The organism is Qipengyuania mesophila (assembly GCF_019711655.1).
Classification (GTDB): Bacteria; Pseudomonadota; Alphaproteobacteria; order Sphingomonadales; family Sphingomonadaceae; genus Qipengyuania; species Qipengyuania mesophila.
This window is the reverse complement of record NZ_JAIGNU010000001.1, coordinates 167,581-279,905: the sequence shown is the minus strand read 5'-3', so window position 1 is coordinate 279,905 and position 112,325 is coordinate 167,581. Positions and strand designations below refer to the sequence as shown.

General features: G+C 63.8%; 108 protein-coding genes and 1 tRNA gene (2 of these 109 only partly in view). 51 read left to right on the top strand and 58 right to left on the bottom strand.

Annotated elements, in window-relative coordinates:
* The 7 genes from K3181_RS01355 to K3181_RS01325 all read right to left on the bottom strand — a co-directional run.
* Positions 1-863, bottom strand: partial view of a lysozyme gene (locus tag K3181_RS01355; RefSeq protein ID WP_247714823.1) — the 5' portion only. Its footprint begins 61 nt before the window's first position; the window shows 863 of its 924 coding nt (coding positions 1-863); the start codon lies at positions 861-863; its stop codon lies beyond the left edge, outside the window.
* Positions 864-1,038: 175 nt separating this feature from the next.
* Positions 1,039-2,217 (bottom strand): GGDEF domain-containing protein, encoded by a 1,179-nt coding sequence (locus tag K3181_RS15780; protein WP_221600100.1) that lies wholly within the window; start codon positions 2,215-2,217, stop codon positions 1,039-1,041.
* 150 nt (positions 2,218-2,367) lie between these two features.
* Entirely contained in the window at positions 2,368-4,437 is a 2,070-nt protein-coding gene (locus tag K3181_RS01345) for a M13 family metallopeptidase (RefSeq protein WP_221600098.1), read from the bottom strand.
* A gap of 161 nt (positions 4,438-4,598) precedes the next feature.
* The gene (locus tag K3181_RS01340; RefSeq protein WP_221600096.1) at positions 4,599-4,910 is read right to left on the bottom strand and encodes a hypothetical protein; all 312 of its coding nucleotides are present in this window, start codon (positions 4,908-4,910) and stop codon (positions 4,599-4,601) included.
* A gap of 370 nt (positions 4,911-5,280) precedes the next feature.
* Positions 5,281-5,832 carry a hypothetical protein gene (locus tag K3181_RS01335; RefSeq protein WP_221600094.1) on the bottom strand — a complete coding sequence of 184 codons (552 nt, stop codon included), beginning with the start codon at positions 5,830-5,832 and terminating at the stop codon, positions 5,281-5,283.
* A gap of 2 nt (positions 5,833-5,834) precedes the next feature.
* Entirely contained in the window at positions 5,835-6,449 is a 615-nt protein-coding gene (locus K3181_RS01330; protein WP_221600092.1) for a cysteine peptidase family C39 domain-containing protein, read from the bottom strand.
* 5 nt (positions 6,450-6,454) lie between these two features.
* A complete protein-coding gene (locus K3181_RS01325) occupies positions 6,455-8,125 on the bottom strand; it encodes a hypothetical protein (RefSeq protein ID WP_221600090.1) in 1,671 nt (556 codons plus the stop codon).
* 216 nt (positions 8,126-8,341) lie between these two features.
* Here K3181_RS01325 and uvrA point away from each other — a divergent pair, with 216 nt between their 5' ends.
* Positions 8,342-11,308, top strand: coding sequence for an excinuclease ABC subunit UvrA (gene uvrA, locus K3181_RS01320; RefSeq protein ID WP_221600088.1), 2,967 nt, complete (start codon positions 8,342-8,344; stop codon positions 11,306-11,308).
* On the opposite strand, the gene K3181_RS01315 is transcribed toward uvrA, so the two are convergent.
* Positions 11,229-11,447 (bottom strand): hypothetical protein, encoded by a 219-nt coding sequence (locus K3181_RS01315; RefSeq protein WP_221600086.1) that lies wholly within the window; start codon positions 11,445-11,447, stop codon positions 11,229-11,231. The two genes, uvrA and K3181_RS01315, sit on opposite strands and share 80 nt — an antisense overlap.
* Before the next feature lie 281 nt (positions 11,448-11,728).
* Between K3181_RS01315 and K3181_RS01310 the strand changes: the two genes are divergently transcribed.
* Positions 11,729-13,642, top strand: coding sequence for an ATP-dependent nuclease (locus K3181_RS01310; RefSeq protein WP_221600084.1), 1,914 nt, complete (start codon positions 11,729-11,731; stop codon positions 13,640-13,642).
* A 67-nt stretch (positions 13,643-13,709) separates the two neighbouring features.
* Here the strand turns inward: K3181_RS01310 and K3181_RS01305 are convergent, their stop codons facing one another.
* On the bottom strand, positions 13,710-14,381 hold the full coding sequence (locus tag K3181_RS01305) for a hypothetical protein (RefSeq protein ID WP_221600082.1): 672 nt from the start codon (positions 14,379-14,381) through the stop codon (positions 13,710-13,712).
* A gap of 179 nt (positions 14,382-14,560) precedes the next feature.
* Between K3181_RS01305 and K3181_RS01300 the strand changes: the two genes are divergently transcribed.
* The gene (locus tag K3181_RS01300) at positions 14,561-14,791 is read left to right on the top strand and encodes a hypothetical protein (RefSeq protein ID WP_221600080.1); all 231 of its coding nucleotides are present in this window, start codon (positions 14,561-14,563) and stop codon (positions 14,789-14,791) included.
* 366 nt (positions 14,792-15,157) lie between these two features.
* Complete coding sequence (locus K3181_RS01295; RefSeq protein ID WP_221600078.1) at positions 15,158-16,150, top strand: hypothetical protein; 993 nt, start codon at positions 15,158-15,160, stop codon at positions 16,148-16,150.
* Here K3181_RS01295 and K3181_RS15570 read toward each other — a convergent pair.
* Positions 16,147-16,851 (bottom strand): helix-turn-helix transcriptional regulator, encoded by a 705-nt coding sequence (locus K3181_RS15570; protein WP_247714822.1) that lies wholly within the window; start codon positions 16,849-16,851, stop codon positions 16,147-16,149. The two genes, K3181_RS01295 and K3181_RS15570, sit on opposite strands and share 4 nt — an antisense overlap.
* Before the next feature lie 320 nt (positions 16,852-17,171).
* Between K3181_RS15570 and K3181_RS01285 the strand changes: the two genes are divergently transcribed.
* Complete coding sequence (locus K3181_RS01285; RefSeq protein ID WP_221600077.1) at positions 17,172-17,804, top strand: response regulator transcription factor; 633 nt, start codon at positions 17,172-17,174, stop codon at positions 17,802-17,804.
* Between the two features lie 31 nt (positions 17,805-17,835).
* Here K3181_RS01285 and K3181_RS01280 read toward each other — a convergent pair whose 3' ends face one another.
* The 3 genes from K3181_RS01280 to K3181_RS01270 form a co-directional block, all read right to left on the bottom strand.
* On the bottom strand, positions 17,836-18,354 hold the full coding sequence (locus K3181_RS01280) for a septal ring lytic transglycosylase RlpA family protein (protein WP_221600075.1): 519 nt from the start codon (positions 18,352-18,354) through the stop codon (positions 17,836-17,838).
* 910 nt (positions 18,355-19,264) lie between these two features.
* Positions 19,265-20,479, bottom strand: a complete 1,215-nt coding sequence (locus K3181_RS01275) for an argininosuccinate synthase (protein WP_221600073.1) — start codon at positions 20,477-20,479, stop codon at positions 19,265-19,267.
* A gap of 122 nt (positions 20,480-20,601) precedes the next feature.
* Positions 20,602-20,865: a DksA/TraR family C4-type zinc finger protein gene (locus tag K3181_RS01270; RefSeq protein ID WP_221600071.1), complete on the bottom strand. Its 264-nt coding sequence runs from the start codon at positions 20,863-20,865 to the stop codon at positions 20,602-20,604.
* Between the two features lie 231 nt (positions 20,866-21,096).
* Between K3181_RS01270 and K3181_RS01265 the strand changes: the two genes are divergently transcribed.
* Positions 21,097-22,089, top strand: coding sequence for a lipase family protein (locus K3181_RS01265; RefSeq protein ID WP_221600070.1), 993 nt, complete (start codon positions 21,097-21,099; stop codon positions 22,087-22,089).
* 36 nt (positions 22,090-22,125) lie between these two features.
* On the opposite strand, the gene K3181_RS01260 is transcribed toward K3181_RS01265, so the two are convergent.
* Positions 22,126-23,439, bottom strand: a complete 1,314-nt coding sequence (locus K3181_RS01260; RefSeq protein ID WP_221600068.1) for an SAM-dependent methyltransferase — start codon at positions 23,437-23,439, stop codon at positions 22,126-22,128.
* A gap of 83 nt (positions 23,440-23,522) precedes the next feature.
* Here K3181_RS01260 and K3181_RS01255 point away from each other — a divergent pair, with 83 nt between their 5' ends.
* Positions 23,523-23,957 (top strand): DUF1801 domain-containing protein, encoded by a 435-nt coding sequence (locus tag K3181_RS01255; RefSeq protein WP_221600066.1) that lies wholly within the window; start codon positions 23,523-23,525, stop codon positions 23,955-23,957.
* Here the strand turns inward: K3181_RS01255 and K3181_RS01250 are convergent, their stop codons facing one another.
* The 8 genes from K3181_RS01250 to rlmN all read right to left on the bottom strand — a co-directional run bounded on the left by K3181_RS01250 (position 23,958) and on the right by rlmN (position 29,961).
* Entirely contained in the window at positions 23,958-24,698 is a 741-nt protein-coding gene (locus K3181_RS01250) for a molybdopterin-dependent oxidoreductase (protein ID WP_221600064.1), read from the bottom strand. It abuts the gene before it with no gap.
* Positions 24,695-25,360: a cytochrome b/b6 domain-containing protein gene (locus K3181_RS01245; protein ID WP_221600062.1), complete on the bottom strand. Its 666-nt coding sequence runs from the start codon at positions 25,358-25,360 to the stop codon at positions 24,695-24,697. Before K3181_RS01245 ends, K3181_RS01250 begins: the two co-directional genes overlap by 4 nt.
* Positions 25,357-26,127, bottom strand: a complete 771-nt coding sequence (locus K3181_RS01240) for an SDR family oxidoreductase (protein ID WP_221600060.1) — start codon at positions 26,125-26,127, stop codon at positions 25,357-25,359. Before K3181_RS01240 ends, K3181_RS01245 begins: the two co-directional genes overlap by 4 nt.
* A 104-nt stretch (positions 26,128-26,231) precedes the next feature.
* Positions 26,232-26,618: a glycine zipper 2TM domain-containing protein gene (locus K3181_RS01235; protein WP_221600058.1), complete on the bottom strand. Its 387-nt coding sequence runs from the start codon at positions 26,616-26,618 to the stop codon at positions 26,232-26,234.
* A 128-nt stretch (positions 26,619-26,746) separates the two neighbouring features.
* Positions 26,747-27,391, bottom strand: a complete 645-nt coding sequence (locus tag K3181_RS01230) for an MOSC domain-containing protein (RefSeq protein WP_221600056.1) — start codon at positions 27,389-27,391, stop codon at positions 26,747-26,749.
* Positions 27,388-27,990, bottom strand: a complete 603-nt coding sequence (locus K3181_RS01225) for a class I SAM-dependent methyltransferase (protein WP_221600054.1) — start codon at positions 27,988-27,990, stop codon at positions 27,388-27,390. The genes K3181_RS01230 and K3181_RS01225 overlap by 4 nt, the downstream gene beginning before the upstream one ends.
* A 19-nt stretch (positions 27,991-28,009) precedes the next feature.
* Positions 28,010-28,723 carry a 2OG-Fe(II) oxygenase family protein gene (locus K3181_RS15775; protein WP_221600052.1) on the bottom strand — a complete coding sequence of 238 codons (714 nt, stop codon included), beginning with the start codon at positions 28,721-28,723 and terminating at the stop codon, positions 28,010-28,012.
* Positions 28,720-29,961 carry a dual-specificity RNA methyltransferase RlmN gene (gene rlmN / locus K3181_RS01215; protein WP_221600050.1) on the bottom strand — a complete coding sequence of 414 codons (1,242 nt, stop codon included), beginning with the start codon at positions 29,959-29,961 and terminating at the stop codon, positions 28,720-28,722. The genes K3181_RS15775 and rlmN overlap by 4 nt, the downstream gene beginning before the upstream one ends.
* Positions 29,962-30,252: 291 nt before the next feature.
* Between rlmN and K3181_RS01210 the strand changes: the two genes are divergently transcribed.
* On the top strand, positions 30,253-30,918 hold the full coding sequence (locus K3181_RS01210; protein WP_221600048.1) for an outer membrane protein: 666 nt from the start codon (positions 30,253-30,255) through the stop codon (positions 30,916-30,918).
* Positions 30,919-30,986: 68 nt separating this feature from the next.
* Here K3181_RS01210 and K3181_RS01205 read toward each other — a convergent pair whose 3' ends face one another.
* From K3181_RS01205 to K3181_RS01195, 3 genes are read right to left on the bottom strand one after another with little or no spacing between them, the layout of a single operon-like run.
* Complete coding sequence (locus tag K3181_RS01205) at positions 30,987-31,469, bottom strand: invasion associated locus B family protein (protein WP_221600046.1); 483 nt, start codon at positions 31,467-31,469, stop codon at positions 30,987-30,989.
* Entirely contained in the window at positions 31,462-31,941 is a 480-nt protein-coding gene (gene greB / locus K3181_RS01200) for a transcription elongation factor GreB (protein WP_221600044.1), read from the bottom strand. The genes K3181_RS01205 and greB overlap by 8 nt, the downstream gene beginning before the upstream one ends.
* Positions 31,942-31,964: 23 nt before the next feature.
* Positions 31,965-33,866: a lytic transglycosylase domain-containing protein gene (locus K3181_RS01195; protein ID WP_221602782.1), complete on the bottom strand. Its 1,902-nt coding sequence runs from the start codon at positions 33,864-33,866 to the stop codon at positions 31,965-31,967.
* Between the two features lie 137 nt (positions 33,867-34,003).
* On the opposite strand from K3181_RS01195, the gene dapA reads away from it, so the two are divergent.
* The gene (dapA, locus tag K3181_RS01190) at positions 34,004-34,885 is read left to right on the top strand and encodes a 4-hydroxy-tetrahydrodipicolinate synthase (protein ID WP_221600042.1); all 882 of its coding nucleotides are present in this window, start codon (positions 34,004-34,006) and stop codon (positions 34,883-34,885) included.
* Position 34,886: 1 nt separating this feature from the next.
* Here the strand turns inward: dapA and K3181_RS01185 are convergent, their stop codons facing one another.
* Positions 34,887-35,960 carry a succinylglutamate desuccinylase/aspartoacylase family protein gene (locus K3181_RS01185; RefSeq protein ID WP_221600040.1) on the bottom strand — a complete coding sequence of 358 codons (1,074 nt, stop codon included), beginning with the start codon at positions 35,958-35,960 and terminating at the stop codon, positions 34,887-34,889.
* Between the two features lie 95 nt (positions 35,961-36,055).
* Here K3181_RS01185 and smpB point away from each other — a divergent pair, with 95 nt between their 5' ends.
* The 9 genes from smpB (at position 36,056) to alaS (ending at position 47,639) form a co-directional block, all read left to right on the top strand.
* Positions 36,056-36,538, top strand: coding sequence for an SsrA-binding protein SmpB (gene smpB, locus K3181_RS01180; RefSeq protein WP_221600038.1), 483 nt, complete (start codon positions 36,056-36,058; stop codon positions 36,536-36,538).
* A 131-nt stretch (positions 36,539-36,669) separates the two neighbouring features.
* Positions 36,670-37,278, top strand: a complete 609-nt coding sequence (locus K3181_RS01175) for a DUF2062 domain-containing protein (RefSeq protein ID WP_247714821.1) — start codon at positions 36,670-36,672, stop codon at positions 37,276-37,278.
* Positions 37,275-39,746: a hybrid sensor histidine kinase/response regulator gene (locus tag K3181_RS01170; RefSeq protein ID WP_221600036.1), complete on the top strand. Its 2,472-nt coding sequence runs from the start codon at positions 37,275-37,277 to the stop codon at positions 39,744-39,746. The genes K3181_RS01175 and K3181_RS01170 overlap by 4 nt, the downstream gene beginning before the upstream one ends.
* Before the next feature lie 148 nt (positions 39,747-39,894).
* Positions 39,895-40,959 carry a recombinase RecA gene (recA, locus tag K3181_RS01165; RefSeq protein WP_221600034.1) on the top strand — a complete coding sequence of 355 codons (1,065 nt, stop codon included), beginning with the start codon at positions 39,895-39,897 and terminating at the stop codon, positions 40,957-40,959.
* Positions 40,960-41,170: 211 nt separating this feature from the next.
* Positions 41,171-41,794 carry a glutathione S-transferase family protein gene (locus K3181_RS01160; RefSeq protein ID WP_221600032.1) on the top strand — a complete coding sequence of 208 codons (624 nt, stop codon included), beginning with the start codon at positions 41,171-41,173 and terminating at the stop codon, positions 41,792-41,794.
* A gap of 97 nt (positions 41,795-41,891) precedes the next feature.
* Positions 41,892-43,058 carry a nucleotide sugar dehydrogenase gene (locus K3181_RS01155; protein ID WP_221600030.1) on the top strand — a complete coding sequence of 389 codons (1,167 nt, stop codon included), beginning with the start codon at positions 41,892-41,894 and terminating at the stop codon, positions 43,056-43,058.
* On the top strand, positions 43,058-44,080 hold the full coding sequence (locus tag K3181_RS01150) for an NAD-dependent epimerase/dehydratase family protein (protein WP_221600028.1): 1,023 nt from the start codon (positions 43,058-43,060) through the stop codon (positions 44,078-44,080). The genes K3181_RS01155 and K3181_RS01150 overlap by 1 nt, the downstream gene beginning before the upstream one ends.
* A 4-nt stretch (positions 44,081-44,084) precedes the next feature.
* Positions 44,085-44,912 (top strand): class I SAM-dependent methyltransferase, encoded by an 828-nt coding sequence (locus tag K3181_RS01145; RefSeq protein WP_221600026.1) that lies wholly within the window; start codon positions 44,085-44,087, stop codon positions 44,910-44,912.
* A 72-nt stretch (positions 44,913-44,984) separates the two neighbouring features.
* Positions 44,985-47,639, top strand: a complete 2,655-nt coding sequence (gene alaS, locus K3181_RS01140) for an alanine--tRNA ligase (protein WP_221600024.1) — start codon at positions 44,985-44,987, stop codon at positions 47,637-47,639.
* A 9-nt stretch (positions 47,640-47,648) separates the two neighbouring features.
* Here alaS and K3181_RS01135 read toward each other — a convergent pair whose 3' ends face one another.
* The 5 genes from K3181_RS01135 to K3181_RS01115 form a co-directional block, all read right to left on the bottom strand.
* Entirely contained in the window at positions 47,649-47,825 is a 177-nt protein-coding gene (locus tag K3181_RS01135; RefSeq protein ID WP_221600022.1) for a hypothetical protein, read from the bottom strand.
* Between the two features lie 43 nt (positions 47,826-47,868).
* Positions 47,869-48,381, bottom strand: coding sequence for a hypothetical protein (locus tag K3181_RS01130; protein ID WP_221600020.1), 513 nt, complete (start codon positions 48,379-48,381; stop codon positions 47,869-47,871).
* A 2-nt stretch (positions 48,382-48,383) separates the two neighbouring features.
* Positions 48,384-50,144, bottom strand: coding sequence for a cation:proton antiporter domain-containing protein (locus tag K3181_RS01125; protein WP_221600018.1), 1,761 nt, complete (start codon positions 50,142-50,144; stop codon positions 48,384-48,386).
* A 50-nt stretch (positions 50,145-50,194) separates the two neighbouring features.
* A complete protein-coding gene (locus tag K3181_RS01120; RefSeq protein WP_221600016.1) occupies positions 50,195-51,850 on the bottom strand; it encodes a bifunctional GNAT family N-acetyltransferase/carbon-nitrogen hydrolase family protein in 1,656 nt (551 codons plus the stop codon).
* A gap of 104 nt (positions 51,851-51,954) precedes the next feature.
* A complete protein-coding gene (locus tag K3181_RS01115) occupies positions 51,955-53,175 on the bottom strand; it encodes an NADP-dependent isocitrate dehydrogenase (protein ID WP_221600014.1) in 1,221 nt (406 codons plus the stop codon).
* Between the two features lie 303 nt (positions 53,176-53,478).
* On the opposite strand from K3181_RS01115, the gene K3181_RS01110 reads away from it, so the two are divergent.
* The 12 genes from K3181_RS01110 (at position 53,479) to K3181_RS01055 (ending at position 66,257) form a co-directional block, all read left to right on the top strand.
* Positions 53,479-54,819 (top strand): exopolysaccharide biosynthesis polyprenyl glycosylphosphotransferase, encoded by a 1,341-nt coding sequence (locus K3181_RS01110; RefSeq protein WP_221600013.1) that lies wholly within the window; start codon positions 53,479-53,481, stop codon positions 54,817-54,819.
* A gap of 163 nt (positions 54,820-54,982) precedes the next feature.
* The gene (locus K3181_RS01105; protein ID WP_221600010.1) at positions 54,983-55,264 is read left to right on the top strand and encodes a hypothetical protein; all 282 of its coding nucleotides are present in this window, start codon (positions 54,983-54,985) and stop codon (positions 55,262-55,264) included.
* Between the two features lie 131 nt (positions 55,265-55,395).
* Positions 55,396-56,694 carry an O-antigen ligase family protein gene (locus K3181_RS15770; RefSeq protein ID WP_221600008.1) on the top strand — a complete coding sequence of 433 codons (1,299 nt, stop codon included), beginning with the start codon at positions 55,396-55,398 and terminating at the stop codon, positions 56,692-56,694.
* Positions 56,678-57,367 (top strand): polysaccharide biosynthesis/export family protein, encoded by a 690-nt coding sequence (locus tag K3181_RS01095; RefSeq protein WP_221600006.1) that lies wholly within the window; start codon positions 56,678-56,680, stop codon positions 57,365-57,367. The genes K3181_RS15770 and K3181_RS01095 overlap by 17 nt, the downstream gene beginning before the upstream one ends.
* Before the next feature lie 4 nt (positions 57,368-57,371).
* Entirely contained in the window at positions 57,372-59,591 is a 2,220-nt protein-coding gene (locus tag K3181_RS01090; protein ID WP_221600005.1) for a GumC family protein, read from the top strand.
* A gap of 74 nt (positions 59,592-59,665) precedes the next feature.
* A complete protein-coding gene (locus tag K3181_RS01085) occupies positions 59,666-60,805 on the top strand; it encodes a hypothetical protein (RefSeq protein WP_221600003.1) in 1,140 nt (379 codons plus the stop codon).
* Complete coding sequence (rfbC, locus tag K3181_RS01080) at positions 60,802-61,356, top strand: dTDP-4-dehydrorhamnose 3,5-epimerase (protein ID WP_221600001.1); 555 nt, start codon at positions 60,802-60,804, stop codon at positions 61,354-61,356. The genes K3181_RS01085 and rfbC overlap by 4 nt, the downstream gene beginning before the upstream one ends.
* A 9-nt stretch (positions 61,357-61,365) precedes the next feature.
* On the top strand, positions 61,366-62,409 hold the full coding sequence (gene rfbB / locus K3181_RS01075; protein ID WP_221599999.1) for a dTDP-glucose 4,6-dehydratase: 1,044 nt from the start codon (positions 61,366-61,368) through the stop codon (positions 62,407-62,409).
* Entirely contained in the window at positions 62,406-63,251 is an 846-nt protein-coding gene (rfbD, locus tag K3181_RS01070) for a dTDP-4-dehydrorhamnose reductase (RefSeq protein WP_221599997.1), read from the top strand. Before rfbB ends, rfbD begins: the two co-directional genes overlap by 4 nt.
* Positions 63,248-64,120: a glucose-1-phosphate thymidylyltransferase RfbA gene (gene rfbA / locus K3181_RS01065; RefSeq protein WP_221602780.1), complete on the top strand. Its 873-nt coding sequence runs from the start codon at positions 63,248-63,250 to the stop codon at positions 64,118-64,120. The genes rfbD and rfbA overlap by 4 nt, the downstream gene beginning before the upstream one ends.
* Positions 64,121-64,131: 11 nt before the next feature.
* Positions 64,132-65,355 (top strand): glycosyltransferase family 4 protein, encoded by a 1,224-nt coding sequence (locus tag K3181_RS01060; RefSeq protein ID WP_221599995.1) that lies wholly within the window; start codon positions 64,132-64,134, stop codon positions 65,353-65,355.
* A complete protein-coding gene (locus K3181_RS01055; RefSeq protein WP_221599993.1) occupies positions 65,340-66,257 on the top strand; it encodes an NAD-dependent epimerase/dehydratase family protein in 918 nt (305 codons plus the stop codon). The genes K3181_RS01060 and K3181_RS01055 overlap by 16 nt, the downstream gene beginning before the upstream one ends.
* On the opposite strand, the gene K3181_RS01050 is transcribed toward K3181_RS01055, so the two are convergent.
* A complete protein-coding gene (locus tag K3181_RS01050; protein WP_221599991.1) occupies positions 66,234-67,589 on the bottom strand; it encodes a lipopolysaccharide biosynthesis protein in 1,356 nt (451 codons plus the stop codon). The two genes, K3181_RS01055 and K3181_RS01050, sit on opposite strands and share 24 nt — an antisense overlap.
* Positions 67,586-68,590 (bottom strand): sulfotransferase family protein, encoded by a 1,005-nt coding sequence (locus K3181_RS01045; protein ID WP_221599989.1) that lies wholly within the window; start codon positions 68,588-68,590, stop codon positions 67,586-67,588. Before K3181_RS01045 ends, K3181_RS01050 begins: the two co-directional genes overlap by 4 nt.
* 226 nt (positions 68,591-68,816) lie before the next feature.
* On the opposite strand from K3181_RS01045, the gene K3181_RS01040 reads away from it, so the two are divergent.
* The 3 genes from K3181_RS01040 (at position 68,817) to K3181_RS01030 (ending at position 72,207) form a co-directional block, all read left to right on the top strand.
* Positions 68,817-69,560: a hypothetical protein gene (locus K3181_RS01040; protein ID WP_221599988.1), complete on the top strand. Its 744-nt coding sequence runs from the start codon at positions 68,817-68,819 to the stop codon at positions 69,558-69,560.
* A 185-nt stretch (positions 69,561-69,745) separates the two neighbouring features.
* Positions 69,746-71,098, top strand: a complete 1,353-nt coding sequence (locus tag K3181_RS01035) for an O-antigen ligase family protein (RefSeq protein ID WP_221599985.1) — start codon at positions 69,746-69,748, stop codon at positions 71,096-71,098.
* 2 nt (positions 71,099-71,100) lie between these two features.
* Entirely contained in the window at positions 71,101-72,207 is a 1,107-nt protein-coding gene (locus K3181_RS01030; RefSeq protein ID WP_221599984.1) for a DUF1972 domain-containing protein, read from the top strand.
* Between the two features lie 38 nt (positions 72,208-72,245).
* Here K3181_RS01030 and K3181_RS01025 read toward each other — a convergent pair whose 3' ends face one another.
* The 4 genes from K3181_RS01025 to cpdR all read right to left on the bottom strand — a co-directional run bounded on the left by K3181_RS01025 (position 72,246) and on the right by cpdR (position 73,502).
* Entirely contained in the window at positions 72,246-72,692 is a 447-nt protein-coding gene (locus K3181_RS01025) for a hypothetical protein (protein ID WP_221599982.1), read from the bottom strand.
* Positions 72,693-72,807: 115 nt separating this feature from the next.
* Positions 72,808-72,939, bottom strand: coding sequence for a hypothetical protein (locus K3181_RS15690; protein ID WP_282099740.1), 132 nt, complete (start codon positions 72,937-72,939; stop codon positions 72,808-72,810).
* 17 nt (positions 72,940-72,956) lie between these two features.
* A tRNA-Val gene (locus K3181_RS01020) sits at positions 72,957-73,031 on the bottom strand.
* Positions 73,032-73,109: 78 nt separating this feature from the next.
* Positions 73,110-73,502, bottom strand: a complete 393-nt coding sequence (gene cpdR, locus K3181_RS01015) for a cell cycle two-component system response regulator CpdR (RefSeq protein ID WP_221599980.1) — start codon at positions 73,500-73,502, stop codon at positions 73,110-73,112.
* Between the two features lie 191 nt (positions 73,503-73,693).
* On the opposite strand from cpdR, the gene K3181_RS01010 reads away from it, so the two are divergent.
* Positions 73,694-74,644 carry an N-formylglutamate amidohydrolase gene (locus tag K3181_RS01010; protein WP_221599978.1) on the top strand — a complete coding sequence of 317 codons (951 nt, stop codon included), beginning with the start codon at positions 73,694-73,696 and terminating at the stop codon, positions 74,642-74,644.
* Positions 74,645-74,847: 203 nt separating this feature from the next.
* On the opposite strand, the gene K3181_RS01005 is transcribed toward K3181_RS01010, so the two are convergent.
* From K3181_RS01005 to K3181_RS00985, 5 genes are all read right to left on the bottom strand, one after another.
* On the bottom strand, positions 74,848-75,651 hold the full coding sequence (locus tag K3181_RS01005) for a class I mannose-6-phosphate isomerase (protein WP_221599976.1): 804 nt from the start codon (positions 75,649-75,651) through the stop codon (positions 74,848-74,850).
* Positions 75,648-76,685: a mannose-1-phosphate guanylyltransferase gene (locus K3181_RS01000; RefSeq protein WP_221599974.1), complete on the bottom strand. Its 1,038-nt coding sequence runs from the start codon at positions 76,683-76,685 to the stop codon at positions 75,648-75,650. The genes K3181_RS01005 and K3181_RS01000 overlap by 4 nt, the downstream gene beginning before the upstream one ends.
* A 56-nt stretch (positions 76,686-76,741) precedes the next feature.
* Positions 76,742-77,719, bottom strand: coding sequence for a PDZ domain-containing protein (locus K3181_RS00995; RefSeq protein ID WP_247714820.1), 978 nt, complete (start codon positions 77,717-77,719; stop codon positions 76,742-76,744).
* A 58-nt stretch (positions 77,720-77,777) separates the two neighbouring features.
* Complete coding sequence (locus tag K3181_RS00990) at positions 77,778-78,566, bottom strand: SapC family protein (RefSeq protein ID WP_221599972.1); 789 nt, start codon at positions 78,564-78,566, stop codon at positions 77,778-77,780.
* A 66-nt stretch (positions 78,567-78,632) separates the two neighbouring features.
* Positions 78,633-80,081: an FAD-binding oxidoreductase gene (locus K3181_RS00985; protein ID WP_221599970.1), complete on the bottom strand. Its 1,449-nt coding sequence runs from the start codon at positions 80,079-80,081 to the stop codon at positions 78,633-78,635.
* 158 nt (positions 80,082-80,239) lie between these two features.
* Between K3181_RS00985 and K3181_RS00980 the strand changes: the two genes are divergently transcribed.
* The 3 genes from K3181_RS00980 (at position 80,240) to K3181_RS00970 (ending at position 83,154) form a co-directional block, all read left to right on the top strand.
* Entirely contained in the window at positions 80,240-80,809 is a 570-nt protein-coding gene (locus K3181_RS00980) for a hypothetical protein (protein ID WP_221599968.1), read from the top strand.
* A 119-nt stretch (positions 80,810-80,928) separates the two neighbouring features.
* Positions 80,929-82,275, top strand: coding sequence for a DEAD/DEAH box helicase (locus K3181_RS00975; protein WP_221599966.1), 1,347 nt, complete (start codon positions 80,929-80,931; stop codon positions 82,273-82,275).
* A gap of 42 nt (positions 82,276-82,317) precedes the next feature.
* Positions 82,318-83,154, top strand: a complete 837-nt coding sequence (locus tag K3181_RS00970) for a sterol desaturase family protein (RefSeq protein WP_221599964.1) — start codon at positions 82,318-82,320, stop codon at positions 83,152-83,154.
* On the opposite strand, the gene K3181_RS00965 is transcribed toward K3181_RS00970, so the two are convergent.
* Complete coding sequence (locus K3181_RS00965) at positions 83,126-84,658, bottom strand: M20/M25/M40 family metallo-hydrolase (protein ID WP_221599962.1); 1,533 nt, start codon at positions 84,656-84,658, stop codon at positions 83,126-83,128. The two genes, K3181_RS00970 and K3181_RS00965, sit on opposite strands and share 29 nt — an antisense overlap.
* A 53-nt stretch (positions 84,659-84,711) precedes the next feature.
* The gene (locus K3181_RS00960; protein WP_221599960.1) at positions 84,712-87,021 is read right to left on the bottom strand and encodes an ATP-dependent helicase; all 2,310 of its coding nucleotides are present in this window, start codon (positions 87,019-87,021) and stop codon (positions 84,712-84,714) included.
* Positions 87,022-87,146: 125 nt separating this feature from the next.
* Between K3181_RS00960 and K3181_RS15555 the strand changes: the two genes are divergently transcribed.
* Together K3181_RS15555 and K3181_RS00950 are read left to right on the top strand one after the other, a co-directional pair.
* Complete coding sequence (locus K3181_RS15555) at positions 87,147-87,737, top strand: hypothetical protein (RefSeq protein ID WP_247714819.1); 591 nt, start codon at positions 87,147-87,149, stop codon at positions 87,735-87,737.
* A 153-nt stretch (positions 87,738-87,890) separates the two neighbouring features.
* A complete protein-coding gene (locus K3181_RS00950) occupies positions 87,891-88,145 on the top strand; it encodes a hypothetical protein (protein ID WP_221599958.1) in 255 nt (84 codons plus the stop codon).
* A gap of 10 nt (positions 88,146-88,155) precedes the next feature.
* Here the strand turns inward: K3181_RS00950 and rsmD are convergent, their stop codons facing one another.
* From rsmD to K3181_RS00935, 3 genes are read right to left on the bottom strand one after another with little or no spacing between them, the layout of a single operon-like run.
* Positions 88,156-88,710, bottom strand: a complete 555-nt coding sequence (gene rsmD, locus K3181_RS00945; RefSeq protein WP_221599956.1) for a 16S rRNA (guanine(966)-N(2))-methyltransferase RsmD — start codon at positions 88,708-88,710, stop codon at positions 88,156-88,158.
* Positions 88,707-89,474: a pseudouridine synthase gene (locus tag K3181_RS00940; protein WP_221599954.1), complete on the bottom strand. Its 768-nt coding sequence runs from the start codon at positions 89,472-89,474 to the stop codon at positions 88,707-88,709. Before K3181_RS00940 ends, rsmD begins: the two co-directional genes overlap by 4 nt.
* An 18-nt stretch (positions 89,475-89,492) precedes the next feature.
* Positions 89,493-90,656, bottom strand: a complete 1,164-nt coding sequence (locus K3181_RS00935; protein ID WP_221599952.1) for an aromatic ring-hydroxylating oxygenase subunit alpha — start codon at positions 90,654-90,656, stop codon at positions 89,493-89,495.
* 73 nt (positions 90,657-90,729) lie between these two features.
* On the opposite strand from K3181_RS00935, the gene K3181_RS00930 reads away from it, so the two are divergent.
* Positions 90,730-92,457 (top strand): AmpG family muropeptide MFS transporter, encoded by a 1,728-nt coding sequence (locus tag K3181_RS00930; RefSeq protein WP_221599950.1) that lies wholly within the window; start codon positions 90,730-90,732, stop codon positions 92,455-92,457.
* On the opposite strand, the gene K3181_RS00925 is transcribed toward K3181_RS00930, so the two are convergent.
* From K3181_RS00925 to trpB, 5 genes are all read right to left on the bottom strand, one after another.
* A complete protein-coding gene (locus K3181_RS00925) occupies positions 92,458-93,747 on the bottom strand; it encodes a bifunctional folylpolyglutamate synthase/dihydrofolate synthase (protein ID WP_221599948.1) in 1,290 nt (429 codons plus the stop codon).
* Between the two features lie 8 nt (positions 93,748-93,755).
* Positions 93,756-94,604 carry an acetyl-CoA carboxylase, carboxyltransferase subunit beta gene (gene accD / locus K3181_RS00920; protein WP_221599946.1) on the bottom strand — a complete coding sequence of 283 codons (849 nt, stop codon included), beginning with the start codon at positions 94,602-94,604 and terminating at the stop codon, positions 93,756-93,758.
* 64 nt (positions 94,605-94,668) lie between these two features.
* Positions 94,669-95,457, bottom strand: a complete 789-nt coding sequence (trpA, locus tag K3181_RS00915; RefSeq protein ID WP_221599944.1) for a tryptophan synthase subunit alpha — start codon at positions 95,455-95,457, stop codon at positions 94,669-94,671.
* Positions 95,458-95,647: 190 nt separating this feature from the next.
* Positions 95,648-95,926, bottom strand: a complete 279-nt coding sequence (locus tag K3181_RS00910) for a hypothetical protein (RefSeq protein ID WP_221599942.1) — start codon at positions 95,924-95,926, stop codon at positions 95,648-95,650.
* Between the two features lie 341 nt (positions 95,927-96,267).
* Positions 96,268-97,485, bottom strand: a complete 1,218-nt coding sequence (trpB, locus tag K3181_RS00905; RefSeq protein ID WP_221599940.1) for a tryptophan synthase subunit beta — start codon at positions 97,483-97,485, stop codon at positions 96,268-96,270.
* A gap of 273 nt (positions 97,486-97,758) precedes the next feature.
* Between trpB and K3181_RS00900 the strand changes: the two genes are divergently transcribed.
* Entirely contained in the window at positions 97,759-98,205 is a 447-nt protein-coding gene (locus K3181_RS00900; protein WP_221599938.1) for an outer membrane protein, read from the top strand.
* 60 nt (positions 98,206-98,265) lie between these two features.
* Here the strand turns inward: K3181_RS00900 and K3181_RS00895 are convergent, their stop codons facing one another.
* The 5 genes from K3181_RS00895 to purB all read right to left on the bottom strand — a co-directional run bounded on the left by K3181_RS00895 (position 98,266) and on the right by purB (position 101,813).
* Entirely contained in the window at positions 98,266-98,907 is a 642-nt protein-coding gene (locus K3181_RS00895) for a phosphoribosylanthranilate isomerase (protein WP_221599936.1), read from the bottom strand.
* Between the two features lie 9 nt (positions 98,908-98,916).
* Positions 98,917-99,426 carry a GNAT family N-acetyltransferase gene (locus K3181_RS00890; protein ID WP_247714818.1) on the bottom strand — a complete coding sequence of 170 codons (510 nt, stop codon included), beginning with the start codon at positions 99,424-99,426 and terminating at the stop codon, positions 98,917-98,919.
* Complete coding sequence (gene pyrF, locus K3181_RS00885) at positions 99,423-100,097, bottom strand: orotidine-5'-phosphate decarboxylase (RefSeq protein WP_221599934.1); 675 nt, start codon at positions 100,095-100,097, stop codon at positions 99,423-99,425. The genes K3181_RS00890 and pyrF overlap by 4 nt, the downstream gene beginning before the upstream one ends.
* On the bottom strand, positions 100,094-100,441 hold the full coding sequence (locus K3181_RS00880) for a DUF1049 domain-containing protein (RefSeq protein ID WP_221599931.1): 348 nt from the start codon (positions 100,439-100,441) through the stop codon (positions 100,094-100,096). The genes pyrF and K3181_RS00880 overlap by 4 nt, the downstream gene beginning before the upstream one ends.
* 61 nt (positions 100,442-100,502) lie before the next feature.
* Complete coding sequence (gene purB, locus K3181_RS00875) at positions 100,503-101,813, bottom strand: adenylosuccinate lyase (protein ID WP_221599929.1); 1,311 nt, start codon at positions 101,811-101,813, stop codon at positions 100,503-100,505.
* Between the two features lie 209 nt (positions 101,814-102,022).
* On the opposite strand from purB, the gene K3181_RS00870 reads away from it, so the two are divergent.
* Positions 102,023-104,806, top strand: a complete 2,784-nt coding sequence (locus K3181_RS00870) for a DUF3857 domain-containing protein (RefSeq protein WP_221599927.1) — start codon at positions 102,023-102,025, stop codon at positions 104,804-104,806.
* Positions 104,807-104,815: 9 nt separating this feature from the next.
* Here K3181_RS00870 and radC read toward each other — a convergent pair whose 3' ends face one another.
* Positions 104,816-105,526: a RadC family protein gene (gene radC, locus K3181_RS00865; RefSeq protein WP_221602776.1), complete on the bottom strand. Its 711-nt coding sequence runs from the start codon at positions 105,524-105,526 to the stop codon at positions 104,816-104,818.
* Positions 105,527-105,586: 60 nt separating this feature from the next.
* Here radC and K3181_RS00860 point away from each other — a divergent pair, with 60 nt between their 5' ends.
* From K3181_RS00860 to K3181_RS00820, 9 genes are all read left to right on the top strand, one after another.
* A complete protein-coding gene (locus tag K3181_RS00860) occupies positions 105,587-108,814 on the top strand; it encodes an intermembrane phospholipid transport protein YdbH family protein (RefSeq protein ID WP_221599925.1) in 3,228 nt (1,075 codons plus the stop codon).
* Positions 108,815-108,846: 32 nt separating this feature from the next.
* Positions 108,847-109,014, top strand: coding sequence for a YnbE family lipoprotein (locus K3181_RS00855; RefSeq protein ID WP_247714817.1), 168 nt, complete (start codon positions 108,847-108,849; stop codon positions 109,012-109,014).
* Between the two features lie 8 nt (positions 109,015-109,022).
* Complete coding sequence (locus K3181_RS00850; RefSeq protein ID WP_221602775.1) at positions 109,023-109,415, top strand: YdbL family probable chaperone protein; 393 nt, start codon at positions 109,023-109,025, stop codon at positions 109,413-109,415.
* A 189-nt stretch (positions 109,416-109,604) separates the two neighbouring features.
* On the top strand, positions 109,605-109,925 hold the full coding sequence (locus K3181_RS00845) for an AtpZ/AtpI family protein (RefSeq protein WP_221599923.1): 321 nt from the start codon (positions 109,605-109,607) through the stop codon (positions 109,923-109,925).
* Between the two features lie 54 nt (positions 109,926-109,979).
* The gene (locus K3181_RS00840; RefSeq protein WP_345725430.1) at positions 109,980-110,768 is read left to right on the top strand and encodes a F0F1 ATP synthase subunit A; all 789 of its coding nucleotides are present in this window, start codon (positions 109,980-109,982) and stop codon (positions 110,766-110,768) included.
* 40 nt (positions 110,769-110,808) lie between these two features.
* The gene (locus K3181_RS00835) at positions 110,809-111,036 is read left to right on the top strand and encodes a F0F1 ATP synthase subunit C (RefSeq protein WP_006832363.1); all 228 of its coding nucleotides are present in this window, start codon (positions 110,809-110,811) and stop codon (positions 111,034-111,036) included.
* A gap of 81 nt (positions 111,037-111,117) precedes the next feature.
* On the top strand, positions 111,118-111,612 hold the full coding sequence (locus tag K3181_RS00830; protein ID WP_221599922.1) for a F0F1 ATP synthase subunit B family protein: 495 nt from the start codon (positions 111,118-111,120) through the stop codon (positions 111,610-111,612).
* Complete coding sequence (locus tag K3181_RS00825) at positions 111,605-112,177, top strand: F0F1 ATP synthase subunit B family protein (RefSeq protein WP_221599920.1); 573 nt, start codon at positions 111,605-111,607, stop codon at positions 112,175-112,177. The genes K3181_RS00830 and K3181_RS00825 overlap by 8 nt, the downstream gene beginning before the upstream one ends.
* A 77-nt stretch (positions 112,178-112,254) precedes the next feature.
* Positions 112,255-112,325, top strand: the beginning of a protein-coding gene (locus K3181_RS00820) for a flavodoxin family protein (RefSeq protein WP_221599918.1). 538 nt of this gene lie beyond the right edge of the window; only the first 71 of its 609 coding nucleotides appear in the window; the start codon lies at positions 112,255-112,257; its stop codon lies beyond the right edge, outside the window.

Genomic DNA, 112,325 nt, shown 5'->3' with positions numbered 1-112,325 from the left:
AAGATGCGTTCGCGCCGGTCGCTGCGATGCATCAGGCCGCGGGCGAACCGGCCGCCGGCATGGGTATAGTCGAGCTCGGCGGCGATCGCCTCGTAGTCGCCTTCCGCGATCGCCGCGTTGAGACGCGGGCTCTCGCTCTCGGCAACATTGCCGAAGCCGACATTGTAGACGAGATCGAGCAGGGCATCGAACTCGTGCTGGTGCAGCGGCAGGTCGCCGACCAGGCGACGGACGCCGCGCTCGGCCTCGGTGAGGTCGGAGGCGAGGAACTCGCGCATCTGCCGCTCGCTCACGCGGTCGCCGACCTCCAGCCCGTCCTCGGGCCGGACCAGATGGCCCACCCCCACGGTCTTGTATCCGGCGACGTCGCGATAGACTGTGTAGCGCACGCCTTCCTCTTCGAGCAGCGTCCGCTTGAAGGAGTCGCTCGCCTTGAGCAGCGCGGCGGGCATGCGCGCAACATCGACCTGATCGACGACCAGCTGGGCAACGCCATCGGTGCTCGGTTTGCGGGCCTTGGGCGGGCCGGTGAACGCCGTCAGGCCGAGCGCCCCGGCGCCGAGCATCAACGTCGCGCGCCTGCGGTTGGAGAGCTTGGGCCGCACGCCGAAGGCCTGCGACGCGGCCTTGCGCGCACGCCGCAACTCGCGGCGATGGCGGCGTTCGCGGCTCAGCCGGGCAAAGAAACTCTGCGGGCTTTCGCCCTTCGTCCGCTGCGGCGAGGCCGACCATTCGACATCGTCGAGGGGACGGTTGAGCTCGGCAAGGATGGACTTGAGCGTCTCGCTTGATGTGTCGGCGCGCGCCGGGGATTGGCCCGGGCGGTCGGGCTGGTCCCCCGTCCGCGCGAAGTCCGTGGCCATGGGGCGGGAACCTTTCGTCGGATCGATCGGGTTGCCAAGCCAGCGTTGCGGCGCAGGGAATACAAATCTGCACGCGCGGTGCGGGTGGCGGTTTCATGGGGAGAACGGTCGACGGGGCTGGATCGGTCCCCGGTTCGTCGCTGCCGTGCCACGCCCGGGCGGCAGCCCGCGCGGGTTAGGCGGCGCGGCGCACCCGGTTGCGACCGTGGTCCTTCGCCTCGTAGCAGGCGCCATCGGAGCGCTGCAGCGCATCGTCGAGGCCTTCGCCGAAACGCCAGCAGGTCAGGCCGATCGAGGCCGAGATGGCGATTTCGGGATGATCGGGGAAAAGCTGGCCGAGCTCGGCTATACGCCCGCGGAGCTGTTCGGCGGCTTCGATCATCTCGGCATCGTCGAAGCCGCGCGCAAAGACGAGGAATTCCTCTCCGCCGAGCCGGAAGCACTGGTGCGCGCCGTCCTCGCCGAGCGCGCGACACCAATCGCGAATGACATCGGCAGTCGCGATCAGGACGCGGTCCCCGACCGCATGGCCATAAGTGTCGTTGATCGCCTTGAAGCGGTCGAGGTCGATCGTGAGCAGGTGGCGCGAGAGCCCGCTGCCGTCGAGGCGCGTTTCCTCGAACAGCTTGCGCCGGTTGAACAGCCCGGTCAGCGGATCGCGCCAGCTGAGGAATTCTGCATGCGCCAGGGCATCGGCGAGGTCTTCGGACAATTGCCGGTTCTCGACCAGGATTTGCGCCGCACTGCGCATGTGCAGCCCGGCCGACGAACTGTAGAGACGTATGCCGAGCAGGACCAGCGTGACGACGCCGATCATCGCCAGGTCGCCGTTCGCGGGATGGAACAGGATCAGCGCGCAGGCGGTCACCCAGAAGCTCCCCAGCATGGCATCGACCGAGCGGGGGAGGGCCGCCAGCGTCACCGAGATCAGCGTGACGGCGACGACCACCACCAGCTGGATCATCCGTACCGCGCCCAGCGGGCTGTCGGCCGGCTGCGGCCACAGGAGCAGGGCCAGCGTCACCCCGGTCAGTACCATGGCGAGGATCAGGATCCGGCGCGAATTCTTCAGCGGGGTGCGCGCACGCACCCGGCGCTCGAGCATCGATGCGGCGGTGCGCGTGAACAGGAAAGAGGCAAGCCGCAGTGCCAGCAGGCCGGCCATGAAAGCAACGTCGGGCAGCATTGCCACCCCCAGCGCCATCAGCGCCATCGCGATCAGGCTCGAGGGCAGCGAACGCCGCTCGCGCTCGAGCATGGCAATAACCGCCTCGCGCTCGATCTCGGAGGAATCGACCGGGATGCGCGAAAACACGCCGACAGAATCGTCGTCAGATGGCTTGGCGATCTGCACGTGCTGGCGTCCCTAAGTCCCTCTCCTGACGGGCAAATAGCACCCGTAACGAGAAATCCTTAACGAAATCGCCTGCCATGTTCATATTTTTGCGGAATGAGCCGGGGGCGGCATCCCGAACCTACCGGTCCGATGCCGCCCCCGATCTCCTTACCAGATCCGCGCGCGATCCTCGGGCGCGATATACATCTCGTCGTCGGGCGTGATGCCGAAGGCTTCGTACCACGCATCGACATTGCGCAGCGGCGCGATCGTACGATAGCGCGCCGGGCTGTGCGGGTCGGTGGCGACCTGGTTGCGCAGGCTGTCTTCGCGCGCCTTGGCCCGCCACACCTGCGCATAGGCGAGGAAGAAGCGCTGGTCGCCGGTCAGCCCGTCGATCACCGGCGCTTCCTCGCCGTTCAGCGACTTCTTGTAGGCATCGTAGGCCACTAGAACGCCGGCGAGGTCGGCGATGTTCTCGCCCATCGTCAGGTCCGGATTGATGAAGCTGCCGGGGACGACTTCGAACTTGGCATACTGGTCGCCGAACTTCTTGGCTTCGGCATTGAAGCGTTCCGCATCGCCCGCGGTCCACCAGTCCCTGATCGCGCCGGTGGCGTCGATCTTGCGGCCCTGGTCGTCGAAGCCGTGGCTGATTTCATGGCCGATGACCACGCCGATCGCGCCATAGTTCACCGCCGGGTCGGCCCAGGGGTCGAAGAAGGGCGGCTGCAGGATGCCGGCCGGGAAGACCATCTTGTTCTCCAGCCCGCCGTTATAGGCGTTCACCGTCTGCGGGTTCATGCCCCACTTGCTGCGATCAACCGGCTTGCCGAGGTCGCTCATCTGGTAGTCGGCGTTGAACTTGGTCGCGGCGACCATGTTGCCGTAGAGGTCGTCCGGCGACATCGGCAGCTGTGAATAGTCGCGGAATTCCTTGGGGTAGCCGACCATCACGTCCATCCGCTCGAGCTTTTCGAGCGCTGCGGCCTTGGTCTCGGCGCTCATCCAGTCGTTTTCGCGGATGCGGTCGCCCATGGCGAGCTTCAGGTTGGTGACCAGCTCGTCCATGCGGGTCTTGGCGATCCTGGGGAAGTATTCGGCGACATAGGCTTCGCCGACCAGCTCGCCGAGCTGCCCGTCGATGGTGTCGACCGCGCGCTTCCAGCGGGCGCGCTGTTCGCTGGTGCCGTTCAGCGCGCTGGTGAACTCGAACCGGCTGTCGACCATCTTCTTGTTGAGATAGGGCGATGCCTGGTGGCTGATGCGGACCTTCTGCCACAGCTTCAGCGTTTCGAGGTCGGTGCTGCCGTAAAGCGCCGCAATGCCCTTAACGGCAGTGTTGTCGGTGACGATGATGCGGTCCTGCGGTGGGATGTTGTTGCCTTCGAAGAAAGCATCCCAGTCGATGCCCGGCGCATAGGCGGCCAGTTCGGCGCCCGACATCGGATTGTTGATCTTCTCGATCTGGCGCGTCAGCTCGACGTCCCAGTTGAGCTCCGCCACATAGGTTTCGAAGGTCATCACGCGGCTCGCCGCCTCGCGCGGGTTCTTCTCGCCGATGTTGCGGAAGGTACGCTCGAGATAGGCGAGGTAGGCGGCGCGCTGCGGGGCGAACTTCTCGTTGAAGTAATAGTCCTTCTCCGGCAGGCCGAGGCCCGCGGAGAACAGCCACAGCGAGTTCATCGTCGGATCGTCGGGATCGGCATAGGGGCCTGCGCCGAACAGCGAGCCGCCGAACTTGCCGTAGGTCGACCCCATGTAGCGGGCGAATTCGACCTTGTCGGCGAGCGCATCGACCTGCGCCAGTTCGCGCTTCAGCGGAGCGATACCGACCTTCTCGATCGCCTTTTCATCCATGAAGCTGCTGTAGAGCGCACCGTATTGCGTGCCCGCGGGCGCTTCGGTGATGAGGCCGTTGACCTGCTCGGTCACGTCTTCGCGCAGATTGTAGAACGATCCGACCGAGGGGCGATCGCCGGGGATTTCGGTGCGGTCGATCCAGGCGCCGCTGGCATAGCGTTCGAAGTCGTCGCCGGGCTTGGCGGCGGTGTCGCGCGCAGTCAGGTCGAGGCCGTAGTCGCCGATCTTGGCCTGGCCGGTGACGACGATGGTGTTCTCGCCATTCGAAGCGGCGGTAGTGTCTTCTCCCTGCGCGTAGGCGGGCGCGGACAGGGCAAGGCCCAGCGCCAGCGCCGAAACGGCGGCGCCACGGGCGAGTGAACGGGTGCGAAGCATGTTTGAGTCCCCTGGATTACAGTCGCGCGCCTGCTAGCGCGCTTCTTTCGCCCGGAGCAAGACTAGTCGGCGAACGGTGCAGATGCCTCTGCGAGCGGCAGGCTGTGGCGCACCATCGCCCACCGGCGGGGCCGGAATACGACGATGTACGACCGCTCGCGTCAGCGCGCGCAATATTCGTAGTGGCCGCTTTCGCACATGCGCACCGCGTGGCGCCAGGCGGCCATGCGCTTTTCATGCTCGGCCAGCTGGTTGGGATAATCGCGGGTCGCCTGCCAGCCCTTGGCTTGTTCGGCATCGCGCTTCTGGACGTAGCGCAGCTGTTCGAGATTGAGCTGGCGGATGATCGCCGCATCGCGCTCGCGCGCCTGCCTCGAACGCATCGACGGATCGTTCGGGTCGTCGGCCAGGACAGGCGTGGACAGGGCAATGGAGCCGAGTGCAATTGCACCGGCCAGCAGACGAGCATTCATGAAGTGCGACCTTCCCTCAAGTTTTCGATCCCGCCCGAGCGATAGCGCGGGGAATATGAACGAAACATTCTCCGGCTACGCAGGCTGTCGCTGCTCCGGTGCGGCCGGTCGCAGCCATTCCCGTTTGTTTCCGAGGCGTTGCAATTTGGCATCGCGGGATCGCGTTGCGCGCCTGCGGCAGTTCGCGTGTCGGCGCCCAAACCAGCAGCAGCCCGAGGGCGATCAGGATGGTCGCCGCGGGTGCTTTGGCCAGCTAGTCGATCAGCCCGGGCAAGGCCTTGATGAGGTCGATCGGCGCACCGGGCATCCCTTCGAGGCCCTCTTCCGGTCGCGCGGGCGCCGGCTTGGCGTTAGCCGCCTTCCACATCGACTAGAGCGCGATGATACCCTTCAGCGCATGTTCGAGATCCTTCAAGCAGGATAGCCGATCGCTGATACCGCGGTCGTCGACGACGAAGAAGTCATTCTCCTGATGACGCTCAGCCATCCAGACAGCGCTCCATCGCAGTACCGGATAAAGCAGCAAACGCGGGGCGAAGCGAAGATTGTTCTCGCGAGACGCAGCATGGCGGCATGCGACTTGCACAGCATTCACAAAGGTCGCGGCACTATGGTCAATTCGACAACAGCGATGGGTTCCGCCGCTCGACCTGGCGTAATCTGCGGTCGCAGGGCAGGGTAGTGAACCAGTGAAATCCTCAAATGTCGCCACATACCGCCAACCTACGCGGCGAAATTCGGGCATTCGGCCATTCGATAAATTGGCCAGCGCTACGCGACCGGTAGGCCCGGTGTAGATCGGCAGGCCGGCGAGTTTTCCGTTAAGCCTCGAACTCGTCGTATTCGCATAGGTGTTCGACAAGTCCAGTACCGCCTGCGCTCGCGCGATCTTGGATAGCCGCACCTTGAGGATACGCGCCACGGCTATTCTCTCGCGGCCGTATAAACCGCGTCAACAAATCCGAAGATTTGTCGCCCAGTCTCAGCATCCCAGCCGGGATAGCGATCAAATTCGGTTCCGCTCAGCAAGTAGCGGTTGTCCGACTTTAAGTCTGTTGCCGACGGATCGTACACCCAAAAAGAGTAGCTACCGTCGCTCGCCGTGATGTAGCCGAACACACATACGTTATGGGACAGGCCAGTCCTCCATGTGATGACGGCGGAAGCCGGATTTCCCGCATCGATGCTGTCGCGCAGCTCCTTCCGAAGTTGATCGCCGTGATAGCTCCTGCGGTAGTATCTCGCACCCAACCAGCCTGCGTTACGAAGTTGCGAAACGACCGAACCCACCTTGCGCGGCGTATCATCGAGCGAGCCTTGGACGAGCATGACGAGGTCGGCTTGCGAACGGCTGGAGCGATGCCCGAAGCTGGTACCGGGATTGACGCGGCAGAGCTCAAGGCCAACCGCGGCCCAGCACCAGTTGGAACATTGTTGGTCGTCGAAGTCGATGGCGATGGACCTGTGGGCGGTCGCCAATGGCACGGCCGAGAATTTTTCCGTCGCGAGTGCGTCATATACTAAATCGTCCATCGACATCGAGTTTACTCGTCGTCTTCGGCTTCGCGGATTTGCTTTTCGAGTTGAGCGATCTTGGCTTTGAGCGTCAGCATGTCCACCTCCGCTTCGAGTACCGCAATCTCGCTCGGCTTAGGCGAGGTAAGAGTGTCAATTTCCTGTTGGGTTTTCAGCAGATCACGCTTTCGCTGCAATTCGGTAAGCACTTCCCCGGCGAGCGCCTTCTCCGCATCTAGCTTGGCCTTTTTGTAGGCTGCCACTTCTTGCTGAACCTTGAGCACCTCCCCCGATGCCGTTGTAAGCAGGTCCAACGCTTCCTTGGCACCGCTCTTCGTTTTTTCGTACGATACCTTTGACGGTGTACCGGCCTGGTCGAACAGCACTTCAAGCGAATTGCTTTCCGCAAACTTGTTCTTGAGCGGCAGCAACTGCAATCGACCAAGTTGGATGACGCGCAATGATTTCTTCAAGACCTCCTGATGGTCCTTGCCCGTGGTGGTGACCTCGAGACGTGCGGGTACAGCTGAGCGGTAGACTATCCCATCGAACGACTTGTTGGCTTCGACGCTGCAACCTACAGAAGCGCCGTCGCCATCGCAGATCGGCTCTCCCTGCTGTTGAGGCAAAATGCTCGCTAGAAGACGAACCTCGTTCGCGAGCGAAGGAAAATCGGGTTCGCTCTCTTCGAATGCACCGGAAAAGGTCTCCTCGAGTGATTCGACGCTGGGTTGGATGGTCGTCCGGAAGCTACCGCTCTGCCCGACCATTTGCTTCGCCGAAACCGACAGCTTTCCGTTCAGGTAGGCAAGGGCCTCCTTTTGCGCTTTCAGGGTGCCATCGACCGTTTCGAGCTTGCCTTTCTCGCCCTTGAGTAGCGCTTTCAGGGCCTCGATCGCAGCCTCGTCGAGCGTGCCGGTCGCAAGCTTCACATTGATTTCGCCGATTTTCGCACCGATCAGCTTGAGCTTGTTCTCATTGTCCTTGATGGACTTCAGCACGTCGTTGCGCTGCCTGACCAGGCCTTTGGTCCTCTCGGTGCATTGCTCCATTGTGACCGATACGTCGCCTGCCGCAGCCGGACCAGCGCCCGCCGGAACGGCACCGCCAAGGCCGAATGCGATCCGGGCAACATTACCTGCAAAGCCGATCGCACTCTTTAGAGCCTCGCCTTCCTGGCCTTCCAGCTTCGCGTTGATCGACTTGAGGATGAGGGTGTCAGAGTAATACTCGGCCGTGATTGAGCCGGTCTTGAATGCCTCGGTCAGCTTTTCGTAGTCGATCAGCAACCTCTCGCCCTCGATGGTTCTTGCTGCATACGTCGCGGTCGGCTTCAGGACGATTTCCATCTGGGCTCCGAGCTCGTTCACCTTCGGCCAGCCGATACCGTCGCTCGCCAGCGCGGCTGTGCGAATTTCACCGCCCTCGAACTTGCGAAGAAACCGGCTTGTCCCCGACTCGAGTGAGAAGATTTTCGCCGAAGTGAGCGCCCCCGCATCATTCGGGTCACGCGTAAAGGTGATTGTCTTGCAATCGACCAGTGCCCAATTGGCCTCAACCTCGATCTGCGTTTCCGGCAAGCGGTATTCGATGCCGCGTGCGATCTCGTGGATGCCCGGAGGTTTGGTACTCTCCAGCGTTGTAGTGCAACCTCCCGCCAAAACAGCGAGAATCCCAATAGCTGCTGCATGCAATTTCATTGTACTACTCCGTTGCGGATCGAGAGTTTGGTATCATCCGCACGTCGACGAAGCTGTGATCCTCGTCACACCTGCGAATTGTTGTCTCTCGGAAACTTGACCTCCGCGCTGAACGGTGCGAACATTTCAAGAACATTCCTGCCCGATACCTCCCTTTCAGGCGGTCATCCGCAGCCCCGCTGGACTCTCGCCCACTCAAACCCCAAGTGACCCGCCATGGCTCTCACCACAATCTCAGTACGCGGCGCGCGCGAGCACAATCTCAAGGGCGTCGATATCGACCTGCCGCGCGATAGCCTGATCGTCATCACCGGGCTCTCGGGCTCGGGCAAGTCGAGCCTCGCCTTCGACACGATCTATGCCGAAGGGCAGCGGCGTTACGTGGAATCGCTCAGCGCCTATGCGCGGCAGTTCCTCGAGATGATGCAGAAGCCCGATGTCGAGCATATCGACGGGCTCAGCCCCGCGATCTCGATCGAGCAGAAGACCACCAGCCGCAACCCGCGCTCGACTGTGGCGACGGTTACCGAGATCTACGACTACATGCGCCTGCTGTGGGCGCGCGTCGGCGTGCCATACAGCCCCGCCACCGGCCTGCCGATCGAGGCGCAGACCGTCTCCAACATGGTCGACCGCGTGATGGCGCTGCCCGAGGGCACGCGGATCTACCTGCTCGCGCCGGTGGTGCGCGGCCGCAAGGGCGAATACCGCAAGGAGCTAGCCGAGTGGCAGAAGGCGGGCTTCACCCGCGTGCGCGTGGACGGCGAGCTCTATCCGATCGAGGAAGCACCCGCGCTCGACAAGAAGTTCAAGCACGACATCGAGGTGGTGGTCGATCGCCTCGCGGTGAAGGAGGGGATCGAGACGCGGCTGGCCGACAGTTTCGAGACCGCGCTCAAGCTCGCCGAGGGGCTCGCCTATGTCGACCTCGCCGACGGCGTGGTCCCGGGGCGCGAGGACGAGGGGGCCGCGGGTGGGGCGATGAAGGGCGCGGGCATCCCCGCCAACCGCATCGTCTTCTCGGAGAAGTTCTCCTGCCCGGTCTCGGGCTTCACCATCGAGGAGATCGAGCCGCGGCTGTTCTCCTTCAACGCCCCGCAGGGCGCCTGTCCGACCTGCGACGGGATCGGCGAGAAGCAGCTGTTCGACCCGCAGCTGGTCGTCCCCAATGAAGCGCTGAGCCTCAAGAAGGGCGCGGTGGTGCCCTGGGCCAAGAGCAACCCGCCGAGCCCCTATTACATGCAGGTGCTCGCGAGCCTGGCGAAGGAATACGAGTTCAGCCTCGAGACCCCGTGGGAGGATTTCGACCGCGAGATCCGCGACATCATCCTCCATGGAACCAAGGGGCGCGCGATCCCGCTGACCTTCAAGGACGGGCGCAAGGAATACACGGTCAAGAAGCCCTTCGAGGGCGTGATCGGCAATCTCAATCGCCGCATGCTCCAGACCGAGAGCGCGTGGATGCGCGAGGAGTTGGCGAAGTTCCAGACCAGCCAGCCGTGCGAGACCTGCGGCGGCAAGCGGCTCAACGAGAAGGCGCTGAGCGTGAAGGTCGGGCAGGGCGACGAGGCCACCGATATCGCCACGCCGACGAAGATGAGCGTCGCCGATGCCAAGCGCTGGTTCCTCGCTTTGCCCGACCAGCTGGGCGAGACGCAGAAGCAGATCGCGCACGCCATCCTCAAGGAGATCAACGAGCGGCTGGGCTTCCTCGACAATGTCGGGCTCGACTACCTCAATCTCGACCGTACCTCGGGCACGCTGAGCGGCGGGGAGAGCCAGCGCATCCGCCTCGCCAGCCAGATCGGCTCGGGCCTCTCGGGCGTGCTCTACGTGCTCGACGAGCCCAGCATCGGCCTCCACCAGCGCGACAACGACCGGCTGCTCGAAACGCTCAAGCGGCTGCGCGATCTCGGCAACACGGTGATCGTGGTCGAGCATGACGAGGACGCGATCCGCGCCGCCGACCATGTGGTCGATCTCGGCCCGGGCGCGGGCGTCCATGGCGGCGAGGTGGTCGCCGAGGGCACGCTCAAGCAGGTGCTCAAGTCGAAGAGGAGCCTCACCGCCGCCTATCTCAACGGCACGCGCGAAATCGAGGTCCCCGCCAAGCGACGCAAGGGCAACGGGCACCAGCTCACCGTCCACGGCGCGCGCGCGAACAATCTCCGCGACGTCACCGCCAGCCTTCCGCTCGGCACCTTCACCTGCGTCACCGGCGTCTCGGGCTCGGGCAAGTCCTCCTTCACCATCGACACGCTCTACGCCTCCGCGGCGCGCACGCTCAACGGCGCACGCGTGGTCGCGGGCGCGCACGACAAGGTCAGCGGGCTCGAGTTCTGCGACAAGGTGATCGAGATCGACCAGTCGCCCATCGGCCGCACCCCGCGCTCCAACCCGGCGACCTATACCGGCGCCTTCACCCAGATCCGCGACTGGTTCGCCGGCCTCCCCGAGGCGCAGGCGCGCGGCTACAAGCCCGGCCGCTTCAGCTTCAACGTCAAGGGCGGTCGCTGCGAGGCGTGCCAGGGCGACGGGCTGATCAAGATCGAGATGCACTTCCTCCCCGACGTCTACGTCACCTGCGAGGAATGCGGCGGCAAGCGCTACAACCGCGAAACGCTCGAGGTGAAGTTCAAGGGCCACTCGATCGCCGACGTGCTCGACATGACGATCGAGGATGCGGAGGAGTTCTTCAAGGCGGTCCCGCCGATCCGCGACAAGATGCACATGCTGAACGAGGTCGGGCTCGGCTACGTCAAGGTCGGCCAGCAGGCGACCACGCTGTCAGGCGGCGAGGCGCAGCGCGTGAAGCTCGCCAAGGAACTCAGCAAGCGCAGCACCGGGCAGACGCTCTACATCCTCGACGAGCCGACCACGGGCCTCCATTTCGAGGACGTCCGCAAGCTCCTCGAAGTGCTCCACCGGCTGGTCGACCAGGGCAATTCGGTGGTGGTGATCGAGCACAATCTCGACGTCATCAAGACCGCCGACCATATCCTCGACCTCGGCCCCGGCGGCGGCGTGCGCGGCGGCAAGGTGGTCGCGCAGGGCACGCCCGAAGAGGTCGCGGCGGTCGAGGGCAGCTACACCGGGCAGTACCTCAGGCCGATGCTCGAACGCGCCGGATCGGCACCCGCGGCGGCGAAGAAGGCCAGGCGCGAGCGCGAGGCGGCGGAGTAGCGCCCCGCCGCCCGCCGCCGCGCCCGTGGCGGATGCGGCTGCGCAGCTTGAAGACGCGCACGAAGCCCGCGAGCACCTCGGCCATGGCGAGGCCGAGCAGCAGCGTGAACAGCTCGAAACCGATATCGAATTCGCTCATCGCCCGCGCCCACCGGTCCCCCGCCGAGAGCTAGCGCGGGGCGGGGAGGGGGCGCAAGCCATTAAGATTGCCGACCAAATCCTCGTCCTCGGCCCCGGCGGCGGGGTGCGCGGCGGTTAGGTGGTCGCGCAGGGCACGCACGAGGAGGTGGTGGCGGTCGGAACTACACCGGGCAGTATCTCAAGCCGATGTCGGACAGGCAGCGCCAGGCGGCGGAGTAAATGCGCTCGACGTAGCCAAGCTAAAGTGGCAACCTTCTAAGAAATGCTTTGGGGGGGCGTATGAAAATTCTAAGCGCGCGCATCAGAAATTTCCGCGGTATTGTGGACACTACGATCGACTTGGATAACGACGTTCCCGGACAAGTCATCACGCTGATTGGTTTGAACGAGAGCGGCAAAACAACGATCTTGGAGGCGATTTCAAACTTCGTCTCTACTGACACAGACACGCAGACTTTGGTCGAAAATTATTACACCAAGATCGATTCGAGCGGCTTCGTACCAAAACACCGTAGGGGTCGTTTCACAGATTCTGTCTCAATCATTTGTGAGGTCGAACTCAACGAGGATGACGTCAAAATTTTGGCCAAAACAGCTTTGATTCGGACCAACGCGATAATCGATCAGGATGCTTTTCCTCGAGCAATCACCGTTGAGAAGCGGTATAGCTTTTCCGATTCGAAGTTGATAAATCAGGGAAATTATTGGACGTTTACCGTAGAATATAAGAAGAAAAACGGAACAAAGCAATATAAGGGCAGACTAAATTCAGATCCTGTTTGGATGGCTCTGGTTAAAAGACTTAACCCTATGCTTCCTGCTATCATATATTTCCCCACATTTCTTTTCGATGTCCCGGACCGAATTTATCTAGAGGAAATTGAGGGCGAATCAATTCAGAACGCCTACTATCGAAAGGTTTTTCAAGATATTTTGCGGACGGTCGACCCGGAATATTCCATTCAAAAACACATTGTTAAACGAGTAAAGGAGGCTGCGGAGGCATCCGGGGCTGAGAAATTTTTCCGAGCTCTGCTCGGTGCGAGCATCGAAGGTGATATCGATACCGTCGTGCGGGAGGTGTCCAATGAAGCGAGTAAGGTGATCATTGGTGCTTGGGATGAAATATTTGGGAGAAAGCTGCTCAATAAGCGCATCGAGTTTGCGTGGGATTTTGATCCCAATCATAACAATGCGGTGTATGTCGAATTATACATCATCGATGGGCAATCAAAGTATCTTCTAAAAGAAAGATCGCTGGGTTTTCGATGGTTTTTTAGCTTTCTACTTTTTACTCAGTTTCGTCGATCGGGACTTGAGGGACGTCCATCAATTTACCTGTTCGACGAACCGGCTTCTCATTTGCACTCTGGAGCGCAAATAAAGCTTCTTGAGAGCTTTGAAAAAATTTGCGGGCCCGACGATTTAATCGTCTATTCGACTCATAGTCATTATATGGTTAATCCTTTATGGTTGGAAAAGGCCTATATAGTTGACAATAAAGCTATTGATTTAGCCAGTGATGATTTCGATCAATTTTCTACAAAACCAAACGAGATTGAAGCAATAAGATATCGAACATTCGTTTCCGACAATCCTAGCAGGACAACATATTTCCAGCCTGTTTTCGATGCTCTTCGATATCAGATAAGTCCGCTGTCATTCCGTGGGCCAGCGATCTTTCTAGAAGGGAAGTTCGATTTTCACCCCTTTGCATATTTTGCAAAACGTATCGGGGCCGATCCGCAGATGGCGGTATTCCCCGCAAATGGTGCAGGCGATATGGCTACGCTGATAAGTCTTTTTCGCGGTTGGGCAGTCCCATTCGTCATTCTACTTGACGATGATGTTGCGGGAAGGCGGGAGGCAAAGCGCTATCAGGACAATTATGCATTGACTGACGATGAGCTTGTTAATCTTGGTGAACTTGTCCCAAAGACAAAGGGTAAGGCATTCGAAGCGCTTTATGGCGGTGACGTTGAGAAGCTTGTCGAAAAACATGGCTTCAAAAAAGGTCGGAAACTTAAACAGGAAGCCTCTCAACTCTTTCAGCATCTCATTGCATTAAGCGACTATCAGGCGCCAGTCGCTCGAACAGCGACATCTTTTGAACTCCTCATCAGAAAGTTGAGTGAGAAGTTGGACCTCAAGCCTCCAAGGACGTCAAATACGAAGAAAAAGAAGCAGACTTGAATCTTTGCCTCCACTACAACGCGTGCACTGCGGCGCGGCGGCACGGGTTGCGGAGCAGACAGCCTAGTCACCCCGCCAGCGGCACCATCCCCGTTGCCCAGGGTGTCCAGCCCAGCAGGCGCAGCGTGCTGATCCCGACCACCCATGTCAGGCACGTCACCAGCACGGCCAGCGCCAGTGCGCTCTCGCGGCGGGTGCGGGTGAAGGGGAGGGCGGCGGTGGCCAGGATGTAGGGGGCGAGCGCGGGCGGGAAGCCGTTGTAGATGCCGCTGGCATTGTAGAGCAGCCAGAAGCCGACATTGGCGAAGGCGAGGCAGATTCCGATCTGCGCCTTGTGCCGGTCGAACCAGTTGTCGAGATCGGCCCAGTCCTTCGCCTCGTCGGGCCAGACGAGGCTCGCGGCGACGAAGTAGAGCCCCGTTTCGACCATTCCCGCCACCAGCACGGGGATGCTGATCGACACCTCCTGCAGCGTCAGCCAGGCGAGGTTCCACGCGGTGACGAGGTCGACCACCACGATCCCGCCCATGACGGGCGTCATCCAGCCTATGCGTATCGAGCGACTTTTTCGGCCTACCGCTGCGCTGCTTGAGGCCTTCTTGGTCCGGCCTACCGCCTTGCTGCTTGAGGCCGGGAGGCTTCGCGCCTTCAGCACGCGGACGAAGCCCGCCAGCACCTCCGCCATCGCCAGCCCCAGCACCAGCCCGAACAGCGTGAATGCGAAATCGAACCCCGACATGCGTCGTCCTCCCCCAGGGCGACCGTCAGCAGGCCTACACGCGGCGCGGCGCGCGCGTCGAGCGGTTTTCCCGCTTCCCGCCTTGCAGGCGAGCCCCGTTCTCCACCCCATGGTAACCATCCGGATTAACCGCGCGGCGACGGGTTGTGCGCTAGGCATGTGCACAAGGGAGAGCCTGTATGTCCGAGGTCGAACACACCAGCATCGTCGCCGATACGCTCCGGGTGGCCGCGTCGCAGAGCGCCGTCGCCGATCTCGCGGGCGAGGGGGCGCTGTCCTTCGATGCCGCGCTCGACCAAGCGGCTGCGGATATCGCCGGGGGCCTGTTCCAGCCGGTGGTGGTCTCGCTCGTCTCGCTGCTGGCGATCGGTTTCGCCGTGTTCAAGGTCGCGCTCTACTTCGCGAGCTGAGCGGGTGCGCGCGGGGCGCGGCTCCGGCACCTTGCGCGTAAACCATTTTTGCTGACGGATTTGCGGGCGCGCTGTGATCGCATCGCCTCGGCCGTGTTGGACGGGTAGTCCTGTCCTACACGCCTCCATCTGTATAAATAGCCCGGTTCCCCTGCTCCCAACGCACAGGTGAACCATGTTTTCCTTTTTCTTTGTCCCTCAGACGCCGGGCGGCGCACGTCCGTGCGCCTTGGCTTCCTCGCATAAGCTCGGGCGGCCGTGCAGGTGGCCTTTGGCCAGCTGCGTCTTCGACTACGCTTCCGGCCTTGCCTCGCCTTCGGCTCGGATTCTTGCGCGACCCTCCCACCTTTTTCAGGGAGGCGCGGCATGACCGACATGAGCAATCACCCGATCATCCTCCACGCCGACCTCTATGCCGAGGACGAGCGCGCGCCGCAGACGCAGTTCGTGCCCGAGCGGCAGGTCGCCTTCCTCGAGGCGCTCGCGGTGACCGGCAGCGTGCGCGCGGCGGCGCGGCGGGTGAAGGTTTCGCACCAGACCTGCTATCGCGCGCGCCGCTCGAGCGCCGCCTTCGGGCGCGCCTGGGACGCGGCGCTGGTGGTCGCGCGCGGCGCGGCCGAGGCGAAGCTCGCCGATCTCGCCATGAACGGAGTGGTCGAGGAGGTGTGGTATCACGGCGATCTCGTCGGCCAGCGGCGGCGCTTCTCCGACCGCCTGCTGCTGGCGCATCTCGCTCGGCTCGACCGGATGCGCGGCGACGAGCGGATCGAGGCCCTCGCGGAGGATTTCGACGCCATGGTGCTGCGCCTGCGGCGGGGCGAGCCGATCGAGGTGGCGGATGCGGCACAGGATCCCGCTCATGCTGAGCCTGTCGAAGCAGGACGGCCTGGCGCGGGGACCCTTCGACAGGCTCAGGGTGAGCAGGAAAGTTTATCGCCTGGACAGTGTAACACCCGGTCCATGTCTCCTGCGGAAGAGGCGCCCGAGCCGCCCGCCGAGCCCCCCTGCCGCTGCGCCGGCGCGCGCTTCGGGACCGATCGCGGCCAGCCGCATTTCCGGCGCGGGCCGGACGGGCCCGAACCGGTCGTCAATGTCGCGGGCGAAGGGCCGTGCTGCGATGCGCCCACCTGGCCGCAGTGCCGCCACTGCCCGCATTACCCGCCGGTGTCGCGCGTGATCGAGGAAATGGCCGAGCAGCGGCCTGCCGATGCCCCGCTGCTCCATCACCTCGGCGATGCCAATGCGGTCGAGGCGCTGCAGATGGAGGCCTTTTGCGCCGGGGTGGAGGAATGGTGGCGGGTCGCCAGCGAGGAGGAGCTGGCCGGGCGGATCGCGGAGCTGGAGGACGACGCGCCCTAGACGCTGATGATCCCGTATTTGATCCCCTGGACCGCGGCCGAGGCGCGGTCGGTGACGTCGAGCTTGGCGAAGATCCGCTTGATATGCGTGGCGATCGTCGGCCGCTTGTTGCCGAGGATCAGCGCGATCTCGTCATTGCTCTTGCCGTGCGCGATCCAGTGCAGGATCGTGACCTCGCGCGGGGCGAGGTGCGGGCGCTCGAAGTGGCCCTGATCGAGCTGGTCGATGCGCAGGTGCAGCGCCTGTGCCACGCTATGGTAGATCGGGACGTCGGCATGATCGACCCGGTCGGGGTGGTCGACCATCGAGATGCCCACCGCCGCGAGGTGCTGGCGCGGGCCGAAGGTGGGGAACATGTAGCCGTCGGTTACCCCGTGCTCGCGCGCGCGCTCGACGAACTGCAGGTGGTCGGCATTGATCGGGCGCACGTCGGCAATCTCGGCGAAGCGGACCGCGCGGCCGGCACGCGCGACCAGCGCGGGGAAGGGGTCGATGCGGTTGAGCTCCGCGTCGTAGAGCGCGGTCCAGGCCTCGGGAAAGCCGAAGGTCTCGACCTCGGCGCGGCCGGGATACTTGCGCGAGGGGCGGACGTAGCTCAGCGCGTGGAAGCCGTGGTTGCGGAAGAAGGCGCGGGCGATCGCCAGCGCATCGTCGCGGGTCTCGGCGGCCGCGAGTCGGCGGATCGCTCTGCTGTCGTCCATCGCGGGCTCATCCTTTCTCAGGTCGAAACGTCGGGAGGGCGTGATTCGAGTGAATGTCATCCAAAAGGATTACAGGCAAGTTTTGCGGCGCTGCGAACTGCGAACAAGCTTGCCGATCCGGTAACCCTATACCGCATGGTTAACGTGGGACTTCGATCCGCGCGCGAAATCTACCTAAGATGGACGTCATCCGATATGATGACCTCCAACAGGGTGACTAGGGTAAACACAGGGGTCCGGATAGCTATTCATCCGACAGTTGGGGGAATTCATCGCATTCCCGGGCTGGGGGCTTGACACAGGTACGGGATCGCAACGGGATGCATGGCACCACGTTTATTGTCGTCGATGGAAATTATCGTAATCGTCACGAACTGACTTTGGCACTGGGGGACGTGGGTTATGTCGTCCCCGCCGATACGCTCGAGGATCTCGGCGGGCGCTGGCCCGACCAGGCCTGGATGCTGGTCCACGACGGGGGCAACCTCCTCGCCGAGACGCAGCAGGCGCTCGAGGCGGCGGGCAAGTTCTACCCGATGGTGGCCTATGCCGAGCAGGCGAGCATCGCGCGGGTGATGGACGTCCTCGGCAGCGGCGCGGTGGGCTATCTCGAATGGCCGGCCGCTGGCGAGGAACTGCAGCGCTGCCTCGCGAACATCATGACGCGCCGGCGCCAGGGGGCCACCGCGACGCTCGAGCAGGCGCAGGCCAAGCAGCGCATCGGCGCGCTCTCGCCGCGCGAGAAGGAAGTCCTCCACGGGGTCTGCGAGGGCTATTCGAGCAAGGAAGTCGCGCGCACGCTGGGGATCAGCCCGCGGACCGTCGAACTCCACCGCGCCAATGTGCTGACCAAGCTCGGCGTACGCAATCTCGCCGCCGCGGTGCGCCTGTCGGTCGAAGCCGAAATGGCCCCGTCGCTGGGGTCGCCCGACGAGCAGGAACTCGCCGCCTGACGCCGTCGCCCGCGAGCGGGCGATGCAATGCCTACCCGTTGAGGAGCGCGAGCTCGACCGTGTCGCGGCCGTGAGCGATCAGCCCGAGCTCTTCCGCCGCGGCGCGGCTGACGTCGATCACGCGGCCGCCGTGGAAGGGGCCGCGATCGTTGATCCGCACGGTCACCGACTTGCCGGTGCGCGGATTGGTCACCTCGACGAGCGAACCGAAGGGCAGAGTGCGGTGCGCCGCGGTCATCGCATGCATGTCGAAGGTCTCGCCGCTGGCGGTACGGCGGCCGTGGAAGCGACGGCCGTAATAGGAGGCGACGCCGCCCTCGATGGGCGTGGTGGTGCGCGGGGCTTCGACCGCCGGCTCGATCGTCCGCAGGTCGACCGCGCGGGCGGCGGGTTCGGGAGCGGGCGGCAGCACCTCGAAACCGGCAAAGCTGGCTTCGAACTCGGCGGCCTGGGGCTGGGCGGTGTGAACGTGCTCCTTGGGCTGCGCCGCGGTTGCGGGCAGCGCTACGGCGGCAAGGAAACACAAGCTGCGAAACGCGCGTTTGGCCATGATCTGGACCTCCCGTTCGGTTGGAAGGTCTATAGGCGAGCCTGCCAGCCAAGTCGCTAGGACGGCGGGCGGTCGCCCCATTCCTGCCACAGTTCATCGCGCTTGGGGAACGATCACGTCGCGCCGCACAGCATTTAGCGGGTCTTGGGAGGCGTCTGTACAAGCCGTGGATCGGCGCGAGTCCGAATCGCTCTCGGCATCCGGGGAGGGCGTATGGCAAATGGGGCCGGCATTGCTGCCGACCCCACTCTCACCGATGCGTGGTCGTGTCCGAAGACAGGAACTTGGCATCCGATGTTTTCCCTTCCGCTGCGCCCGAAGGCACCGCTTCCGGTTCTGTCACCGGCGCTCGCACCGGCATCCGGCTCCACCCTCCAGTCGCCCCGCTCTGGTGCGCCAGGTCCGAAGACCCTCGCTTCCGTCGCAGGCCGGCCTTCGACAGGCGGCTCCGCGATCAAACCTTCCGTTGATGGCCGGAGCCTCGAACGGTTGCATCGCCCATCAGGTCCGAAGACCGTCTCTGCAATGCCACCTCGGCATCCGACCGGGTTGGCCCGATCCATGAAAGACGTACATTGTGTTCCGTCATCGACCCTCTTGCCTTGGACCGAAGTCCTCCGCATGACGGTCTCGAAAACACATGGACAGCATTCTCCATGTCTTTCCGGTGTGGAATTTCTCCTTGATTTCAGGCCGTTAGGCCGTCGATCCGGTGGAAGTCCCTCGCCGTTCCGATGACTTGAAGCTGCGCCTGATCGGGCGATTCGTCCAGCGCGCAAGGGCCGAGTTTTCCACTTTCCCCGCTTTTCGCTGTGGAGGGGGGTGGATAACTCAACCGCTCGTCGCAAAAATGGAATAGTCGCCGCGCCGATCACGCAATATTGCGCTGCACAAACGTGCTGCAGCGCAACTAACGGTCGCGCTTGGCGAGCAGACGCAGGCGCAACGCGTTGAGCTTGATGAAGCCCTCGGCATCCTTCTGGTCATATGCACCGGCATCGTCCTCGAAGGTGACATGCGCTTCGGAATAGAGCGAGTTCGGTGACTTGCGGCCGACGACCATGGCATTGCCCTTGTAGAGCTTGAGCCGGACGGTGCCCGAGACCTTCTGCTGGCTGAGGTCGACCGCGGCCTGGAGCATCTCGCGCTCGGGGCTGAACCAGAGGCCGTTGTAGACCAGCTCGGCATAGCGCGGCATCAGCTCGTCCTTGAGATGCGCCGCGCCCCGATCGAGCGTGATCTGCTCGATCCCGCGATGCGCACGGGCATAGATCTCGCCGCCGGGCGTCTCGTACATGCCGCGGCTCTTCATCCCGACGAAACGGTTCTCGACCAGGTCGAGCCGGCCTATCCCGTGCTTGCGGCCAAGATCGTTCAGCGCGGCGAGCAGGGTGGCGGGGCTCATCGCCTCGCCATTCAGCGCCGTGCCGTCGCCCTTCTCGAAACCGATGGTGACGTACTCGGGCGCGTCGGGCGCGTCCTCGGGGTTGTCGGTGCGCGAATAGACGTAGTCGGGCGTCTCCTCCCACGGGTCCTCGAGGACCTTCCCTTCCGACGAGGTGTGGAGGAGGTTGGCGTCGGTCGAGAAGGGGCTTTCGCCGCGCTTGTCCTTGGGTACGGCGATCTGGTGCGCCTCGGCCCAGGCGATCAGCGCGGTGCGGCTGGTGAGATCCCATTCGCGCCACGGGGCGATGACCTTGATGTCCGGATCCAGGGCATAGGCCGACAGCTCGAAGCGCACCTGGTCGTTGCCCTTGCCGGTGGCGCCGTGGGCGATCGCATCGGCACCGGTCTCGTGCGCGATCTCGACGAGACGCTTCGAGATCAGCGGGCGCGCGATCGAGGTGCCAAGCAGGTAATCGCCTTCGTAGCGGGCGTTGGCACGCATCATCGGGAAGACGAAATCGCGCACGAATTCCTCGCGCAGATCCTCGATGAAGATGTGCTCGTCGGGAATGCCCATCGCGCGGGCCTTGGCGCGCGCCGGCTCGATTTCCTCGCCCTGGCCGAGATCGGCAGTGAAGGTGACCACTTCGAGCCCGCGTTCGACTTCGAGCCACTTGGCGATGACAGAAGTATCGAGGCCGCCGGAGTAGGCGAGAACGACGCGCTTGATATCGGACATTGAGGGCACCTTGCTGCTTTGCGCGCGCCGCTAGCAGGGGAGGGGGCGGAAAGGCAATCGATTCACGCTTGGCCGGGCGGAAGCGCAGTTTGGCGAACCACCCGCGGCGATGCATTGCGCCGTCAGCGGAGCTGGCTGTCCTTGCTGCCGCGCCGGTTGATGCCCGCCTGGCGCTGACTTGCGTCCTTTCCGCTCTGGCAGGCGACGCAGCGTTTCACTCCGGGCAGCGCCGCGCGCCGTTTCTCGGGGATTTCCTCGCCGCATTCGACGCACCACTGCTCGCTCTCGCCCGAGGGCATGCGCGCCCGCGCGGCGCTCACTGCATCGGTTACCGTGTCGTCGATCTGGTCCTGAACGGCGCCGTCGCGCGCCCATCCACCTGCCATGCTGCATCCTTCTTGCGGGTGAGTACCGTTCCTCGATTGATACCAACAACGGTGCGCAAGTGCGATGGGTCCCCGTTCAAGCCGATTCCGGCTCAAGAATCCTCGCTAGACCATAATATTACCACAATAAAAGGAACTAATAGTGGTCGAGGGCGCAGTTCTTGGACCGCATATGGGGAGGGGATGATGGCGAATGGAAATTCGGCAACGGCGTCAACGATCGAAACGAAGATGTTGGCCAATGCGATACTTGCCTACTTCATTGCGCAGGATCAGGTCGGCCAGATCGAACCCTATTGGTCGCACGCGGGAATAGTCGGCGAAGTCAACGCCTTCCAGCTCGGGGAGAGCGATATCGATGCGGCTTTCTGGACGCTTTCCGACGATGGCTGGATCACCCTTTCCATCCGCGGGACCCTGCTCGACACGAACAGCTTCTGGGAACTGATCGCGACGATCGAGGACTGGTACGAGGACGACGAGACCTTTCTCGAGCCGCTCTATCCCGACCCGCAATCGGGCAGGGTGCATCGCGGCTTTCGCCGCGCCGCCTTCACCTTGTGGCCCTATCTGCTGCTGGGAGGCTATTTCGGCGGCAGATTCCAGGCCGGGCTCGCCAGCATCGACTATGCGAAGGTGAAGGGTATCCGCGTCACCGGTCATTCGAAGGGCGCCGCGCTATCGCAATTGCTGGCGGTGATCATCGCAACCGAACTGACCGGAGTGAACGGGAGCAGGCCCGCTGCGATCGAGGTCTATTCCTACGCCTGTCCGCTGCTGGGCGACGGCACCTTCGTGACGTACTTCGCAAGCCAGAGGGCGATCACCAGGGCGGTGCGGTTCCAGCGGTGGAGCGATATCGTGCCCTTCGTCCCGCCCTACGACAGCTTCAACATCCGCGATATGAATGCGCAATATTGCAGCAGCGTGTTGTCCTACGCTCTGCGCCCGATCTTCGACCAGATGTATGCCGGCTACCATCTTTGCGGCGATCTGGTCTTTTACGATGGCCCCGACCCCGCGACGAGTGTCATAGACACCGGCGCGATCGCCATCTCCCATTCGCAATCCGTCATCCTCGCGGCGATCCAGGGCGACCACAGCGAAACCATTGCCGGGGCGCATTCGGCTATCAATTCCTATTGGCCCGCGGTAACCCGGCGAAACTGGCCGCAACCGGAGATCGAGGAACTGAGGGTCGAGTTCGAGGCCATCCTCGGTTGAAGGGTCGGCGGTGCCGGAGCCGCGTGCCTGCGCGCGCTACTCCGCCGCCTCCTTCAGCGCCGGGTCGAAGCGCCATTGCGGCACCTTGTCCTCGTCCGCTGCGCGCAGACGGGCACTCTCCGCCTCGATATACTCGCGCGTCATCGGGATCGCGGCGCGGTCCTTCACATACTGGATCTGCCAGTTGACCATATTGCCGTGGCGGAAGCTCTGTTCGGCGCCGGCGAGGTAGAACAGCCACATGCGGTAGAAGCGCTCGTCGTAAAGTTCGGTGATTTCGCGCCGGTGCAATACGGTGCGCTTGTACCATTCCTCGAGCGTGTGGCTGTAGTGGAAGCGCATCGCCTCGACATCCATCACCTGCCAGCCGTGCTTCTCGCTCTGCGTGACGAGTTCGGAGAGCGCGGGGATATAGCCGCCGGGGAAGATGTACTTGCGGGTCCATTTGTCGGTGAAGCCCGGCGGCCCGGCACGCCCGCAGCAGTGGCTGATCATTACCCCGTCGCGCGCGAGCAGGCGCGCCGTGTGCTGATAGAACTGCGGGTAATGCGGCGTGCCGACATGTTCGAGCAGGCCCACAGAACTGATCCGGTCGAACTGCCCCTGCACGTCGCGATAGTCCATCAGCTCGAACGTTACCCTGTCGGCGACACCGGCTTCCTCGGCGCGCTCCTTGCAGAAGGCGATCTGGTCGGGCGCGAGCGCGACACCCATGACCTCGACGTCGTAATGCCTTGCGAGATACAGCGCGAAGCCGCCCCAGCCGCAGCCGATGTCGAGGATCCGCTGGCGTTTTCCGTCCTTGGGGGGCTGGATGTACATCTTGGCGGCGAGATGCGCCTTTTTGTCGAGTTGCGCCTTCTCCAGCGAGGTGCTGTCCGGATCCTCGCGATAATAGGCCATGGTGTATTGGCGGTCTTCGTCGAGGAAGCGTTCGTAGAGTTCGCGCGTGAGATTGTAGGTGTGCTCGGCGTTCTTGCGCGCCTTGCTTCGCAGGTTGACGCTGTCCGCCTTGGCGAGGAGCTTCTGCGCCGCCTTGCGCAGCGGCCCCTTGGGCTTGAGCGATGCGCCCGCCACGCGTTTGGCGTTCATCGTCACGAACAACACCAGGTCGCGGATGTCGTGCGGCTCTTCGACCTCGAGCCAGCCCCACATGAAAGCCTCGCCCGCGCCGACCTGCGGATAGCGCGCGATGTGGTTGGCGGCTCGCTTGTCGGTGAGGCGGATGCGGAGCGGGGGAGACCCGTCGTCATCGTCGCTACCGTATTCGAAGGTCTTTCCGTCGTGGTCGGTCACCACCATGCGTCCGCGCCGGATCGCCGATTTCAGAAATTTGTCGAGCAGCCACATCGGCGCCGGTCCTCTCCGCAGTTTCCCCTGAGGGGGGTCTGTGGCACAAGGATGGTGGTGTCAATCGAAGCGAGGCGTTCACCATGGCGGAAGCGAAAACGGTCGAAACGCCGGTCGACCCGGCCGATTTCATCGCCGCGGTCGAGCCCGAGAGGAAGCGCGAGGAAGCGGAAGTGCTCGACTCGCTGTTCCGCAAGGTGACCGGCCAGCCGGCGAAAATGTGGGGGCCGAGCATCATCGGCTACGGTCGCTACCACTATCGCTACGAGAGCGGGCGCGAAGGCGACATGTGCCGCCAGGGCTTCAGCCCGCGCAAGGCGAAGCACTCGCTCTACATCCTGAAGTGCGGCGAGGAGAGCGAGGAGGCGGCCTTCGCCCCGCTGCTGGAGCGGCTCGGCAAGCATGCGCGCGGCGCGGCGTGCCTCTATGTCAACAAGCTCGCGGACATCGACTTGGCGGTGCTGGAGGAGATGATCGCACTCGGCTGGAAGCGCTCGCTCGCCAAATATGCGGACTGATCAGATGCCGGCGTACCATTGGTAGCCGGCACGGTCCTCCCAGTATCCGCCCTGGCCTTCGCCGATTTCGTCGAGGCTGGCGACCGCTTCGATCGCGGTGAGATACTTGGCGTGCTTGTAGCCTAGCTGGCGCTCGATCCGCATACGCAGCGGTGCGCCGTTGCGCACCGGGAGCGGTTCGCCGTTGAGGCTGTGTGCGACGATGGTCTGCGGGTGGAAGGCGTCTTCGATGTCTACGCTCTCGTAATAGCGCCCGCCCTTGTATTCGTCGGCGCAGCGGAAGACGACGAACTTCGCCTCGGGCTTGAGTCCCGCCGCCTCGAGCAGCACCGCGAGTTGCGGGCCGGTCCATTCGCCGATCGCGCTCCATCCTTCCACACAGTCGTGGCGCGTGATCTGGCTGCGCTGCGGAAGTTTGCGGATATTCTCGAGGCTGAGGCTGAGCGGATGGTCGACCAGCCCGCGCACCTCGAGCCGCCAGTTGGCGAAGCCCTCCTCGACATGCCGCGGATAATCGCCGTTCTGCGGGTCGGTCGAGCCGTTGCCGCGGAAGAAGGGCGAGATCGCGCTCTTGGGGTATTCGGGGGCGAGCGCGCGGCGACCGGTCAGCAGTCGCTGCGCGCCCTGGTGCCAGCCTTCGGCCGCATCGAGCAGCGACTTGCCTGCCTTGCTTTCGGCGATCCGGTTGCATCCAGCGACGAAGGCGGCGCCGGCCGCGACGAGGAAATTGCGACGTTTCATTGCGCGCGTCCGCCGGTAATCATGTCGCGGATCTGGTGAACCGGACCCGAGAGCAGCACCAGCAAGACGTGGACGACGAAGAAGCCGGCGATAGCGAAGGCGAAGATGAAGTGCAGCGAACGGGCCGATTGCCGCCCACCGAACAATTCGACCAGCCAGCCGAGCGTCGGCTCCATGCCGGGGCTGATCGACATTCCGGTGAGCACCATCATCGGAAGGAAGACGCCGAGGACGAGCCCATAGGCGAGCTTCTGGAGGAAATTGTACTTGCTGCCCTCGTGTTCGAAATGGAGCTTGAGGTGCTCGACCACATCGTGCCAGACGGCAGCGGGTCGCCATTCCTCGCGGCTGGTCGCGATGTCGCGCGCGAAGTGCCGGTTCGCGAGCATGGCGATCCACATGAAGGCGAGGCCGAGCGCGAAGGGCCAGGCCATCAGGATGTGCCAGTCGCGCGCCACCGCGAGACTGTAATAGCCCGGAATGGTAATCCAGTCGGGGAAGCGCGGCACGGCCAGCCAGGCCTGCTCGGCGGAAAAGCCCCAGTCGCCCCAATAGAGCCGGCGGTGCGCGTTCGAGATCGTCAGCCCCGACATGAACAGCACGACCACGCAAACGAGGTTGAGCCAGTGCCAAACCCGCGTGGAGAGGGCGTGGCGCTTCACCGGGCGCACTCCTCGCGCGCGAGGTAGATCACGTCGCGTGGTTGCGCCAGCAGGTGCTGGCCGCTGTCGACATAGAGTGTCTGCCCGCTGGCGAGGTGGCCCTGCGCGAGGAACAGCGCGGCATCGGCGACTTCGTCGGCGCCGGTCTTGCGGCGGAGCAGGTTCATGCGATGCGAGACTTCGGTCTCGGCCTCATGCTGGTCGTGGCTGGCGAGGATTGCGCCGGGGGCGAGGGCATAGACGCGGTCCTCCGGCCCCCCAGCGCCCATTGCAAGCATGGGGATTGTGGCGGCGATGGCGTGCTTGCTCATCGTGTAGCTGAAGAAATCGGGATTGGGATTGGCGAGCTTCTGATCGGTCAGCTGGATCACGTGCCGCCCGCCCTGCGCGCGGGCATGCGCCAGATAGGCCTGCGCCATGCGCGCCGGAGTCCGGGCATTGATCTGCATCGCCCGGACATTCGTCGGCGGATCGAGTTCGGTTACAGCATCTGGTTTGAACACGCCCGCGCAATTGACCAGCGCGCGCCAGTCGGGGAGGCGCTCGGCCAGAATCTCGACCATCGCCACCGCGGCGTGGCCATCGGCAAGGTCGCACTGCACCGCCTCGGCTGAGGGCAAGCTGGCGGCGAGCGCTTCGGCCTCGTCCCGCGAAGAGCCGTAGTGGATCGCCACGTGCCAGCCCGATGCGGCGAAGGCGCGGGTGATCGCCGCGCCGATCCGCCTCGCCCCGCCGGTTACGAGCACTGCTGGCCTGCTGTCGGTCATCGCCCGCGACCATAGCGGTGCGCCGGGCAAAGAAAAGACGCGCCGTCACCAGAGGGAGGGGTGACGGCGCGCCCGATGCGCAACCTCGCGGCTGGCTTATCCGTTTAGCGGCAGCTCAGGCTACCGCGGTCGATCTCGCGACCGACCAGCGCGCCGACCGCGCCGCCGAGAATCGCGCCGAGCGTCCTGTCTCCGCGTCCGGCGAGTTCGTGGCCCGCGAGCGCGCCGACCCCGGCGCCGATCACGAGACCGGTCGTGCCGTTGTCGCGCCTGCAGTAATAGCGTCCGTCATTACCGCGCCACATGCGGCTGTTGCGCGTGATCCGGCGCGGCTGCACGTAGTAGCCGCGGCTGTCGTAGATCGCGCGGTCCTTCGCGCGCTTGCCGTGAGCCGGCGCCCAGCGCGGCGGATCCGCCGCCGCGGGAGCGGCCATGCCGAGGCCGGTCAGCGCCATGGTGCCGGCTGCGAATGCGAGGGTGAGTTTCTTCATCGTTGCTACCTCATTGCCTGTATCGGCTTGTCAACGACGACCCTGCTGGGGAGGTCCACAACCTCGGATTAACGGGCGGTCTTAAGCCGAAATTAGCGATGAGCCGACCGATCCTGCGCGACGAACCGCTAGGCTTCGAGCCGTTTCCGGACCTTGTCGCGCCATGGTTGGCACAGCCGCTCGAGCGCGGCGATGTCCTGCAGTTCGGCACGCGAGGGGCGGTGCGCGGGATCGTAGAGTGCGGCGAACAGACGCGCGACGGTCCAGTCTTCGGGTCCGGTCTCGACACATTCGAGCACATCTCCCGCTTGAGCCTCACCTGCTTCGATCACACGGTAGTACCAGCCGCAATCGTGGCGTTCGATAATGCGCGCGACCATGCCCATGCGCCCGAACCGGTGTTCGACCTTCCAGCAGGGCTGGCGCGGCTGGCTGATCTCGAGCAACGCGCTGCCTAGCCGGAAGCGGTCGCCGATATGGACGCCGTCCTCGGTAAGTCCGGTGACCATCAGGTTCTCGCCGAAGGCCGCGGGGCCTGCCAGCAGCGGATGCTCGCCGAGCCACGCGTTCCACACCGCATAATGATCGTGCGGGTAGTGGTGGACCGCCATGTCGACGCCGCCGTGGTGCTTCGTATCGGCGACGCTGTCGCCGGCAATGCCGAGGACTCCGATGCCGACCGGTCCCTCGACTGGCCGCTTGTCGATCGCGCTGGTCTCGTTGCCCCTGAAGGACTTCGGCTGGCCGGTGCAGATCGCGAAGACCTCGGTCACGGACGGTCTTCCTTGCGCAAGGTCAGTGCAGACCAGTCGCGCTGCACGCCGTCCGCACCTTCGCCGCGATAGCGTTCGGTCGCGACGATGGCGAAACCGCTGTCGCGATAGACGCGCTCGAGCCAGGCCTCGTCGGGCAGGTTGGTCAAGCGGCCCAGCGGGTCGCGTCCTTCGCCATCGCCGAGCTTGTAATTGGCGAAATGCCACCCGCCCGGGCGCAGCGCGCGGTGGATCGCGGCGAGAACACCCGGCAGGTCCGCGCGCGCGACATGGAGCAGGCAGGCATGCGCCCAGACTGCGTCATAGGCCGCGACCGCATCGAGCTCGTCGAACCGCATCACCCGCGCGCCGACGTCGAAGCGCTCGTTGGCCTTGCGGACCATGGCCGGCGTGCCATCGGTGGCGTCGAGATCGAAGCCGCGTTCGCGAATGCGTCCCGAATCACGGCCCCCGCCGCAGCCTAGCTCGAGCACGCGCGCGCCGGGCTCGTGACGGTCGAGGAAGCTGTCGAGATGCCTGCTGGGCGCCTGCCCGAAGCTCAGCGTGTAGCGCGGCGCGTTCGCCTCGTAGAAGGCGATGGTGGCCGGGTCGGCGCTCATGCGAGGCCACCCGGCATTGCTAGGACACGAACCAGCCGGAGACCGCAATGCGCGGGCGCGGTGCGCTCGCGGCGACGGCGGTCACGAGATGGAACTGCGGTACGCCGAACAGGTCGAGCCGGTTGAAGCCCGGCGAGAGGCCTTCGATCCGCTCGTCTACCGAGGGGAAGAGCAGGTTGCCGCCCCAGTCGGCGATCCAGTCGCGCGACAGGCCGAGCACGGTTGCGACCTTGCGGTCGTGGGTGGGCCCGTCGTGATGCTGGGAGAGGAAATCGCCCTCGCGGAAACGCGTGGCCTGGATTTCGACCTCGCGCACTGCTTCCTCCTCGCTGAGTTCGCGAATGAAAGCGAGGGTGCTTTCGTCGGTGAACGCCTTGCGCAGGGCGGCAAGCGGCGTTTCGCCCATCGCGGCGAGCTCGTCCGGGACCATCGAGATCGCATCGTAGCGATAGGCAAAGGCCTTGCCGCTGTCGGTCGCGATGGCGCGTTCGATCTGGTCGCTTTCGGCGACCGCATCGGGATTGCCCTCCCATGTGCGGCGGGGCGGCATGTCGAAGCGGCGACTCTGGAAGCCGCGCATCCGGTGCCAGTCCTCGAATTCGGCCAGGAAGGTCTCGAGGGCCAGTGCGTTCTCGTCGCTCAGGATCGGAGCGATGGAGCAGCGGCCTGTCTCGTAGAATTCGTCCTTGAGCGTGGCGCGCGCTGCCTGCGTGTCCGGCAGCACGAACTTCACGATTGGACAGCCTCGGCAGCTTCGCGGTCGCGCTGGGCGCGGCTCTTCTTCTCGGCGGCGGTCTTCAGTTGGCCGCAGGCGGCATCGATGTCGCGCCCGCGCGGCGTGCGCACCGGGGCGCTGATGCCGTGTTCGAAGACGATCTCGGAAAAGCGCTTGATCCGTTCGGGCGTCGAGCACTCGTAAACCGCGCCCGGCCACGGGTTGAACGGGATGAGGTTGACCTTGGCGGGCAGCTTGTAGGCCTTGAGCAGGCGCACCAGTTCGCGCGCATGCTCGTCGCTGTCGTTCTTGTCCTTGAGCATGACATATTCGAAGGTGATCCGCCGCGCATTGCTTGCGCCCGGATAGTCGGCGCAGGCCTGCAGCAGTTCCTCGATGCCGTACTTCTTGTTGATGGGGACGATCTCGTCGCGGATTTCCTTCGTCACCGCGTGGAGCGAGACCGCGAGGTTCACGCCGATCTCCTCGCCACAGCGGTCCATCATCGGCACCACGCCGCTGGTCGAGAGCGTGATGCGGCGCTTCGATAGTGCGAGGCCGTCGCCGTCCATGACCAGCTTGAGCGCGCCCTTGACGTTGTCGAAATTATAGAGCGGTTCGCCCATGCCCATCATCACGATATTGGTCAGCAGGCGTCCGTCCGACGTGTATTCGGCGCTGTCCTCGACTGCGTCGAGCCCGGCCATCGAGCCCTTGGGCCATTCGCCCAGTGCATCGCGCGCAAGCATGACCTGACCGACGATCTCGCCCGGGGTGAGATTGCGGACAAGGCGCATGGTGCCGGTGTGGCAGAAGCGGCAGTTGAGCGTGCAGCCGACCTGGCTCGACACGCACAGCGTCCCGCGATCGGCGTCGGGGATGAAGACCATCTCGAATTCGTGGCCGTCGGAGGTGCGGAGCAGCCACTTGCGTGTGCCGTCGCTCGAATGCTGTGCCTCGACCACGTCGGGCCTTCCGATGAAGAAGCGTTCGGCGAGCCACGGGCGCATGGTCTTGGCGATGTCGGTCATCGCCTCGAAATCGGTCACGCCGCGGTGGTAGAGCCAGTGGAACACCTGCTTGGCGCGCAGCTTGGCCTGCTTCTGATCGAGACCCGCCTCTTCGAACAGTTCGCGGATGCGGTCCTTGGGCAGGCCGATCAGGTCGACGCGACCGTCCTCGCGCGGAGTGATGTCGCGCGCGACGGGAACCGGGTCCACCTGCCCGGGGATGCTCATGAGTGTCGTATCGGCCATGGGAGCCGCGCATATAGTGTCTTCCGCGACGAAAGCAAAGCATGTGCGCGGGCGGGCAGAACTCCGCATTCACGCAGCCGTTCCCACGCTCCGTCGCAAATCAGGCTGCAGATTTCCGAGCCTGTTCCAGAGCACAATTCACCGCCGGCTGCGCACCTTTCGTCGCGCAATATGTGCTCAATATGCCACAATTTCCTGTTGTGGGAGGTTCATGAAACTGTTCCTGCACGAGTCACGTTCTCCCGGTCCATGCAGCATGAAAGCTGCGGGTCACAAAAACGGAGTTCGCACATGAATAAGATATCAACCCTCCTCGTCGCCGGTTCAATGGTCGCCTTTGCCGCCCCTGCCATGGCGCAGGATGCGGACAGCAATTTCGACGGTTTCCGAGTCCAGGGCGTGACCGGTTACGATGCGCTGCAGGCCGGCAGCAGCGTTGACGACGACGGTGTCGACAACAACGACCAGTCGATCGACGGCGTCGTCTACGGCGTCCAGGCTGGCTACGATTTCGATCTCGGCGGCGCTGTCGTCGGGCTCGAGGCCGAGCTTTCGGATTCGACTGCCAAGACCGAATACACCAATGGCGATTTCGAAGGCTTCGGCTTCGGCCAGGTGGATGCCGGCCGCGACCTGTTCCTCGGCGCGCGCGTCGGTGCCAAGGTCGCTCCCGACCTGCTGCTCTACGCCAAGGGCGGGTACACCAATGCCAAGCTCAACATCCTCTCGAACGACGGCACCACCGAATATGACCAAACCTTCGACCTCGACGGCTGGCGCGCGGGCGCGGGCGTTGAATATGCCATCAACCCGAGCACCTTCATGAACGTCGAATATCGCTATTCGAACTACAGCAAGGGCGAAGTCGACCTCAACGGCGACCTGGCCGATGGCGACCGTTTCGACGTCGATCTCGACCGTCACCAGATCATGGCTGGCGTTGGCGTGCGCTTCTAAGCGATTGCGCCTGTCATGATCGGGGGCCGGGGAGCGTCAGGCGCTCTCCGGCCCCTTGTCTTTTGCGTTCACCTGCGCGCGCAGGCGAGCGTGGCGGCATCCATCGCGGTCGCAGCGCCGGCGAGCGAATAGCTGTTGGCGAAGCGCCGCCCACGCGTGTCGGTCGCGCGGACGGTCATCCGGCTGGCCGAGCGCATGGCCGCGACGATCGCGGCATCCATCGTGCGGTCTTCGGCCCAGGCATCGGCCCCGCCGCCGGTCAAGCGAAAGCTCTTGCCGCCCACCAGAAGGACGACGTTTGCCTTGTCGGCCAAGCCGCGCGACAGACGGAAATGGACCTGACCGCGCAGATTCCGTCGTGGCCAGGTGCCGATGGTGGCGAAGGGTTCGAACTCGCGGCTCGCCTGGCTCGCCGCCGGGACGGCGATGGCGTAGCAGCGTGGAACCGAGGCATCGCGAAAGGCGCCCCAGTCGGAAAACACGCCGAGGCTGTCCTTGGCCGCGAGCGGAGCGGCGAGGACGATCAGCAGCAGGACGGCGGATTTACGCATAGTCTATGGCAACGACTTCCCATTCTTTGAGCCCGCCGGGAAGCCTCACGCTGCGCAAATCCCCGACCGCCGCACCCTTGAGCGCGCGCGCGAGCGGGGAGGACCAGCCGATCCGGCCGGCGCTCGCGTCCTGCTCGTCGTCGCCCACCAGCGTCACCACGCGTTCCTCGTCGTCCTCGTCGGCCAGCGTTACCGTGGCGCCGAAGAAGGCGCGCGACTTGTCGGGCTGTTCGGAGGGGTCGATTACGCGCGCGGCCTTCATCCGCCGCGCGAGATGGCCGAGTTCGCGATCGATCTCGCGCATGCGCTTGCGGCCATAGAGGTAGTCGCCGTTCTCGCTGCGGTCGCCATTGCCCGCCGCCCAGCTGACGATCTCGACGATTTCGGGCCGTTCGGTGCCGAGCAAATGGTCGTAGCGCGCCTTCATCGCGGCATAGCCTGCTGGGGTGACGGGATTGGTCTTGCCTTGCATGAGGCGTCCGCCCCTAGCGCAAATCAGCGCCGCAGGTAATTGGCGATATCGCGCTCGTAGCTGGCCGATTTGTCGGGATGCATGTTGGCGTAAGTCACGGCGTTGCCGATCACCCGCATGACGTAATAGCGCGTCTCGAAATTGGACGGGATCTGTTCGATCCAGGTCGCCCAGTCGACGCTGCCATTGCGCGGATCGCCGTTCAATCGCAGCCACTCGTTCACCCGGCCCGGGCCGGCGTTATAGGCGGCGATAGCGAGCGGGTAGGCGCCGCCGTAGCGGTCCATCAGCCGCGCGAAATGCGCATCGCCGAGGCGGATGTTGTAGCTCGGGCTGTCGGTCAGATTGGCGGACATGTAGTTCACGCCGATCTTGCCCGCTTCCTCGCGCGCGGTACCCGGCATCAGCTGCATCATCCCGCGTGCACCGGCATGGCTGACACGGTTGCGGTCGAACTCGCTTTCCTGCCGCGCGATCGCGTGGACCATGGTCCAGTTGGCCCCCGGATGCGTCTCCACGGTAGGGAAACCGAGCCGTTCGAAGCCCTTGAGCCCGTGCTCACCCGAGACCAGCCCGGCGACCACGGCGAGCTCGTCAAGCCCGGTCTCGCGCGCCAACTGGCCCACCAGCGCCATCTCGCCGGGCGTGTCGGCCTTGTCGGCGATGGCTTCGAAGAAGGCGCGCTCGGTGCGCCAGTCGCGCCGGTTGCGCGCGATCGAGCGCAGCGCCCCGGTCAGCGGATCGGCCTCGAACGCGGCGCGCTCGGATTGATCGGCTTGAGGCAGCGCGGCGAAACTGCGCATCGGACGACCGAGTTCCTTCAATGCCAGCTGGCCATAATACCAGTCGGGATAGTCGGCGGCCATTTCCCAATAGCGCTGCGCGCCTTCGCGGTCGCCCGCGCGGGCAGCAGCGCGGCCGGCCCAGTAGAAACCCTTCGAGCGGGTCAGTGGGGTCTTGGCCGCTGTGCCGTAGCGGTAGAAGAGCGGCGCGGCCTGCGCCCCGTCGCCGAGCGACCACAGCGCCTTGGTCCCGCCGAGCCACATCAGATCGGTGTATTTGTCGCGCAGCGTGTAGGAGCCATCCGAGATATCGGTGCCCGGCGCGAAGATGTCGTCGACCTTGCCGGCGATGCTCGCGGCTTGCGTCGCGCCAGCGGTCTTGGCGACGGCCAGCGCCTCGCTGACGAACTGCGTGCCGTCGAAGGCAGGAGCGGCGAAAGCGGCGCGGGTCGAGAGCAGGTTCACCGCCTCATAGGGCTGGCCCGAGCTGCGGTAGTGGCGGCTTAGGTTGTAGACATAGCCCGCATCGTTAAGCGCACCCTGCGGCACGGGCAGACCGGCCTGCGAGGGCGTGCTGCCCTGCAGCAGCGCGAGCCGTGCCTGCGCCATTGCGCGATAGGCGGGCGAGACGCGCCCGACATGGCGCGCGGCGGCCTCGTAATTGCCCTGCCACAACAGCGCGTCCATCCGCGCATCGTGATCCTCGGGCGCGAGGCGGCTGCCGAACAGCCCCTGCATGTAGAGCTCGGCCGGGCCGCTCATCGTACCCCCGCGCCAGGCTGCGCGGGCCACCTCGAGTGCTTGGGGACGGTCGAGCGAGGCCAGCGCCAGCGCGTAGCGGGCACGCGCGCTGTTGGTCAGCGGCGCGAAGCGGTCGAAGAAGGCGACCAGCGTCTGCGGCGGAGGCGCGTCGCTTTCGAGCGCGGCCTCGGCGCGGCGACGCAGAACTTCCTGCTTGGGGAAATCAGGATAGGACGAGACGAAATTGGCATAGGAGGCGAAGGGCAGGTTGTCCTGCTTGGTCAGATACTCCCACTGACCGATCGCCCGGTCGATCGCGCCGGGCTGCTGTGCCACCATGTAGTTTCGCGGCGCGTCCTGCGCCTGCGCCACGGTGGGGATCGCCAGCATGCCGCCGGCCATAAGTGCCAATGTGAAAAGTCTTTTTCTGCCCATGCTGGACATCGTGCCCGGCCCCTCCTTATCAGGCGCTGAATGAATTGTGGCAGCGCCCACGAAAACTCGCCTTGTTTCATAGCTCTAACGCAGGACCGACGTAAATGTTCTCAGGCTCGATTCCGGCTCTGGCGACTCCTTTTCGCGACGGATCGTTCGACGAAGCCGCGTTCCGCAAGCTGGTCGACTGGCAGATCGACAACGGCAGCAAGGCGTTGGTGCCCTGCGGCACGACGGGTGAGGCGTCGACCATCTCCAATGCCGAGCATCATAGGGTGATCGAGGTCTGCATCGAGCAGGCCGCCGGTCGCGTGCCCGTGATCGCCGGATGCGGATCGAACGATACGCGCAACGCGCTGCTGCACATGCAGTTCGCCCGGAAAGCCGGAGCGGCGGCGGGGCTGTGCGTCGCGCCCTATTACAACCGCCCGAGCCAGGCCGGGCTGATCGCGCATTTCAGCTTCCTCGCCGAGAACAGCGACCTGCCGATCGTGCTCTACAACGTGCCGAGCCGCACCGTCACCGACATCGAGGACGAGACGGTGGTCGAGCTGGTGCGCAAATATCCCAAGCGGATCGTCGCGATCAAGGACGCCAGCGGCGACCTCTCGCGCGTCGCCGACCACCGCATGGGGCTCGACCACGAATTCTGCCAGCTGTCGGGCAATGACGAATTGTGGTTGCCGCATTCGGCCGCGGGCGGCGCAGGCTGCATCTCGGTCACCGCCAATGTCGCTCCCGCGCTCTGCGCCGAATTCCACGAGGCCATTGCCGCCAACGATCTGGTCAAGGCGCGCGAGCTCAACGACCGGCTGTTCCCCCTGCATTACGCGATGTTCTCCGATGCCAGCCCGGCGCCTGTGAAATACGCGCTGAGCCGCGTGCACGAGTGGTTCTCGCCCGACGTCCGCCTGCCTTTGGTCAATGCCAGCGAGGCGAGCCGCAAGGCGGTCGACGAAGCGCTGGCGATCGCCGGACTGATCTGAGCTAGAGCACCTCGTCCTCGTCGAGCAGCGGCGCGGCGGGGAAGGGCGGTTCGCTCACCGCGAGCGCTTCGACGATGCTGTCGGCGTGCTCGCCGGCATGGCCGTGCCCGTCGATCTCGGCGATGTGGAACAGGGCGTCGCCCTGGTTGACGATCGGCAGCGTCGCATGGCCGATAACCACGCCGTCGGTGGGACTGATCACATCCTCCGGATTCTCGCCGAACAGCCCGCCGACGCGCGCCAGCAGCTCGCCCTCGCGCACGACGTCGCCCGATTTGCACTCGCGCCGCGAGACGCCCCCGCGCGGCGCGCGCACCCAGCTCGAGCGGCTCGAACGCAGCGGCACTTCGACATCGGCGAGGCCGTCGTCGGCGTCGATCATCCCGATATGCGCGAGCACGCGCAGCACCCCTGCCACGCCAACCTCGATCGCGAAGCGGTCGAAGCGCAGCGCCTCGCCTGCCTCGAGCAGCAGCATCGGGGTCTCGCGGTCGGCGGCCAGCGCGCGCATCGAGCCAGGGCGCAGCGGGCTCTCGATGATGATTGGCGCGCCGAAGGCCATCGCCAGCTCGCTGAGATAGGGACTGCCCGAGGCGATGCGAATCTGCGGCAAATTGTACCGGTGCACCGCGGCCGAATGGATGTCGATTCCGAGCGAGCAGCGGTCGATCACGTGCTGGAGGAAGCAATGCGCCAGCTGCGCCGCGAGGCTGCCGTGCTCGGCGCCGGGAAAGCTGCGGTTGAGGTCGCGGCGGTCGGGCAGGTAGCGGCTGTGCGCGGCGAATCCGTAGATGTTCACAGCCGGGGCTAAGATGATCGTGCCCGAAAGCTGCGCGGGAGCAAGGCGTTCGAGCAGCCGCTGGATCACCGCGGTGCCGATGATCTCGTCGCCATGGATCGCGCCACTCACGAAGATGCAAGGTCCGTGGTTGCTGCCGTGCATGACCCGCAGGGGCAATGTCGAACGGAGACCGGTGACCTGCTGGCTGACGGGAATCTCGACCGTAGCCTGCGTGCCCGGCGCGACGACGCTGTCGTGAATGGCGAAGGGTTCGTGCGAAGTCCGGCTGTGCATCGACCGCATTCGCCACGAGCGGTCCGCGATTGGCAAGCAATTTCGCCCGCTTGCCCTTTCCAAGCGCGGCGCGCTCGCCTACATGCGCCCGCCTTATGGCCCGTCCCAAACCCGCCACTTTCGACAAGCAGAAGACTGTCGCCGACAATCGGCGCGTACGGTTCGATTATCATGTCGAGGACACGTTCGAGGCCGGCCTCGCGCTGCAGGGCACGGAAGTGAAGGCGCTTCGCGCGGGCGAGGCGAGCATCAAGGAAAGCTATGCCGAGGTGCGCGACGGCCAGGTCTGGCTGATCAATGCCAACATCCCCGAATATTCGCACGGCAACCGGCTCAATCACGAACCGCGGCGGCCGCGCAAGCTGCTGCTCCACGCGCGCGAGATCGAGAAGCTGTTCGGGGCGGTCGAGCGCAAGGGCATGACGCTGGTGCCGCTGTCGATCTACTTCAATTCGACCGGCCGGGCGAAGGTCGAGCTCGCCCTTGCCAAGGGCAAGCAGGCGCATGACAAGCGCCAAGCGACCAAGGATCGCGACTGGCAGCGCGACAAGGCCCGCCTGATGCGCGAGCGCGGCTGAATTGCATCCGTTCAGCCCTTACAAAGCATGCCCCGATTAACCACATCGCCAGCCATGCCGATTTCTACGCCAGCCGTCTTCGTCGCCCCCTTGAACTCGTCCGACAGGCGGCGCATGGCGGAGGCGTGGCAATGACCGGGCCCAGATCGAAGACCTTCCTGGCGGACTGGATCCGCCTGCGCATGCCGACGCGCGAGGAAATGGCGCAGAACAAGTACCTGCGCCCGATCGCACACCGCTTCCTGACGCCCGAATTGTGGCGCTTCACGCGGCGCAGCGTGCCGCGCGGCGTGGCCCTCGGCATCTTTGCCGGCTTCATCATCCCGGTAGGACAGATATTCCTGGCCGCGTTCATGGCGCTGCCGGCGCGGGCCAACGTGCCGCTGTCGGCGCTGGTGACCTTCATCACCAACCCCTTCACCTTCCCCTTTTGGGCGGTGGTGGCGAACAAGCTCGGCGCCTTCATTCTCAAAATCGACCTCGCGGCCACCGGCGGTGCGGCGCAGGACGAGATAACGAGCGGCCGCTGGGCCTGGTTCCTCGACATGTTCGAGGGCGTTGGCGTGACCGTTCTGGTCACCATCTTCGGGTTCATCGTGCTGGCCGTGGTCGGCGCGGCGATCGGATATCTGCTGGCGGGCGTGGTCTGGCGCTTCGTCGTCGCGCGCAAGCGTCGGCGCCGGCTGCTGGCGATGGAACGGCGTCTCGACGAGCGCCTGCAGCAGGAAGCGGGCGAATGATCGCGAGCGAGGAGAGCGCGGTTTCCGGACTTCCGCCTCTGCCGCTGATGCTCGGTGTCGCTGTCGCCAGCATCGTTTCGATCGTGCTGATCTGGCTTGTCGGCCAGCAGACGCTCGTCGCGCTGGCCTATGGCGGGTCGCTGGTCGCACTGCTGCTCATGCTGCTGCTCGTCGCCCGGCTCAAGGCGCCGGCGGCGGACGAGACCGTGTTCGCGCCCGACTGGTCGGTCACCAGCGCGGCGATCGAGAACCGCCGCCGAGGCGTGGCCATCATCGACCGCGCCAACCGGCTGGTTTGCGCCAATTCGACTTATGAATCCTGGTTCAAGGCGGCTTCGTCGCCAACCGAACTGCCTTTCGATGCTGCGTCGCGCGAGGCGGTGATGGGCGCCATGCGCGAGGCCTGGCGCGACGGCAACGCGACGGTCGAACTCGTGCAGTGCGACGGTTCCGAGACGCGCTATCGGCTACAGATCGACCGCAGCGGGCGGAGCGAGGCCTATCTCGTCTGGCGCTTTGCCGAGATACGCGAGGAGCGCGGCTACGAAGATCTCGCGACGCGCCTTTCCGGCCGGCTGGGCGAACTGATCTCGCGCGCCGGGATCGAACTGGCGCTGGTTGGGCCCGACGGTATCGTGCTGACGACGACACCGGGACTGGCCGAGCGTGCGACCGGTAGTCGGGACAATTCGCTCGCCGGGCTGGAATTCGTGCAATTGCTGCGCTCGGACGACCGCGACCGGATCTTCTTCGCCCGCGAAGGCCAGCAGGGTTCTCCGCAGACGCTGGTGCATGTTCCGCTCGATGCCGTGAGCGATGGGCGGCTGAGCGATGCCGACGAGGCGCTTTCCATGATGCTGCTGGTCGACAGCACCGTCGGCATCGGCGGCGGCTGGGAGGGCAACGGCAAGGCGGCGATCCCGCAGCTCGAAGCGTTGCTGTCGGCGCTCCCGCTGGGGCTGGCGCTGACCGATCGCGACGGTCGGTTCCTGTTCGCCAACAAGGCCTTCCTGCGCGCGGTCGAGCGCGTCGACCATGGACTGCCGCAGTTCCCCTCGGACCTCGTCGTACGCGAGGACAAGGCCGCCATGGCCGATACCGTGCGCCGCTTCGCCAAGGGCGCGACGGCGAGCGGCGACATGGCGGTGCGGCTGGCCAACGACAAGGAGGAACCGGTCTCGATCGGACTCGCCGGGGTGCGCGGGCTGGGCGATGCCGCGGTGCTGCTGTCGATTTCCGATTCCTCCGAAGAGAAGCGCTTGCGCCGCCAGGTCGCGCAGGCGACCAAGATGCAGGCGGTCGGCCAGCTCGCCGGCGGCGTGGCGCATGATTTCAACAATGTGCTGACCGCGATCATCGGCTATTGCGATCTCATGCTGCTGCGCCACACGCCGGGCGACAGCGATTACGACGACATCCAGCAGATCAAGGCCAATTCGAACCGCGCGGCCAGCCTGACGCGGCAATTGCTCGCCTTCAGCCGCCAGCAGACGCTTCGTCCGGTCGTGCTGCAGCTGCCCGACGTGGTGAGCGAGGTCAGCCAGCTGCTCAAGCGGCTGATGGGCGAGAAGATCGAGTTCTCGGTCCGCCACGACCGCGAGCTCGGCTCGGTACGCGCCGACCCGCAGCAGCTCGAGCAGGTCATCATCAACCTCGCGGTCAACGCGCGCGACGCGATGCAGGCGCATGCGATGAAGCGTGGCAAGCAGGACTGGAAGGGCCGGCTGACGCTCGCCACGCGCCGGGTCTCGGCGCGCGACGTGCGCAAGATGGGCATCGATATCATGCCCGCCGACGATTACACCGTGCTGATCGTGCAGGATACCGGCGGCGGCATCCCCGAAGAATATCTCAACAAGATCTTCGAGCCCTTCTTCACCACCAAGGAACTGGGCAAGGGCACGGGGCTCGGGCTGTCGACCGTCTACGGGATCGTCAAGCAGTCGAACGGCTTCATTTTCGCCGACAATGTCCAGGGGCCCGACGGCACGCCGATCGGCGCGCGCTTCACCATGTACCTGCCGGTGCACAAGGGCGAATTGCCTGCCGAGATGCGCAACGAGGAGCTCGAGGAAGCCAAGCCGACCGAGTGGTCCGCGGGCGGCAAGCTGCTGCTGGTCGAGGACGAGGACATGGTCCGCGCGGTGGCCGAACGTGCGCTGGTCCGCGCGGGCTACACGGTAACCGCGGTGGCCGACGGCGAGGAGGGCTTGGCCGCGATTGCAAACGGCAAGACCGAATTCGACCTGATCGTTTCCGACGTGGTCATGCCGACGATGGACGGGCCGGCGATGGCGCGCGCGATCCGCAAGGTGAAGCCCGACATCCCCATCCTGTTCATGTCGGGCTATGCCGAGGAACAGCTCCGCGGCGAAATCGACATCGACAACATGCACTTCATCCCCAAGCCGTTCAGCGTCCAGCAGATCAACGCCAAGGTGTCCGAGGTGCTGAGCGCGAGCCGCTAGGACCCGGCGACAGGGGCGCAGCCGAGCATCGGAACAAAGCGAGAAATTAATTTCCGTTCCCTACTTGTTCTTTGAGAACAAAGCCGATACATCATGCGCCAGTTGAAGAGTCGGGATGCGGCTCTGGCCAAGCGCAGGAGGTGATGTCATGGCGGCAAGTCTGAAGCTCGTAGAGGACAAGAAAGTGGACGCAGACCGCCAGAAGGCATTGGATGCCGCGCTCGCGCAGATCGATCGCGCGTTCGGCAAGGGTTCGGCGATGAAGCTGGGCCAGAAGGAAACGATGCAGGTGGAAGCGATCTCCACCGGCTCGCTTGGGCTCGACATCGCGCTCGGCGTGGGCGGCCTGCCCAAGGGCCGCGTGATCGAGGTCTACGGCCCCGAAAGCTCGGGCAAGACCACGCTGGCGCTGCATGTCATCGCCGAGGCGCAGAAGGCCGGCGGGACCGCCGCCTTCGTCGACGCCGAACATGCGCTCGATCCGGTCTACGCCCGCAAGCTCGGCGTCGATATCGACGAACTGATCGTCTCGCAGCCCGATACCGGCGAGCAGGCGCTCGAGATCACCGATACGCTGGTGCGCTCGAACGCGATCGACGTGCTGGTGGTCGACTCGGTCGCCGCGCTGGTGCCGCGCGCCGAAATCGAGGGCGAGATGGGCGACAGTCACGTCGGCCTCCAGGCCCGCCTGATGTCGCAGTCGCTGCGCAAGCTGACCGGCTCGATCAACCGCAGCAAGTGCATGGTGATCTTCATCAACCAGCTGCGCATGAAGATCGGCGTGATGTACGGCAATCCGGAAACCACCACCGGCGGCAATGCGCTGAAATTCTACGCTTCGGTCCGCCTCGACATCCGCCGCACCGGCCAGATCAAGGACCGCGACGAGGTGATCGGCAACGCCACACGGGTAAAGGTGGTCAAGAACAAGGTCGCCCCGCCGTTCAAGCAGGTCGAATTCGACATCATGTATGGCGAGGGCATTTCGAAGATCGGCGAGATCCTCGACCTCGGCGTCAAGGCCGGCGTGGTCGAGAAGTCGGGCAGTTGGTTCAGCTACGACAGCATCCGCATCGGCCAGGGCCGCGAGAACGCCAAGGCCTTCCTCAAGGAAAATACCGAGCTGTGCGCCAAGTTGGAAGCCGCGATCCGCGGCCGCACCGACGAGGTCGCCGAAGAGATGATGACCGGTCCGGACGCGGACGAGGGCTGACGCTCTTCAAGCGGGAGCGCGTCGGCCTCGGTCACCCCGGGTCGGCGTATCGACCGGACTGTCCCCCGGCGCTCCCGGAAAAACGGAAAGCCGGTGCGCGCCGCCTCTTGGCCGCACCGGCTCTTCCGTATCTGTGGCGGCGCCGCGCCGGCTCCCCTAGGCTGCTTGGCGAATCGCCCGCAATCGTAGCCGGGTGCTGGGAGGCTCACCGATGATCACCGTTCACCACCTCAACAACAGCCGCTCGCAGCGCATCCTCTGGCAGCTCGAGGAGCTCGGCGCGGAGTACGAAATCGAGCACTACCAGCGCGATGCCGAGAGCAATCTCGCGCCGCCCGAGCTCAAGCAGGCACACCCGCTCGGCAAGTCGCCTCTGATTGTCGACGATGGTCTGCGCGTGGCCGAAAGTGGCGCCATCGTCCAGTATCTCTGCGAGCGCCACGGCGGCGAAGCATGGCTGCCTGCAGTCGATAGTGAAGAGCACGTGCGCCATCTCGAATGGATGCAGTTCGGCGAGAGCAGTTTTTTCGTTCCGGTCATGCTCAAGATCTACGCCGGACGGCTCGGCGATGCGGCTGCGCCGCTGATGCCGCGCGTCGATGAGCAGTTCGCCGCCCATGTGCAGTTTGCAGAAGACAATATTTCGGACGATCTGCATTTCGTCGGGGACGACTGGTCCGCGGCGGACGTGATGATGAGCTTCCCTGCCGAGATCGCGGTGATGCAGGGCTATGCGGAGAAAGCGCCCAAGCTCGCCCGCTTCGTGGAGGCGGTGCATGCGCGGCCCGCGTGGAAGCGCGCGCGCGAACGCGGCGGCGCCTACTTCATGTGGTGATCCCGGGCGAGGGCGGGCTTGCAATCGGGTCTGGCAGCCCACAGAAGGCTGCCGCGGCCGCCCAGCGCGGCCTCGGCGAGAAGGCACGGGTTATTCGATGAAGATCGCGGTTTTCGGGCTCGGCTACGTGGGCCTCTCCAACGCCATCATGCTGTCGCAGCGCAATGCGGTGGTCGGCTGCGACATTTCGCCCGAACGGGTGGCGATGCTCACCGAACGCCGCTCGCCGATCCAGGACGAACTGGTCGAGGAGTACCTGCGGCGCGACGATCTCGACCTGTCCTTCACGACCGATGCAAGTGCCGCGATCGACGGTGCCGATTTCGCGATCGCCGCGGTCCCGACCAATTACGACGTCGAAACGAACTTCTTCGACACCTCGGCCGTCGATGCGGTGATCGAGCGGGTGCTGGCGGCCAACGACAGCACGGTGGTGGTCATCAAGTCCACGGTGCCCGTCGGCTATGTATCGCAGGCCCGCGCGCGCTTCGGTAGCGACCGGATCATTTTCAGCCCCGAGTTCCTGCGTGAAGGCAAGGCGCTCTACGACAATCTCCACCCTTCGCGGATCATCGTTGGCGAGCAGTCGGAGCGGGCGCGCCAATTCGCCGATCTCCTGCTCGAACCCGCGCTAGAAGAGGATGTCCCGGTTCTCCTGACCGACGCCGACGAAGCCGAGGCGATCAAGCTCTTCGCCAACACCTATCTCGCCATGCGCGTCGCCTTCTTCAACGAGCTCGACAGCTATGCGCTGTCGCGCGGGCTCGACACGCGCCAGATCATTGAGGGCATCGGGCTCGATCCGCGCATCGGCGGCCACTACAACAACCCCTCCTTCGGCTATGGCGGCTATTGCCTGCCAAAGGACACCAAGCAACTGCTCGCCAATTATTCGGAAGTGCCGCAGAACCTCATCCGCGCGATCGTCGATGCCAACCGGACGCGGAAGGATTTTCTCGCCGACCGGATCATCGCCAAGGGGCCCAAGACCGTCGGCATCTTCCGTCTCGTGATGAAGGCGGGTTCGGACAATTTCCGCCAGTCCTCGATCCAGGGGATCATGAAGCGCGTGAAGGCCAAGGGCATCGAGGTGATCGTCTACGAGCCGGTGCTCGATGATGACAGCTTCTTCGGCAGCCGGGTCGAGCGCGACCTCGCCCGGTTCAAGACCGAGGCCGACGTGATCGTCGCCAACCGCCTCGATCCCGACCTTTCCGACGTCTCCGACAAGGTCTTTACCCGCGATCTGTTCGGCGCCGACTGATGGGCGAGAGCCGCACCGCGCTGGTCACCGGTTCGGCGGGTTTCATCGGCTATCATCTCGTGCGGCGCCTGCTGGCCGACGGTTTCCGGGTCCTCGGTGTGGACTCGCTGTCCGATTATTACGATCCCGAGTTGAAGCGGCGGCGGCAGGCCGCGCTGCTGCAGAATGCCAGCTTTACCGCTGTCAACGAGCCGATCGAGACGCCCGGCCTGCTCGCCGACCTTTTCGGGAGCGAGAAGCCCGACATCGTCGTCCACCTCGCCGCACAGGCGGGGGTGCGCTACTCGATCGACAATCCTCGCAGCTATCTCGACAGCAATCTCGTCGGGACTTTCGAGCTGCTCGAGGCGGCGCGAGCGCATCCGCCGCAGCACATGCTCCTCGCCTCGACCTCGTCGGCCTATGGCGCGAACACCGAGATGCCCTATCGCGAGACGATGAAGGCGGACCACCAGATGTCCTTCTACGCCGCGACGAAGAAGGCAACCGAGGCGATGGCGCACAGCTATGCCCATCTCTTCGACCTGCCGGTGACGATGTTCCGCTTCTTCACCGTCTACGGGCCGTGGGGGCGGCCCGACATGGCGCTGTTCAAGTTCACTCGCGCCATGCTCGCTGGCGAGACGATCGACGTCTACAACCACGGCGAGATGATGCGCGACTTCACCTATGTCGACGATCTCGTCGAGGCCGTTCGGCGGCTGGTGGACACAGCGCCCATACGTCCTGCCGGCCCGGACGAGGTCGCGCCGGGCGACAGCCTTTCGCCAGTCGCACCGTGGCGCGTCGTCAACATCGGCAATTCGCAGCCCGAGCAGCTTGGCGAAATGATTGCGGCGATCGAGGACGCGCTCGGAATCGAGGCGAGGCGCAATCTGATGCCGATGCAACCGGGCGATGTGCCGGCGACCTGGGCCGATGCCGAGCTGCTCCGATCGCTGACGGGCTATGTTCCGCAGACCGGTATCCGCGAGGGCGTGAGGCGCTTCGTCGACTGGTACCGCGACTATTACGAGGTGTGATGCGATGACAGATCATAGGGATTGGACCGGAAAGGTCGGGTCGATCTGGGCGCGCGAGTGGCGCCGGACCGATCGCAGCTTTCGCGAGCTGACTCCCGAGTTGATGGCGGCAATCGAGAGCCACAGTTTTTCTTCGGTCGTCGATATTGGCTGCGGCGCAGGGGAAATCTCCTGTCGCATCGCCGAGGCGCATCCGGATGTCCCGATAACCGGTGTGGATATCGCGCCCGAACTGCTCGATGTCGCGCGCGAAAGGGCGAGTGGCTTGCCGAACGTGGGTTTCATCCACGGCGATGCGGCGCAGGCAACGATCGACCAATCTCCACGACCGGACCTGCTCGTCTCTCGCCATGGCGTCATGTTCTTTGTCGATCCGATCGCCGCGTTCGATCACCTTCGGAGCCAGATAGGGCCAGGTGCCGCGCTGGTATTCTCTTGTTTTCGCGAGCGATCGAACAATGCATGGGTCGAGGAAACCCTTTCCGCGCTCCCCGCGATGCCGCCGCCGGTCGATCCCTCCGAGCCGGGACCATTCGCCTTCGGCAGCCGGGACCGCGTGGAGGGCATCCTGCAAGCTTCGGGCTGGCAGGACATATCGTTCGAAGCTCTCGACTATCGCATGACCTTTGGAGAGGGCGACGATGCGGTTGGCGACGCGCGCGACTATCTCTCGCATGTCGGGCCGACCGCCACACCCATCTCACTGCTCGAAGGTGCCGAGAGGGAGGCGACTTTGGATCGGCTGTCCGAAGTTCTGACGAGGCACGAAAGCAGGGGTGTCGTCGCCCTGCCGGCCGCCGCATGGATCGTGACCGCTCGCGCGCCCGGCTGATCGCCATTCCTGCACAGTCTGGCCGGGCATTCGCGCTTGTCGCCTGCGGCGCGATTGCCTAACTGCGCTCGCATGACTTCGACCAACGACATCCGCCGTAGCTTCCTCGACTATTTCGCGTCCAACGACCACGCGGAAGTCGCCAGCGCGCCGCTCGTTCCGTTCAGCGATCCGACGCTGATGTTCGTCAATGCCGGCATGGTCCCGTTCAAGAATGCCTTCACCGGCCTCGAGACCCCGCCCGCACCGCGCGCGGCCAGTGCGCAGAAGTGCGTCCGCGCCGGCGGCAAGCACAACGATCTCGACAATGTCGGCTACACCGCGCGGCACCACACCTTCTTCGAAATGCTCGGCAACTTCTCGTTCGGTGACTATTTCAAGGAACAGGCGATCCATCACGCCTGGACGCTGCTGACGAAGGAGTGGGGCCTAGACAAGGACCGGCTGCTGGTCACCGTCTACCACACCGACGACGAGGCTTTCGACCTGTGGAAGAAGCTGACCGGTTTCGCCGACGACCGCATCATCCGCATTCCGACCAAGGACAATTTCTGGGCCATGGGTTCGGACGGTCCCTGCGGCCCGTGCTCGGAGATCTTCTACGACCATGGCGATCACATCTGGGGTGGCCCTCCGGGAAGTCCGGAAGAAGACGGCGATCGCTTCGTCGAGATCTGGAACCTGGTTTTCATGCAGTTCACGCAGGAAAACGACGAGATCGTCGGTGACCTGCCCAAGCCGAGCATCGACACCGGCATGGGGATCGAGCGCGTCGCGGCGGTGCTGCAGGGCGTCCACGACAATTACGACACCGACACATTCAAGAACCTGATCGCGGCGAGCGAGAGCCTTACCGGGGTCAAGGCCGAGGGTGAGCGGACCGCAAGCCACCGCGTCATTGCCGACCACCTGCGCTCGACCAGCTTCCTGATGGCCGATGGCGTGCTCCCGTCGAACGAAGGGCGCGGCTACGTCCTACGCCGGATCATGCGCCGCGCGATGCGTCATGCGCACCTTCTGGGGGCGAGCGAGCCGCTGATGCATCGCCTCGTACCCGCGCTGGTGACCGAGATGGGGCAGGCCTATCCCGAGTTGCAGCGGGGGCAGGCGCTGATCCAGGAAGTGCTCGAACGCGAGGAAACCCAGTTCCGCCGCACGCTCGACAAGGGGCTCAAGCTCCTCGACGAGGCCACTGGCGAGATGGGCGAGGGCGGCACGCTCGACGGCGGCACCGCGTTCAAGCTCTATGACACTTACGGCTTCCCCTACGATCTCACCGAAGACGCGCTGCGCAGCCGCGGCATCGGGGTCGACAAGGACGGCTTCGACGCTGCCATGGCGCAGCAGAAGGCCGCCGCGCGCGCCGCTTGGAAGGGCTCGGGCCAGGCCGCGAACGAGGAAGTCTGGTTCGACATCGCCGAGCGCGAAGGCTCGACCGAGTTCACCGGCTACAGCTCGACCACGGGCGAGGCGGCGGTGGTCGCGATCGTCAAGGACGGTACCGAGGTGCAGCAGGCCGGCGAGGGCGACGAGGTCGTCATCCTCACCAACCAGACGCCTTTCTATGGCGAGAGCGGCGGCCAGACGGGCGATGCCGGGCGCATCTGGACGCCCGAAGGGCTCGAATTCACGGTCGAAACGACCAACAAGCCGCTCGGCCGGTTGCACGCCCATGTCGGCAAGCTCGCGAAGGGCACGGTCAAAGTGGGCGATGCCGTCCACCTCGTCATCGATGTCGAGCGCCGCGACCGCATCCGCGCGAACCATTCGGCGACGCACCTGGTCCACGCCGCGCTGCGCAACCGGCTCGGCGGGCATGTTACGCAGAAGGGTTCGCTGGTCTCCGACGATCGCTTCCGCTTCGACTTTTCGCACCCGAAGCCGCTTTCTGACGAGGATATCGCCGCGATCGAAGCCGAGGTGAACGCAGAAATCCGCGCCAACGAGCAGGTCGGGACGCGGCTGATGACTCCCGACGATGCGGTTGCGGCCGGCGCGCTGGCGCTATTCGGCGAGAAATATGGCGACGAGGTCCGCGTCCTCTCGATGGGCCGCAAGGGTGACGAAGGGCGCACCTATTCGGTCGAGCTGTGCGGCGGCACGCACGTCAAGGCGACCGGCGACATCGGCCTGTTCAAGATCGTCTCGGAAAGCGCCGTCAGCTCGGGCGTGCGCCGGATCGAGGCACTGACGGGCGAGGCCGCTCGCCAGTGGCTGGCCGCGCGCGACGAAGCGGTGCGCGCTATTGCCAGCGCGCTCAAGACCTCGCCCGACGAGGCACCCGCGCGCGTCGCCGCACTGGTCGAGGAGCGCAAGCGGCTCGAGAAGGAACTCGCCGAGGCCAAGCGTGCGCTGGCGCTGGGCGGCGGTGGATCGGGCGATGCCGGTCCGGCCGACCAGGAGATCGGCGGCATGACCTTCTCCGGCCAGGTGATCGAGGGCCTCAACCCCAAGGAATTGCGTCCGCTGCTCGATGAGGCGAAGAACCGCATCGGTTCAGGCATAGCGGCGATCTGCGCGGTCAACGAGGGCAAGGGTGCCTTTGCCGTGGCGGTCACCGACGATCTCACGGGACGCTTCAGCGCGGTCGATCTGGTCCGGGTCGGTGTCGAAGCGCTCGGCGGCAAGGGCGGCGGTGGCCGCTCCGACATGGCCCAGGGTGGTGGACCGGACGGCAGCAAGGCCGAAGCTGCGCTCGATGCGGTGCGGTCCGCGCTGGCGGGCTAGCCGACTGCGTTAGCCTTGGCGGCCTACCTCGGGCTCGCTGCCGCGCGGGATGTCCTGGCCGTCGGTGTCGGCAGGCTTGTCGGGATTGGCGCTCGGTGGCTCTTTGCTGCCAACCGGATCCTGGACATTCTGCGGCTTGAACTTCTCGCCGTTCGGCGTGGGCTTGGTCGGGTCGGGGTTGCTCATTTCATTCTCCTTCACCCGACCAACGAGCGAGACAGGGAGAAGTTCAGGAATTCTGCAAGCTGGCGGGATCTAGCGAGGCATAGGCGCGCCTGACAGCCTGTCCGGCGCGCGCGATCCTCGCGCTGTCGGCGAGCGTTTCGCGCGAACCGGCGATATCCGCCAGTTCCTCCCTCAGCTGAAGCAGCGCAGGGTCGGTGGGCGCCACGCCAAGCGCCCGCTCGACGAGATAGGCAAGGTCGCTTACCGGCCTCAGGGCGAGGAAGGCTTCGACCATCGGGCCAAGCAGAGCCCCATCGCCGCGCCAGTCCCGGCCTTCGAACAGCGTCTGGACGACATGCTGGCCCGCGCCGAAGCACTCGAAGCGAATGCAGCCTGAGAAGCCTTCCTCCGCACGGTGTTCGTAAATCGTGCAGAGCGCGTCCGCCCCGAGCATTGGGCAGGGCTGGCCGGCTTGCTTGGCAGCGGAAAAGCCCGGCATCTCTTCGGAAGGGTAGGCGATGCAGCACAGGGCGGCGCAGCGGCTGCAGTCCGAGCGCGTTTCGAGGACCGGCGCCATTGTCAGGCCTCGGCGGTGCTGGTCCGCAGCTTGGGCTTGTAGGACAGCGCGCCTTCTTGCTCGATCTGCTCGCGGAACTCGTCGCGCTTCTCGTGGATCGAAGCGATCACCGGCCCCATCGCTACGCCGATATCGACCAGCACCGCCTCCGAGAGCTGCAACGAACTCTCGAGCGTTTCGGGGACGGCGTGGCTGGCGCCGGCACGATAGAGTTCGGCGGCATGCTGAATGTCTCGCGCGCGGCACACAATCAGGAGGTCAGGGTATTCCTTGCGCAGCTTGATCACGAGGCGTTGCACGAGGACCGGCTCGTCCATGGTCAGGACTATCGCAAGCGCATTTTGCACTCCCAATCGATCCATCGAATCGCCGCGTGCCGCATCGCCGAAGACCGCGCGGAAGCCCCGGCGCTTCGCGTTCTCGATCAGGTCAGGATCGGCGTCGAGCGCCACATAATCCTTGTCATGCGCATCGAGCATCTGTGCGACCAGCAGCCCGACGCGACCTGCACCCACGATGATCACGCGCGGCTCGTCGCCCCTGGCTTCGGGAACGTCGGGAATCGGTTCGACGCGCCGGGCGATAATTCGTCCGAGGCGGGCGAGCAGAGGGGTCACCGTCAGCCCGATAGCGGTGACGATCTGCCAGAATTGCGCCGTACCCGGCTGGATCAACAGCGCCGAACTGGCTGCGGCAAGGATGATCAGGGTGGTTTCTGACGGGCTGGCCATCAGGATGCCGGTTTCTGCCGCGGTGCTGCGACGAGCACCCATCAGCCGGAGAAGAACTCCCGTCACGAGCGCTTTGAACGGCAGGATCAGGAGCACCGCGGTGGCGAGCAGGCCGAAGTTGTTCCAGATCGTCGCCAGGTCGATGCTCATGCCGACGGTGATCAGGAAAATCCCGAGCGCAAGGCCCTTGAAGGGCTCCATGATCGCTTCGACTTCGCCGTGATATTCGGTTTCCGCGATCAGCAGCCCGGCAATGAGTGCGCCGACGATCGGCGACAGGCCCACGGCTGCAGTGGCCAGGCTGGCGCCGATCACCACGAGTAGCGATGCCGCGAGGAAGAGCTCGGGGCTCTTGGTGCGCGCAGCCTGTCCGAACAGGCGGGGGAGGGCAAAGCGTCCGAGGATCATCATCGCCGCGATCACCAGCCCGCCCTGCCACAGCGTGGTCAGCATGCCTTCCCAGCCTTCGCCCGCCGCATTGGGCGCCATCGCGCCGAGCACGAAGATGATCGGGACGATCATGATATCCTCGAACAGCAGCATCGACAGTGCCGCGCGGCCCACCGGCGAGTGCGTACCGGCGATCGGCAGGACGATCGCGGTCGATGAGAAGGCGAGGGCAAAGCCGAGGGCAAGCGCGCCGGTCCAGTACTGGCCCATCATCGACAAGGCGATGGCGAGGCAGGAGCCGATCATCAGCAATTCCATGGCGCCGAGCCCGAAGACCAGTTTTCGCATCTGCCACAGGCGGTTGAAGCTGAGTTCGAGACCGATCGTGAAGAGCAGCAGGATGATCCCGAACTCGGCGAAGGGGTCCAGCGCCTCGGGATCGGAGATCGTGATGTAATTGAGCCACGGATGCTCGAAGACGAGCCGCCCGAGGCCGTAAGGCCCGACCGCGATGCCGATCAGGATGAAGCCGATGATCGGCGTCACGCGAAAACGCGTGAACACTGGGATGACAAGTCCAGCCGCGCCGAGGATGACGAGCGCGTCCGAGATTGCGGGGCTTGCGAGTTCAGCCGATGCCATGTTGTGATCCGTAACCGCGCGATGCCGCGCTGTCACGACGCATGCAGAGCTTAGCCACCACCGGCATGCGACGGACCGAGCGGCTCGCGGCGGGGGCGGGGCTTTCCGGGATGCTTGCCGTCCTCGTCCCATTCGATTCGGTAGAGATCGAATCTGCGATCGGCGAGGTTGCGCACCGTGCCTTCGGCGCGCGCCCAGCTGAGATCGGCGAGATTGATGTCGCTGATGGTCAGAGTCTCGACATTCTCGCTCGCCTCGGCGGCCACACCGTCACGCGCGAAGGGGAAGTCGCAGGGCGTCAGGATGCAGCTTTGCGCATACTGGATGTCCATATTGCCGACATTGGGCAGATTCCCGACATTCCCGGAGAGCACGACAAAACACTGGTTCTCGATCGCCCGCGCCTGCCCGCAATAGCGCACGCGAAGGTAGCCTTGGCGGCTGTCGGTGCAGAAGGGGACGAAGATGATCCGCGCCCCCTCGTCGGCAAGCCGTCTGGAGAGCTCGGGGAATTCGCTGTCGTAGCAGATCTGCACGCCGATCGGGCCGCAGTCGGTCTGGATCACCTCGACCTTGTCGCCGCCCTTGATGTTCCACCAGTACCGCTCGTTCGGTGTCGGGTGAATCTTCTCCTGCGCGTGGATCGATCCGTCACGCAGGCAGACATAGGCGACGTTGTGGATGTCGCCATCCTCCATCCGCGTCGGGTGCGAACCGGCGATGACGTTGATGTTGTAGCGCATCGCCATTTCGGAAATGTCCGTGCGTATGCGCGGTGTGTATTCAGACAGGCGCTCGATCGCCTCGACGGGCGAGAGTTCCTTCTCCTCGAAGCTCAGTAGCATGAGCGTGAAAAGCTCGGGAAAGAGAATGAAGTCTGCCTCGTAATCGCTTGCTACATCTACGAAATACTGCACAGTCCGAAGGAACTCGTCATAGTCGACCACGGCCCGCGCCTGGAGCTGGCAGGTTGCGACGCGGACCGATTCCACGCCGCGCGGCAGGCGCTTCTTTACTGGCTGGTCGCGCTCGACATAGGGGTTGCGCCAGACCATCATCACGGCGTTGGCCATCGAGGCCTTATCCTCGGGCAGATAGCCTTCCATGATCCGCTCGGGTTCGAAGCCGTTGGCGAGCTGGAAGCGGAGCACCGGGTCGTGCAGCTTCCCTTCGACGACCTTGTCGAGATAGTCCTGCGGGCCTTCCACGCGGCGGCGAAGCCGACGGTAATTGGGCATGCGGCCGGCGAAGACGATGCCGGTCAGATCACGTTCCTCGGCAAGCGCCCGGCGTTCTTCGTAGAGTCGCCGGCCAATCCGCACGCCGCGCACCTTGGGATCGACGCACATTTCGTAGCCGTAGAGCCAGTCGCCGGTTGGGTCGTGGCGGCTGCCGTAGCCATTGCCGGTGATCTCGTCCCAGTCGTGCGGCTGGAAGGCGAGCGCTTCGGCCACCTGCATGGTCGCGCAATAGCCGACAACCTCGTCGTCGAGCAGCGCGACGAAACAGCCATCCTTGAAGTTGTTGATCTGCCCGCGGATCTCGCCATGGGTATAGGCGGGCATGTCCTCGTAGACCCGGCGCACCAGATCGGCGATGCCGCGGATGTCCTTGATCATCGCGTTGCGCACTTCGAGTCTGCGCTGGCCGAACTTCTCGGTAGTCTTGCGCTTCGTGCCGCGCGATCTGGCTGGCTGCTTTGCCATTCGGTCCCCGTCTGTTCGTTACGACCCCAAACAAAGACGGGGCCGGCTTTCGCCGACCCCGTCGATCTGGCTTATCCGGGTAATGACCCAGAACGCGAAGGGTTTCAGGCCCAGGCCTGCATTTCCTTCTCGAGGTTCTCGACGATCGCTTCGAAGAACTGCTCGGTGGTCATCCAGCTCTGGTCAGGGCCGATCAGCAGCGCGAGATCCTTGGTCATCTTACCGCTTTCGACGGTCTGGATGCAGACCCTCTCGAGCGTTTCGGCGAACTTGACGACATCGGGCGTGTTGTCGAAGCGACCGCGATAGATGAGGCCGCGGGTCCATGCGAAGATGCTGGCGATCGGGTTGGTGCTGGTCGCCTTGCCCTGCTGGTGCTGGCGATAGTGGCGGGTGACCGTGCCGTGGGCCGCCTCGGCTTCGACGGTCTTGCCGTCGGGGGTCATCAGCACCGAGGTCATCAGCCCGAGCGAGCCGAAGCCCTGCGCAACGACGTCGGACTGCACGTCGCCGTCGTAGTTCTTGCAGGCCCAGACGAACTTGCCGCTCCACTTGAGCGCCGCGGCAACCATGTCGTCGATCAGGCGGTGTTCGTAGGTGATGCCGGCTTCCTTAAACTTGTCGGCAAATTCGGCGTCGAACACTTCCTGGAACAGATCCTTGAAGCGCCCGTCATAGGCCTTGAGGATGGTGTTCTTGGTCGAGAGGTAGACCGGCCATTTGCGGTCGAGGCCGTAGTTCATGCAGGCCCGGGCGAAATCGCGGATGCTGTCGTCGAGATTGTACATCGCCATGGCGACGCCGCTCGACTGGAATTCGAACACGTCGAGATCGATGTTCTCGCCGTTTTCACCCTCGAAGACGAGACGCAGCTTGCCGGCACCGGGGATCAGCGTGTCGGTGGCGCGATATTGGTCGCCGAAGGCGTGACGGCCGACGACGATGGGGTCGGTCCAGCCGGGCACGAGGCGCGGCACGTTGTCGATGACGATCGGTTCGCGGAAGACGACGCCACCGAGGATGTTACGGATCGTGCCGTTGGGCGAACGCCACATCTTCTTCAGGCCGAATTCCTCGACGCGCGCCTCGTCGGGGGTGATCGTGGCGCATTTTACGCCGACACCGTGTTCCTTGATCGCGTTGGCCGCATCGACAGTGATCTGGTCGTCGGTCTCGTCGCGCTTCTCGATCGACAGGTCGTAGTATTTCAGGTCGACGTCGAGATAGGGCAGGATCAGCCGCTCGCGGATCCACTGCCAGATGATTTTCGTCATTTCGTCGCCGTCGAGTTCGACGACCGGGTTCGCAACCTTGATCTTCGCCATGGGTTTCCTGTTCGTTCGTATGTGAGTTGCGCGCGCCATAGCAGACAGGCGGTACGGGGCAAGGGAGCGTCGCCCGAGCCGGACGGGCGCCAGCAGCTCGGCAGGCTGCGACCGGTCAAGGCAACAGTCTCACTTTGGCGCAAATTGCCAATTCGCGTTGCACGGAATGACTAATGACGATTAAAGAAGTCCTGCGCACAGCTTGCGTCGAACGAAAACTGCGACGTCGCATGATCGTCCATACCCCCCGGGATAGAGAAGGGCGGAGCGAAGAACGTGTATTTGGAGAATGTTTCCCATGCGATGAGCCGGCCGGCCATGGAGGGGCGCCGGATCCAGTTGTATCTGCTGATGCTGCTGGCCGACACGCTGATCCTTCTCGGCAGTTTCATCGCGGCCGGCGGCCTGTATCGCAATCAATGGCCGCACGAACTCGCCATCGCGATGGGCTGGGCGTTCCTTCCCATCTTCCTGGTCATCGCTGTCCATCAGCGGTGCTATTCGATCCGCGCGCTCGACGAAATCCGCTATGCGATCGGCCAGGTCGGCGTGGCCCTGATCCTTTCGGCCATGCTGTGCATGGTGATGATTTTCTATGCCAAGGCGGCTACCGAGTTCTCGCGCGTCATGCTGTCGCTGGCGCTTGTTCTGGCTTTTTCGGGAATGGCGCTGTTCCGCGCCGGGCTGCATTACGGCATGCGCCGCGTCTACGGGCCGAGCGTGAGTTCGGTGCTCGTCGTCATGGACGGCGGCCCGAAGGTGGACTTTCGCGGGGCTCAGGTCGTCCATGCGGAAGACTTCGACATTTCGGGCGTTCATACATCGCCCGACAGCCTCGACCGAATCGGGCGGCTGATGCGCGGCATGGACCGTGTCGTCGTCAGCTGTGCGGTCGACCGGCGATCGCAATGGGCCAGCGTCATGCGAGGTGCCGGCGTTCGCGGCGAGGTCATCTCCAACGCCCTGCAGGAACTGGGGGCGATCGCGCTGGAGCGCGAAGGTGGGCAGTCGTTCCTCGTCGTGTCGACCGGGCCGCTCGCACTTCATGCGCGCATCATCAAGCGGGTCATGGACTTGGCCATTACCATACCGGCGCTGATCGTGCTGAGCCCGGTCATGCTGCTAGTCGCCTTGCTGATCAAGCTCGAAGACGGGGGGCCGGTGTTCTTCGTCCAGCAGCGGATGGGGGCGCACAATTGCCTCTTCGACATGCTCAAATTCCGGTCGATGCGGCACGGGAAGGGCGATCGAAGGGGCGCGCGCTCGACCTCGCGCGATGACGATCGCATAACGCGGGTGGGTGCCTTCATCCGCAAGACCTCGATCGACGAACTGCCGCAACTGTTCAATGTTCTGCGCTCGGAAATGAGTATTGTCGGCCCCCGCCCGCATGCACTGGGGTCGCAGGCTGGCGAAAAACTCTTCTGGGAAGTCCACCGGGATTACTGGCAACGCCATGCGCTGAAGCCGGGGCTTACCGGGCTGGCGCAAATTCGCGGTCACCGCGGCGCTACCGAGACCGAAGACCACCTGAAGGACCGGCTAGAGGCCGATCTCGAATATATCCGCAACTGGTCGATCTGGCGTGATGTGACGATCATCTTCGCCACGGCCAGGGTTCTGGTGCACCCGAATGCGTATTGACCTGCGGGGCGGGTGGCGTAAGGTAACTTTCGAAAAGACGGGCCGCTGCGTGCAGAGGTTGTGAAAGAGACGGTGTAACAAGGAATTAACCGGTTGCGCCTTATTCGAATCGCTGCTAGCCAAGCATTGAATTCTCGCGAAGAAGAACACTAGGAGACTAAAAATGAAGACCAGCCGCCTTCTTGCCGGCCTCGGTGCCGTCGCCATGGCGACCACCTCGGTTGCTGCCACTGCCGGTACCCGTGCAGCCGACGCTTCGAACGTCGCTGTTCAGCCGGTGAAGCTCTCGAGCGTCAGCGGTGACGTTGCGCGTTCGACGCTGACCAAGAAGAACAAGAGCGAGCTCGGTGGTACCGGCCTCGTTATCGCGATCATCGCTGGCCTGGCAGTGATCGGTGGCGTTATCGCCGCAGCGAGCGACGACGACCGTTCGTCGGGCGCATAAGCTAGATTCAATCTAAAGTAAAACCCCGCCAATCAGTGATTGGCGGGGTTTTATTTGCCTGATGCATGCGGAGCTCGGCGTTGAAAAACCGGTCGGAGCTTAGGGGTGAGCCGCGCTTTCCTTTCGGAAGGGTGGCGCTTTTCCTGTTGATTGCAGCCGTGGTTTTCGGCGGTGGTGGCAGTCATGCCGCGTTCGGAAATTTGCTCGTCGGACTGGGGGCCTTGCTGGCCGTCTGCTGGTTCGCTTTCCGCAGCGAGCCGCTGTCTCATCGTTATGGCCGGGCGTTTGCGATCCTAGTGGCCGCATCGATCGCAATTCCGCTGCTCCAGCTGATCCCTCTTCCTGCGGGCCTCTGGCAGGCACTGCCCGGACGCGATCTGGCAGCCGAGGCGCGAGGCCTGGTAGGGGCAGGCGATCAGTGGTTCGCTCATTCGCTGGACAGGGGGCGAACTCTGGGGGCGCTCGCTGCGCTTCTCGTTCCGCTGGGGCTGCTGCTTGCCCTCGATCTCGATCGAACACGCAAGAGAGCGTCGCTACTCCTGGTGGTGGTCGGCCTGGGGCTTGCGCATTTCCTCCTCGGCGGCCTTCAGATCATTCTCGGGAACGTTTCCTTCTTCGGTTATCCGAATCTGGTTGATGGCCAGCTCTACGGCTTCTTCGCCAACCACAATTCTGCGGGACTGTTCTTCGTTCTCGTGCTTTGTGCGCTCGCCGCGGTGGCGGACAGCGACTTCTTTGCTCGCAGGAAGTGGATGATGTGGGTGGCCGGCGTGCTTTTGAGCCTCGGCTGTGTGCTCACGCAATCGCGCTCCAGCCTGGCCCTGCTCATTCTGGTTCTAATCGTTTTGGCCGCCCGGGCGCTTTGGTACGGACGCCTGTCGGCGCATCGTCCCAAGCCGGTCCTCCTCGGCTCTATCGGCATCGCGCTGGTCTTGGCTCTGGGGATTCTGGCCACGAACGCGCGGACGTTGCAAACCATCGAGCGGTTCGAAGATCTCGAGGACTCGCGTCCGGATATCTGGGCCGACACGCTAGTTGCGGTCGATCGCTATTGGCCGGTCGGAAGCGGAATGGGAACTTTCGACGAAGTGTTCCAAGTTGACGAGTCCTTGGAGACGCTCGTTGCGCCGAAGGCCGGGCGGGCGCACAACGATTTTCTAGAGATTTCGTTGGAGGCGGGCGTGCCTGGGATTCTGCTTGTTCTTGCTTGGCTGGTCTGGTTGGGGATCGCTTGGTGGCGGACCCGTGGAGGCGAAAGCGGCACGCTGGCGGGCTTTTCTGCGCTGGCGCTTCTATGTGTCGCGCTCCAGTCACTAATCGACTATCCCTTGCGCAATTATGCCATGTGGAGTCTTGTTGCCGGTTTCGCCGCCGTGTTAGCAACTGCGAATATAAATTCTCGGGGTCTGAATCTTGTCAAAAATCCGTAGTCTCTTCCCGTTGCTCTGTCTTGGGCTGCTCGCGGGCTGTTTCAATCCCGGGGCGGACCTCGCGCGCGGTGATGCCGCCTACGAGATCATTCCTCCGCAAGATCCTGAGCGCGGACCGCCCGACTATCGGATCGGCGTGCTGGACACGCTCTCGGTCCGCGTCTTTCAGGAGCCCGAGCTGACTTTCGAAACGCTTCAGGTTGATGCATCGGGAACGATCAACTTTCCGCTGGTTGGCCAAGTCGATGCCGCCGGCAAGACCGCCATCGAGTTGAGCGAAATGCTCGAAGCCGGTCTGGGTGCCCGCTTCATCCGCGATCCGCAAGTGGTCGTGGGTGTGGTCAGTTCGGCGGCGCAGCGCGTCGTTGTCGAAGGCAGCGTGACCGAGCCCGGCGTTTACGAGATTGCCGGTACATCGTCGTTGCTCGAGGCCATTGCCCGTGCCAAGGGCCCGACGATTACCGCCGTCGAGGACGAAGTGATCGTGTTCCGACAGATTGATGGCCAGCAATACGGGGCCATCTTCAACCTCCGCCATATCAGGGAAGGGCGCGTTCCGGACCCCGAGATTCTCGGTGGCGACCGCATCGTTGTCGGTTTCAGTGCCGTGAAGGGTCTCTATCAGGACTTCTTGCGTGCAGCGCCCATCTTTAACATTTTTACAAGGTTCTAGGTTGATGGTTTCTGACAGCATTGGGGCAAGTGCTCCGGTGACGCCCCGCTCTGGACAGCCATTTGAGACTGAGGAGGGCCCGGCTCAAAGCGAAGCGCTGTTCGACCTGGATCTGCGCTCAATCTACATTGCCATACAGCGCAACAAATGGCCAATCGTGGGCATCGTCACCGCCGCGTTGGTCTTAGGCTTTGTAGTGACGTTGCTGACGGTGCCGAAGTATGTCGCGACGTCGCGCGTTCTGATCGAACAGGAAGTGGAGCAGATCCTTGAAGACAAAGGTCCAGCAAGGATCGCCCCTCTCGATGCTCAGCTTTTTCTGTCAACCCAAGTCGACGTACTAAAGTCGCAATCGCTTGCACAGCGCGTGGTCGAAAGCGAAGGCTTGGCGGACGACGCGGCGTTCTACGATTCGCTAGGTGTGAAGATGGCTGACGAGGGTGACCTCACGTCAGCCACGAATTATCCAGGAGATCTAGCCGCGTTTAGGCGCGATCTCGCCGTCGAGCTTCTCACTAAGAACTTGACGGTCAACCTGCCGCTAAACTCGCGGTTGGTTTCGATTATGTTCACAAGTGCAAGTCCGGACATGTCGGCCCGAATAGCAAACTCCGTTGCGACGAATTACATCGAAAGTAATTTGGCGCGCAAGTTCGACAGCTCCGCCTACGCGAGAGAGTTTTTGTCGCAACAGTTGGCCGATGCTCGCAAGAAGCTTGAGCAGAGTGAGCGGGACCTGAACCAGTATTCGCGAGAGGCTGGCTTGATCCGCGTTGGCGGGCAGGGCCAAAATGCGGACAAGGAAACGACTCTCTCAGTCACCAACGAATCCCTCGTTCAGATTAATTCCGCGGCAGCAACCGCGACGTCGCAGAGGGTCGCGGCGCAAGACCGTTGGGAGAATCTGCGCAACCAGCCAATTCTGAGCATTCCGGAAGTTCTCAACAATCCGGCTGTCCAGTCGCTCATTACACAACGATCCACAATCCAATCTGATTTGGCCGAGGAGAGTGTGAAGCACCTCGATGATCACCCGAACGTTCAGGCTCTAGAGTCGCAATTGGCGCGGATCGATTCCCAGATCGACTCCCTTGGCAATTCGATCAAGCGCTCTGCACGCCTCGAATACGAAGCGGCCAAGGATCGCGAAGATTCGTTGCAGAGCCGGGTGTCTGGCCTGCGCTCGGAGGCACTGGACGAACAAGATCGCGGCGTGCAGTATAACGTGCTGCGGCGCGAAGCAGAGACGGCCCGCGCGCTCTACGAAGCGCTATTGACGCGCTATAACGAGCTTAGCGCGACTGCCGGTGCTGCATCGAATAATGTTTCACTGGTCGATGTCGCCGAGCGTCCGAATGAGCCGGATTCGCCCAATCCGGTGCTCAACATGATGTTGGCCTTCTTAGCCGGCATCGCAGCCGCGGCTGCTTTCGTTTTCCTGCGCGAGCAGTTCGATGATGTGATGCGCAGCCCAGAAGATGTCGAGCGCAAGCTCGGCGTACCGATGCTGGCTCTCATTCCCAAGGTCGAAGACGAGGTGCTCACCGAAGATCTGGCTGACCCGAAGAGCCCGATCAGTGAAGCGTACCTATCCTTGCTGACCAACCTTCGTTATAGCTCTGGGGATGGCCTGCCAAAGACGATGACTGTGGTCTCGGCGACGGCCAGCGAAGGCAAAACGACTACGGCGCACACGCTGGCGAAGGAAATTGCCAGCCAGAATCGCCGCACGTTGCTGATTGATGCCGACTTGCGACGCCCGACCTTGCATCGTCGACTCGCGAATGCTGATCAACTCGGCTTCACGTCGTTGCTGGCTGGAGAAAAGAACCTGCTCGATGTGATCGTGCCGGGGCCAGTTGCAAACTTATACTATATGACCGCTTTGCCAATCCCTCCGTCGCCGTCGAGTTTGCTTGCTACGGCTGACCTAGAGGGGATCATCGCAGAACTGAGCAAGGATTACGATCATATCATCTTCGACTCCCCGCCCGTTCTTGGACTTTCGGACGCGCTCACCATTGCAGTTCACGTCGATCGTTTGCTTTTCGTAGTCGATGCTTCGGCCGGTAAGCGCGGATCGGTGAAGACATCCATGCGACGCTTGCAGATGGTCGGTGCGCCGATCGCCGGTGTAGTACTGACCAAATTCGATGCCTCGAAAATCAGTGGAGCGTACTCGTATTACGGTTACGATTATTACGCCTACGGGGAAGAGCATTGAAGTGGCCGGCATTACAGAATTCTGACGCTCTAAGGCTTCTGATATTTCTATTGCTGGCGTGCTGCCTTGCAATCTTGCAGATTGACAAGGCTGCGGAAAGAAATGGTGCCATCGCAAATCTCGTTCCGGCAGGCTTGGGGGGATTTGCGGATGCGAAACTAACAGCCAATCAGCTAGAGATCAACTCGGCGGAGGCCGGAAGGCGTTTGGTCGCCTTGTTGCGTAATCGTCCGATCGAGGCGTCTCATCTCAGCATGTTCGCGATTTGGGCCGCTGAGAGGGACGATCCGCGAGCCGCACTGGCCCTCGCATCTGCCGCTAAACGCGGTTGGCGCGATCGCTATGTGCAGTTGACTGTGCTGGCGAGCGCAATGGATCAGGGGAGGATCGATGTGGCGACCGCACGCCTTGATGCCCTCGCGCGCCTTAAGGTGGATCAAGAAGCCATTGACCTCGCGATCTCAAGTCTGATTAGAAGCAAGAAGGGACGCAAGTCGTTCGCCGTCCGTATGCAAGAAAGCGAGTATCTGCGTACCCGGTTCACCTCTTATGTCAGCCGAACAAGGCCTGTAGGGTCCGAGATCGTCGAGACCCTCGCTTTGGCCGCAAAGCTCGATCCAGAAATGGATTGCGAACTCCACGGCACCGTCGCAACCGCCGCCCTCAAAAGCGGCCGGCCGCAATACCTCCCACAGGTCTGGCCTGCACGGTGCGCCAGCAAGATACCTCAAGGTTTAGCTTTTGATGCGACATTCAAAAACACCAAAGGCCTTTGGCCATTTTCCTGGCAGGCGATCCGCCAAGCGGGCACTACGATTACAACTGGTGTGGAGGATGGGACTGTAACTTTGTCCAACCGCGATCCTCTGCGACGGCCCTTTGCAAGACGCTTTGATGCTGCTGAACCAGGGCGTTACATCTTGCGTATTTCGGATAAGAAAGTCCCCGCGAGCGCCTCGGGGTTCCGCAAGGCGACTGTGGTAATCGACGTCCACTGCATTTCTCCTAGGGAGGACGGCGGTCCAAGAATTGAGCACTTCGAGGGCGAAGGGGACTTCTTGCTCAACGTTCCGCCTGCCTGCCCGGTGCAGGCGATGGTCGCCTCGGTGACGCGCGGGAAGGTGGAGAACGTCAGGATTGAGCTTGTCCCTAAAGGACACGCAATGATGGCCCCCCTTGTTTCGGGCTATGAGGATCGCACGGTGGCGAAATGATGATCGAGATTACGCCCATACCTGATCTGCTGGTTATCACGTCCCAGCGATTCATCGATGAACGCGGCTTCTTCAGCGAGAGCTGGAACCGGCGAAAGCTCGCCGAGGCAGGCCTCGATTTGCCCGAATTCGTGCAAGACAACCACTCGTTGTCCCACAGTGAAGGGACTGTCCGTGGTCTCCACTACCAGGCGCCCCCGCACGCACAGGGAAAGCTTGTGCGATGCGGACGCGGACGCATATTCGATGTCGCCGTCGACATTCGCAACGGATCTCCGACCTATGGCCAATGGCACGCCGAAGAGCTGAGCTTCGCAAATGGCCGACAGCTCTGGATTCCTGCAGGCTTCCTGCACGGCTTCATGACCTTGGAGCCTGACAGCGAGATCATCTACAAGTGCACCGACTATTATTCGCCGGAATGCGATGGCGCTGTCCATTGGGATTCTGCGGGGATCGGCTGGCCGCTTGATACCACCACACCTGCGATTTCCGAAAAAGACCGCAACGCTGTCGCATTTTCCGACTTTGCGAGCCCATTCGAATACTAAGGCTGACCCATGAAAATCCTCGTCACCGGCGGTGCCGGCTTTATCGGTTCCGCAGTCGTCCGACTTGCCGCGAGCAGGGGGCACGAGATCGTCAATTGCGACGCGCTGACCTATGCGGCCTGTCTCGACAATGTGGCTGAGGTGTCCGGCAGCGAGTCCTACGCCTTCGAGCATGTCGATATCCGCGACCGCGCGGCGCTCGACCCGGTTTTCGAACGCCACAAGCCCGATGCAGTCATGCATCTCGCAGCAGAAAGCCATGTCGACCGTTCGATCGATGGTCCCTCGGACTTCATCGAAACCAACATCACCGGCACGTTCAACATGCTGGAAGCGGCGAGATCGTACTGGACCAAGGCGGGCAAGCCCGAAACCTTCCGTTTTCACCACATCTCGACCGACGAGGTCTACGGATCGCTGGGCGCCGAGGGCATGTTCACCGAGGAAACGCCATATGATCCCCGTTCGCCCTATTCGGCGAGCAAGGCCGCGTCCGATCATTTGGTGAACGCCTGGCACGAGACCTTCGGCCTGCCCGTCGTGCTGACCAATTGCTCGAACAATTACGGACCGTTCCACTTCCCGGAAAAGCTCGTGCCGGTGGTCATCCTCAATGCGCTCGCGGGCAAGGATATTCCGATCTACGGCAAGGGCGACAACATTCGCGACTGGCTCTACGTCGAAGACCACGCCGACGCGCTGCTCTTGGTTCTCGAAAAGGGTAAACTCGGCCATAGCTATAACATCGGAGGCGAGAACGAGCGGACCAACCTCCAGCTGGTGGAGACGCTGCTGGCGATCCTCGATGAGAAGCGTCCCAAAGCCGAAGGTTCGTACAAGGACCAGATCACCTTCGTCGCCGACCGGCCGGGGCACGATCAGCGCTATGCAATCGATCCGACCCGCATTCGCGAAGAGCTGGGTTGGCGCCCTTCGGTTACCGTCGAAGAAGGGCTCGAGAAGACCGTCCAGTGGTATCTCGACAACGAAACCTGGTGGCGTGCGCTGCAAGACCGCAAAGGGGTCGGCGAGAGACTCGGCACCAAGGCATGATCCTCGTATTCGGGCAAACCGGCCAGATCGCGCGCGCGCTTCAGGAACTGGCGCCCGAGGCGCAGTTCTTGGGGCGCGCGGACGCCGACCTGTCCGACCCTGCGGCCTGCGCGAGAGTGATCACGGACCATCGCCCCAAGGTGGTGATCAATGCTGCCGCCTACACCGCCGTCGATCGCGCGGAGGAGGAGATCGAGCTCGCCACAATCATCAACGGGGAGGCTCCGGGAGCGATGGCCGAGGCATGCGCTCGCCTGTCGATCCCGCTGGTGCATATCTCGACCGACTACGTCTTCGATGGCACGGGCGATGATCGGCGCAAGCCGTCCGATCCGGTGGCTCCCGTCAACAGCTACGGCCGGACGAAGGAACTCGGTGAGCGAAGGATTCGCGAGGCGGGGGCCATCCATGCCATCCTGAGGACCAGCTGGGTCTTCTCACCCCATGGTTCCAATTTCGTCCGAACGATGGTGCGCCTGGGCGGGGAGCGCGAAGAGTTGCGCGTGGTCGCGGACCAGGTCGGCGGCCCGACCCCGGCGAAGGCCATCGCAGAGGCCTGCCTCGCCATGGCTGGAAAGCTGGCGGACAATCGCGATTGCAGCGGAACCTATCATTTCGCCGGCGAGCCCGACGTGAGCTGGGCCGATTTCGCGCGAGAGATCTTCAGGCTTTCCAACATGGACGTGCGTGTGCACGATGTCGCGACAGACGAATTCCCCACACCTGCAACGCGGCCCGCAAACAGCCGCCTCGATTGCTCGGACACTGCCGCCCTTGGGATCGCACGGCCTGATTGGCGTATATCGCTGAAAGAAACACTCGATTTGATGGAGAAATCATGACTCAGCGCAAGGGTATCATCCTCGCCGGTGGCTCGGGCACCCGGCTCTACCCGATTACGATGGCTATCTCGAAACAGCTCGTCCCTGTTTACGACAAGCCGATGATTTTCTATCCGCTGAGCGTGCTGATGCTCTCGGGCATTCGCGAAGTGTTGATTATCACCACGCCGCATGATTCCGAACAGTTCAAGCGCCTGCTCGGTGACGGGTCGCAGTGGGGGATCACAATCGAATACGCCGCCCAGCCAAATCCTGGCGGCCTGGCGCAGGCCTTCACCATCGGCGCCGACTTCGTTGGCGACAACCCCTCCTGCCTGATCTTGGGCGACAACATCTATTACGGCCATGGGCTCGTCGACCTCTTGAAGTCGGCCGATGCACGCGAGGATGGAGCGACCGTCTTCGCCTATCAGGTTCACGATCCGGAACGTTACGGAGTGGTCGAGTTTGACGGTGAGATGCGCGCGCTTTCGATCGAGGAGAAGCCGGCCAAGCCCAAGTCCAATTATGCGGTCACGGGACTGTATTTCTATGATCGGCAGGTCGTCGATTTTGCTGCCAACCTCCAGCCATCGGCGCGTGGCGAACTCGAAATCACCGACCTCAATCGCATTTATCTCGAGCGCGGCGAACTCAACGTCGAACTGATGGGCCGTGGCTTTGCTTGGCTCGATACGGGAACGCCCGACAGCCTGATGGAAGCCTCGGAATTCATCGGTACTCTCGAGCGCCGGCAGGGCCTGAAGGTCGCCAGTCCGGAAGAGATCGCCTTCGAGATGAGGTTCATCGACGCCGATGGCCTCGCCAAGGTCACCGAAACTTACGGCAAGAGCGATTACGGGCAGTATCTGCGCCGCCTGATTGCGTGAGGAAGTAACCCGTGCGGATCGCGCTTGCCCATAAGTTTTACCGCCTGACCGGTGGTGCGGAAGTCTTCTACCGCGAGACCGAACGTGTACTGCGCGCGAATGGGCACGAGACGCTGATGATCGCGACTGGCGAGGATGCTGACAGGGGCGGGGCGGACAATCTCCTGCTCTTGGACGCTCCCGCATACGATACGGGCGGGGCGCTCTCAAAGGTACGCGCGCTTCCCTCGGCAATCTGGGACGGGAGAAAGAAGAGTGCGGTGAAGAAGGCGTTGAAGGACTTCGACGCGGATCTGCTGCACGTCTTCGCGATCAACGTGCACCTGTCGCCCTCGATCGTGTTCGCGGCGAAGGAACTCGGCATTCCGGTCGTCGGGACCTTCAATGATTACAAGCACATCTGCCCGAACTACAAACTCTTCCACCACGGGCGCATCTGTTACGACTGCAAGGGCTACAATTTCGCGGCGGCGATCCGCAACCGCTGCTGCAAGGATAACCGCGTACTTTCGGTGGCGAGTGCGCTGGAAGCCTATCTCCATCGCAAGCTGGACGTCTATGGCCAGTTCGATCACTTTACGTTTTCGAGCGATTTCCTTGCGGAGATGACGGGCGAATTCTGGGAAGATCGCTCCTTCAGTTGGTCCAAACTGCTCAATCCCTTCGACTCCCGCAGTTTCGAGGCGGGCGAGACCTACGAGCCCTTTGGGCTTTATTTCGGCCGCCTGATCGATGAGAAGGGCGTCGATCGGCTGGTGGAAGCGGCACGTCTGGTCCCCGATTTCCGGATCAAGATCGTCGGCGATGGCCCCGACATGGACCGGCTCAAGGCGATTGCCAGCGCCGGTCACGGCAACATCGAGTTTCTCGGGCCGATGTGGTCGCCCGAGCTAGACAGCATTCTGAGCAAGGCGCGCTTTGTGGTCGTTCCGTCGATCTGGCACGAGAACTTCCCATACGTGATCAACCAGAGCTTTGCGCTCGGTCGACCGGTCATCGGTGCTGATCGCGGGGGGATTACCGAACTCGTCTCGCATGGCAAAAGAGGCCTGATTTTTGATCCCGATCAGCCCGAGGCCATCGCGGCATGTATCCGCGAGTTGGCCGTGGATGAAGACAAGGCTCGGCAGATGGGGCGCCGTGCAAAGGCGTATTCGGATGACTTGTTCAACGACGAAAATTTTTACACTGATTTACGGCGAGCGTACGAGGCGGCGGGATGCGACTTCTCATAATCGGTGGGACCGGCTTTATCGGGCGACATTTCGTTCGCGCCGCAAGGGCTCGCGGCTATGAGGTTGGCATTGCTTCGCGAAGTGCAAGACCGGATGATGACAACTTGGGGACGTGCGATTGGGTCGAAGGGGGCATCGAGACGCTCTGTGAGGTTCCCAGGATACTGGCCGAATACGATTGGGTCTGCCATCTCGCATCGACCGTCGTTCCGGCGAGCTCGAATGCCGACCCGGAGCGCGATGTTCGCGAGAATCTGGCACTTTTCGTGCGTTTTCTCGAGGCCATGCGCGGGCAGGGCGCGGATCGGCTCCTGTATCTCTCCACCGGCGGTGCGTTATACGGCCCGCCGGACTATTCGCCGATCAACGAGGATCACCCAAAACGACCCGTCAGTTCGTATGGCATCGTCAAGGTTGCGGCGGAAATGTACCTGCGCATGTATCGCGAAGCCTACGGACTGCAGCCGGCGATCGTGCGGCCGTCGAATCCCTATGGACCGGGTCAGACATCGATTGGCCAGCTGGGTGCGGTCAACACCTTCCTCAGTCTTGCGCGCGATGGACGAGAAGCGACGATCTACGGAGACGGGAGCATCGTTCGTGATTTTGTTCATGTTGACGATCTTTGCGCAATGCTTCTTGCGATCGTCGGACGGCGCGCCAGTGGAACCTACAACTGCGGGAGCGGTTCGGGGACCTCTTTGAACGATCTGATTGCGGTGGTCGAGGAGATAACGGGCAAGCCGCTGGCGCGGCGGCACATGCCCGCGCGCTCGGTCGACCCGGCGTCGGTGGTGCTCGATATCACGCGCGCGCGCAAGGATCTTGGATGGGCGCCGGAAATTGCCCTGCGTGACGGTGTTCGCCAGTGCTGGGGATCAATTTCCGCGCGGGAAGGCTAGCGAAAACACGCTGGTGTCGATGGCCGTCCTGCCGCGCGCGGCGATGGTCCGCCCCCAATTGGCGCTGATAATTGACAAGGCTACGCCGACGGCAACTCCCTCAAGGCCGAAAAAATACCCGCCAGCGGTCGCTATCGAGAGGCCGACCACGGAAGCGCCGATCAGGATCGTGGTGCTCCACCATTCGTTGCCGCTCAACTCGAGCAGCAAGCCTGCGGGCCCTGAGGCGGATGCGATCGTCTGCCCGACCGCGAGAATCACCAAAGCATCTCGCCCTGTGCGGAAGCCCGGCCCCAACAGGTCGAGGAGGTCGCCTCCAAACAGCACGAAACCGAGCGACATTGCGAGACTGCTAACGAAGCTGAGCAGGGCCGCAACCCCGACCACGCGCCTGAGCCTTTCCGTCTGACCTGCGTGAAAGTCGTCGGCGATCTGCGGCGAGACCACGACATTGAGGCTCTGTTCGACGAAGCTCGCCAACGCGGCCGATCGCGATGCGGCGAAGTAGAAGCCGGCCTGGACCGGGTTGAACAGGACGGTGACGATCAGCACATCGATACTGCGACTGGCTACGGTAGCGATCGACGACAGCCAGATGGGCAGCGCCGTCCTGCGCCACTGCGGGATGTCGAATTCGGGGGCCGATTCCTGCATCACTTCGGGCGGCATACGGTGAGCTACGGCGCGTGCCTGCCACAGGATGAGCAGAGCCAGCACAGCCACGGCGACACCCAGCAACACCGTTATGGGGTGAGGCGTGCGCGCCAGCGCAGGGACGAAGGCCAGGGCTGCGCCGATAACGATCAACGCGCCCCGCCACAGCACGTCGCGCGGGCCCAGCGCGGCAAAGATGGCGCCGAACGACCGCCCGATCCCGGCGTGCAAGTCGGTGAGCGCGAACAGGGGCACGAGGAGGAACGCGAAGACGATGGCCAGAGGTGGCACCTCGACCGCGTTCCCAAGAAACGGGCTGGCGATAATCCCTAGCGCCGCCACAACGAGCGAAACGGTGAGGACCGCCCGCTGACCGAAGAGGCGCAGGCCTGCCATCTTCTTCCAGGCATTGCCGGCCTTGTAGGTGCCGAGATACCGAATCGCGGTAGTCATCGATCCCAACGCTGTCGCCATGCCCAGGAATGTCGCCAGCGACAGCGCAAAGGAAAAGTAGCCATACTGCTCTTCACCGAACCAGCGGGCGAGCAGCACGACCCCTGCATAGCTCAGCGCTGCCCAGGCGAAACGCAGGACCAGCGCGAAAACCGCCGGACCCGCAAGCCGGGCAGGCAGTATCGCTGCGAGCCGAGCCCGCAGACCAGAGCCTGCGACGCTCACGACCTGACGGGTCTCGCGGATACCCTGTCGATCGACGACTCATAGCTCATGGCCTCGAGCGTCGCGGCGAAGATCGGAACGAGGAACTCGTCCAAGAGCAGGGTCTTGGGCTTGACCCGGGACAGGATCGAGCGTGCGTAGTCGCGCATCGTGGGGTCGTCGTCCATGTCGCAGTGCCGCAGCATCGCGGCAATTTCCGCATCTGAATCGGAGCACAGGTCTTCGTAGCCGAGCATGTGCACATGCTCCGGGAAGTCGCGGGCCGCCGCTCGCGCCTCGCGCATCGACACGATCCATTCGACAGCGGCTCGGTCCAGATGGTTGTTAGTCGCGGCGAGACGCTCGCTATGCGGTGCGAGGTCGGCGTGTTCGGGTACGATGTCGCGCACCAGGCACTGCCATTTACGATCGTTGAGGCCCCACCAGTCGTGGCGATCCTCACCCACGGTCTCGCTCTTGCGCTGCGACCAGAATTCGACCGACGCCACGGTGTCGACACCGTCGCGCACGATCGCGACGAAGCGCGCCTTCGGGAACAATTGAGTCACATAGGGGATGCGAAATACGAGTTCGGGATATTTGTCGACCACGCGACTGCGCCCGGTCATCCGCGAGACCCAGCGGTAGACCTTGCCGATCTTGCGCTGCTGTGCGGGCGTGGCCTCGCTCGCATCGATCCTCACGCGACCGGCGTGGGCACCATAGCTGCCGATGATGTCCTCTGCGCCATGGGCGTGGTGCCACAAGGCCTTCGGCTCGTTCAGGAAGACGGCGTCTTTGTGAACGGAGAACAGCTTGCCGAGCACCGTCGTTCCGCTGCGCCCGGTGCCGATTATGAAGACAGGGTTCTCCAGCTTGCCAAGCGGCAGGCGGTTGGCGAGTTTGTAATTGGCGAACACAAGCGGATTGATCCACTGACCCTTGGTCGTCAGCGGTCGCCCTTCGAACAACAGGTAGGGCACGATCCGCGACCACGCGGTCGACGGTCTCGCATCAATCATTTCTCGGTCAAGTTGGGCGATCATGTGTGTCTTGAGCTTTTTCGGTTTCTTGGGCAGAGCGCAGCAGGCATGGACGTCAATGACAATTCACATCGCAGATTGCGGCTAACTGTTTCCAGGGCATGCGGCAATCGCGTTTTTGCATCGCACAGATGTCTTCAGTGGATGGCATGAATGGCGTCAGCTGATTCATTTCAACCAAGGTTCAGCTGACGAATGTCAATCAATGGGTATGGCAACAAAATACGCTCTTTCTCTGATCTTCCTGTCGCTCGCGAGCGCGGCGTATCCGGCCGCCCCAGCGAATGTTTGCCAAGCGCTAGACGACATGCGGCTGCCCTCAGAGGCAATCCCATCTGACGGTAACGACGGGCAGTACAAGATTGAATGGATGTTCAAGGGTAGAGTAGGACTAGGGAACACCCCGGGGCGGTTCCGGTCCATCCTACCATGGTCGGTCGCGATGGAATTGCCGCAGAATCGCCTGGATCAAGCCCGAATTGATATTCGCAGTATTCGGCTCTCCGTTCGGTCTCGTCGGACGGGAAACTGGGATGAGGTGTCCTATGACGGCAAGATCGCCGGTGGACTTTTCTCGAAGGAAGTGGGTAAGAATCTTCGCGAGGCCGATCTCGATGTTCGCCAGAATACGCGATATTTTAGCATATCCGCAGATCGCAATCACGTGATGCATTTCTGGCCAAAGGGTGCTCGTTTGACCATCGAACCAGACGATGTTGACGGGATAGTTGTATCATTCGAGGCCCGAATGAATCCCGCCGACTATCGGGCCGGTGCACGCTTCGTTATGAACGCTGCCGCCGATTATTGGTCCGATAATTCGGCTCGTTGGGACAACTATCGGACGAATGGCGACGCCGGGATCGGTCGCCTGAAGTTGCTGATGCCCTACTGGCGCAGCTACAATATGACGACTGTCGATTCAGCCACGTTCGACAGTTGCGTTTGACGTGGGAGTTCGCCAAGAGGAGGCACCTTCTCTGGAGAGGCAGCCTGCCTTGTATTCACTGATGCTGCCTGCAAAGACCGAGGTCCGCCAAAGCAAGTCAGCATTGCGGTGGGGTAGGTCAATTCGGTTCGGCACCACAAACGTAGTCGCACTGCTCTACCTGGCAAATATTTGAAGCGCGGACATTGTATCAAGTTGCATCATTTAACGAGCTGGCTCCGACACCTCGCCTTGCGCGATCGGGCCCCGACGCGGCGACGCGTTTCGCATCGGCGCTCATCGTCCTATTCTTCCTTGTTGATACTGCAAGCTATATGCTTTCGGGTGCCGAACCATTTGGCGGATACTTGGATGAAAGTCTGGTGGCTTCGCTGCTTGTGGTTGGCTTGGTGCGGCTCGGCGTATCCGGACGCACCCCGCGATCTGCCGGGTCGATCGTATTGGTGGTGGCTTCGGTAGCGCTAGTTGGCGTTCTATCGCAGATATTCAATCCCTTGGTTCCTCGTCGATATCTAAATGAACTATTTTTTCGCTCCGCAATAGTTGATCTAAAGCCATTTGTTTTGGTGATTTCTTTATTATTAATAACGCAATCGAGAAAGGAGAATTTTCTCTTTGCCGTTCGCGTTATATGCTATATTGGAATTGTGCTGGCGCTGACAAATTTTGCTGCAATTTTAGTGCAGCTCGTTCTCGGCCATGATTTCAGGGGGAATCCTCTTGAGAAACGCGTCGGCATCGGGATTGCTCTGGGTTTTTACGACCACAAGTTCAAGACTGCTTTCGTTGCCCTTTTTGGTTTTATTTCATATCTAGTTTTGAATAATAGAATAAGGGCGAGCGGGGTCGGTTTGTTCTTTATCTTTTCGTTGAGTCTTCTGATGACATTGTCTGTCAAGGAAATTGCGGCAGGCTTTGTGGCGATTTTGATGCGGTCGGGGTTTGTTAGCGCGAACTTGAGGGCAATGCCCCTACGATTTGCTACGGCAACCATAGCTATTCTGGCTATCATCACGGATAACCCACTTTCGAACGCGGTGTGGGATAGGATCGATACGTTCGGCGATTTCGATAGATTGAGAACTGTGAGAGTAGCTCTTTATAAATATGCGCCTGATATAGCCCTTAATTACTTCCCTTTTGGATCCGGATGGGGAACCTGGGGTTCGTCCGCTTCACGAGACGTCTATTATAGCCCTCTATATTTTAAATATGGAATTAACTCTATTCATGGGGGCAGTATTCGTGATGGTAGCTTCTTGGTGGACACATTCTGGCCGAAGATTCTTGCCGAGCAAGGCGTTGTCGGATTTCTTATCTACGCCTCGGTCTTCGCGATTTCCGTCTTCGTCGCCATCCGCTGGAAGGATGACGGCCTGCCAGACCCAGTGAGGAGTTTCGCGATTTGCGTGTTGCCGGCGTTGGTTGTGGTTTCCTTTGCCACCCCGGTGTTCAACTACAGCTATGGCGCAATTTTATCGTCAATCGCGATGGTCATTCTCTTGAGTCGACGCCAGAAATCCCGGGCTAAAGGGTAAGAATGCATCTCAACATCCTAGGCATTCGGGGCATTCCTGCCGCGCACGGCGGCTTTGAGAGTTTTGCCGCCAAGTTCGCCCCCTATATGCGCGATCAGGGCCATTCGGTGGTGGTCTATTGCCAGGCCGACGAGCCACTCGACGGGAAGGCGCACTGGGAAGACGAGTGGGAAGGGATTCACCGGGTCCACTTCTGTCCGAAGCGTGCAGGGGCGGTCGGCACGATGGAGTTCGATGCGGCCTGTGTGCGTGACGTCATCACGCGTCCGGGGGTCGACCTGGTGCTCGGGTACAACACCGCGCTGTTCAATTTTGCTGAGCGGCTACGGGGGCGTAGGATCGCGATGAACATGGACGGCATTGAGTGGAAGCGCGACAAATGGAGCTTGCCCGCAAAGGCGTGGTTCTTTCTCAACGAACTGGCAGGGGCCAATTTGTGCGACGTGCCGATTTGCGATCACCCCGAGATAGCGAAGCACACTGCACGTCGCAGCCTACGCAAACCGGTGATGATTCCCTATGGCTCAGATCGGATCGACGATGCTCCGGAAGAGCTCATCGCCGACTTTGGACTCGAATCCAATAGCTATTGCGTATCGATTGCCCGCATCGAGCCCGAGAACTCCATTCTCGAAATCGTTGAGGCTTTTTCAGCCAAAGCGCGCCAGATGAAGCTGGTAGTGCTGGGCAGGTTGGACCTCGGCAACGCCTATCACAACCGGGTTCAGGCTGCGGCGAGCGGACAGGTCCTGTTTCCGGGTGCAATTTACGATCTGCCGACGGTTCAGGCCCTTCGCTTCCATGCGCGCGCCTATATTCATGGCCATACTGTCGGGGGTACGAACCCGTCGTTGGTCGAGGCCTTGGGAGCCGGAAATGCTGTCATTGCCCATGACAATCGCTTTAATCGCTGGGTTGCCGGCGATGACCAGCTCTATTTTTCGGATCGGGAGGGGCTGCAATCGATTTTGGCTACAGTCGAAAGCGGGACATCTAACCTCTCAACAGCTCGCGCTAGTGCGCGCAGGCGACACGAAGATCAGTTTAGTTTCGAAATAATCCATCGATCTTATCAAGAGGTTTTACTTGACCTTGATAGAAGTAGTTAGACTTCAGCTCCATCCAATAATAATACTAGTGATTTCTATCAAATTTCTCTTTCGAGTAGTCTGTTTAGTTGCCCAATCGTCATCGCAATCTGATTCGTGATCATAGTTTGATATCTGCCGATCAGAAGCTGCCGCGATATAGGGAGCGAAGTTGAGGAGCCCGAAGCAGTCTCAAAAATGTTTCCTTCGATTTGCGAGAGTTCCTGTCGTTCTGCATGAATCAATCTCCTCTCTCTCCAGAATAAATTTGCCAAACGCTGCACGAGCAGATGTTCAGTCTCGGATCGCGGCGCGTATTCGGCGATCAGCTCGCTCAGCATCTGTCGATATAGGTCTCCTCCCTCGCCGTCGGTCGTTACACGCTCGCTCAGGACGCCATGAGATTGGGCGTTGCGGCTGCTTCGATCGCGTCCCTCGGGACTACGTGGACCGGTGCTTCGGAGTGCATTGCGTCGGTTTGCGGCCATTTGCCTGTCGCTGGTCATTTTGAGTGTCCCAAACTAGATTGATTTCGAAACGAACCCAATTGCAATTGCACCTCAAAAGGTACCTTGCAACTGGTTGCAAGATCGTGCTTTTTCGGAACAGATCTGAATGGATTCAATCGACGGTTCTAGCGCGATGTGGCTTGCCGGCCGTTGTTTCCGAACTTTCGACGTTGCCTAACCAACTTTCCGTCGGTTTGCAGACCATAAAAACAAAAAAGCCCGCCGATCCGGCGGGCTTTTTCATGCCTCTGAAGGCTTCGATGGTGGGCGTACCAAGGTTCGAACTTGGGACCCCTACGATGTCAACATAGTGCTCTACCACTGAGCTATACGCCCGCACCATCGAGTGCGCCCTTGCGGGGCAGGCGGGCCCTTTAGCGAGGCTTGGAAAACCGCGCAAGGCCCTAATCGCACTTAATACAGGCGTGCGCTCACCGGGTCCTCCAGCACGCGCTCGACCTCGAGCACGAGGTCGCGCAGATGGAAGGGTTTCGACAGGACCTTGGCATGCGGTTGCTCGCGGCTCGCCTTGAGCGTGACCGCGGCGAAGCCGGTGATGAACATCACCTTGGTGTCGGGGCTGACCTCATTGCAGCGCTGCGCCAGTTCGATCCCGTCCATCTCGGGCATCACGATGTCGGAGAGCAGGAGATCGTAATTGCCCTCTTCGAGAAGGGGGAGGGCATCGGTGCCCCGGTCGACCGAATCGACCGCGTAGCCGGCTTTGACCAGTGCACGTTCGAGGTAAACGCGCATGGCGTCGTCATCCTCGGCCAGCAGAATGCGCGGGGGCTGGTTTTGCGTCATTGCGCATCTCTAGCGCGGGGGCTTTAAAAAAGCATGTATCCAAAACGATCATTGTTAATGCGAAGGCAGGGCTGCTGCGGCGTGGGGTGGGGCCGGGAAGGCGCACCGTGAGAGGGAAGGCGACGCACCGTGCAATGCGCGCGAGCAATTCCGGACTTGATTAATGCGGGCATGCGCCCGACGATCACACGATGGATGACACGCGGGCAGAACCATGGGCTGGCGCCGAACATGTGTCCGGCGGTGAAATCCCCGGTCTGAGTCTGCCTTCGTACCGGCTCTGCCGATTCGGCGAGTGTGCGATACCGGTGCTGATCGCCGCACCGCATTGCGGCCGTGCCTATCCCGACGACATGCTCGCATCGCTGCGCGAACCCGATGAAGCCCGCCTGCGGCTCGAGGACCGCCACATCGACGCGGTCGCCGGCCCGGTTGCGAGCGCCAACGGTACCAGTCTCCTGCTGGCACAGGCGCCGCGTGCGATGATCGATCTCAACCGCTCGGTCGACGACGTCGACTGGGGCATGGTCCAGGGCTCCAAGCCCAAGCCCGTGCGGCACAGCCTCGCGAACCGTCGGTCGCGCAGTGGCCTCGGCCTCGTCCCCCGGCGTATCCCGGGGATGGGGGAACTCTGGCGCAGGCCGCTGACGAAGGGCGAACTCGATGCCTGGATCGCCGGGATTTACACCCCCTATCACGCTGCACTGGGCAGCGAACTCGAACGCCTGCGCGATCGCTGGGGCGTCGCGCTGCTGATCGACCTCCATTCGATGCCGCCTCTGAAGCGGACGCATCCGCAGGACCGCCCGGCAGAGTTCGTGATCGGCGATCGTTTCGGCGCCTCCTGTGATCCCGGCCTGGTCGACTTGGCGCTGCGCTATCTCGCCACCCATGGCCGCCGTGTGGCGCACAACCGGCCCTATTCGGGGGGCTATGTGCTCGACCGCTATGGGCAGACGGCGCGCGGAATCCATGCGCTCCAGATCGAAGTGTGCCGCAGCACCTATCTCGATGCGCGGCTCGACCAGCCGAGCGCGCGCCTGCCAGCGATCGTGAAGCTTCTTTCAGGCCTGGTCCGCACGCTGGGTGCCGAGGTCGCGACCATGGCGCGCCGCGGGCCGATCGCCCAGGCAGCTGAATAGTCGTTCAAGAAAAAACCACCCCGCGCAAGAAGCGCGAGGTGGCCAAGGTTCAGGGAGGAAATGCACTCACGTGCATCTGCCGGGAGGGCCATGAGGGGAAGCCCGGCCGGCAATCTCGAAATAGTTGTCGCCTATCGAGCTTTCAAGATGAGCGCGGCGTACAAACACCTGTGACCCATCGCGTCTTTTGCCCGGTTGATCGGCTATCGCGCGGCGGGTTGGGCTAAAAGCACGATTCCCGAACCCGAGAAGCGCGCGTTGGCGATATTCTCGACCAGCACGCATTCACCCAGCGCCAGCATGCCTTCATCGACTGAAGGCTCGCCGGTCAAGGGGAGGGCGAGGGCCGGGCCACTCGCATCGATCGTGGGCGTATCGTCGGTGCGGATGCAGAACAGCTTGAAGTGCTCGCCGTCGACCAGGACGAGCCCCGCGTGCTCCAGCCTCGAGCGCAGGTGCGCGGGATAGGGCGTGGTGATGGCCGCCGCGAGCGCCTCGTCGAGATGCAGCGGGCGAGGTCTGCCGTAATCGTACAGCCGGAAAGTGATGTCGGAATTCTGCTGGATTTCGACCAGGTTCACGCCGCCCCCGATCGCGTGGACGGTCCCCGGCGGAATATAGAAGACATCGCCCTGCGAAACCTTGTGCCAGGCGAGCAAGTCGACGATCGATCCGTCGAGTGCGGCTTTCCTCACATCCTCGATCGCGACCTCGCGCGTGAAACCCACCGCGATTTCCGCATCGGGTTCGCTGTCGAGGATGATCCAGCACTCACTCTTGCCGCAGGAGCCAAGTCCCAGAGCGCGCGCTTGGTCGTCGTTGGGGTGGTTCTGGACCGACAGGCGCTCGCTGGTGAAGATGTACTTGGCGAGGAGTTCGGGGAGTTGCGCGGGCGGCTCGAACCACACTTCGCCGATCCGCGCTTCATGCCCGGTACCGAATTCGGCCGGGAGGCGATCGACACCCCAGACCTTCTCGACGAATTTTCGCGAAAGCTTTTCGATCATTGCTTCCGGCTTCTGTGGGCATTGCCCACCTGCTGTGCGGCGTCGCGTGAGGCGACGAGAACATCCTCGCCATCGACCACCACCACCACGTCGCTGACGCCCACCACCGTGACGAAGGGGCCGTCGGTATCGATCATCGTCCCTTCGGAATCGATGATCTCGCCCTGTCCCACGATGACATTCGTCCCGTCGGCGGACTTCCTGTGATCGTAGATGGCGTTCCAGTTGCCGATGTCGGACCAGCCGAACGCGGCATCGACCATCGCCGCCCGGTCGGTATTTTCCATGATCGCGTAGTCGATCGATTCGCCGGCGATCGCCGCGAAGGCCTCGCGATCGGGGCGCAGGCAGGAGCCTGAGCGTTGAGCCCCCGAATGGGCATCTTCCACCAATCGCGCCATCTCGGGGCGGTGCGTGGCCAGCTCCTCGAGAAATTGGCCGGCAGGGAGGGCGAAGATGCCGCCGTTCCAGGCGTATCCCCCATCGGCGAGGAAGCCGATGGCGGTCTCGAGCTCGGGCTTCTCGACGAATTTCTGCACCCGATAGCCGCCCTCCAGAGCTTCACCGCGGCGCAAATATCCGTAGCCGGTCTCCGGCGCGGTCGCCGAAATTCCGAAGCAGACCAGCCAGCCGGATCTTGCAAGTGCGGCCGCCTCGGTCGCGATGCGCCGAAAGGCGCTGGCGTCGGCGATGAAATGATCGCTCGGGCAGACCAGCATGATGTCGTCGGGATCGACCGAACGGGCCGCCAGCGCCACGGCGGGCGCGGTGTTGCGGCCGGTGGGTTCCACGATGAAGATCGCATCGGGAGAAATGTCGGCCGCCTGCGTGCGCGCATGGTCGAGGTGCTGTTCGCCGATCACCACCATGGGCGCGGCAAATTCTTCGCGATCGGAGCAGCGGGCGAGAGTGTCCTGATAGAGCGTGCGTTCGCCGAGCAGGGGCAGGAACGGCTTGGGCTTGGCGGCCCTGCTGCGCGGCCAGAGCCGCGTTCCGCTACCACCGCACAAAATCACCGGGACGATCCGGCCCATCCTCTTCTCCCTGCCAAGTCGCTGCCATATCGGGATTCGCAGCCTGGAGACAGGGCTTAGTCGGTCGGATGCGCCGGCAGCAATTGGGTGAAGTGCGTTTTCCAGTCGGCTTTGCCATCCGCGTCGAGGACCGCTTCGATCTTCGGCAGTTCCGCCTCGATGAATTCGACGCGCTCGTCCCAGCCGTCGTGGTCGCGCGAACGGAAGATCCATCCGCCGTGCCGGGGGCCCCAGGTGCGCATGAAGTGGACTGCCGCGCGCGGATCGTAGCCGGCGTTCTGCAGCAGCCAGGGCATCAGGCGGTCGGCGTCGCGTTCGGACAGGCGAACCCGCTTCCGCTTCCAGCCGGTCTTGTCGAAAGTCTGCGGGTGCCGCAGGATGTTGTGCGCCATCTCGTGGGCAATCGCCGCAGCGAAGTCGGCTTCCTCATAGGCGAGGCCGGGAAATTTCTCACCGACCAGCACGCGCTCGCCGTCGGCCGCTGCGCTATCCTTGGAGTCGATCAGTTCGAAACGGGTCGGACAGGCGGGGACACCCGCGATCGTCGCGCTCTGTGCCGGCATGCCTGCGGATTGCCAGCTGATCTCGACCGGGCCACGAACCAGTGCCTCGTCGATGGCGTCGCGCAGCGCGAAGGACCGCTTCCAGCGCGGATCGGTTTTCGGCCATTGATCGGCGATCGCCTTGCCATCGATGGCCAGTATGGTGTCGTTCTGGAGGATGCCCGCCAGCGCAGCCGGCGATTGCGGCGCGACGGCCTGCGCGCCGATGTCACCGTTCAGGTGGAACAGCGCGCGCACCGCCGCGGGATTGCCGTAGCTGTCGGCGTCATGGATCAGCAGGCCGGAGACCTGGATCGCCCGCTCGCAGAAGGGCGCATTGGCGGTCGCCAGGCGATAGCCGACCTGGAACAGCCGCGTTTCGCTTTGCTGGAAGATTTCGAGTGGCACCGGCGCGCGGCCTGGCGTCTCGATGGTCTCTTCGGCCAGCGCCGGACCGGCCGCCGCCGCCGACAGGAGCGTCGGTAGCAGCAACCGGGAAAGGGTCAGGCGCGCGCGAATCGCTGTAATCCGCGCGCGGCTGGGTACCGGATCAGGCAGTGGGGACACCGGCGGTCGCGGCGTCGGGCAGGGGAACCTTGCCCTGCTGGAGCTGGCGGCCGAAGATGGTGCGCATCAGATCCATCGAGAAAATCTGCGCCCAGATCAGCGGCAGCAGGCCGTTTTCGGTCCATTTGCGCAGCTGGTCGCCGCGCAGCTCGCGCAGCTTTTCCTGATTGATCATCTGGAAGCCGCGATAGACGAAGGGCTTGTCATTGCCTTCCTGCGTGATGGCGATCTCGCCTTCCATCAGCAGGTCGTGATCCTTCAGTTCCTTCATGAAGGCCTGCGTGCGCTGGCCGGCCTGCTCAAACTGTTCGCAGAATTCAAGGATCTGCTTGGTGCCGTCGCTGGGTTCATCGTTTTCGAACAGCGGCTGGCCGTCGTCGAACTCGCCGATGTTGTCGGCAGTCGGGTCGAAGCACAGCGACAGGTCGTCGCTATCGGGCTTGAGACGCGCGAGCATGAAAGGATAGCGGCGGACATAGGCCGGGATGTAGATCTGCTCGGTGACGGTGCCTTCCTCGTCGACGAAGGTGTTCACGCCATCATTGAGACCCATCAGCGCCAGCGGAACGGCATCCGGACCGGTCGAGAAGACGATCGGCAGGTCGCGCTGCGCCTGGACGAATTCGTCGACCGTCAGCGGCACGGCATGCTGCTTGGCGAGCCAGGGGGCCTTGGTCATCGGACGCGAGCGATAATTCGCGTGGTCCTTGCGGTTGAGCGGCATCAGGTCTTTGAAGAACAGGGGCAAGTTGGGCTGCGGCGCGCTGGCCATGGATCTCTCCGAAATTCGATTGGGTTGGGCGACATGCCCGGGAGGCATACGCGCGAAGCGCGGGCTTTACGGCGTTGCGCCGTGGGGCGCAAGCGGCACGAGCTTGCCCGGATTGAGTATCCCCAACGGGTCGAGCGTCCGTTTGATGGAGCGCATCAGTTCGAGCTTCACGGGGTCGCCGAGCCGGGCGAGTTCGTCGCGTTTCACCTGGCCGATGCCGTGTTCGGCGCTGATCGAACCGCCGAATTCGGTGACGCGGTCGTAGACATAGGAGCTGATCGCCTTGCCCTCGCTGGCCTCCCATTCCCCGCGCGTCGCCCCGCGCGGGGCGAGCACGTGGAAATGGATGTTGCCGTCGCCGAGGTGGCCGAAGCCGATGGCGCGCGTACCGGGGAAGCGGTCCTCGACCTCCGGCGAAACGGTTTCGACGAATTCGGCCATCCGCGCCACCGGCACCGAGATGTCGTGCTGCATCGCCGGGCCGATGGCGCGCTCCGCCGGGGCGATGCTGTCGCGCAGCTGCCAGAAGGCTTCGGCCTGCGTTTCGCTGGTGGCGATGACCGCGTCATCGACGAGTCCGCGCTCCATCGCGCTCGCGAACACGGTTTCGACCAGGCCGTCGAGCCTCTCCGCCTCGTCGACGGTTCCGACGAGTTCGACCAGCGCATGCCAGCCATGCTCGCCCAAAAGCGGGCTGCGCGCGTCGGGGAGGTGGGCGAGCACCGACTGCAGGCAATGCGCCGGGAGCACCTCGAACCCCTCGAGCGCCTCGCCCGCGGTTTCCTCGCAATGGAGCAGGAGCTGGCGTGCCGCCGCGATGCTCGGGAGGCCGACCCAGACGACCCGGCGCTCGCCAATCGCGGGAAGCAGGCGCAGCGTTGCAGCGGTGACGATCCCCAGCGTGCCTTCCGAACCGATCAGCAACTGCTTGAGATCGAAGCCGCGATTGTCCTTCTTGAGCGGGACCAGGTTCGAGAAGATCGCACCGTCGGCAAGCACCGCCTCGATCCCGAGCACCTGCGCGCGCATCGTGCCGTGCCGCAGCACCTGCGTGCCGCCGGCATTGGTCGAGATGAGCCCGCCGACGGTCGCCGAACCCTTGCCACCCAGCGTCAGCGGAAAGCGCAGGCCCTCCGCTTCGACTCTCTCGTGCAGGGCCTGCAGAATGAGGCCGGCATCGCAGGTGATCTGCCGCGTGGCTGGATCGAAATCGCGGATGGCGTCCATCCGGCGGAGCGAGAGGACCACGCTGGCACCGCTTTCGTCCGGTGTGGCGCCGCCCGACATGCCGCTATTGCCGCCCTGCGGGACTATCGGGACGCGATGCGCGGCGCAGAGCGCGACGAAATCGGCCACTTCGCGGGTCGATGCGGGGGAGGCTAGACCTACCGCCTTGCCGGTGTAGCGCCCGCGCCAGTCGGTCAGCCAGGGCTCGACCAGTTCGGGGTCGCAAGTGAAGCCGCGCTCGCCGAGCAGTTCGGTGGCGGCACGGCGAAAGGATTCGATATCGGTCATCGCCGCCATCCTGCCACATCTCGGCCAGCGATTGCCACCACTTGCCATTGGTCGCAGAACAATTAAGCCCGCATTCAAGCGCCGGGGGGCAGAGGGCAATTCCGTTTGTTTTCCGCGTCTAATCAGACTTTCGGCCGAGGACCGTTCGCAGCTAGCCCATGTCTCTGCTTTCTCCCCTGATCGCCATGCTGGTGGCACTGGGCGCTCCGGAAAGCGCAGCGACGGGCGTCGACATCGAACAGGCAGGCGCAACTGGGAATGTGTCGGCGGCTTCTCAAGCCCTCGCGGAAGAGGATCCGTTCTGGTCCGGCGTGCTTGACGATGGTGGCGACCCCGTCGCCAACCAGGTGCGGATCGAACAGCGCGTGATCCTGCGAATCAGCCCGCAGCCGGGCCGGCTGCGTCGCGATTTCCTCGCCGACCTGCCGCGCCAGCCGATGCCCACGCGGCTCGTCGAGCGGCCCTTCGGCAAATGCCTCAGCGTGGGCGACATCGTCGGTGTGGCCGATCGCGGCACCCGCCTGCTGATGTATATGCGCAACCGCCAGATCATCTCGGCCGAACTCGAAGATGCCTGCAGCCCGCGCGATTTCTACCTCGGGTTCTATGTCGAGAAGAATTCCGACGGGAAGCTGTGCGTCGGGCGCGACCGGCTGCTTTCGCGCGCCGGGGCCAAGTGCCGCATCTCCAATCTCAACCGCCTGGTTGCGGTCACCGAGAACGACTGAAGCGGCCGTCGTGCCGATTTCTTGACTTTTCGGCCAATTCCGGCAAAGGGCGCGCCTAGCCGATGCCGCGCATAAGCGGCTCTTCTTCGGCCTTTGTTCCAGGGACAGTTTTAAACCGCATGACTTTCGCCGATCTCGGCCTTTCCGAAGACTTGCTCAAGGCAGTAAGCGACGCCGGCTACACCACGCCGACCGATATCCAACGCGAGGCGATCCCGCCGGTGCTGATGATGAAGGACATCATCGGCATCGCGCAGACCGGCACGGGCAAGACCGCCAGCTTCGTGCTGCCGATGATCGACGTGCTGGCAAGCGGCCGCCGGCGCGCGCTGATGCCGCGTTCGCTGATCCTCGCGCCGACGCGCGAACTCGCGGCGCAGGTCGCCGAGAATTTCGAGAAATACGGCAAGAACCACGATCTCAAACTCGCGCTGCTCATCGGCGGCGTGCAGATGGGTGACCAGGTCAAGGCGCTCAACGAAGGCGTCGACGTACTGATTGCCACCCCCGGCCGCCTGATGGACCTGTTCGAGCGCGGCAAGATACTGCTCAACGGCTGCGAGCTGCTGGTCATCGACGAGGCTGATCGCATGCTCGACATGGGCTTCATCCCCGATATCGAGTTCATCTGCTCCAAGCTTCCCGAAGCGCGCCAGACCATGCTTTTCTCGGCCACCATGCCGCCGCCGATCGAGAAGCTGGCCAAGAAATTCCTCAACAATCCCAAACGGATCGAGGTCAGCCGCGCAGCGACGACGAACAAGGACATCACCGCCTTCAAGGTGCCTGTCGAGAGTCGCAAGAAGCGTGAAACGCTGCGCTGGCTGCTCGACCACGACCACGTGGAAACCGCGATCGTCTTCGCAAATCGAAAGACCACGGTGCGCGAACTCAACAAGAGCCTGCAGAGCCACGGTTTCCGCAGCGGCGAAATCCATGGCGACATGGACCAGTCGAACCGCCTGAAGGAACTCGACCGCTTCAAGAAGGGCGAGATCAATATCCTCGTCGCCTCCGACGTCGCCGCGCGCGGGCTCGACATCAAGGGCGTCAGCCACGTGTTCAATTTCGACACCCCCTGGCATCCCGACGACTACGTCCACCGTATCGGCCGTACGGGCCGGGCAGGGGCCAAGGGGCGCGCTTTCACTTTCGTTGCAAAGGAAGACGCCGAGGCAATCGACAATGTCGAAAAGCTGACCGGCGCGAAGATCAAGGTCTTCGGTAAGGAAGACGTCCGCGTCGAACTGGTGGAGCGACCTGTCGAGCGGTCGGAGGAAAAGCCCAAGCGCGCGCACAAGAAGCGCGAGGACGACGAGCCCCGGGACGAAAAGCCGGCCCGCAGCAAGTCGACGCCGAAGGCGAAGAGCGAACCGCGGCGCAAGCGCGATGCGGACGATGCACCCGTCGCAGCGGGCGAGTGGAACGGTCCGCGCCCCGGCTTCCTCGACATTTCGGCGACCTGATTTAACGCCTTCCTAACCACGTTCGCGCCATGACGAGGCGCAATGGAAATCTTCGCCCATCACGCGCAGGCCACGCTGACCATGCTGGTCATGACCGGCACGGCGTTCGGCCTGCTGGCGCTGCTGGTGAAGCGGCGGACGATCGGCGCTGCGCTGGCACGGGTGCATGGTGAATTCACCACCAATCTCGGCCTGCTGCTGTTCAACGCCGTCCTGTTCGGGCCGCTCTTCGCGCTGCCCGAAGGCGCGATTCGCGACCGCCTCGTCGCACTTCCGGAGCTTGGAAGCTTCTGGAGCGGTCTCAACGAACTGGTCGTGCTGCTCTGTGCAATCCTGGTCTACGACTTCGTAGTCTACTGGCGGCATCGTGCCGAGCATCACCGGTGGTTGTGGCCGATCCACGCGACGCACCATGCGGACACGACGCTGCATTGGCTCTCGGTGCATCGCAAGCATCCGCTCAGCAAGCTGCTCAGTGTGCTGGTCGATATCTGGCTGCTGTTCCTGCTCGGCTTCCCCGAGTGGGCCATCGCCGGCGCGGCCTTCCTCCGCAGCTGGTGGGGCTTCTTCATCCATGCGGACGTGCCTTGGACTCTGGGAATCTTCGGCAAGGTCCTGATTTCGCCAGCGGCCCACCGCCTGCATCACATCCGCGACGAGGCGCTTATGGGGAGCAACTACGGCAACACAGTCACTCTCTGGGACAAGCTCTTCGGGACTTATATCGATCCGACGCCCTATCTCGATTGCGAAACGGGAATCGCCGAGGGGACGCGCGGCTTCCTCGGCGAACTAGCCCGACCTTTCGAGCGTCGCTACCGGCCTGGCGCAGGCTCGGAGGCCACGGCTGCTAGGCCAGCGCCGCGAGCTGGTACATGATCTCGACGTAACCCATCGTCGCGTCGGTGATCCCGGCGACTTTCGGATTGGTCGATTCCACCACGTAATATTCGTCCGGCGCATGCGCGCCCGAGCCGTGGCCGAGACCGAAATGGCCGGCGGGAATGCTCACCGGCGGCGCGGTGAAGGTCGCGCCGGGCCACGAGCCGGCAAGGCGTGGGTTGAGCCTCGCCTCGACCCCCAGCGCCGCGTAGGCGGCCAGTTCGGCGCGAATGAGCGCACTGTCTTCCGCCGTCTCTGTCGGATCGTAACCTCCCGAGACATTGACTTCGACATCGGGGAAACCCTGCGCATCGAGATGCGCGCGCAGTTTGCGCACCGCCTCGTCGCGCGTCTGGTTCGGCACCAGCCGCAGGTCGAGCTTTGCCACGCCGCGCCCGGGCAGCACCGTCTTGCCGCCCGGTCCGGTGTAGCCTGCGACGAGCCCTTCGATATTGACCGTCGGCTGTCCGGCAAGGCGGATCATCGCATCCTCGAACGAAAGATCGTCTATCCAGTGGGTGATGCCGAGGCTCGCCTTGGTCAGCTCCTCGTTCCCGGCTGCGGCAGCTTGACGCACCAGTTCCTTCTCGCGCTCAGTTAGTGGGCGCACATTCTCGAACCAGCCGTCGATCGCGACGGTGTTGCCATCGGGCGTAACCAGCGTGTTGAGCGCATGGACCAGCCGCCAGACGGGCGAATCGACCGCGGCCTTCTGGCTCGAATGGATATCGCCCTTCGGGCCGCGGCCCCATTTCTCGCCGCTCGCCACCAGTTCGAGCTCGACCACGCCCTTCGAGCCCAGGTTGACGTTCACCGCGCCGGTCGGTCCCTGCCAGCTGGCGGGGATGAAGATGCCCGAGCATTTCTTGAGCGCGGCGAGCACGTCGGGCGTTTCGGCGATCTGGCGGAAATGCGGGCTGCCGATCTCCTCCTCGCCCTCGCAGATGAGCGCGATGTTGACCGGGGGCGTGACGCCTGCCGCCTTCATCGCGTGGAGCGCGGCGAGGAAGGTCGCCTCGGGTCCCTTCTGGTTGACCGCGCCGCGGCCCATGATCGCCTTGCCCCAGTCGGGCTTGTCGACGATCCGCGCTTCGAGCGGAGGCGAGGACCATTCGGCGGGATCGAACTGCTTGACGTCGTACATGAAGTAGATGCCGAGCGTCTGCCGGGCGCCATTGTCCATGAAGCCGACCACACCGGGCACGCCGTCGGTCGGCACCTGCCGGACACCGGTGAAGCCGGCCGCGCGGGCGAGTTCCTCCATATAGGCCGCGCCTTCGGGGACGTTGCGGTTCTCGGCGGCGATGGTAGGCAGGGCGATCCAGTCCTGGATGCGCTTGATGTCCGCCGCGGTGTTGGCCGCGGCAGCGGCGCGGATGGCCGCGCGGGCGTCGCTCTGCGCAAAACCCGCTCCCGGGAGCAGCGCCGCTCCCGCGCCGAGCAGCATGGACGAGCGCAACAGTGTGCGGCGGTCGGTCGGAAAGTACGGCAGTCCGGTCATGTCATCCCCCCTGATATATCGAAGGAATGCACGCCGGAGGGCAGGCTGGCAAGTTAGTCGGCGAGCTTCACGAAGCTGTCGAGAACGCGCTTCTCGCCCGCCTTCTCGAACTCGATCGTCAGCTTGTTGCCTTCCTGGTCGGTGACGCAGCCATAACCGAACTTGTCGTGGAACACGCGCGCGCCGATGGCGATATCGCTGCGCGGCTTGGCGGCGAAGCTGGCGGCGCTGCGGCCCGGTTCGGCAAGCCGCTTGGGCGTTGCGTCGTAACCGGTGGACAGCGCGCGCTGCCAGCCGGGACCGCGGGCACCCGAACGGTCGGGGCGGCTGGACGAGACATGCGCGAACGGATCTTCGGTCTCGCTCCAATTGGCGCGCCACAGCGAGGCACCGCCGGTCATGGTGGTCTCGCTCCTGATATGCTCCTCGGGCAGTTCCCCGATGAAGCGGCTGGGGATCGAGCTGGTCCACTGGCCATAGATGCGCCGGTTGGCGGCATGGAGGATGGTGCAGCGGCGCTTGGCGCGGGTGATCGCGACATATGCGAGGCGGCGCTCCTCCTCGAGGCTGGCGAGTCCGCCCTCGTCGATCGCGCGTTGGCTGGGGAAGACGCCTTCCTCCCAGCCGGGCAGGAAGACCTGGTCGAACTCGAGCCCCTTGGCGGCGTGCATGGTCATGATGGTGACCTTCTCGCCATCGTCGGCGCGATCATTGTCCATCACCAGGCTGACGTGCTCGAGGAAATCGCCGAGCGTCTCGTATTCCTCCATCGCTCGCGCGAGTTCGGTGAGGTTTTCGAGCCTGCCGGCACTTTCGGCGCTGCGCTCCTTCTGCAGCATCTCGTCGTAGCCGCTTTCGGTGAGCACCGTGCGCAGCAGTTCTGACGGGGTGATCGTCTCTGCCAGCTCGCGCCAGTGGACGAACTGGCCGAGCAGCCCGACGAGGTTGTTCCTCGCCCGCGCGGGGAGTTCGTCGGTATCGCAGAGGTCGAGGCTGGCGGCAGCGAGCGGCGCCTGCGTGCGGCGGGCATGCCGCCGCATCGCCTCCAGCGTCTTCGCCCCGAGGCCGCGCTTGGGCTGGTTGTAGATGCGCTCGAAGGCGAGATCGTCGGCGGGCTGGGCGATGGTCCGCAAGTATGCCAGCGCATCGCGGATTTCGGCGCGCTCATAGAAGCGGAAGCCCCCGACGATGCGGTAGTTGAGGCCGATCTGGATAAAGCGGTCTTCGAATTCGCGTGTCTGGTATTGCGCGCGCACGAGAATCGCGACCTGGTCGAGCGGGGCGCCTTCGGCTTCGAGCCGCTCGATCTCCTCGCCCACCCGGCGCGCTTCTTCGGGGGCGTCCCACACGCCGATCACGCGGACCTTGTCGCCCGCCGGAAGCTCGGTCCACAGCGTCTTGCCGAGCCGTTCGCTATTGGCGTCGATCAGCCCCGATGCCGCAGCGAGGATCTGCGGTGTCGATCGATAGTTCTGCTCCAGCTTGATCACTGCGGCGCCGGGAAAATCCTTTTCGAACTTGAGGATATTGGCGACTTCTGCGCCGCGCCACGAATAGATCGACTGGTCGTCGTCGCCCACCACGCAGATGTTCTTGCGCGTCTGGGCGAGCAGCCGCAGCCACAGGTACTGGACCTGGTTGGTGTCCTGATATTCGTCGACCAGAATGTATTTGAAGCGCTGCTGGTACTGCTCGAGCACGTCGCGGTGCTGGCGGAAGATGTTGAGCATGTGCAGCAGCAGATCGCCGAAGTCGCAGGCGTTGAGCGACTTGAGACGCTCCTGATAGAGCTTGTAGAACTGCGCGCCGCGGCCATTGGCATAGGCCTCGTTCTCGACCGCATCGAGATCGCCTGGATTGAGCCCGCGATTCTTCCAGCGGTCGATCAGCCCGGCCAGCTGGCGCGCGGGCCAGCGTTTCTCGTCGAGGTCGTTTTCCTGGATCAGCTGCTTGAGCAGGCGCAACTGGTCGTCGGTGTCGATGATCGTGTAATTGCTTTCGAGCCCCACCAGTTCCGCATGGCGGCGCAGCATGCGCGCACCGATCGCGTGGAAGGTCCCGAGCCAGGGCATGCCCTCGACGGCGTCGCCGATGTGCCGCCCCACGCGTTCGCGCATCTCTCGAGCAGCCTTGTTGGTGAAGGTAACGCAGAGAATCTCGCTTGTCCACGCCCGGCGGGTTGCGATGAGATGTGCCAGGCGTGCGGTAAGCGCCGCGGTCTTGCCGGTGCCCGCCCCGGCGAGCATCAGCACGGGTCCCTCGGTGGTCAGCACCGCCTCGCGCTGGGGTGCGTTGAGACGCGCGGCATAGGCAGGAATCTGCGCTTTTGCGGGCGCGTCGGACGGGGTGGGAAGCTCGGTCATGGGGTATGGAACAGCTAGGGAACGCGCGCCCGCAAGACAAGCCCCGTAAGCCGATCTGGGCTGGAACCGACGCGGCGTTTCCAGCGTAGGACGGGCAATGACAACGACAAATGGAGTGTTCTCCAATGCGTAACATCATTCTTGCCGGCGCTGCCGCGCTGGCTTTCACTACGGTACCGGCCATCGCCCAGGACGTGGCGGTTGATGCCGAAGGCAACGTCTATGTGATGAGCGACGACCAGCAGGGCATGTACGATGCATGGCCTGCCGATCGCCAGGCCGCCTATGACGCATGGCCCGATGGCGTGCAGGAGTACTACTGGACGCTGACGCCCGTGCAAGTCGAAGGCTGGTGGCTGCTCACCGATGACCAGCGCGTGCGGATCTACGAGATGACGCCCGAAGCGCGTGCGCAAGCTTGGACGCAGGTCCAGGCACAGGTTCCGAACGCGACGGCCACCGCCGCGACCACCGCTGCAGCCTCCGCCAGCACCGCGGGTCCGCGGTTCGTGAGCAAGGAAGTCACCCAGACCACGCCTGCCTCATACAAGGCGGCCTCGGGCGATGACCTTCCGGTCTGCAAGGGCGACCAGCAGGATGGCTGCATCAACAGCTGGGCCAAGAACAAGACCGGCAACCGCCCGCTCGAATACTGGCCGGGCAAACCCGCCAGCGAAATCGATGGAAAGCTGCCGGCCAAGAAACCGGGCGAGTAAATTCCGCTTTCCGCTCGCGCTCCGCTCCGAGAGGGCCGTGAGTGCGACGCTTGGAGGGGGCGGGGCTGCCATGGCGGCCTCGCCCCTTTCTTGCGTTGATGCATGCTCGTCGCGAAATCGCCACGCCCCACGTCCGGGTGTGGCGATGATACGATGGCGCCCCGTCTGCTCGGCTTGCCCCAGCAGGCCCACGAAAGCTGGCCGGTCGAGGCGCAGGACTATTTCTGGACCCTGACACCCGATCGCAAGGCGCTGTACTTCCGCCTGCGCGATACCGACCGGCTGACGTTGCTGGCGATGGAAGAGGCGGGTCGCGCCGAAGCCTGGACCATGATGGAAAGCCGCACTGCCACGCCGCCGACGGAGAGCGCGACGCCCGCGCCTGAGGAAGAGCCGGGCCCCGGCTAGAGGCGTCCGGTCAGGCCGCGTCGGCAGCGAGCCGCAGCAGCGTTAGCTTGGCCTTGCCGACCTTGCGTTCGGCGTCGATGGCGAGGCCTTTGACCGCAACCGGCTCCTTCACTCCGGTTTCGAGCGCCATCCACGTTGCCGGGCCGATCCAGCCAAGCCGCAGCATACGGTCGAGCGCGACCTGCCCGGCCCCGGTGTCGTAGGGCGGGTCGAGCAGGATAAGATCATGCGGCTGCTTGGCCGGGCCGAGCGACATGACCGAGGCCTGCTGCACGGTGGAGCGCGTCCGCGCCTCGAACGCGTCGATATTGGCCCGGATGGCCTTGATCGCCGCGCTGTCCTGCTCGACGAAGAGGCACGATGCCGCCCCGCGCGACAGTGCTTCGAGCCCGAGCGCGCCCGAGCCTGCGAAAAGGTCTGCGACGCTCAGGCGCTCGAAACTGCCCAGCCGGCTGGCGAGCATGCTGAAGAGGGTTTCGCGCGTGCGGTCGCCGGTCGGCCGGGTCAGGTCGCCCTTGGGCGCGACCAGTTTGCGTCCGCGCCACTCGCCCGCGACGATTCTCACTTGCGGCCACCACGGCCAAGCTCGCGCTTGAACGCCATGACATCGCCGCGCTTGATCTCGAGCGCCTGTCCGCGCGGGAGGTCGCCGATGTGGAACGGGCCATAGCCGATCCGCAGCAGGCGATTCACTTCGAGCCCGAGATGTTCGAGCACCTTGCGGACCTCGCGGTTCTTGCCTTCCCGCAGGGTCAGCTCGATCCAGCGGTTCCGGCCCGACCCCCGCTCGAGGTCGGCCTCGATCCGGCCATAACGCACGCCGTCGACCTCGATCCCTTCGATCAGCTTGTCGAGATCGGCCTGCGTGACATCGCCGAAGGCGCGCGCTCGATAGGTCCGCGGCACACCGCTCGAGGGCAGTTCCATCGCACGCTTCATCTCGCCGTCATTGGTCAGCAGCAGCAGGCCTTCGGTGTTGTAGTCGAGGCGGCCGACCGGCATCAGCCGCCCCGCATCCTTGGGCAGGGCGTTGCGCAGCGCGGCGTAAATCGTCGTCCGCCCCTTGGGGTCGTGCTCGGTGGTCAGCATCCCGGCCGGCTTGTGAAACGCGAACAGGCGGGTTTCCTCCACGGTACCGACGGGCTTGCCGTCGACCGTCACGCCGCGCAGGTCGGTCAGCTTGACCGCCGGCGTATCGAGAACCTTGCCGTTGATCGCCACGCGCCCGTCGGCGATCATGCGTTCGATCTCGCGCCGGCTGGCGACGCCCGCGCGCGCGAGCAGCTTGGCGATGCGGTCGCCTTCTTCAGGTAGTCGATTGTCGGCCATGGCCGCGCAGCTAGGCCTTCAATTGGCCGCCCGCAAGGCCTCTTCGACGGTCTCGTGGTAGCGGCGGATGCCGCCTTCCATCGTGCCGAGCGTGAGATGCGGCACCGCGCCCGTCGACAAACCCTGCGGGCCGAGTTCGGCGGCGCGGAAATCCTCGCTCGCGAAAACACCGCCGTCGAGCAGCGCCCAGCTGCGCTCCCAGTGGTCGCGCGCCTTGTCGGTCGCGGGGTGTTCGGGGATCAGCATGAAATCCTCGACCAGCGTGCGGTCGTGCGCCTGCGGCATCATCACCATCACGTTGATATAGTCGGGGCTGGGGATGATCAACGCGCCGGGCAGTAGCTGATAGGCGAAAGTCACCAAGCGGCGGAGCGCGGCCATGTCCTCGAGATCTACGCCCTCCATCTCCTCGAGCCGTCCGACCGCGGCGCGCGAATGCGGCCCGATCATGTCGCCGCTGGTGACGCCGTCCTTGAAGAAGGGACCGATGGTCTTCGCGTGGAGCCGGGTGACGTGATAGCTTTCGAGGAAGGCATCCATGATGAGCTTCCAGTTTCCCGCCACCTCGTGGGTCTTGCGGCGGAAGAGCACCTGGTCGCCCATGCCGAGCGCATCGAAATCCTCGCCGAGCTGCTCGGCCAGCGAGAAATCCGCCGTATCCGCCTGCGGACCGAACCAGATCAGCCCGCCGGTCTCCCGACTCGGCAGCTCGACGAGGCCATGATCGTCCTTGTCGAGCCCCGGAAATGTGTCGGGGCGGGGCAGGGCGAGCAGCCGCCCGTCCACAGCATAGGTCCAGGCGTGATAGGGGCAGACCAGCTTCTTGGTGCAGTGCACCTCGCTGCCCTCGACCAGCCGCGTCCCGCGATGGCGGCAGACATTGAGGAAGACATGCGCCTTCCCTCCCGCGTCGCGCGTGATCAGCAGCGGGCGCCCGGTGGCGTCGTGCGGCACCGCCATGCCGGGATCGGGCAGCAGCGCCGAAGGACAGAGGATCTGCGGCAGGCGATCGTAGATCGCGGCCTTTTCGCGCGCCCAGTAGTCGGGATCGATATAGACGCTGGCCGGGACCTTGCTCACATCACTCGTGTCGCGCTTGCGCCCTTCGGCAATATCACGGGCCAGCGCAAGCATACCATCGGTTGGCCGACCCGCGGTTGGTTTGGTGTCGACATCGCTCATTTGCGCTGTTCCTCTCGCTCTCTCTCGTCGCTAGTGTCGCAAAAAAATGGCGCAAACGGAAGGACGCTAGGGCATGGCCGAGGTCGCGGAAGAGACACGAAAGATTTCAGCCTGGCGCGCGCTCGGCATGGCACTGGGCAATCGCAAGACCGGATTCATGCTGCTGTTCGGCTTCGCCAGCGGGCTGCCTTTCGCGCTGTTTCTCGGCACGCTGTTCGCCTGGTTGACCGAGGCTGAAGTCGATCTCGAAACGATGGGTATCTTCTCGCTCATCGGCCTCGCCTATGCCTTTCAGTTCCTGTGGTCGCCACTGATCGACAAGGTCGACCTGCCGCTCCTGCGCAAGCTCGGCAAGCGCAAGCAGTGGATCGTCCCGATGCAGCTCCTGCTCGGCGCGATCCTCGTCACCATGAGCCTGCTCGAACCCAGGAGCCAGTTGGGGATGTTCTCGCTGCTCGCCGGGATCGGCGCTTTCGCCAGCGCGACGCAGGACATCGCGATCAACGCCTGGCGCATCGACGTGGCCGACGAGCGGGCGACGATCGACATCCTCTCGACCGTCTACCAGATGGGCTACCGTCTCTCTTCGCTCGTCGGCGGCGCGCTTGGCCTGATCATCGCCGCGCGCATCGGCTGGCCCGAAACCTACATGATGATGGGTGGAATCCTGCTCGCAGTCGGCGCGGTCGGGCTGTGGGCGCCCAATGCGACGGGCAGCGCCGAGGCGAGCGAGGGCGATGAGCAGGTCCGCGCACTGCGCCGCGCGGGCGAACTGGCGCCCGCGATCCGCAACCGCGCGCTCGCCGCTGTCGGCCTGCTGTGGGCGGTGGCGATCGGCGCCGTGCTGACCTTCATGATCCTGTCGCTGACCAATGCGCCCGAGGACCGGCCCAACCCGACCGATTTCACGCTGACCTGGGGGCCGTGGATCATTGTCGCGACGATCATCCTGCCCGCACTGATCGCGGGCTGGCTGGCGGGGCAGAAGAAGCAGGGCAGGCACCTGCTCGCCGAAGACGCGCCGCAAGCCACCGGCGGCGCCTACGCGCTCGACCATCTCTATCGCGCTCTGGTGCTGCCGCTGGTCGAATTCGTCGGCCGGATGGGCTGGTCGCTGGTGCTGATCCTCGCTGTCGTGCTGACCTATCGCATCTGCGATGCGATCTGGGGCACCTTCGCCTACCCGTTCTACCTCGGCGAGCTGCAGTACACCAATGACGACGTGGCCTTCGCCTCGAAGTTCTTCGGCGTCGGCGCGATCATCGCAGGGCTCGCGCTGGGTGGCTTCATGCTCACCGTGCTCGGCCGCATGGCGACGCTGCTGATCGGCGGCATTCTCGCCGCGCTGACCAATTTGCTCTACGCCGACATGGCGCTGGGCGGGGCGAACATGCAGGCCTTCAGCGACGCCGTGGGCTTCACCTACCTCATCGAGCAGGTGCCCGGCATCGGCGATGCCGATCTCGCCAGGCTGACCATCACCATCGGCTTCGAGAACCTCGCCATCGGGATCGCCGGGGCGGCCTATGTTGCCTGGCTATCGTCGATCGTGTCGAAGCAGTTCAGCGCGGTCCAATATGCGCTGCTCTCCTCGCTGACGCTGCTCGTCGGCACGCTCGGGCGCGGCGCGCTGGGGGAGATGATCGAGAAGCAGGGTTTCTATGACGTTTTCATCCTCACCACCTGGATCGGCCTCGCCGCATCGGTGCTGGTATGCCTCGAGTGGTATCGCGAACGCCGGGGCAAGGCCGCCGCCGGCATTCTCGCGCCCGAGGCCGGAGAAGTGGCTCCGGCGGAATAGTCAGTCGGGGAATTCGCCGTTGAGGCGCAGCACCTCGCCCGCGAGATAGAGCGAGCCTGCGACCAGCACCGGGACGCGCCCCACCGGTATCGTGGCGAGCGCCTCGGGCACCGAAGCGGCGGTCTGCGTTCCCCGGCCGAAGGCCTCGGGCGGGTGATAGTCGTGATTGGGAACGGGCACCGCGGTCACGCTGGCGAGGTTCGCCTTGAGCGGGCGGATGATCGACGCCGGATCCTTGCCCTTGAGCATGCCGATGACGAGGTGCAGCCGCTGGCCCTCGAAATGCTGCGCCAGCGCGTCGCCGGCGCTGGGATTGTGCCCGCCGTCGAGCCAGACCTCGTGCTCCTCGGTGAGCGGCCCCGCGTGCAGGCGCTGCAGGCGGGCGGGCCAGTGCGCGGTGCGCAGCCCGGTCACGATGGCTTCCTCCGAGATGCGCACCAGGCTCTGGTGGCGCAGCATGGCCACGGCCAGGGCGGCGTTTTCCGCTTGGTGCGCACCGACCAGCGAAGGCACGGGAAGGTGCACTTCACCGCTCGGGTCGGAGTAATGGAGGATATTGCCGAGCGAATCCGAGGTCCAGTCCCTGCCGCGCATCGCGAGTATGGCCCCGCAGTCGCTCGCGATCCTCTCGATCTCCTCGGCCGCCTCCTCCGAGTAATGCAGCGTCACCAGCGGCCGTCCCGACTTGGCAATCCCGGCCTTCTCGAATGCGATCCGGGCCAGCGGCTTCTCGGGTGTGCCGGCCTCGGGCGCAAGCAGGAAGCGCTCGTGGTCGATGCCGAGCGCGGCGATCCCGCAGGCGGCGGGCTTCTCGATCACATTGGTGGCGTCGAACCGTCCGCCGAGGCCGACCTCGACCACGCAGGCGTCGGCCGGGACGCGGGCGAATTCGGTGAAGGCTGCGGCGATGGTGACTTCGAAGAAGCTCGGATTGAGGTCCTCGCCCGCATCGAGCACCTGCGCGAGCAATTCGGCAAGGCGTTCGTCCTCGATCAGCTTGCCGGCGACGCGGATGCGCTCGTTGTAGCGGACCAGATGCGGGCTGGTGGTGACATGGACCTTGTACCCGTGCGCCTCGAGCATCGCGTGGAGGAAGGCGCAGGTCGATCCCTTGCCGTTGGTCCCGGCGACATGGAAAACGGGCGGCAGCCGGTGATGCGGATTGCCCAGCCGTTCGAGCAGCGCGCGGATCGTATCGAGCCCGAGCCTGCCGTCGGGTACCGAGAGGCGCCCGAGCCGGTCGAGTTGTTCCTGCACCGCGGGACTGTCGGACCGGGCGAAGTCCCGCATCCTGGGCCTCAGGCCGCCTTGGCGGGCGCCAGATAGTCGAGCAGCGTCGCCAGCGTGTCCTTCAGGTCGTGCCGGTGGACGACCATGTCGACCATGCCGTGCTTGTGGAGGTACTCGGCGCGTTGGAATCCGTCGGGCAGCTGTTCGCGGATCGTGTCCTGGATCACGCGCTGGCCGGCGAAGCCGATGAGCGCGCCGGGTTCGGCGATGTGCACGTCGCCGAGCATGGCGTAGCTCGCGGTTACGCCGCCCGTGGTCGGGTCGGTCAGCACGACGATATAGGGCAGCTTGGCCTCCTTCAGGCGGCGCGTCATGACGGTCGCCTTGGGCATCTGCATCAGGCTGAGGATGCCTTCCTGCATGCGCGCACCGCCCGCGGCGGTGACGACGATATAGGGGCAGTGCCGCGTCAGCGCGCGCTCGGCGCCCTGGCAGAAGGCGGTGCCCACCGCCATGCCCATCGATCCGCCCATGAAGCCGAAATCCTGCACGCCGACGACCGCGGGCTTGCCCTCGATCGCGCCCGAACCGACGAGGAAAGCATCCTTGTGCGGGCTCTTGGCGCGCGCCTTCTTCAGGCGATCGGTGTATTTCGCGGTGTCGCGGAACTTCAGCGGGTCTTCCTTCACATCGGGGATGGGGAGGACCTCGTAGCCTTCGTCGAGCAGCTGGCGCAGGCGCTCGTCGGCACCGATGCGGCCGTGGTGGCCGCAGCGCGGGCAGACGAAGGAGTTCTCCTCGTATTCCTGCGCGAAAACCATCTGCTGGCAGCTGGGGCACTTGACCCACAGATCCTTGTCGGTGCTGCGCTTGGACAGCGAGGTGATCGAATTGCGGACGCGGGTGAACCAGTTCATGCGGCGGCCTATAGTCCCAATTTCAGGCGATGACAGCCCCCTCCCGCCTGCGGGATGGGGGGAATTAGCGGGCGGCGTGAACGGCCTGCGACAGGGCCGAGGTCAGCTCGCGGAGCTTCGCCGGGGCATCCGCCCCATGCTGTGCCACGAGCTCGACCAGCGCCGAGCCCACGACCACGCCATCCGCCACGCGCGCGATCTCTCCCGCCTGCTCGGGCGTACGCACGCCGAAGCCGACCGCGACGGGAATGTCGGTCGCGGCCTTGATCCGGGTGACATTGGCCTCGATCGATTCGATCGCCGCCTGCTGCATGCCGGTGATGCCCGCGACCGCGACGTAATAGAGAAAGCCCTGGCTGCCTTCGATCACGGCGGGCAGGCGCTTGTCGTCGGTGGTGGGCGTGGCGAGGCGGATCGGGGCGATCTCGGCATCGCGCAAGGCCGGGCCGAGCGCATCGTCCTCCTCGGGCGGAATGTCGACGCAGATGACGCCGTCAACGCCCGCGTCCTTCGCGGCCGAGGCGAACCATTCGGGCCCGCGCCGGACCATCGGATTGGCATAGCCCATCAGCACCAGCGGAACCTCGGGGTGGCGCTGGCGGAAGCCGGTCGCGATGCTCAGGACATCGGCCGTGGTCGTGCCCGCGCCGAGCGAGCGGATATTGGCCTTCTGGATCGCGGGGCCATCGGCCATCGGATCGGTAAAGGGCATGCCCAGCTCGATCACGTCCGCGCCGCCTTCGACCAGCGCGTCGAGATTGGCCGCGGTATCGCCGTCGCCCGCGGTGAGGAAGCACACGAGCGCGGGGTGGGGTTTGGCGAAGGCTGCGGAGAGGCGATTCGGGGTGTTCATGAGGTCAGGTTCGTTCATCTAACTCGGCAGAAGTCTGAGACATGGACCGGGTGTTACACTGTCCAAGGGCAAAAAAGCTGAGGGGGTGCAAGTGGGCTGCTTTCGGTCCGGAGGCAGGAAGAAGGGCGACGGTTCATGCAAGAGTCTTGGCACGGACACGACCGTGTAGGACAGGCGCTTATTGAAGTGGTCAGTCATCTAGCACTTTCGTGAACATGCCTATCAAAGCGAAGATTACCGTCATAGCTACCGCCCACCAAAAGTAGCGGTTCATATTTTCCATATCGCCTGAAGCGGATTGGCCAAGGATCCGAAAGCCGAAGAACAGCGGAAAACCAATCACAAGCCAGAACAAGCCAATCTTGGGTCGAAACGGAACCTCACGTCCCCAAATCCGCACGGTCTTTGTTCGACCCTTCGACTTGTTAGCCTGTTTACGCTTACCTGGCCGTTTGCGGCGGTGGCTCAAAGCACCACTCTCAGTTTTTCCATCAAATCATCGTCACCCCGGCCCCCGAGCCGGGGTCGGGCTGCTTTGAGCGTTGCGCGGAAAGAAGCACCACCCCGGATCAAGTCCGGGGTGACGATGGTGGTGGGGTGGGGCTTGGCAAAGGCGCTGGCCAGGCGATCACGCACGACGCTTGCGTTCCCAATTTTCGACAACGCCAAGCGCAAGTCCGAAGAGGAGCGAGATAAGGATAGCGGTGTTTCGGATGAACTCTGCGTCGGCTCGATTAGTGAAAGCCCATGCCCAAATGGCTATGACGAGACAGACAGCAACTGCTGCTGCAAAGATGTGTCCAAGCAATCTCACATCTCCACCCCAAGCTTCTCAGCCACGGTGAAGATGTCCTTGTCGCCGCGTCCGCAAAGGTTGGCGAGGATCACGCTGTCCTTGGGCATTTCCTTCGCGCGCTTGGCCACGGCCGCGATGGCGTGGCTGGGTTCGAGCGCGGGGATAATGCCTTCGGTGCGGCAAAGCAGCTGGAACGCCTCGAGCGCCTCGTCGTCGGTGACCGCGGTGTATTCGACGCGTTCCATGTCCTTGAGCCAGGCATGTTCGGGGCCGATGCCGGGGTAGTCGAGCCCGGCGCTGATCGAGTGGCCCTCGGTGATCTGGCCGTCCTCGTCCTGCAGAAGATAGGTCTTGTTGCCGTGGAGCACGCCGGGGAAGCCGCCGAGCAGCGAGGCGGCGTGCTGGTCGCCATCGAGGCCGTAGCCCGCCGCCTCGACGCCGAGCATCTTCACGTCGGGATCGTCGAGGAAGGGGTGGAACAGGCCGAGCGCGTTCGATCCGCCGCCGATGGCCGCGACCAGCAGGTCGGGGAGGCGACCGATGCGGTCCTGCATCTGCTGGCGCGCTTCCTTGCCGATCACGCTCTGGAAGTCGCGGACGAGCTCCGGGTAGGGATGCGGGCCCGCCGCGGTGCCGATGATGTAGAAGGTGTCGTGGACATTCGCGACCCAGTCGCGCAGCCCCTCGTTCATCGCGTCCTTGAGCGTTGCCGCGCCGCTGGTGACGGGGACCACCTCGGCGCCGAGCAGCTTCATGCGGAACACATTGGGCTGCTGCCGCGCGACGTCGGTCGCGCCCATGTAGATGACGCAGGGCAGGCCGAAGCGCGCGCAGACGGTGGCGGTGGCGACGCCGTGCTGGCCGGCGCCGGTCTCGGCAATGATGCGCGTCTTGCCCATGCGCATGGCGAGCAGGATTTGCCCGATGCAATTGTTGATCTTGTGCGCGCCGGTGTGATTGAGCTCGTCGCGCTTGAACCACACCTGCGCCCCGCCGAGCGCCTCGGTCAGCCGCTCGGCGAAATAGAGCGGGCTGGGGCGGCCGACGTAATGTTCGAGCAGATCGTCGAACTGGCGCTGGAATTCGGGATCGGCCTGCGCCTTGCGGTATTCGCGCTCGAGATCGAGAACGAGCGGCATCAGCGTCTCGGCGACATAGCGACCGCCGTAATCGCCGAAATGGCCGCGCTCGTCGGGCTGGTTGCGGAAGGAGTTTGGGGCGTCTTGGGTCATGAGCGCCGCGCTTCGCACCGTGCCGGGGCGTTGTCCAGAAAGCTCTGCTGACAGGCCGCAAAAAGCATCTCACCAGCTTTCCGATGATTATTCGAGCAAAGCAGCGGGCGCATCAACCGTTAATGTTCATGAAAGTATGTGTGATCTTTCAGTAACAATATGTTGATGCAACGCATCAGTCGCAAATGCGCATATTGAAATTGTTGTCTACCGCTTCCAATATATGCGTCAGAGGCCGCGCATGTGCGGCCTCGATTTCAAAGGAAGACAAGAATGCGTAAGATTGCTCTGCTTGGTGCAGTTGCAGCCGTTGCCGCTGCCGTTCCCGCATCGGCCAACGAGGCCCGCGTCGAAGCCCGCGGCGGCATTGCCTGGGCGAATGGTGTCGAAGAAGCCGTCGCTGGCGTCGCCACCGGTTATGATTTCGATCTCGGGACCGGTGCATTTGCCGGGGTCGAAGCTTCGGCCGACAAGATCCTTGCCGATGGTGCGGACGTCGTGTTCGGCGTGACCGCTCGTGCGGGTGCCAAGATCGGCGACGCGGGCAAGCTCTATGCGACCGCCGGCTACAGCTTCAATGATGGCGACGCGTTCCATGCCGGTGCAGGCTACCAGCACAAGCTGGGCGACTCGACCTATGTGAAGGTCGAATACCGCCACTTCTTCGACGAGATCGTCGATGTGAACACCGCGGCGATCGGCTTCGGCCTGACCTTCTAAGCGAAGGCGCTACGGCAAATTCGGGGGCGGTCCTGCGGGGCCGCCTCTTTTTTGCGCCTTCTATGCGCGGACCGCGGCGCAGAACCCGGCGATCTTGTCCGAATCCTTGATGCCCGGCGCGCTTTCGACACCGCTCGACGTATCGACCAGCGGTGCGCCCGTGGCTTCGATCGCATCGCGCACATTGGCGGCTGAGAGCCCTCCGGCGAGGCCCCAAGGCAGTGCCATGCGCAGGCCTGCCAGCAGCGACCAGTCGAATCGCAGGCCCAGGCCGCCGGGCAGCGTTGCATCCTTCGGCGTCTTGGCATCGAACAGGATGAGGTCGGCGGCCGCGCGATAGGCGTCGGCGCGCGCGACGTCGGCGGCATTGCTGACCGGGATCACCTTCCACACCGGCAGGCCGAAGCGCGAACGCAGCGCAGCGCAGCGTTCGGGCGCTTCCTCGCCATGGAGCTGGATCGCATCGAGCCGGCCGGCTGCGACGGCCTCCCGCAGCAGACTGTCGTCGGGATCGACGAAGACGCCAACCTTGCCGATCGTCGATCCCGCCCGAGCAGCGAGCGCCGCTGCCGCGGCCATGTCGACATGGCGCGGGCTGGGCGGGAAGAAGTTGAAGCCGACATACTCGGCCCGCGCCGCGAGCACCGCGTCGAGCGTGTCGGGGGTCGAAATCCCGCAGATCTTGATCCGGGCATTGGCCATGGGCGCGTCCTAGGCCCCGGTCAGCGGCTTTTCCAGCACCACGAAGCGGAGCGGCGGGTCGCGCAGCACGGGGAAGGGGCGCGTCTCGCCGGTCCTGCGATAGCCGCGCCGCTCGTACCAGGCGATCAGCACCTCGCGCTGGGTGATGACCGTCATCTCCATCGCGGCGAGGCCCGACGAGCGCGCATCATTTTCAGCCGCATCGAGGAGTGTCCGTCCAAGGCCTGCCGACTGACGCTGCGGATCGACACAGAAGGTGCCGAGATAGCCGAGCGTGTCGTCCTTCCGCGTAACCGCGACGCAGCCCGTCAGTCTGCCGTCGTCGCCCCGCGCGACGAGCAGGCTGACCGCCGGATCGGCGAGCATCGTCTCGATTTCAGCGAGCGAGATGCGCTCGTCGTCGAGGATGTCGGCTTCGTGATTCCAGCCCTGCCGCGCGCTGTCGCCGCGATAGGCGCGCTCCACCAGCAGCTTGAGGGGTTCGGCGTCGGCGGGTTTCGCCGCCTCGATTTGCGTCAAAGCGTCGCCTCGATCTGGCGCGCGGCCTTGGCGGGATCCTCGGCGCGGCTGATCGGGCGGCCGATCACGAGCACGCTGGCGCCATCGTCGCGCGCCTGGCGCGGGGTGACTACGCGCTTCTGGTCGCCTGCAGCGCTGCCGGCTGGGCGCAGGCCGGGAACGACGAAGAACCCGTCCTTCCACTGGTCGTGCACCGCCTTCACCTCCTGGCCCGAGCAGACGATGCCGTCGAGCCCCGCCTCGCGCGAAAGCTCGGCAAGCCGCATCACGTGATCGTGCGCTCTGCCTTCGATTCCGGTGCGCTGGAGATCGCGATCATCCATGCTGGTGAGCATGGTGACGCCGACGACGCGGGTGTTCTCGCCCGCCGCCGCCTTGGCATCCTCGAGCATGGCGCGCCCGCCGCTGGCATGGACCGTGACGATGCTCGGTTCGAGCACGTGGATCGCCTGCATCGCGCCGGCGACCGTGTTGGGAATGTCGTAGAGCTTGAGGTCGAGGAAGATCGGCAGGCCCAGCTGGCCGATCATATGGACCCCGTGCGCGCCGTGCGCGCAAAAGAACTCGAGCCCCAGCTTGATCCCGCCGACATGGCCCTTGACCTTTTTCGCAAGGTCGAGCCCGTCGCGCAGGTGAGGGACGTCGAGGGCGAGATAGATCGGATTGGTCATGCGGGTTGCGAAGGCTCGGTTGCGACCGGATTGTCCGGCTCGGGAGGGGTTTCCGTGGCTGACTCCGGCTCGGCGGGCGCGGGTGCGGGCGGTGGCGTGGCGAGTCGCGTGGTGGCGGTCTCCAACGCGTTGATCCGGCGCGTGGCGCGCCACTTGCTGGTGCGGTGGATCAGCCACATCGGCACCAGCCCGAGCAGGAAGGAGACGATCACCAGCGCCGGCAGCTTGGTTTCGAGCACGAGGTTCGACCATATCTGCACTTCGACCGGCTTCCAGTTGAAGAAACTGAAGGCGAGCAGCGAAAACAGCAGCAGGACCCAGACGATGGTGCGCACGATCTGCATGAAGGCTACCCCCTCTTTTTGTATCCTATGACGCAATGCTAGGCCGCCGCGTGGCGCGCGTCTAGCCGAAGACCCGCGCGAAGATCGTGTCGACGTGCTTGAAGTGATACTCGAGGTCGAATTTCTCCTCGAGCTGTTCGACCGACAACGCCGCGGTGACTTCCTCGTCCTGCTTGAGCAGGTCGAGCAGCATCAGCCTTCCGTCCGATTCCCACACCTTCATCGCATTGCGCTGGACCAGGCGATAGGCGTCCTCGCGGCTCACCCCGGCCTGCGTCAGCGCCAGCAGCACGCGCTGCGAATGGATCAGCCCGCCCATGCGGTCCATGTTGGCCTGCATCCGCTCGGGATAGACAAGCAGCTTGTCGACCACGCCGGTCAGCCGCGCGAGGGCAAAATCGAGTGTAATGCAGGCATCGGGCCCGATGAAGCGCTCTACAGAGGAGTGCGAAATGTCGCGTTCGTGCCACAGCGCCACGTTTTCGAGCGCGGGCAGGGCATAGGCGCGGATCATGCGCGCCTGGCCGGTCAGGTTCTCGGTCAGGATCGGATTGCGCTTGTGCGGCATCGCGCTCGACCCCTTCTGGCCCGGCGAGAAGTATTCCTCCGCCTCGAGCACCTCGGTGCGCTGAAGGTGGCGGACCTCCACCGCGAGCCGCTCGATAGAACCGGCAATGACCGCCAGCGTGGAGAAGAACATCGCGTGGCGATCGCGCGGGATGACCTGCGTCGAGACCGGCTCGACCGACAGGCCGAGCTTCTCGGCGACATGTTCCTCGACCCGCGGGTCGATATTGGCGAAGGTTCCGACCGCGCCCGAAATGGCGCAGGTGGCGATTTCTGCGCGCGCGGCGACCAGTCGCGTCTTGCAGCGATCGAATTCTGCATAGGCCTGCGCGAGCTTGAGGCCGAAGGTCACCGGCTCGGCGTGGATGCCGTGGCTGCGGCCGATTGTGGGCGTGAACTTGTGTTCTTCCGCGCGCCGCCTGATCGCCGCCAGCAGCGCATCGAGATCGGCGAGCAGGATATCGGCCGAGCGAGCGAGCTGCACCGCCAGCGTGGTATCGAGCACGTCGCTGGAGGTCATGCCCTGATGCATGAAGCGCGCCTGGTCGCCAACGTTTTCGGCGACCCAGGTGAGGAAGGCGATGACGTCGTGCTTGGTCACCGCCTCGATCGCGTCGATCGCCTCGACGTCGATCTTGGGGTCGGTCGCCCACCAGTCCCACAGCGCCTTGGCCGCGCTCTCCGGCACCACGCCCAGTTCGCCGAGCTTCTCGGTCGCATGCGCCTCGATCTCGAACCAGATGCGGTACTTGGCCTCGGGCTCCCACAGGGCGGTCATTTCGGGACGGGCGTAGCGGGGGACCATGGCGGGCGAGACTCCGGTTCGATTGCAGCGGGAACGTGGCGCTGCCGCTAGGCGGGGGAAGGGCAAACCGCAACCCCCCGAGGGTGGCGAAGCGAGGGTGGCGGAAATGCCCCGGCTGCGACGAACTGTTCACGAATAGCGATATTCTGTTTGCGTTGACGCACTTCCCAATTACTCTCTGCATCCGATTTCACTTGGGGGATTTAGTTTTGAGAGCCGTTTATCTTGGCGCGGTCGCACCGCTCGCCATTCTCGCTGCGCCGGCATGGGCGGGCGACGCCGTGGTTTTCGCAGATGCGCCCGAATGGGTCGTGCCGGCCGATTTCGACGCCGCGGTGGAAGAAGACGAGGAAATCGTGCTGTTCGACCGGCAGTTGAGGCTCGAAGACGGGGTCGTTCGTCGGTTCACCGATATCGCCTACGCCGTGCGCAATTCGGAAATCCTCTCCCAGCTGGGAACGCTCCAGTTCGGCTGGCTGCCCGACAAGGGCGATCTTGCGGTCCACCGGATCGAGATCGTGCGTGACGGGAAGGTCATCGATCTCCTCGCCGACGGGATCGGCCATGAGGTCATCCGGCGCGAGACCGAACTGGAACGGCGCACGGTCAACGGCGCGCTGACCGCACTGTTCAAGATTCCCGGACTCAAGGTCGGAGACATCCTGCGCTTCTCCAGCACCACGACCAATCGCGACCAGGCGCTCGCCGGCGCGATGCAGGCGACCGAAGGGCTCACCCCCAAGCCCACGCGGCTGGGATATGGTCGGTTGCGCATGTCGTGGCCTCAGGATTCGGGCGTTTCCTACGCCATGCTGGGCCAGGCCCCCGAACCGAGCGTGAGCGATGCCAAGGGCTATCGTACGGTCGAGCTGATCCTGCCGATCGAAAAGCTCGAGGAGATGCCCGAGGATGCGCCCGCGCGTTTCAAGGTGCCGCCGGCGCTGATGGCCGGGAGCTTCGCCACCTGGGGCGATGTCGCGGCGGTCATGGCGCCGCATTACGCCGTCGAGAACACGATCGAGCCCGGCAGCACGCTGGCAAAGGAGGTCGACCGCATTCGCGCCGCCACCCCCGACCCGCTCGAGCGTGCGGCGCTGGCGCTGCGGACGGTGCAGGACGAGATCAACTATCTGCTCAACGGCATGGACGGGGGCAATTACCTGCCCCAGTCGCCGATGGAGACCTGGGCGCTTGGCTATGGCGATTGCAAGGCCAAGTCGGTGCTGCTGCTGGCCATACTGCACAAGCTCGACATCGAGGCCGAGGCCATGCTGGTCAATTCGAAGAACGGCGACGCGGTCCAGCAATGGAAGCCGCTGCCCGGGGCCTTCGACCATGTCGTGGTTCGCGCGACGATCGACGGGACCGAGTACTGGCTCGACGGGACCTCGGCGGGGTCGCGCCTCGCGACGATCCGCGAAGTGCCCAATTTCGGCTACGCCCTGCCGCTCCGCGCCAGCGGGGCGGATCTGGTCAAGCTCGAGCAGCGCTGGCCGGGCTATGCCGATCGCACGATGCGGGTAACCTATGACCTTTCCCGCGGTGTCGACTTGCCGGCGGTCTACGATCTCGATGTCGAGACGCGCGGGGTTCTGGCAGCACGCATGGAAGCCCAGGCCAGTGCGACCGATCCCAAGGAAGTGCTGGGTCATGCGCAAAAGTTCACCGACGACCTGTTCGACGGTTTCGTCTACGAAGCCTCCTACAGCTACGATCCGGAATCGGGGATCGGGCATTTGCGCGCGAAGGGTGTGCTGAGCGAGGCCTTCGCCCTCGACCGCGATATCGCGACCCACAAGATCTACACCGCAACGACCAACTGGAGTTTCGATCCCGACCGCGCACGTGCCGCCTGGCGCGACATTCCCTACCGTGTCACAGGACCGATGACCTCGGTCGAGGAGGCGACCTATCGCCTGCCCGATGACGGGAAGGGCGCGACGATCAGCGGATCGGGTGATCTCGCCGAGCGGATGGTCGCGGGAACGCGCTTCGAGCGCTCGCTGACCTTCGACGACGGCGTGGTCCGCGTGACCGATTCGGCCAGCTACATTCCTGGCGAGATTGCAGCGGCCGACATCCCCGCCACCAAGGCGGCGATGCGCGCCATGAACAGCGCCGACCCCGAAATTCGCATCTCCGCGCCGCGCCGCGTGTGGGAACTTTCGGACAAGGAAGTCGCCCAGCGCGTGAAGGGCTTGATCGCGCCGGCGAACAATCTGGTCGATCTGTGGCCGGACGAAGGCAATTTCCTCATGCTGCGCAGCGCGCTCAAGACGCTGGGTCGCGACTATCCGGGAGCGCTCGTCGATATAGACAAGGCGATCGCACTAGAAGGCTCGGCAGCAGCCTATACCGGTCGCGCCGATATCCTGACCCGTATGGGTCGGTTCGACGATGCGGTCGCGGCCACGCGCACGGCTTTCGAACTTACCGGAGACCTTTCCGACGCCACTGCCTATGCCCACGCGCTGGCGCTCGACGGCCGGGCGGAAGAGGGGCTGGAACTGCTCGACTCGATAGACGTGAGTGGTGAAGACCGTTCGACCGTGGCGCAAATCTTCGCCGAGATCGCCGGAACCACCGATCGCAGCGACGAGGGCTGGGCCATGCTCGCCGAGGCGCTGTCCGAGCGCCCGGGCGACGATGCCCTGCTCAATTCGCAGTGCTGGTTCGTGGGGACCTGGAACTACCATCTCGATGATGGCGCAGAGCTGTGTGATCGCGCGGTCAAGGCCGCCAGCTACAGCGCGGCTGCGCTCGACAGTCGGGCGCTGGTGTTCCATCGGCTCGGACGCGAGGAGGAAGCGCTGGCGGATCTCGATGCCGCGCTGAAGAAAGAGCCTGCGCAGGCAGCCAGCCGCTATCTGCGCGGCATCATCCGGCTGGGTCGGGGTGAAAGCGAGGGCCGGACCGATATCCTCGAGGCGCTGCGCCTGGCGCCCGATATCGCGGCCCGTTACGAACGCTACGGGATCAGTCCGGCGCGCTGATACCGGCGCTCAGATCAGTCCTTTGGCTCGCAGCGAGACATGGCCCTCGCGACCGATGATCACATGATCGTGGACGGTCACCCCCAGCAGCCGGCCGGCTTCGGCGATGCGGGTGGTGATTGCGATGTCGGCGCGGCTAGGTTCGGGATTACCGCTCGGGTGGTTGTGCACCAGGATGAGGGCGGTGGCCCCGACGTCGAAGGCCTTGCGAATGACCTCGCGCGGATGGATCGCTGCCTCGTCGATCGACCCTTCGCCGAGCAGGTGGTCGAGGATCAGGCGGTTCTGCGCGTTGAGATAGAGCACGCGCACGCGCTCGTGAGCAAGATGCGCCATGTCGATCGCGAGATAATCGAGCAGCGCCTGCCAGCTCCCCAGCACCGGCCGGTCTTGCACCGCACCGCGCGCCATTCGCCGCGCCGCGAGGCTGCAGGCGTGGAGCGCGGCCGCGCTCGCCTCGCCCATGCCCTTGACCTGGCGTAGCGCCTGCGGATCGGCCGCGAGCACGGCGGAGAACGATCCGAAGCGGGCGATCAGCGCCTTGGCCAGCGGCTTGGTGTCGCCCTGCCGGATTGCCGCGAAGAGCAGGAATTCGAGCAGCTCGTAATCGGCCAGCGCCTCCGCACCGCCTGTCAGCAGGCGCTGCCGCAGACGCTCGCGGTGGCCGGCATGCGACCCGCCTGCCGATTTATTTGCATCCCTCGGCAACCAATCCCCCATGCACGGCGTTTCAGCCACTTGCATTGCCTTTGGAGGGCATAAGGCGCAAGTGTGGGATCGATGGAACCGGTCGCGAACGACGAGGACTTAGTGGTCGAGGGCGATCCCGGAGCGCCATCAGGGCTGCGCCGCAAACGGTGGCTGGTTGTTCTGGCACTAATCGGCGCGCTCGGCATTGCTGCCCTGGTGGCGTGGCTCTCGCGCGAGCGGATCGTCGACGACATTATCCAGCGACAGCTCGAGGCCAGCGGTGTCCCTGCCATCTACAAGATCGAACGCGTCGGGGCGCGGACGCAAATCTTGTCCGATGTCGTCATCGGCGATCCCGAGGCGCCCGATTTCACCGCCCAGCGCGTCATTGTGACCCTGCGCCATCGGCTCGGCATTCCCGAAATCGGCGGCGTGACGCTGGTCGAACCGCGGCTCTACGGCAGCTTCCGGGACGGCAAACTCAGTCTCGGGAGCCTCGATCCGCTCGTTTTCGGTCCAAGCGAGGAACCCGCCGCGCTGCCCAACCTCAACCTGGCGATACGCGATGGACGCGGGCTGATCGAAACCGATTACGGCCCTGTCGGGCTGAAGTTCGTTGGATCCGGATTGGTCAGCCACGGCTGGAAAGGCACTCTCGCGGCGGTCGCGCCGCAGCTCGCGCTGCCGGGATGCACGGCGGGCCGGACCACCGCCTATGGTGAAGTCACGACGGTGTCGGGCGAACCGCAGTTTTCGGGACCGCTGCGGCTGGCCGCGCTTGCTTGTCAGGAGCAGAAGCTGGCCCTGTCCGATTATGCGATCGACCTGAAACTCGGTGCGGATACGCATCTTGCCAATCCCTCGATCGACGCGCGGCTCGAGGGCGGCGAGAGCCGCTTTGGAGATAATTCCGCTGCGGCGTTGCTCGGCACGGTTCGCGCGCAGCTGCGCGATCGCCTTGCCACTGCCCGCTTCACGCTGGCCGCGCGCGGCGTGCGCACGCCGCAGGCCCTTGCGGCGGTGCTGACTGCGGAAGGCCAGTTGCGGACGAGCGACGGCTTCGAACGCTTCCAGCTCGATGGCAATCTGGAAGGCAACGGCCTGCGTCTCGGGCAATCGACCGTCGCGGCTGTCGAATCGCTGGCCAGCAGCGGCGAGGGGACGCTGCTAGCACCGCTCACGCGCAAGCTGGCCGCCGCATTGCAGGCCGAAGCGCGGGGCAGTTCGCTCGAAGCGGACATTCGTTGGCGGAGCGATCCGGCCGGATACTCGTTGCTGGCTCCCCGCGCTGAACTCAGGGGAGGGAGCGGCGCCCGGCTGGTGTCGCTTTCACGCGTCGAGATCGGCGCGCTGGGCGACCAGATGCCGCGCATTTCAGGGAATATCGCCACCGGCGGGGCCGGCATGCCGCGGATCACCGGGCGGATGGAGCGCAGCGAATCGGGCGGATCGGTCTTTCGCCTGGCGATGGAGCGCTATGCGGCGGGCGACAGTGCGCTCGCCGTGCCCAATATCGTGATCGCGCAGGGAGCCGGCGGTGCAGTCGGCTTTTCCGGCCGAATGCTTGCGAGCGGTCCCTTGCCGGGCGGTTCGGCGACCAATCTGCGGGTTCCGCTCGAAGGGCGCTACGCCGATGGGAAACTCGCCCTCTGGCGAAATTGTATCGATATCGGTTTCGATCGCCTCGAACTCGCCAGTCTCGCCTTCGAACGGCGCGGGCTGACGCTTTGCCCGCCGCGCGGGCGCCCGATCCTCACCAGTGGTCCCGATTCGCTGCGCATCGCCGCCGGCACCTCCGCCCTCGATCTCGAAGGCCATCTCGGCGAGACTCCCATCCGGCTTGCGACGGGCCCGGTCGGGTTCGCATATCCCGGCGTCATGACCGCGCGGTCCGTCGAAGTCGCGCTGGGTCCTGCCGCCACTGCGAGCCACTTCCGCATTACCGGCCTCGACGCGCGGCTGGGCAGTGATATCGCCGGGACCTTCAGCGGCGCGGACGTGGCGCTGGCGGCGGTTCCGCTCGATGTGACCGAGGCCAATGGCCAGTGGCGCTACGCCGACGGCCGGCTGGTGCTCGATGGCGCCGACTTCACCCTGGTCGATCGCCAGAAGCCTCCGCGGTTCGAGCCGTTGGTCGCGCGCGGGGCCGAGTTGACGCTGGTCGACAACCGGATCGACGCCCATGCCGAACTGCGCCATCCGGGAAGCGACCGGCTCGTCACCAATGTCGACATTCGCCATGACCTGGCGAGCGGCGCGGGGTACGCTGACCTCGCCGTACCGGGCCTGCAATTCGACCGCAGTCTGCAGCCCGACCAACTTTCGCGATTGGCCTTGGGCGTCATTGCCAATGCCGATGGCATCGTGACCGGCAAGGGGCGGATCAACTGGGCAGCCGATGGGACGGTCACCAGCACCGGAGCCTTCTCCAGCGACGACCTCGATTTCGCAGCGGCGTTCGGACCGGTGAAGGGGGCCAGCGGGACGATCGAATTCACCGACCTGCTCAATCTGACGACTGCGCCGGGGCAGAAAATCCGCGTCGCTGCGGTCAACCCGGGTGTCGAGGTGCTCGATGGCGAGGTCGAGTTCGAACTGCGTAACGGCGAATTGCTGGCCGTCTCGGGTGGTAGCTGGCCGTTCATGGGCGGGCGCCTGATCCTGCGCGATGTCGATCTCAATCTCGGCATCAGCGAGGCGCGGCGCTACACCTTCGAAATCGTCGGGCTCGACGCCGCCGTGTTCCTCGCGACGATGGACCTCAAGAACATCACCGCCACCGGCATCTTCGACGGGACCGTGCCGATCGTCTTCGACGTCAACGGCAACGGCAAGATCGACGAGGGCGTGCTGATCTCGCGTCCCCCGGGGGGGAATATCTCCTACGTCGGCGAACTGACCTACGAAGACCTCTCACCGATCGCCAATTTCGCCTTCGATGCGCTGAAGAGCCTCGACTACACGCAGATGCGCGTGATCATGGAGGGGCCGCTGACGGGTGAGATCGTCACCCGCGTGCGCTTCGACGGGGTCAGCCAGGGCGACGGCGCGAAGTCTAACTTCATCACCAGGCAGCTCGCCGCGCTGCCGCTGCAGTTCCGCATCAACATCAAGGCGCAGTTCTACCAGTTGCTGACCAGCATGAAATCGCTCTACGATCCGGCTGCCGTGCGCGATCCGCGCGAGCTGGGCCTCTTGAGCGACGACGGGAAGCGGCTGCTGCGCCGATCCATCACGGGCGAGGAGGCCGAGCCCGATATCGATCCGGAAGACATCATTCCGGATGAATCCACCATTCAGGAGCAGGAAAGCGAGTGAGGGCTATGAATACCTCTAAATTGACCGGGAGGATGGCTGCCGTCATGCTCGCCACAGTCGCGCTCGGCGGATGCATTACGGTAAATGCGCCCGAAGAGCCGATCGTGATCGAGCTGAACGTCAACATCCGCCAGGAAGTGATCTACCGGCTCGCGGAAGACGCGGGCAATACGATCGAGGACAATGCGGATATTTTCTGATGGGTGACATGATGACCAAGATGACCAAATCGGTTCTCGCCGCCGCTGCGATGGCCACCGCGCTCGGCGGATTCGCCGCGCCGGCCTTCGCCCAGCGCGACCCGGCCTATGCCGCCGCCCGCGCCGCCGGCCAGGTGGGCGAGAAGATGGACGGCTATCTCGGCATCGTCGGCGCCGCGACTCCCGCGTTGCGGGGCATCGTCAACGACATCAACATCAAGCGCCGGGCGGTCTATTCGGAACGCGCCAAGGCGACCAATGCGACGATCGAGGAATACGCTCTCACCGCGGGTTGCCAGGCGATTCTCGCGACGACGCCGGGCGAGAAGTACCAGGCGCCCGACGGCAGCTGGCAGACCCGCACCGCCGCGCCGCCGCTGCGCGATCCGCGCTGCCCGTAACGCAGCTTCGGAAACCCGATTGGGATCGGCCCCCTCCCTCGAGCACGGGGGAGGGGGCTTTTTTGTATCCGACCTCGCGCTGGTGCGGTGCTCCGTGTTGACTCGCCACCACCCCCCTTCTAAGGGGGCGGCGCCCTCGGCGGGCAAGTCCGTGCCCGTGCCGCGCAACCCCCTGAAAAGGAGCAAGGCATGAGCGACGACGAACCCGCACGGGAACCTTTCGAGGAGGATGCGCGGATCAACGCGCTGGAAAAGCGGCTGGCAGCCGCCCAGCAGCGCGAAGAGCAGCGTAACCGTCCCAAGGCTTCGGGGGCCGATGCGAATTATCGCAGCGGCAACCGTGTGCTGGCGGACCTTCTTGGCGGGATTCTCGGCGGTGCGGTCATCGGTTATGCCATCGGCTATTTTACCGGGACCAATCCCTGGGGTCTGTTGGTCGGCCTGTTCCTCGGAACCGTGGTCGCCTTCAGGAACATTATCCGTGCGGCAAACCAGCGCCCCGAAGAGTGATCCCGTCGAGGGGCTTCCGGGGCGTTAGTTACAGGATCTAGGGACTAGACAGACGTGGCAGCCGAGCAGGCCAAAGTCGATCCGATGCATCAGTTCACCATCGAACCGCTTGTCGGTTCGGGGAACTGGGAAATCGCAGGCTACAACATCGCCTTCACCAATTCCGCTCTGTGGATGCTGATCACCACCGTGGTGCTCTTCCTCTTCGTTCTGGGCGGGATGAAGCGCGAGCTGGTGCCCGGGCGCTGGCAGATGATGGTGGAAAGCTTCACCGGTTTCATCGACAACACGCTGGAAACCAACATCGGCAAGGCCGGGCGCAAATACGTGCCCTATGTCTTCAGCCTGTTCATGTTCATCCTGTTCGCCAACATCCTCGGCCTGCTGCCGCTGGGCGTGATCGGGATCCATCCGTTCACCTTCACCAGCCACTTCACCATCACCGGCGCGCTCGCGATCCTGTCGTTCTCGATCGTCCTCGTCGTCGGTTTCTGGAAGCACGGCCTCCATTTCTTCAGCCTGTTCGTGCCGCATGGCACGCCGCTGCCGATGATCCCGATCATCGCGCCGATCGAGTTCATCTCGTTCATGGTGCGCCCATTCAGCCTCGGGCTGCGTCTCTTCGTCGCGATGATGGCCGGGCACGTTCTGCTCGAAGTCCTGTCGAGCTTCGTGATCGACGGTACCAACGCCGGCGCCCTGTGGGGTAGCGTGGTCGGCCTGCCGAGCTTCATCCTGATGATCGGCATCTGCGCACTGGAACTGCTGGTTGCCGGCATCCAGGCCTATGTTTTCGCCCTTCTGACGTCGCTGTACATCAACGACGCCGAGAACCTCCACTAAGTCTTCAATCAATCTATCTGATTTTCCAAAGGAGTTTGTCATGGAAATGGAAGCCGCAAAGCTCATCGGTGCGGGCCTCGCTGCGATCGGTGCCGGCATGGCCGCGATCGGCGTTGGTAACGTCTTCGGTTCGTTCCTCGAAAGCGCGCTGCGCAACCCGGGTGCTGCCGACGGCCAGCAGGGCCGCCTGTTCATCGGCTTCGCCGCTGCCGAACTTCTCGGCCTGCTGGCGTTCGTCGTCGCGATGATCCTGATCTTCGTCGCCTAAGCACGACTACCGACTTTGCGCCGGTCGGGAGCGTCCCGGCCGGCGTCGAGAATTCAACGTATCCGCCTTTCGAGAGCTGCAATGCCCCAGATAGCACAGCTTGCCGAAACATGGTCCAGCCAGATCTTCTGGCTGATGGTCTTCTTCGGCATCACCTTCTTCGTCATCGGCCGTGGCATGGTGCCCAAGGTGATGGAAACCGTCGCCCAGCGTGACGGCCAGATCTCCGCCGACCTCGCCGCTGCCAAGGCCGCGCGCGACGCCGCCGACGAGCAGGAAGAAGCTTGGCGGGTGCGCGAGAACGAGAACCGCGCCGCGGCGCAGGCGATCGTCGCCAAGGCCAAGGACGAGGCTGCCGCCAAGTCAGAGAGCAAGCTGAAGGCGGCGCAGACGCGTCTCGACAAGAAGCTGGCCGAAGCCGAAGCCCGCATAGCCGAAGCGCGCACCGCCGCGCTCGCCGAAGTGGAATCGGTCGCGGTTGAAGCGGCTCAGGACATCGTTGCCCGGATTGCCGGGGCGAAGGTGACCAAGCCTGCCGCAACCAAGGCCGTCAAGGAGGCGATGAGCCATGGCTAATCCCGTTCCCGAAGTCATTGCTTCCGAGGCTGCTCAGGTGAACACCGAAGTCGGGCATGGCGGGGCACCCAGCCATGCCGAACCCGAACTGTTCGGCCTCGCTCCGTTCCAGATCGTCTCGGTCGCGATGTTCGTCCTGCTGCTGATCGCCTTCTTCGGCGCCAAGGTCCACAAGACCATCGCCGGCGGGCTCGACAGCAAGATCGCCGCGATCAAGGAACAGCTCGACGAGGCGAAGCAGCTGCGCGCCGAGGCCGAAGCCCTGCGCCAGGAATATGCCGACAAGATCGCCGGTGCCGAAAAGGATGCCGAGGCCATGCTGACCAATGCGCAGCATGAAGCCGAAGCGATCCTCGAGAAAGCCGAAGCCGACAGCAAGGCGATGGTCGAACGCCGCAAGCGCATGGCCGAAGACAAGATCGCCGCTGCAGAGCGCGAGGCGGTCGAGGACGTGCGCAACCGCGCCGTCAACGCCGCGACCTCGGCCAGCCGCAAGCTGATCGCCGAAAAGCACGATGCCGACGCCGACAAGGCGCTGGCGGACAAGGTGATCGCCGGGATCTGATCCTCGCACGGGCCTCGGCCCGGCACGGAACGAATTGCAAGGGCTGCGGCTTTTTCCTGTGAACGCAGGAGAAAACCGTGGCCCTTTCCGCATGCGCAATAAACTGTTCGCTGGCCAAATCATCCGCTCGCAAGAGCTCGACCGACGC

What these genes read in the sequence shown, in the direction of transcription:
- K3181_RS01345 (WP_221600098.1), bottom strand. Translation starts at nt 4,437, where the DNA reads ATGCTTCGCACCCGTTCACTCGCCCGTGGCGCCGCCGTTTCGGCGCTG.
- K3181_RS01340 (WP_221600096.1), bottom strand. Translation starts at nt 4,910, where the DNA reads ATGAATGCTCGTCTGCTGGCCGGTGCAATTGCACTCGGCTCCATTGCC.
- K3181_RS01330 (WP_221600092.1), bottom strand. Translation starts at nt 6,449, where the DNA reads ATGTCGATGGACGATTTAGTATATGACGCACTCGCGACGGAAAAATTC.
- K3181_RS01325 (WP_221600090.1), bottom strand. Translation starts at nt 8,125, where the DNA reads ATGAAATTGCATGCAGCAGCTATTGGGATTCTCGCTGTTTTGGCGGGA.
- uvrA (WP_221600088.1), top strand. Translation starts at nt 8,342, where the DNA reads ATGGCTCTCACCACAATCTCAGTACGCGGCGCGCGCGAGCACAATCTC.
- K3181_RS01315 (WP_221600086.1), bottom strand. Translation starts at nt 11,447, where the DNA reads ATGAGCGAATTCGATATCGGTTTCGAGCTGTTCACGCTGCTGCTCGGC.
- K3181_RS01310 (WP_221600084.1), top strand. Translation starts at nt 11,729, where the DNA reads ATGAAAATTCTAAGCGCGCGCATCAGAAATTTCCGCGGTATTGTGGAC.
- K3181_RS01305 (WP_221600082.1), bottom strand. Translation starts at nt 14,381, where the DNA reads ATGTCGGGGTTCGATTTCGCATTCACGCTGTTCGGGCTGGTGCTGGGG.
- K3181_RS01300 (WP_221600080.1), top strand. Translation starts at nt 14,561, where the DNA reads ATGTCCGAGGTCGAACACACCAGCATCGTCGCCGATACGCTCCGGGTG.
- K3181_RS01295 (WP_221600078.1), top strand. Translation starts at nt 15,158, where the DNA reads ATGACCGACATGAGCAATCACCCGATCATCCTCCACGCCGACCTCTAT.
- K3181_RS15570 (WP_247714822.1), bottom strand. Translation starts at nt 16,851, where the DNA reads ATGGACGACAGCAGAGCGATCCGCCGACTCGCGGCCGCCGAGACCCGC.
- K3181_RS01285 (WP_221600077.1), top strand. Translation starts at nt 17,172, where the DNA reads ATGCATGGCACCACGTTTATTGTCGTCGATGGAAATTATCGTAATCGT.
- K3181_RS01280 (WP_221600075.1), bottom strand. Translation starts at nt 18,354, where the DNA reads ATGGCCAAACGCGCGTTTCGCAGCTTGTGTTTCCTTGCCGCCGTAGCG.
- K3181_RS01275 (WP_221600073.1), bottom strand. Translation starts at nt 20,479, where the DNA reads ATGTCCGATATCAAGCGCGTCGTTCTCGCCTACTCCGGCGGCCTCGAT.
- K3181_RS01270 (WP_221600071.1), bottom strand. Translation starts at nt 20,865, where the DNA reads ATGGCAGGTGGATGGGCGCGCGACGGCGCCGTTCAGGACCAGATCGAC.
- K3181_RS01265 (WP_221600070.1), top strand. Translation starts at nt 21,097, where the DNA reads ATGTTGGCCAATGCGATACTTGCCTACTTCATTGCGCAGGATCAGGTC.
- K3181_RS01260 (WP_221600068.1), bottom strand. Translation starts at nt 23,439, where the DNA reads ATGTGGCTGCTCGACAAATTTCTGAAATCGGCGATCCGGCGCGGACGC.
- K3181_RS01255 (WP_221600066.1), top strand. Translation starts at nt 23,523, where the DNA reads ATGGCGGAAGCGAAAACGGTCGAAACGCCGGTCGACCCGGCCGATTTC.
- K3181_RS01250 (WP_221600064.1), bottom strand. Translation starts at nt 24,698, where the DNA reads ATGAAACGTCGCAATTTCCTCGTCGCGGCCGGCGCCGCCTTCGTCGCT.
- K3181_RS01240 (WP_221600060.1), bottom strand. Translation starts at nt 26,127, where the DNA reads ATGACCGACAGCAGGCCAGCAGTGCTCGTAACCGGCGGGGCGAGGCGG.
- K3181_RS01235 (WP_221600058.1), bottom strand. Translation starts at nt 26,618, where the DNA reads ATGAAGAAACTCACCCTCGCATTCGCAGCCGGCACCATGGCGCTGACC.
- K3181_RS01225 (WP_221600054.1), bottom strand. Translation starts at nt 27,990, where the DNA reads ATGAGCGCCGACCCGGCCACCATCGCCTTCTACGAGGCGAACGCGCCG.
- rlmN (WP_221600050.1), bottom strand. Translation starts at nt 29,961, where the DNA reads ATGGCCGATACGACACTCATGAGCATCCCCGGGCAGGTGGACCCGGTT.
- K3181_RS01210 (WP_221600048.1), top strand. Translation starts at nt 30,253, where the DNA reads ATGAATAAGATATCAACCCTCCTCGTCGCCGGTTCAATGGTCGCCTTT.
- K3181_RS01205 (WP_221600046.1), bottom strand. Translation starts at nt 31,469, where the DNA reads ATGCGTAAATCCGCCGTCCTGCTGCTGATCGTCCTCGCCGCTCCGCTC.
- greB (WP_221600044.1), bottom strand. Translation starts at nt 31,941, where the DNA reads ATGCAAGGCAAGACCAATCCCGTCACCCCAGCAGGCTATGCCGCGATG.
- K3181_RS01195 (WP_221602782.1), bottom strand. Translation starts at nt 33,866, where the DNA reads ATGGCCGGCGGCATGCTGGCGATCCCCACCGTGGCGCAGGCGCAGGAC.
- dapA (WP_221600042.1), top strand. Translation starts at nt 34,004, where the DNA reads ATGTTCTCAGGCTCGATTCCGGCTCTGGCGACTCCTTTTCGCGACGGA.
- K3181_RS01185 (WP_221600040.1), bottom strand. Translation starts at nt 35,960, where the DNA reads ATGCACAGCCGGACTTCGCACGAACCCTTCGCCATTCACGACAGCGTC.
- smpB (WP_221600038.1), top strand. Translation starts at nt 36,056, where the DNA reads ATGGCCCGTCCCAAACCCGCCACTTTCGACAAGCAGAAGACTGTCGCC.
- K3181_RS01175 (WP_247714821.1), top strand. Translation starts at nt 36,670, where the DNA reads ATGACCGGGCCCAGATCGAAGACCTTCCTGGCGGACTGGATCCGCCTG.
- K3181_RS01170 (WP_221600036.1), top strand. Translation starts at nt 37,275, where the DNA reads ATGATCGCGAGCGAGGAGAGCGCGGTTTCCGGACTTCCGCCTCTGCCG.
- recA (WP_221600034.1), top strand. Translation starts at nt 39,895, where the DNA reads ATGGCGGCAAGTCTGAAGCTCGTAGAGGACAAGAAAGTGGACGCAGAC.
- K3181_RS01160 (WP_221600032.1), top strand. Translation starts at nt 41,171, where the DNA reads ATGATCACCGTTCACCACCTCAACAACAGCCGCTCGCAGCGCATCCTC.
- K3181_RS01155 (WP_221600030.1), top strand. Translation starts at nt 41,892, where the DNA reads ATGAAGATCGCGGTTTTCGGGCTCGGCTACGTGGGCCTCTCCAACGCC.
- K3181_RS01150 (WP_221600028.1), top strand. Translation starts at nt 43,058, where the DNA reads ATGGGCGAGAGCCGCACCGCGCTGGTCACCGGTTCGGCGGGTTTCATC.
- K3181_RS01145 (WP_221600026.1), top strand. Translation starts at nt 44,085, where the DNA reads ATGACAGATCATAGGGATTGGACCGGAAAGGTCGGGTCGATCTGGGCG.
- alaS (WP_221600024.1), top strand. Translation starts at nt 44,985, where the DNA reads ATGACTTCGACCAACGACATCCGCCGTAGCTTCCTCGACTATTTCGCG.
- K3181_RS01135 (WP_221600022.1), bottom strand. Translation starts at nt 47,825, where the DNA reads ATGAGCAACCCCGACCCGACCAAGCCCACGCCGAACGGCGAGAAGTTC.
- K3181_RS01130 (WP_221600020.1), bottom strand. Translation starts at nt 48,381, where the DNA reads ATGGCGCCGGTCCTCGAAACGCGCTCGGACTGCAGCCGCTGCGCCGCC.
- K3181_RS01125 (WP_221600018.1), bottom strand. Translation starts at nt 50,144, where the DNA reads ATGGCATCGGCTGAACTCGCAAGCCCCGCAATCTCGGACGCGCTCGTC.
- K3181_RS01120 (WP_221600016.1), bottom strand. Translation starts at nt 51,850, where the DNA reads ATGGCAAAGCAGCCAGCCAGATCGCGCGGCACGAAGCGCAAGACTACC.
- K3181_RS01115 (WP_221600014.1), bottom strand. Translation starts at nt 53,175, where the DNA reads ATGGCGAAGATCAAGGTTGCGAACCCGGTCGTCGAACTCGACGGCGAC.
- K3181_RS01110 (WP_221600013.1), top strand. Translation starts at nt 53,479, where the DNA reads ATGAGCCGGCCGGCCATGGAGGGGCGCCGGATCCAGTTGTATCTGCTG.
- K3181_RS01105 (WP_221600010.1), top strand. Translation starts at nt 54,983, where the DNA reads ATGAAGACCAGCCGCCTTCTTGCCGGCCTCGGTGCCGTCGCCATGGCG.
- K3181_RS01090 (WP_221600005.1), top strand. Translation starts at nt 57,372, where the DNA reads ATGGTTTCTGACAGCATTGGGGCAAGTGCTCCGGTGACGCCCCGCTCT.
- rfbC (WP_221600001.1), top strand. Translation starts at nt 60,802, where the DNA reads ATGATGATCGAGATTACGCCCATACCTGATCTGCTGGTTATCACGTCC.
- rfbB (WP_221599999.1), top strand. Translation starts at nt 61,366, where the DNA reads ATGAAAATCCTCGTCACCGGCGGTGCCGGCTTTATCGGTTCCGCAGTC.
- rfbD (WP_221599997.1), top strand. Translation starts at nt 62,406, where the DNA reads ATGATCCTCGTATTCGGGCAAACCGGCCAGATCGCGCGCGCGCTTCAG.
- rfbA (WP_221602780.1), top strand. Translation starts at nt 63,248, where the DNA reads ATGACTCAGCGCAAGGGTATCATCCTCGCCGGTGGCTCGGGCACCCGG.
- K3181_RS01055 (WP_221599993.1), top strand. Translation starts at nt 65,340, where the DNA reads ATGCGACTTCTCATAATCGGTGGGACCGGCTTTATCGGGCGACATTTC.
- K3181_RS01045 (WP_221599989.1), bottom strand. Translation starts at nt 68,590, where the DNA reads ATGATTGATGCGAGACCGTCGACCGCGTGGTCGCGGATCGTGCCCTAC.
- K3181_RS01040 (WP_221599988.1), top strand. Translation starts at nt 68,817, where the DNA reads ATGGGTATGGCAACAAAATACGCTCTTTCTCTGATCTTCCTGTCGCTC.
- K3181_RS01030 (WP_221599984.1), top strand. Translation starts at nt 71,101, where the DNA reads ATGCATCTCAACATCCTAGGCATTCGGGGCATTCCTGCCGCGCACGGC.
- K3181_RS01025 (WP_221599982.1), bottom strand. Translation starts at nt 72,692, where the DNA reads ATGACCAGCGACAGGCAAATGGCCGCAAACCGACGCAATGCACTCCGA.
- K3181_RS15690 (WP_282099740.1), bottom strand. Translation starts at nt 72,939, where the DNA reads ATGAAAAAGCCCGCCGGATCGGCGGGCTTTTTTGTTTTTATGGTCTGC.
- cpdR (WP_221599980.1), bottom strand. Translation starts at nt 73,502, where the DNA reads ATGACGCAAAACCAGCCCCCGCGCATTCTGCTGGCCGAGGATGACGAC.
- K3181_RS01010 (WP_221599978.1), top strand. Translation starts at nt 73,694, where the DNA reads ATGGATGACACGCGGGCAGAACCATGGGCTGGCGCCGAACATGTGTCC.
- K3181_RS01005 (WP_221599976.1), bottom strand. Translation starts at nt 75,651, where the DNA reads ATGATCGAAAAGCTTTCGCGAAAATTCGTCGAGAAGGTCTGGGGTGTC.
- K3181_RS01000 (WP_221599974.1), bottom strand. Translation starts at nt 76,685, where the DNA reads ATGGGCCGGATCGTCCCGGTGATTTTGTGCGGTGGTAGCGGAACGCGG.
- K3181_RS00990 (WP_221599972.1), bottom strand. Translation starts at nt 78,566, where the DNA reads ATGGCCAGCGCGCCGCAGCCCAACTTGCCCCTGTTCTTCAAAGACCTG.
- K3181_RS00985 (WP_221599970.1), bottom strand. Translation starts at nt 80,081, where the DNA reads ATGACCGATATCGAATCCTTTCGCCGTGCCGCCACCGAACTGCTCGGC.
- K3181_RS00980 (WP_221599968.1), top strand. Translation starts at nt 80,240, where the DNA reads ATGTCTCTGCTTTCTCCCCTGATCGCCATGCTGGTGGCACTGGGCGCT.
- K3181_RS00975 (WP_221599966.1), top strand. Translation starts at nt 80,929, where the DNA reads ATGACTTTCGCCGATCTCGGCCTTTCCGAAGACTTGCTCAAGGCAGTA.
- K3181_RS00970 (WP_221599964.1), top strand. Translation starts at nt 82,318, where the DNA reads ATGGAAATCTTCGCCCATCACGCGCAGGCCACGCTGACCATGCTGGTC.
- K3181_RS00965 (WP_221599962.1), bottom strand. Translation starts at nt 84,658, where the DNA reads ATGACCGGACTGCCGTACTTTCCGACCGACCGCCGCACACTGTTGCGC.
- K3181_RS00960 (WP_221599960.1), bottom strand. Translation starts at nt 87,021, where the DNA reads ATGACCGAGCTTCCCACCCCGTCCGACGCGCCCGCAAAAGCGCAGATT.
- K3181_RS15555 (WP_247714819.1), top strand. Translation starts at nt 87,147, where the DNA reads ATGCGTAACATCATTCTTGCCGGCGCTGCCGCGCTGGCTTTCACTACG.
- K3181_RS00950 (WP_221599958.1), top strand. Translation starts at nt 87,891, where the DNA reads ATGGCGCCCCGTCTGCTCGGCTTGCCCCAGCAGGCCCACGAAAGCTGG.
- K3181_RS00940 (WP_221599954.1), bottom strand. Translation starts at nt 89,474, where the DNA reads ATGGCCGACAATCGACTACCTGAAGAAGGCGACCGCATCGCCAAGCTG.
- K3181_RS00935 (WP_221599952.1), bottom strand. Translation starts at nt 90,656, where the DNA reads ATGAGCGATGTCGACACCAAACCAACCGCGGGTCGGCCAACCGATGGT.
- K3181_RS00930 (WP_221599950.1), top strand. Translation starts at nt 90,730, where the DNA reads ATGGCCGAGGTCGCGGAAGAGACACGAAAGATTTCAGCCTGGCGCGCG.
- K3181_RS00925 (WP_221599948.1), bottom strand. Translation starts at nt 93,747, where the DNA reads ATGCGGGACTTCGCCCGGTCCGACAGTCCCGCGGTGCAGGAACAACTC.
- accD (WP_221599946.1), bottom strand. Translation starts at nt 94,604, where the DNA reads ATGAACTGGTTCACCCGCGTCCGCAATTCGATCACCTCGCTGTCCAAG.
- trpA (WP_221599944.1), bottom strand. Translation starts at nt 95,457, where the DNA reads ATGAACACCCCGAATCGCCTCTCCGCAGCCTTCGCCAAACCCCACCCC.
- trpB (WP_221599940.1), bottom strand. Translation starts at nt 97,485, where the DNA reads ATGACCCAAGACGCCCCAAACTCCTTCCGCAACCAGCCCGACGAGCGC.
- K3181_RS00900 (WP_221599938.1), top strand. Translation starts at nt 97,759, where the DNA reads ATGCGTAAGATTGCTCTGCTTGGTGCAGTTGCAGCCGTTGCCGCTGCC.
- K3181_RS00895 (WP_221599936.1), bottom strand. Translation starts at nt 98,907, where the DNA reads ATGGCCAATGCCCGGATCAAGATCTGCGGGATTTCGACCCCCGACACG.
- pyrF (WP_221599934.1), bottom strand. Translation starts at nt 100,097, where the DNA reads ATGACCAATCCGATCTATCTCGCCCTCGACGTCCCTCACCTGCGCGAC.
- K3181_RS00880 (WP_221599931.1), bottom strand. Translation starts at nt 100,441, where the DNA reads ATGCAGATCGTGCGCACCATCGTCTGGGTCCTGCTGCTGTTTTCGCTG.
- purB (WP_221599929.1), bottom strand. Translation starts at nt 101,813, where the DNA reads ATGGTCCCCCGCTACGCCCGTCCCGAAATGACCGCCCTGTGGGAGCCC.
- radC (WP_221602776.1), bottom strand. Translation starts at nt 105,526, where the DNA reads ATGGGGGATTGGTTGCCGAGGGATGCAAATAAATCGGCAGGCGGGTCG.
- K3181_RS00860 (WP_221599925.1), top strand. Translation starts at nt 105,587, where the DNA reads ATGGAACCGGTCGCGAACGACGAGGACTTAGTGGTCGAGGGCGATCCC.
- K3181_RS00855 (WP_247714817.1), top strand. Translation starts at nt 108,847, where the DNA reads ATGGCTGCCGTCATGCTCGCCACAGTCGCGCTCGGCGGATGCATTACG.
- K3181_RS00850 (WP_221602775.1), top strand. Translation starts at nt 109,023, where the DNA reads ATGATGACCAAGATGACCAAATCGGTTCTCGCCGCCGCTGCGATGGCC.
- K3181_RS00845 (WP_221599923.1), top strand. Translation starts at nt 109,605, where the DNA reads ATGAGCGACGACGAACCCGCACGGGAACCTTTCGAGGAGGATGCGCGG.
- K3181_RS00835 (WP_006832363.1), top strand. Translation starts at nt 110,809, where the DNA reads ATGGAAATGGAAGCCGCAAAGCTCATCGGTGCGGGCCTCGCTGCGATC.
- K3181_RS00830 (WP_221599922.1), top strand. Translation starts at nt 111,118, where the DNA reads ATGCCCCAGATAGCACAGCTTGCCGAAACATGGTCCAGCCAGATCTTC.
- K3181_RS00825 (WP_221599920.1), top strand. Translation starts at nt 111,605, where the DNA reads ATGGCTAATCCCGTTCCCGAAGTCATTGCTTCCGAGGCTGCTCAGGTG.